This is a genomic window from Paraburkholderia fungorum (genome assembly GCF_046027605.1).
Classification (GTDB): Bacteria; Pseudomonadota; Gammaproteobacteria; order Burkholderiales; family Burkholderiaceae; genus Paraburkholderia; species Paraburkholderia fungorum_F.
Map to the genome: position 1 here is coordinate 1 of NZ_JAQQEF010000002.1, position 115,343 is coordinate 115,343.

Consider the following 115,343-nt stretch of genomic DNA (forward strand, 5'->3'; position numbering starts at 1 on the left):
GTGGTCAAGGCGGTGGAGGTCAGGGCAACGGCGGCCAAGGCGGTGGAGGCCAAGGCAACGGCGGGCATGGCAACGGAGGCCAGGGCAACGGCGGCCAAGGCGGTGGAGGCCAGGGCAACGGTGGTCAAGGCGGTGGAGGCCAGGGCAACGGCGGCCACGGCGGTGGCTTCGGTCACGGAGGCGGTTTTGGCGGTGGCTTCGGCGGTGGCGGACATGGTGGCGGCTACGGCGGTGGCCATGGCCACTAAACCAGCTAACACCAGCAGCTAACACCCCTCAGCGCGTGGCGGCCGACAACCCGGTCGCCCGCGCAGAGATATGCCCAAACCGAAACGGCACGAGCGGACAGATCAACGTCCGCTCGCTCCCCCAACCTTCACCGTGCAACCTCGATCACCTTCTCCTGCACGACGAGGAAAACCCTCTCTCCGGCAACCCAGCCATCTTCGCGCGCGCCCCCGGTAAAACTGCCGAAGGCCGGCAGCACCCCACACGCAGTCCCAAATCGGAAACACGGCACACGCACCGAATCATTGCGCGTCGTGATTCGATAGACGGGATGAACATGCCCCGCGAGCACATACGCGCCCGGCACCCGTTGCGGGTAATGACACAGCGCCCACGGCCCGATGCGCCACGGCTCCTGCACGTACTCGACACCCAGCGAAGCCGGCATCGCACCCGCATGCCGGTCATGATTGCCCTCGACGAGCACCACCCGCAGCCCCGCATGCCGCGCGCGCCAGACATGCAACGCGTCGAGCGTCTCCTTCGCATGCGCCTCGCGGGCGTGCAATAAATCACCCAGGAACACCAGCATGGCCGGCTCGAACGCGGCGATCAGGATATCGAGGCGCATGAGATTGTCGGCGGTCGAACCGACCGGCACCGGAATCCCGCGGGCGCGAAACACGGCATCCTTGCCGAAATGCGCATCGGCGACAAACAGGCAGCGCAGCGCCGGATCGAACATCGCGCGCAAACTCGACAGCACGACAGGATGCCCGGCGATTTCAACCGGCAACGAAGCAGGGCTCATGTCCGCGCCGCCTTCTCGAGTTCGGCCAGCATCCGCTCGACGCGATCCGCGAGCTTCTCCGTGCTGACCTTCTCGCGCAGGCGTCCGATAATCAGCGGAAAAGCGAACGGCGTTGGCTTCTTCGGCCGGGTGACGACCACGCGGCTTGCGTTCATGCGCTCGAGCGCGATACGAATACGCTGTGCATCGAGTTCCTGCAGCAATACTTCAGTGTCAGCCTGATTGAGCAGCAGATTGCCACGATCGTGATTGCGGAAAATCTCGTAGAAGAGGCCACTCGAAGCCTGCAACTGCCGCGCGCTTTTCTGCTGTCCGGGATGCCCTTGAAACACCAGCCCCGACACGCGCGCGATCTCGCGAAAGCGCCGCATCGAGAGTTCGGATGAATTGAGGCTCGCAAGAATGTCATGTTCGAGTTCATCGAGCGACAATAGCCCGCTCTCCAACGCCGCCATCCAGTCGAATGGTTGCGCGGACAACAACTCGAACCCGTAATCGTTCATGGAAATGGAAAAGGTGCCGGGTTTGTCACGGGCCACCCGCCATGCGAGCAACGCCCCCAGACCGATATGCGCGGTGCGCCCCGCAAACGGATAACAAAAGAAGTGGTGTCCTTCTCGCGATTTCACCAGTTCCACCACCAGTACGCCCGGCTCGGGTAACGCCGACCACTTCTGCTGCAATTCGAGCAACGGCCGCACGGCGCGCATTTCCGGTTCGTCGTAGATGCCGTCCGCGGCGCGCGCGAGCATCGTCAGTGTTGCGTCAGCGAGTTCGGAAGAAAGCGGCATGCGGCTGCCCGCCCATTGCGGCATGGCTCCGCGTGAGGACGTGGCGCGCCGCACCCAGGCTGTCATATCCTGCACACGAATCAATTCGAGTGCACGTCCGCCGAAAGTAAAGATGTCGCCCGGCTTCAATCGCGAGATAAACGATTCCTCGATTGCACCGATTCGGCCGCCCGACAGATAAGCAACGTGCAAGGTGCCGTTCGCGACGATCGTGCCGATGTTGTTGCGATGCCGGCGTACCAGATCCTCGCGCGGCACGCGGTACAGTCCATCGCTTTCGCGCACCACGCGATGGTAGTCGGGGTACGCGCGCAATGCCGTGCCGCCGCCTTCGACGAAACCGAGCGCCCAGTCGAATTCTTCCTGCGTCAGTTGCCGGTACGCATAGGTGCCGCAAATTTCGCCATACAGTTCCCGCGCATCGAAGCCGCCGCCGATCGCCACGGTGACGAGATGCTGCACGAGCACGTCGAACGGTTTCTCCGGTGTTTCGCGGCCTTCTATCTGACGCTTTTCGACGGCTTCGCGCGCTGCGGCAGCTTCGACGAGTTCGAGCGCATGCGTCGGCACGATCGTCACGCGAGAAGGACGGCCCGGCGCGTGCCCGGAGCGTCCCGCCCGTTGCATCAGACGTGCGACACCCTTCGGCGAACCGATCTGAAACACGCGTTCCACAGGAAGAAAATCGACCCCGAGATCGAGGCTCGACGTACACACAACCGCTTTCAGCATGCCGCTCTTCAGACCACGTTCCACCCATTCGCGCACTTCCTGGTCGAGTGATCCGTGGTGCAACGCGATCAGGCCGGCCCATTCGGGCCGCGCGTCGAGTAGCGCCTGATACCAGACTTCGCATTGCGAGCGGGTATTGGTGAAAACCAGCGAGGTCTGTGCCTCGCTGATCGCATCGGCCACGGCACCCACCTGGCGCATGCCGACATGGCCGCCCCACGGAAACCGTTCGATCGTCTCGGGAATCACGGTATCGACGATCAGCGCCTTGGGCAGCGCACCGTGCACGCTGACGCGCGGCGTTTTTACGGGCGCGAGCAGGACGTCGGCGGCGAAGGGCAGGTTGCCGAGTGTCGCGGACAATCCCCACACCTGCAGTTCGGACCGCCAATGCGCGAGCCGCGCGAGCGCGAGTTGCGTTTGCGTGCCGCGTTTGTTGCCGAGCAACTCATGCCATTCGTCGACGACCACCAGCCGAACCTGCGAGAGGACCTCACGCGCATCGGGCCGCGTGAGAATCAGCGACAGGCTTTCGGGCGTGGTGACGAGTGCCGACGGCATGCGCCGGTTCTGCCGCGCGCGTTCCGCTGACGAGGTGTCGCCGGTACGCAGCCCGATGCTCCATGGCACGGCGAGCTCGGCCGCCGAACTCTGTAAGGCGCGCGCGGTGTCTGCGGCGAGCGCGCGCATCGGCGTGACCCACAAGACGGTGAGCGGTTCGGGCTGCGTGCGCGGCGTGCGCTTCGATGCAGAGGGCGATGCAGCAGCGAAGGCGGCAAGGGCGCCGAACCAGACCGCCCACGTTTTACCGGCGCCCGTGGTGGCGTGCAACAAACCGCTCGCGCCGCGGCCGATCTCTCGCCACACCTCGCGCTGAAAGTCGAATGGCTGCCAGCGCCGCGCTTCGAACCATGCGTCGAGCCTCTCGGCGAATGGACGGCGCGCCGCGGCTTCGTCGACGGCAAATGGAAGCGGTTCGAAAGCCGGTTCGCGTGCGTCGAGCCGCGCTTGCTGCTCGCGGCTCTTCGGAATCCGGCGCGGCCGTGGAGCGCGACGTCGCTCGGACGAAACAGAGGAGGCTGCAATGGCGTTGTCGTCGGAATCGTCGGGCTCAGTCATCGAGAGCGCCCTTTAGCATCGGATTCGCACGCCGCTGCGAAGGTGTCGAATAAATCCGCGCGTTATCACGTCGAATAAGCCCGCGCGCGCCATCACGTCGGCCAGAACATGCCGACGGCCGCCAAGCCCATTGCGACGGTGGCGAGCCAGCCGAGCCAGCGCAACCAGCCGGTCACGGCGAACTGGCCCATGACCTTGGGGCTGGCCGCCATCACCATCACCAGCACCATGATCGGCACGGCCGCGACGCCATTGATCACCGCGCTCCAATACAACGCTTTGATCGGATCGAGCCGCATGAACGTGAGCGCAATGCCGCCGGCAATCGCGACGGCGATCACACCATAGAACTGCTTCGCGAGATTCACCTGCAGCGCCAGGCTATTGCGCCATTTCATCGTGCCCGCTGCCGCATAGGCGGCCGAACCCGCCAGCACCGGCAAAGCCAGCAGACCCGTGCCGATGATGCCGAGACTGAACAGCGCAAAGGCCAGGTTGCCGGCAATCGGCTTGAGCGCAGTGGCGGCATCGGCGGTGGTTTTTACCTCGATATGATGCACGTGCAGTGTAGCCGCGGCGGTGAGCATGATGAAAAACGCCACGCTGTTCGACATCGCCATGCCGACCCACGTGTCTATGTTGATTCGCTTCAGTTGGGCGGAGGCCTGCATCGGCGCGCGCAATAGCGCTTGCTCTGCCGGTTTCGAACGGATCTCCTCGACTTCCTGCGACGCCTGCCAGAAGAACAGATATGGACTGATCGTCGTCCCGAGTACTGCAACCACGGTGGTCAGATAGCCGCCGGAGAATTGAATCGGCGGTTTAACGATACTCAGGCCGACGGCTTTCCAGTCGATCGGAATCACGAAGATGATGGCGACGTAGGCAAACAACGTAAGCGTCAGCCATTTCAGAACGCTCGCATAGCGCTCGTATGGAATGAATACCTGCATCAGCAGCGACGCTGTGCCGAGCAGCGCGACGTAGAGTTGAACCGGGCCGCCGATCACCAGTTTGGCAGCGGCGCCCATTGCCGCGAGATCGGCCGCGATATTGATGGTGTTCGCCGCGAGTAGAACCAGTACCGCGAGATACAAAAGCGGAGCGGGGTAGTGATGGCGCAGATTGGTGGCGAGTCCTCTGCCCGTTACCCGCCCCATGCGCGCACTGACGAGCTGGATCGACACCATCAGAGGGTAAGTGATCAGCAACGTCCATAACAGTCCGAAACCGAACTGCGCGCCGGCCTGCGAATAGGTGGCGATACCGCTCGGATCGTCGTCCGCGGCGCCGGTGATCAGGCCGGGCCCCAACCGCTTCATCCAGGAGCGTCCAGCGACGTCTTCAACGACGAGTTCCGGTTCCAGGTGTTCAGGGGTCATCGTAGCCGCCGGTAAGGGAAATCGTGTCGAGTCATATAGGCATCGGGCGTACGCGCGCTGTTGCCGGGACGAGAGGGCCTTCCGTTCGTGACGTTTCCAAGGAAGTAGCATTCCTTGTGCCACCCGCTGCGCCGCCCAGTGCCATTGCCTCTGCGATAGTCTGCATCGTTGAGCGGCGGCCCCCGCAAGTTGCCATCCGCTACAATGACACGCACTACCCACCAGGAGATTCGCTTTGAAATCCGCTTTGAAATCTGTCGTTGCTTTGGTTGCCGCAGCTGTTCTGTCCTCGACGGTAATGGCCGCGTCCACCACTGAGAAGCTGCCTTCCGGCGTAATCGTTGAACATCTTACGCAGGGCACGGGTGCTCAGCCGGCCGCTGAGGACGTCGTGAAGGTCAACTATCGGGGCACGCTCGCCAACGGCACCGAGTTCGATAGCTCGGCGAAGCATGGCGGCCCGGCAACCTTTCCGCTCAATCGCGTGATTCCCTGCTGGACGCAGGGCGTGCAGAAAATGAAAGTTGGCGGTAAAGCCAAGCTGACCTGCCCGGCGGCCACGGCGTATGGCGATCGCGGTGTCGGCGTGATTCCGCCCAATAGCGACCTGACGTTTGAAGTCGAACTGGTTGGTATCGTCAAGTAATACGGCGCCAGGCCCATGAGACAGAACCCCGCTCCGGATAACCCGAGCGGGGTTTTTCTTTTTCTGGGCTACTGCATCTATTCGATCGACGGGTAATTCCAGAAGATCTAGAGGAAGAGAAGTTCTGGCTTTACCTGGCTGGCGCGAATAGCATCGACACATCCGCGAGAGTGAAAACGACGTTAATGCCGGGGCCACGCTATTCACCATAGGCGTCGACCCGGCGGATTCATCATCTGATATGACCGGCGGCTGCGTGACTCACGCGCTTCACGCTTGCGGGCGGCGTCTTTTTCAAAGACTCGCGCTTTTAGTCGTTTACCTTCTACGGGTGCGTCGGCGCTGCAATAGCCGTCCTGCGCATTCCGAAAGATCCGGCCGTCATTCGTTGCGCGAGGAGCGCCTGTCATGAACATCGACTTTCACTACGGTGTGGTCTATATCGTCGCCCGTGTCGGCGGGATGACAGCGGCCGATGCAGTTACAGTGGCGCACGCCTGCCAGTACGTCGACGATGCGACCACTTCCGGAATACTGCGTTTTCAGGGCGGCGAGACTTTTGAGCGCTTCGCCACCGCGCACAAGCTATTCGACTATACCAATACGGAAAACGACCAGAACCGGCTGGTGTGGACGCCATTTCATTTTCTTCCCGCCGGCGTTGGGGAGACACTCGACGAGAAGGCGGTATGCCGGCCGGATAGCGCCGTTGCTCGCGAGGTGGTTCGCCGGGCAATCCGGCAGCGGGGCACCGACACGGCATTGCACCGCCTGGGGGTGGCGCTTCACACTTACGTCGACACATGGGCGCATCAGGGATTCTCCGGTATCGAAAGTCCGATGAACCGCGTTCATATGCTGGAGGCGGAAGATTGCACACGGGAAGGCTGGCTAGTCCGCCTTACCCGCGCTACGCGGCATCTGGTCGAGCGCATTGAAGAAGATGTGCTGACGCTTGCATTGCCCGTGGGTCACGGCGCCGCTTTGCATTATCCCGATCAGCCGTGGGCGAAATGGCATTACGTCGACGGCAGAAATGTGGCCGTTAAAAGGCACAATTTGCCGGAGTTCATGCAGGCGGCCGAGATGACGTGCCGCGCGGTGCGCGGTTATGTCGCGGGGCGGGAAGACTTTGAATACCAACCCGGTCTGCCGGCAGATGTCAACGCCGCGCTCACCCGGCTTCTCGACACCAACCGGAACCTGGACGACAGCAAGCGTTTGCAGACCCTTTGCGAAGCGGTGAAAACCGATGCCATTCCGGGCCTGTCAGAGCCGGTTCCGGACTATGTGCCCAAGGGGCTCGGTTCCTGGAAATACAAAGCAACCGGTTTGCAGTCCGACGACGATTCCGGCGACCGCCCGCGCTGGAGCGAAGCCTTTGAGAAAAGTGATTACCGGCGCTTTCACGATGCCGTCAAGCAGCACCGTTTCGTGACTACGCAGGAGATTCTGCCGGCTTGCGGACTGCGGATCGCGTGAACCGGCTGGGCTATTCCACCTTCACGGCCTGCCGTCGCGCGGCCCGTTCTTCCGCCTGCTTCTTAGCCATGTGTCTTCCCACCAGGCACCCGCCCACCGCGCCCACCACCGCGTGGTGCCCGGCATAGTGGCCGGCAACCCCGCCCACCACAGCGCCTTTCATACAGCCGGCCGCGTTCGCCGTGCCCGCCGTGGCCGAAGTCAGTACAACCGCCGCGAGGGCGGCCTTGATAAAACCAGCTTTCATCTGAAAGTACCTTGCTATTGAGTTTCCAAAACCATCCGAATGCGACTGGGTTGCCACTGCTTTGCTTCCCAGTACAGTCTGGAGTGTAAAAGGACAGTGCGCAGACAGGTGAAACAGCGCCGCGAGATTGGTTACGCCGGATTACGGGCTAAAAAAATGAACGGCCGCCCTTTGAATCCACGGATGCGCGCCTATAGTAGAAGCGGCAATTGCCGCATTGCACAGCGGCCGGCTTTTCTTGACGTGGGTGACGGGGAAACAGAAATGACGCCATCGAACGCTGCGATCTATCAGGCCCAGGCTTGCACGCCGGATTCATTACGAACGCTTGCCGGCTATCTCGAACTGGCGCTCGACGAAGGAGAAAGCGTGGTTCTGATGCGCATCGGCACACAGGTGCGCAGTGTTTATGTCGGCGATCCGTCCGGCACACTGGAGGATTTGACGGATCACGGCGTAGTCGCCGCTTTTCAGGCCGACGAGATGCTGGCATTGACGCAGTTGGGACTCAACCGGATAACCGCCGACGATCAACAGTACCGATTTATGCGCAGCGTGAGGTATATCGCCGACCGCCAGGTCGTCGTCTTTACTCCCATTTAAGCGAGCGGTCGGCAAAAGGAAAGACTAAAGAATAGGGCTATCGGTAGTGGACTCGAAAGGTTCGTACTCCACTGGATGCGTTTTTCGTGTAATTCTGATGTTGTTATAGCCCTATAGATCTGCCTTTCTCGCGCTATTCATGGCATAGTTCGATCGATTACCACACAAGGAGCAATCAAATGCCAACGTTAGAGCAAATCCAAGCAAAGCTTAAGAAGCTCCAGGCACAAGCCGACGTCCTGATTGCCAGGAAAGCACAAGTCGCGGTCGACCAGATTCGCGACCTGATGCTTAAGCACGGACTGACTACTGCCGATATCGAAGCCAAGGCAAAGGCGAGACGCGCCGCCCAGGGCTTGAATGGCCATGCAGTAGGTGGCAAGGCAAAAGCCGCTGGCGCAGGCAAGACGCCGCCGAAGTACCGCGACCATAAAACCGGTGCAACCTGGACAGGCCATGGCCGTGCACCGTCCTGGATTGCCGCGGTCAAAGACCGTGCTCAATTCCTGGTCGACGGCGCGAGCGAACTGAAATCAACGGCAAAGGCAGTAGTCACTCACGCTAAAGCGGCGAGCAAAGGTCAGCCTAAAGGCGCGCAGCCGGCCAAGTACCTCAATCCAAAAACCGGCGCCACCTGGAGCGGACGCGGTCCGGCGCCGGCATGGCTTGCAACGGTCAAAGACCGCAGCAAATTCCTGATCGATGGCGCCGCCGCTACCCAGAACGTCGCCGCTACGAAAGTAGTGAAGGCGAAAAAGGCAGTAGCGTCGAAAACGGCGACTAAAAAAGCCGCGGCAAAGAAAAGCGCGGCCAAGCCGGCAGTAAAGAAATCCGCGGCAAAGAAGGCCGCAGTGAAGAAGACTGCTGCGGCAAGGAAAGCCCCTGGCCGCAAGGCGGGTAGTCAACGTAAAGCCGCTGCGACGAGCGCTGCCGCAGCGCCGCAAACCCCGACGGTGCAAGCCGTCGCGTGAGCGTAACGGAGTCGCGAAGTAGATGACCGGTACGCTCGATTCATCCCGGCAGGAAGACCACGTCGTCCTGCTGGACTCCGTTCCTCATCCGGCTGCGGACGCTGCCGAGCCCTTCATTGTCGCCAGCGATCGCCGGGTCATTCTGGCTTATCCGATTGCTGAATCCGACTTCGAGCGGTTCGGCCCATTCGATTCCGACGACGATCCATTTTGCACGGTGCTATTTCCCGATGCCGTGTTTCACCGATTAGGGCCGCCCGGCGATCTCGATCTCGAGATTCATCCACTCGCGTCGCAAGGGCTCAGCGGGTATTCGGTTCACGAAGTAATGAATTCGTCATTGGCCGCCGAAATTTCGGCCGTTGCTTCGCACGGGCCCGCACAACGCCACTTTGTCATCACATTTCAGGACTCGACGTTTGAATGCGTGGCGTCGGACTATACCGTGGTCGGCGTGTATGGCGCGGGAGAAATCGCCAGCCGGGAAGCATACTCACTGGTCCGTTAGGGTTGTGAGGCAACGGGCACGCGCAATGCGTCCTGTTTTGGGTTGTAAAGCCCGGGCTTTAGGTCCGGGCGCTTTCCCCAAACCGCAAACCGCGGGGCGCCGACCTTTGCGCGTCTTGCCGACTAGCATTGAGGCCACGCATGCTGACGATTGCAATTACCGCCTTTGTCACACTTGTTATCGTATTGGTGATTGCCAATCTGTCGAGTGGCGAGAAAAAGATCGAACATAAGATCGACCGGCTTTACGCGAGCCACGATCCGCAATTTCTCCGTTCCATGGGGCTGCTGCTCGGGCCGCCCGTCATCTCCGGGAACCGCTTCGAGATGCTGCTGAACGGTGAGCATATTTTTCCATCGATGCTCGAAGGTATTCGGTCCGCGCGCAAAACCATCACGTTTGAAACATTCATCTACTGGTCCGGCGAGATCGGCGAGCAGATCGCCCAGGCATTGGCGGATAAAGCACGGGAAGGTGTCGCCGTGCACGTACTGCTCGACTGGGTGGGCTCGTCGAAAATGGACAAGCGTTATCTGAACATTCTGCGCGATGCGGGCGCTGAAGTGATCCAGTATCACAAGCCGCACTGGACCGGTCTGGGACGGATGAACGATCGCACTCACCGCAAGCTGCTGGTGATCGACGGACATATCGGCTTTACCGGCGGCGTGGGCATTGCGCCTGAGTGGACCGGCCACGCGCAAGACGCAAAGCATTGGCGCGATACCCATTTCCGGGTAGCCGGGCCCGTGGTGGGCCATATGCAGGCCGTATTCATGGACAACTGGGTCAAAGCGACCGGCAATGTTCTGCATGGGGCCGATTACTTTCCGGAAGTCGAGGCCGTCGGCGATGGTCTTGCGCATATGTTCAGCAGCTCGCCTTCGGGCGGCAGCGACGACATGCAATTGATGTATCTGATGGCGATTACCGCGGCCACTCACTCCATTCATCTGGCGAGTGCCTACTTCGTGCCGGACAAGCTGACGATCAATGCGATTGTCGAGGCAGCAAAGCGCGGCGTGAAAGTACAGATCATCACGCCTGGAAAGCGCATCGATACCCATACCGTGCGCGAAGCGTCGCGTGCCTGTTGGGGCGACTTGTTGCGAGCCGGCGTCGAGATTTTCGAGTATCAGCCGACCATGTTTCACTGCAAGTTGCTGGTGGTGGACGAATATCTGGTCTCGGTCGGTTCCACCAATTTCGATAGCCGTTCGTTCAAGCTCAATGACGAAGCGAACCTGAATATCTACAACCGCGACTTCGCGAGGCAGCAAACCGCCGTCTTCGCGGACGATATCAAGCGGTCACAGCAGATCACGCTCGATGCGTGGATGCGGCGGCCGTTCTCCGAAAAGCTGATCGAGAAGTTCGTGCCGCTGCTGGATACGCAGCTGTGATGCCGGTGACTAGCGGCCGGCGCCACTGAGATACGTTTCGACATCCGATACGTGAGACGGCTCATTGCTGTGCTCACCCGCGGAGACCGGCACGGCAAGAATTGTTCTCGCGCGTTGATAAGCGCTGGCGAAACCCCGCAATTCCTGCGTAACCGGGCGGTCATCCAGCCGGCGACGTAGTAGCGCTTGCGTAATGCAACGGTCGATTAAAACGAGCTGCTTGTCGATATAGTCGAGACACCATTCACGGCAGCGTGCCGATACTCCTGCAACGGTTAGCAGCGCCGGCACAATCGAAATCGTCAGGAAGCCGCCTGCGGGAATGCGCGAAAACGCTGCGGGCGAGTCGAACAGATCTTTGCGGAGCGACTCGAAGACAGCTCTGCCCCATACCTCACGCTCGGCCGCGAGCGAGGCACGGCGGCGTGCGAGTACATCTCTCGCATTCGCGTCTTCAATGCGGCCTTGCGCGACCAACAGCGGGGTGTCGCCGTGTTCGCCTTCCTGAATGCAATCGGCGCCGAGATAGATGGCGCTCTGGTTGCGCCCGGCCAATACCAGGTGTTGAAGCGCATCCGGCACGAGCGGATCGAGCGGCACCACTTCGCACGTGAGCGGCTTGCCGTGGAAGTGAATTGCGCAGCGGCCATCGTCCTGGAGCGCTGGGCAGCGTGCAAGAGATGGGTAGTCGTAGCCCTGCGCCGTGATGCTGAACGTGTCGCCCGCGCGATACAGAAGCGTATCCGCAATGGCATCGAAGGCGGCGATATTCACGTCGTCGAGTATCGCTTCGTGTTTGCCGACGCGAAGCTTTTCATGCAATCGCTTGCGTGGCACGCGCCCAATCGCAATGCAGCCGATGAACAGATCGCGATGCCGGAACAGCTCCGGCAACGACATCGCCGGTGGACTGTTACAGCATTTACCGCACGCCGAACACGCATACGAAAACGCGTTCACCATGGTCGGCGTACCGAGTCCTGGTAGTGCGTCAGGATGAAATGTGCGACTTCAGGGGAGTGATAGGCGCCAACCAGTTGCGCGACCCATGGCTGAGTGCAGTCGCCGTCGCGCACGGTCAACACGTTGGCGTAGGGCGAGCGCGCGTCTTCGAGACCGAGGCTGTCACGGGCAGGGTAGAGACCCGCGCGTGCCGCGTCGTCGCTATCGATGATGGCGAAAGCCACGCTATTCAAACTGTCGAACAGGCGAGCATGCGGCACCTGAAGGATCTTCAGATTCAACCGGTTGCTTGTGATGTCGGCAAGCGTGGCGTGTAAGCCGGCGCTGTCCTTGAACCTCAGCAGCGTAAAGTTTTGCAGCAGGATCAAGGCGCGCGCGGTGCCTTCACGGTCGTCGGGAATCGCTATCGTTGCGCCGCGTTGCAACTGGCCGAGGTTCGTCAACTTGCGCGAGTAAAGCGCGATCGGAAACGTCACAGTGGTCGCCACGCTCGTTAGGGCATAGCTGTGTTGTTTGCGCTGGCTCAGGAAGCTCGGTCCGTCCTCGAAGCTCGCTGCATCTATCTGTTTCGCGGCGAGCGCGGCGTCGATGCCCTCGGGCTTGTCGAAGACGACAATATCGAGCGCAAGGCCTCGCGTTGCGGCGACACGCCTCACTTCGTCCATGATCTGCGCGTGAGCGCCGGCTGTCACGCCGATTTTGACGGCCTGCGATGCGGTGGCCTGGGCAGCCTGGACCCATGAAGCCGCAATCAGCAGCGCCGCAATGATGAACGTGTGGGACTTCATGATGCATCCCTCAACACCGTGCGAAAGCCGATATGCGAGGCCGGTAAGTCCGCTTCCTGCTGTTCGCGGGACGCCGCGCGATAGCGCACGCAATAGTCGCGCGAACAGAGGAACGAGCCGCCTTTAATGACCATCGGCGTGTCGTGTTTGCGGCTGAGCGGTGCGACCGCCGCTGTATCGCCATTGGTATGCGATTGATGCGGACCACTGTAGACGTCCTTGGTCCATTCCCACGCATTGCCGATCATGTCGTAGAGTTTGAAATCATTCGCCGCATAGCAGCCGACCGGGGCGAGGCCGACGTGCCCGTCCTCGTTGGTATTCAGCACGGGAAACACACCTTGCCAGTAATTCGCACCCGGCTTGCCGCGTTCGTCACGTGGCGCGGTGTCGAGGTCCGCGCCTTCGTGGCCGGCCTTGCCCGCGTATTCCCACTCGGCTTCCGTCGGCAGATCGCGGCCGAGCCAGCGCGCATAGGCCAGCGCGTCGGCTTGCGTGACCATCGTCACCGGCTGGTTCAGGCGGCCGTCGAGATTGCTGCCAGGCCCCGTCGGATGATTCCACGCGGCGCCCTTGACCCACGTCCACCATGCCAGATCACGCGCGTTCATTTCTTCGCGTGTCGGCGTATGAAAGACCACGGCGCCGCCCTGGCGCTCCGAATCGCTGACGTAACCCGTGGCCTTAACAAAGGCGGCGAACTGCGCGTTCGTCACGTCGGTCTGATCGATCCAGAAACCGGCGACGTGGGTTTTGCCGTCGCCCGCTGGGCGCTCGTCTTCATAACCGAGCTTGCTGCCGAACACGAAGTTGCCGCCGTGCAGATGCACCATGCCGGCTTTCGGATCGTCGCGCCAGCGCGTGGGCAGGCCGGCATAGCGCTCGCATTGCGGTTCGGTGCCGAGCGCCACTAAGGCGCGCGAGCGGTTCAGATCATCGAACGTGTCTTGCCTCGTGCCGCTCCATGCCGCCGAGGCGGCCATCGCGGCGCTAAAGGCGGCGGCAAACGCGACCGTGGCGATCGCGGCATAGATGCCATACAACGCCGCGGTGCCTTTCAGCTTGAATCGGACGGACATGGCGTGCTCAGTAGTAACCGCGCGGGCGCAACGGTTCGACACCGCCGACGCTGCTCATATAGTTGTTCCACTGTTGCACGAGTCCGTCGACCACTGACGGATTCTGCGTCGACACGTCCTGCGTTTCGCCGCGATCGGCGCTCATGTCGAACAGTTGCCAGTGACCATCCACCGGGCCCAGCGGCGGCTCGGTCCACAAGGCTTTCCAGCGGCCGTCGGCGCTGCGCAGGTAGCCGCGGCCGTAGGCTTCGTCGCCGAACGACGCAGTGTGCACGGCGTCGGTGGTCTGATCGTTCAGCAAAGGCAACAGCGACTGCCCCGTGATCGGATAAACGTAGCGATTGTTGTAGACCACCTTCCCCTTATTCTGGTCGACGCCGGTGAGCGTATTGATCAATGGCGGCGCGGCTTGCGCAGGCGGTGAAATTCGTGCGACGGCGAGGAACGTGGCAGTGTTATCGGTCACGTGCGTGAAGTCGCGCAGCGTGGGCTTCTGCGTGGTCTGTCCCGGCAAGTGGACGATCAATGGCGTGGACACGCCACCTTCGCCCGAATAGCCCTTCGTCAAACGAAACGGCGTGGCGCTCACTTCGGCCCAGCGCAAACCGTATTGCAGGCGTTGCGCGTTCTGCTTGCCGTTGTCGGTGCCGAGCGCCGAATAGACCGGGTCCGCCGCATTGGCGGTGTCGGTAGCGCTCGGGTCCGCGCCGGAGTCGATCGGCCATCCTTCTGCGCCGTTGTCCGACTGGAACATGATGAAGGTGTTGTCGTATTCGCCAATGTCCTTGAGATGCTGGATTAGCAGCCCGATGTTGTGATCGAGATTCTCGACCATGCCCGCATAGATTTCCATGTAACGCGCCTGGGCCTTTTTCTCGGCGGGCGAGAGGCTGGCCCACGTCTTGTTCACGTAGCCGGGGCCGTAGTCGGTATAACCCTGCGTGGCGCCATGCACGGCATTCACATACTTCGCATTGGCTGTGCCGTTGTTTGCCGTGGCCGCTGTTGCTACTAGTGTTTCCGATGCGCCGCCATAAGGCGCGAAATCGTTCGGGATGATGCCGAGCGCTTTTTGCCGTGCGATCCGTGCGTTGCGGATCACGTCGTAGCCAGCATCATATTTACCGACGTAATTGTGCAAATAAGGATCGGGGACTTGCAGCGGCCAGTGCGGTGACGTGTAGGCCGCGTAGGCGAAGAACGGCTTGCCGTCGCCCTTGTTCGAGTCGATGTACGAGATCAGGCGTTGCGTGTAGAAATCGGTCGAATAGAACACGGCGGGGCTGCCGCCTGCGCCGCCAGGTTGTCCACGCTGGCCGGGCTGCACGTATTTGCCGTCTTCAGTGTAGTTCTGCGAGTTCGCCGGTTCGTGAGCAAAGTGATTGGTCGCGGCGCCACCGAGCAGCGCGTAGCTGTGCTCGAAACCCCATTGGTCCGGCGTCTGGCCGCCGCCCGTCGTGCTGCCGACGATGCCCGAGCCGATGTGCCACTTGCCGGCCATGTAGGTGTGATAGCCGCCGTCCTTCAACAATTGCGCGACCGACAACGCGCGGTCGTTCAGATAGCCCTCGTAGCCGGGCAGGCCTTTGCGTTCGTCGGTGGGCACACCCATCGTGCCTTCGCCGACCAGATGGTGATCGGTGCCGGAGATCAGCATCGAACGCGTGATCGCGCAGACAGTGCCGGTATGGTGATTCGTCAGGATGCGGCCCGACTGGACCAGGGCGTCGAGGTTGGGCGTATTGATTTCACCGCCGAACGCATGGATGTCGGAATAGCCGAGGTCGTCGGCCATGATGTACAGAATGTTCGGGCGTTTCTGCGCGACCACGGGCGCGGGCGCTGTCGGCTGAGGCAGATTGTCGTCGCCGCAGGAAGCGAGCACGACAAGGCTGGCGACGGCCGCGCCGATCATGCCGAGACGAAAACTGGGGCGTTGCGATCTCTGAGTTGTCATTGTTGTAGTGACCGGATATGTCGGGTCGCCGATGTTAGCAATGACGTCAGGATGGCGAAAGATTGATTTCTGCGTTGCTATGTTCGATTGCCGATATAGGCGCTAAGCGTGATAGGCAATATCACGCGGAGTGCATTCTCGTTCGCTGTTTCGCGCGGTTCTGTGTGGGGCTAGTTGCCCGGCGCGACTGCGGGTTTGTCCGGATCTGCAAGCGTTTTATAGGGCAGCGATGCCGCGCGCGGATTGGTTGTAGTGTCATCGATCACACGATCCACATCCGCGGTTTTCGCGAGTTCAGTGAGGAACGTCTGTTTATCGAAGCCGGGCGCGACGCAGCCTTGCACGTAGATGAAACGGCGTTGCAGTGTGAGCCATAGTGTCGACTGCTCGCGCCAGTGGGTGACGTAATTGATGTTGGTGAGACGCCGTTGCACGGCCTCGACGATCTCCGTGTCGTACAGATACGCGTTCGACAGGCGGCAACGTCCTTCCACCCAGCAGCTATTGCCGCGCTCGATCCGGTAATGACTGTCGTCGAGCCATTCCTGTTCGGTCTCGAGCGGGCCTAAGGGCACCGGACAATCGTTGATCGCTTTGGATATCTGAAAGAAGGGGTCGTGCCCGCGATTGAGGCGCTGCGCTTCTGCGTGAGCGTGCAGCGAGGCCACGCTGAGGAGCAGGGTTGCCAGCTTGAGGCGGATCGGGCGTTTCATCGTCTCGGCTCCGGGATTTTGAGCGTGGGATAGACGGCTTTGATTCTCGATTAGCTGGGGGAGATTATGCAGCGGTGGCGCGGTTGCGCGGTTATCTCACCGGTTCTGACGCCGGTTCTCGACGGCAAACTTGATCAGTTCAGCCTGACCTTCGATATCGAGCTTGCGTTTCAGATTCAGCCGGTGTGTTTCCACCGTGCGCACCGAAAGCTCATTGCGTTGAGCGATCTGTTTACTCGACAGACCTTCCGCCAGCGCATCGAGAATATCGCGTTCGCGTGGCGTGAGCCGTTCAATGGGCGACTGCATGGCCGAGGCCTGAATCAAACGCGCACCGAGCCCCGCGCTAAAAAACGTCCTGCCTTCGAGCACCGCGCCGATCGCCTGAATGATTTCGGTTGCGGGCGAATCCTTGAGCACGTAGCCACTGGCGCCGGCGCGTACCGCCTGCGTCACGTACTCGAGGTTGTCGTGCATGGAGAGCATCAGCACGCGTATCGCCGGGAAGCGCTCATGAAACATGCCGGCCAGAGCAATGCCGTTCATCCCGTTCATGCCGACGTCCATCAGCACCAGATGCGGTTCCTGACTGGCCGCGAGCGCGAGCGCTTCCTGCGCATTGCCCGCTTCGCCGACGATTTCGATGTTGCGCACCGCTTCGAGACGAGCGCGCAAACCGTCGCGGACCAACGGATGATCGTCGATGAGAACCAGGCGTGCGGCGGCGGTTGAGGCGTCATTCATGGTCGGCGTTCCTGCAAGGCGGCCAATTGAGGTTCGTGCGTTTCCAGCGGCACGCGTGCGCTCACGTGCGTGTGGCCAGGCTGCGAGCTGAGCGACAGCTTGCCGCCCAGCGCTTCGAGGCGCTCGCGCATATTGCGCAGACCGACACCGGAGCGCCGGCCGACGAAGGCGTGCGCCACGTCGAAGCCGCGCCCGTTGTCCGAGATCGTCAACGTCACGGCATCGTTCGATGTTTCCAGCGCCAGTGCCGCGCTCGATGCCTGTGCGTGGCGCACGATGTTCGTCAGCGCCTCCTGGGCGATACGGAACAGGACCGTGTTGACCGCCTCGGGTAAGACCGGGGCGTTCGTGTGGGCGATTTGCGTGAAACCGATCTCGATTCCGGACTCGTCGCTCAACTCGCGCGTGAGCTGTTCCAGGGCCGCCGCGACACCGAGGTCATCGAGCATCGACGGACGCAGCGCGTGAGATATACGGCGCACCTCGCGCAACGTATCGCCGAGGCGGGTGAGGCTGGTGGAGAGCGCGGCTTCCGCTGCGGGCACCCGCACTTCGCTGCGTTCGAAGCGCGCCAACGCGGATTCGAGCAGCAGCTTCACGGAGACCATCATCTGGCTGATGCCGTCGTGCAATTCACGCGACAGTCGCGCCCGTTCGTTTTCCTGCGAGTCGACCACCTGTTGCGCGAGCCGTTTCAGTTTGGCATCGGCGCTGCGATATTCGGTGACGTTGAGCACTAGCGCGCACAACGCGATCACGGCGAGCCCGGCGAGCGCGATGGCGTCGATCCACCGCATCGTGCGATCGATGTTGGCCGCCGCGCCCTGGTCGATATGCGCGAGCGTGGCGTCGACATCGTCGAGATAGATGCCGGTGCCGATCATCCAGCCCCAGCGTTCGAGCGGCACCACATAGCCCAATTTCGACGCGAGCTTGCCCGTCGACGGACGATGCCACACATAACGCACATAACCGCCGCCGCGCGAAGCCGCGGCGAGCAGTTGCTGGATCGTCAACGTGCCTTGCGGATCGCGCAGATCCCACAGGTCACGTCCGACCAGGTCGGGCTCGCGCGGATGCATCAGCGAACGCCCGTGCATGTCGTAGACGAAGAAGTAGCCATCCTTGCCGAAGTCCATTTTCTGAAGGACGTCGAGCGCGCGGGTGCGCAGCATCGCATCGTCGCGCGCGTTATCGCCGCCGGCGTCGTAGAGCGGGGCGATCGCCGTGGTGGCAAGCTCGACGTAATGCTTGAGTTCAATTTCCTTGCTGGCCATGTACGCGGCCTGAGTGGTCGCGTGCTGCGTCTCGGCGAGCGCGGTGGCTTCCTCGCGCACACCGGTTTCAATGCTGGCGATGGCCGCCAGAAAGGGCACGATCGCCAGCAGGACAATCTTTGCTTTGAGTTTCATCGTTGAAGGGACGGCCGACAGACTACGTGGTATTACGTAGCCGGCTTACGTAGTTGCGCGCTTGTAAGGACGTTCACGAAGGCGAATACTACATCCCCGCGACGTACCGCGCCTGCAGGCGCGTGCGGGGTATCCGCACGATGCGGGTCTGGCTGGCGGTAAGGCCGGTGCTCATTCGTATGAATGTTCCATCCGTCAGGCCGTGTTCAGCTGCCGCGTTCTGCCGCGGTGCAAAGAGCACACGCCGGTTTTGCCGTCTAATATCAGGTAACCGGTTTTCCGCGTGCCCGGCCACAAGTCATGGCGCGCGGTTTCAATAATAGACTTAGGAGAAGTTTGTGGAGACCTCCCAATCCGCCGGCCGTTCATGGCTCTGGCTTATCTTGCTGATCCCGTATATCGCGTTGCTCTGGCTGCCGTTCTATAACGACACGCGTCCTTCGTTCGCCGGCTTTCCGTTCTTCTACTGGTATCAGTTCTTGTGGGTTCCGTTGACCTCGCTGCTGATTTACGTCGTGTACCGAGGTGTCAAATGAGCGATCTGAATCCCGTGAACCCGGTCGCGATGACCGTCTTTATCGCTTTCTTCGTTCTCGTCACCGTGATCGGCTTTTTTGCCGCGCGCTGGAAGCGGGGCGACCTGACGCAATTGCACGAATGGGGCCTCGGTGGCCGCCAGTTCGGCACGTTGATTTCGTGGTTCCTCGTGGGCGGCGACTTCTATACCGCCTATACCGTGATCGCGGTGCCTGCACTGGTGTATTCGGTGGGCGCATATGGCTTCTTCGCGCTGCCGTACACGATCATCGTCTATCCGTTCGTATTCGCGGTGATGCCGAAGCTGTGGAAGATCGCTCAGGCGAAGAACCACATCACGGGGGCGGACTACGTGCAGGGTGAATACGGCGGCAAGTGGTTTCCCGCCGCGGTCGCGATCACCGGCATTGTCGCCACCATGCCGTATATCGCGCTACAGCTGGTGGGTATGCAGGTGGTGATCAAGGGGCTCGGCGTGACCGGCGAAATGCCGCTGATCGTCGCCTTCGTGATTCTTGCGCTGTACACGTATGCAAGCGGCTTGCGGGCGCCGGCGATGATTGCCTTCGTCAAGGACATCATGATCTATATCGTCGTGATCGCGGCGGTCTGGCTGATTCCCGCGAAGCTCGGCGGCTATGCGCACGTGTTCGATGCGGCCGATACATATTTCAAGGCCAAGGGCGGCGCAACCGGCATCATCCTGAAGCCGACGCAGTTCACCGCGTATGCGTCGCTTGCTTTGGGTTCGGCCTTGGCGGCGTTCATGTATCCGCACACGATGACGGCGGTGTTGTCGTCCTCGTCGGCGAACACGGTGCGCAAGAATGCGATTTTCCTGCCGGCGTACACGCTGTTGCTGGGGCTGATTGCGTTGCTCGGCTATATGGCGATTGCGGCCGGCGTGCATGTGAAGTCCGCCTCCGACATGGTGCCGGCACTCTTCAATACGCTGTTCCCGTCGTGGTTCGTCGGCTTTGCGGCCGCGGCAATTGCGATTAGCGCGTTGGTGCCTGCAGCGATCATGTCGATTGGCGCGGCCAATCTGTTCACGCGCAATTTGTGGCGCCCTCTCGTCTCGCCGAATATCACGCCTGAGGCGGAAGCATCGACCGCGAAGATGGCTTCGCTGGTTGTGAAGTTCGGTGCGCTGTTGTTTATCGTGTTCTTGCCGACGCAGTATGCAATTGATTTGCAGCTGCTGGGCGGGGTCTGGATTTTGCAGATTTTCCCGGCCATCGTGTTTTCCTTGTACACGCGCCGTCTGAATACGCCGGGCTTGTTCCTCGGCTGGCTTGTCGGGATCGTGATTGGCACGGGACTGGCTATTTCGCAAGGGCTCAAGCCGGTATTTGCGCTGCATATCGGCAATGCCACGTGGCCGCTTTATATCGGCTTGATCGCGTTGGCCGCTAATATTGTGGTTAGTTTTGTGGTTTCGGCCTTGTCGCCGCGCAGGAGTGTGGTCGCAGTTTAAGGTTGCAGTCTGTTTGCCTGGCCGGCGTTGTGGAGTTGCTTACTCCGCTGCGCCGGCTTTTGTTTTTGTGCAGAAGGACGACCCAGGACTCGATCGGGCATAAGCGATGCTATAAATGAACGCTGCGTGCAGCGCGTTTATAGGGAGGACAGGTAATGCAGTTCGACTACAAGCACTTCCACATCGATTGCCGGGCCCACCACGCAGAAGACGGTGCTTACCATGCCCGGGCCAGGATCAGCCGCGTGCCCCAGAAGAACGAGCATGTCCACTCGCACGATTCGGGCGACATCGATGCCTTTTCGAACGAAGCTGACGCCATTTCATGCGCGAAGTCGTGGGCAATGGAGTGGTGCGACGCGGCGAGCCAGTAGGGTGCTTCAATAGAATGCTTTCCAGGGAGACCATGCCGTGGCCAAGCTTCGCATCGCAACCTTCAACATCAACGGTATCCGTTCGCGCTTGCCCGCGCTGCTGCAATGGCTCGAGCGTGAAGGGCCGGATATTGTGTGCCTGCAGGAACTGAAGGCTGTGGACAGCGCATTTCCTGTCGAGCAATTACGCGAGGCGGGCTACGCCTCTCTCTGGCAAGGCCAGAGCGCGTGGAACGGTGTAGCGATTCTTTCGAAAGGTGACGCGCCCATAGAAAGCCGGCGCGGCCTGCCTGGTTTCGAAGAGGACACGCATAGCCGCTATCTGGAAGCGGCCGTCGGCGGTGTGCTGGTGGCCTGTCTCTATCTGCCGAACGGCAATCCGCAGCCGGGCCCCAAGTTCGACTACAAGCTCGCGTGGTTCGACCATCTGATCGCGCACGCCGCGAAGCTATTCAAGAGCGGCCATCCGGTGGTGCTGGCGGGTGACTTCAACGTCGTGCCGACCGACGAAGACATCTACAACACGCGTTCATGGTTGAAGGACGCACTGTTGCAACCTGAAAGCCGTGACCGTTATCAGCGGCTGCTCGCGCAAGGGTGGACCGATTCGCTGCGGACCCACTTCGGCGATGAGCGCGTGTATACCTTCTGGGACTATTTTCGTCGCCATTGGGACACGAACTCGGGTTTGCGCATCGACCACATCTTGTTGAGCGCGGACCTCGCGCCGCGTTTGCGCGACGCGGGCGTCGATCGTTGGGTACGCGGCGAGCCGCACGCGAGCGATCACGCGCCGACCTGGGTGGAGCTGGACATGGGCGCGGCACGCCGCAAGAAGAAGAGCGGCTAGACGACTGGTCGGCACACGTCGTTTGTGTCGAAGAACAAGTGCCGCTTCCTCGGTGCGGGCAGGAGAACCTCAGCAAGGCAAGCCTGCGTCCAAAGAGCGGGGCGCACGCAGAGCCGGGCGATCGCCTACTGCCAATCGCCCGATGATCTGATCAGTTAGGTCGAAGCTTACCGGCGATAATCGCGCCCGGACGCCCCATGCGACCACAGCGCACCGGCGACAAAACCGGCGAGCGCGACCACGGCAATGGTGGTGAAAGGGCTTTCCGCAGTCGTATCCCGAACAAGGCTGGTGGTACTCGCGCAGAGTTGCTGGGCTTTGCCGCTAAGTTCCTTGGCCTTCCCGGCAAGTTGAGTACCGGCATCACCTAGCACGTCGCCGACGGCGCCTTCAACCTTGCCTGCAACTTCTTTCACTGCGCCTTCTGCTGAGTTGGTGTCCATACGTTTGCTCCCATTGTCATATTTACGTGTGAGCCGTTGCCGCGCAACGTCGCCACACCGAGGTTCACGCAGGCCGCTCCTGCTTGCGGCTTACGTCCACCAGACGGGGCGCAAGAAGCGCGCCCGAGGAACGGGATCAGATCGCGGTGGATGTCACCGGCATCCAGCAAAGAGCGCACAGACAGGAACGCGGAATATGCAAACCATCAGCGTCGACGTCGAAAATTAATTCCCACGAACACCGCCATCAACATCAGAAACCCGCCAAACAACAGCGCGGAATTGACGACAACATGTCTGACCCCCAGCACATCGACGTTGATGAACGGGTACGGATAAAAATCCGACAAACTCCCGCGCCAGAAGGTAATGACGAGATAGGCAACCGGATAGACCAGCCATAACAGGCAGTGCCGCAACCGCAAATGAAAGCGTGGCACGAATAGCATCCAGTAAAGCGCCGTCAGCATGGGCAGCACGCTGTGCATCGATTCGTTGAGCAGCAACCGGTAGGCGGCGGGCGACCACAACCCCCGCAGAAGAAGGTTATACGCGATCCCTACAAACGCCATATAGACAACGACAGCGGTCACCACGGTAGGCTGCCGGAAAAAACGCACGATCGGCGAACTGCGTCCGCGTAACGCTACGCAGGTAAAACAGATCGCGCAAGCCAACACCGTCAGATTGGTGAGGTAGCTGCTCAGCCGCGCAATGCCGTCGAGCACGCCGAGCCCGCGCGCAAGCGTGCGATCGATTGTCAGATCGGTTTGGGCGGCGATCGAAATCCACGCGAAAACGGCAATGATTGCCGCCAGCGTCACGGATGACACGCTGGGCGTGTGCAGCGGGAGCTCAGGCTCGTGTTGGGGGGAAGGGGCGGGGCGCATGGAGTCGATTTTATACAGACCGCATTTGCTTTGCAGCAAGCGCGACGAAATCGCGCGGGCCCAGGCCGGATGGCTCGCAGTTGTTGCGGCTGCAACCACTCATGGACATCAAGCACTGCGTGATCGAGGACGTAACTGCGCGCCGTGCTACTCAGAAAGCATGACGTAACATTTTTACCGGGTGGTCTGCTAGCATGAGCGCTGCCTGAGCGTGCCCGCAGAAGCAGTCTTCTGGAACCGAGTAGAAATTCACACAAAAACCGGAGAAGAGCATGAAAGCCAGCACCATCGCCGAGCGGGAGGCCCGAGGCCGTGCCGCTCGTGAACATTCGAAACGTTCGAGCCATCGTACGGTCGGGGAATTGAGTCGCAACCCCATCGAGTTGCTCAAGCAAAGCAGCGAGGGGCGCGTGACGAATCTGGTGCCGCTGCGCTATGGGCGCATGGCTGTGTCGCCCTTCACGTTTTTTCGCGGTACGGCGATCCTTCAAGCTCACGATCTGAGCCGGATTCATGATTCTGGTCTCACCATGCCGATCTGCGGCGACGGCCACCTGATGAATTTCGGCGGTTTCGCCACGCCCGAGCGGCAACTCGTATTCGATCTGAATGACTTCGACGAAGTCGCGACCGGTCCTTTCGAATGGGACCTGAAACGTCTGAGCGCGAGTCTCGTAGTCGCCGCGCGGCATATGCGCTTGAGCCGCGGGACAGCCGAGCATCTGGTGATGACCGCCGTCACCGAATACCGTGATCGCATGGCGCAATATGCGCAATGCGGCGCGCTCGAACTCTGGTATGACCGCATCACGTTCGACCGCATGGCTGAAACCGCGTTGACGCCCGAGCGCCGCCGTACCGTGCGGCGCGGCATGGAAAAGGCCGCGAGCCGTACGCACGAAAACCTGCTGGAGAAAATGGCGGTGCGTGACGGCGACCATTGGACGATCCGCGATGCGCCGCCGGCGCTGTTCCACGTGCTGGGCGCGAACACGTTGTTCACACCGGAAGAGGCCGAAGTGTTCAAGGCAGCCAACTGGCGCAAGATGCTCGAACGCATGTGGGGCGAGTACCTCAAGACGATGTCGCACGACCGGCGTGAACTGCTGAGCCATTTCACCGTGCAGGACATCGTGTTCAAGGTGGTGGGCGTCGGCAGCGTGGGCACGCGCTGCATGGTGGTGTTGAGTGTCGATCACATGGATAAGCCGCTGTTCCTGCAAATCAAGGAGGCCCGGCCTTCAGTGATCGCGCAGTTTTACAAGTCGCCGGGCACCAAGCACGAGGGCGAGCGTGTCGTGCAGGGGCAGCGAATGTTGCAGGCCGCGAGCGACATCTTTCTCGGCTGGGCGACGGGGCCGCAAGGGCGGCATTTCTATTTTCGCCAACTGCGCGATATGAAACTGGCGGCGAATATCGAATTGTTCGATACCGATTTGCTGGAAGGCTATGCGCAACTGTGCGGCTGGATCATGGCACGCGCCCACGCCAAGGCGAGCGGCCAGGCGATCGAGGTCAGCGCGTATATTGGCCGTGGCGATCAATTCGCGGAAGCGCTCACGGGCTATGCGAACAGCTACGCGGACCAGGTGGAACGCGACTACGACGTGTTCCTGAAGGCATGCCGCAGCGGCGAGCTCGAGGCGCGTTCTGACGAAGACATGGCGGCGGATTTCCGCGTGTAATCGCGGCAGTGCTCGCGCGGCTCGCTTGCTGGCCTACCTGGCGAGCCGTGCCGGGTCTAATGCGCAATCCGCGCTTCACGCAGCGTAACGAAGCGCAAGTGCTGCCGGCGAGCCGCGTCGATCACGCGCGGCAGGACCGCGAGTATCAGCGGTTTGCCTTCGGCGGTGAGCGCGGCATTGCCGTCGTGCAGCAGCAGAATGTCGCGTGCGGCAAGACCGTCGAGTAGCCGGCGCGCGACCACGTGCGGATTGCGCTCACGCGTATCGTAGCCGCGCCGGGTCCATGTCGCGAGCCGCAGATCGAGTTTGCGCAGCACGGGCTCGAGAAAGATGTTGCGCAAGCCCGCCGGGGCGCGGAAGAACATCGGCCGCTCGCCGCTCAATGTCTCGAAGGTCTGCTGCGCCGCATCGATCTCGCGCGTGAGCGCCGCCGGAAACGTCAGCGAAAACGTGTGCACGTGGACCTGCGAATGGTTTTCCAGCGCATGGCCGCGGGCGACGATTTCCCGTGCGAGCTCCGGGTAGCGCTGCGCTTTCGCACCGATGCAGAAGAAGGTGGCGCGTACGTTGAACGCGTCGAGCATATCGAGCACTTGTGGTGTGACGAGCGGGTCGGGACCGTCGTCGATGGTCAGTGCGATTGCGTCCGCGTTGCGCGCGCCGACGGGCAGGCGCGTCCAGTTCGGGCCCAGCAGCGAGGTGCGCGGCAACAGGCCGGCCACCGTGAAAACAACGTGATTCGCGAAGATCGCGGCCAGCCACCACGGCCACGCGGCGGGTGTCAGCAGCCATCCCGCCAGCACGAATACGTGCCATGCGGCGGTGGCCGTGAGCATCGCGGGATGGCCGGTGTGCGGCCAGCGCGCCTGTGGCGCGGCCTCGGCGCATTGCGGCGGTGTAGGCCGTGTAGATAGTTCGTTCATAAAGCGTGCTTCCTGTCGTCCTTCCTCCGTCCTGGGAAGGCCTTGAATCGCGCGTGACGCGCAACAGCAAACGATACCATTGATGTACCGTCCGACGCGGCTGCTGATACGATTGGAAAACAATGAAAGCGCGCTGAAAGACGTGACGGTTTTTTGGCGGCCGCCACGTTGCATTTGTGATGGGCAATCCGCTGCTGTATGGTGCTAAGGGCAAGTAAACGGAGCAGGAGGCTCGCAGTGACAGGAACGGGAACCAAGAAGGTGGCGCTGGTGACAGGCGCGGGCAGCGGCATTGGTCGAGCCGCTGCGCTCAAGCTGCTGGAACATGGCTATAGCGTTGTGCTCGCCGGCCGTCGTCAGGCGGCGCTCGACGCCGTTGTCGAAGCAGCGCAGCAACTGGGCGGCGACGCGCTCGCCGTGGCCTGCGACGTAACGGACGCCGACAGCGTCGCCGCGCTGTTCGACACGATCCGCGCGCGCCGCGGCCGGCTCGACGTGCTGTTCAATAACGCGGGCCGCGGCGGCTCGCCCGTGGATATCGACGAACTCCCGATCGACGAATGGCGCTCAGTGGTCGACACCAATCTCACCGGCGTGTTTCTGTGCACGCGGGCCGCCTTCGGTCTGATGAAAACGCAGACGCCGCGAGGCGGCCGCATCATCAACAATGGCTCGATTTCGGCGCACGCGCCGCGGCCGAACAGCATTGCTTACACGGCGACCAAGCACGCGATCACCGGCATCACGAAAGCGGTGTCGCTCGACGGCCGCAAATACGACATCGTGTGCGGCCAGATCGACATCGGCAATGCCGCGACGGAAATGGCCGAGCGGATGGCGCGCGGCGTGCCGCAGGCGAACGGCGAAATCGCGGTCGAGCCGTTGATGGACGTGCAGCATGTTGCCGACGCGGTGCTGCATATGGCGGAATTGCCGCTGTCGGCGAACGTGCAGTTCATGACCATCATGGCGAGCAAGATGCCGTTCGTCGGCAGAGGCTGAGCGCGTCGCGGGAGATCAACTTATACTGGGCGCTTCCCGCCTTTTCGAAACGATTCGCCGTGCCCCGCGTCACACCCAAGGACGACCCGCCGCCGGCGCCGCCCGTGCAGCCCGATCTCGACGATTGTTGTCATAGTGGCTGCAATCCGTGTGTCTTCGATCTCTACGATGAAGCGCTCGAACGCTATCAGGCCGCGCTCGCCGAGTGGCAAGCGCGGCAGGCGGCGCTTAAGGTGCGAAAGGCGCGCATGATGACAACGGCGCCAGCGATGCACGCGCAGCCGACCAAACCGCGCACGCGCCGCTGAATGTCGTTTCAGGTTTTACGTCAAGGCCGCAGCCGTCCCTCAATTCCCGTCATGACCGACCTTCAGCCCGCGCACATCGAACCCTTCACCGAATCGCACACATTGGACGACCTGCATGACTTCGTGCAGCGTTATCCGCGTCTGTTCGTGCTGACCGGCGCGGGCATCAGCACCGACTCCGGCATTCCAGGCTATCGCGACGACAACGGCGAATGGAAGCGTTCGCCGCCGATCACGCTGCAGGAATTCCTCGGTACGGTCGCGATGCGCCAGCGCTATTGGGCTCGCAGCATGGTCGGCTGGCCGGTGGTGGCCGGCGCGCAGCCGAACGCCGCGCATACCGCCCTGGCCCGGCTCGAGGCGGCGGGTCACGTGCCGACGCTCGTCACCCAGAACGTCGACGGGTTGCATCAGCGGGCGGGCAGCCGCGAGGTGATCGAATTGCATGGCGGTATCGGCGGTGTGACGTGTCTGGACTGCGGCATGCAGCATTCGCGCGCGTCGATCCAGCAGACGCTGGAGGCCGACAACCCCGCGTTGCTGAACGTCAGCGCCGAAACCGCCGCCGATGGCGACGCGCATCTCGAGTGGCACGATATCGAATCGTTCCGCATTCCAGCGTGTACGAACTGCGGCGGTCTGTTGAAGCCCGCCGTGGTGTTCTTCGGCGAAAGCGTGCCGCGTGAGCGGGTCGAGGCGGCCTCGCATGCGCTCGATGCGGCGGATGCCGTGCTAGTGGTGGGCTCGTCGCTAATGGTTTATTCGGGCTACCGTTTCTGTGTGTGGGCGCAAAAGCTGGGCAAGCCGATCGTCGCGATCAATCTCGGGCGCACGCGTGCCGATGCGCTGCTGTCGCTGAAAATCGCCGCGCCCTGTGCGGATACGCTGACTGCTTTGGCAGCGCGGCTCGCGCTGGATTGATGCCGTGACCTACGACCCTGACCTGCGCCCGTGACCTCGCCGAACGCGTGCGCACGACCCTGTATTGAAACAAAGTGAACATGACTGACTCTCATCCAGTACTGCGGCAACACTCGCCATCTGCCGAACGCAATCGCGAACCGATACTCGCTGTATTGCGCGAGGTGTTGCCGGCCACCGGCCGCGTGCTGGAAATCGCGAGCGGCACGGGCCAGCACGCGATCTGCTTTGCCGGTGCGTTGCGTGGACTCGATTGGCAACCGAGCGATCCCGATGCGGATGCGCGTGCGTCGATTGCCGCATGGATCGCGCGTGAAGGGCTGACGAACGTGCACGCACCGCTTGCCCTCGACGTGCATCAGCGGGACTGGGGCGCGCAACCGCTGGATCAGCTCGACGCCGTGGTCTGTATCAACATGGTTCACATCTCGCCGTGGAGCGCGACAGAGGCGCTGTTCGCCGGCGCGAGCCGCCACCTGACCGTTGGCGGTGTACTGTATCTGTACGGTCCTTATAAACGCGGGGGTGCGCAAACCTCGCCGAGCAACGATGCGTTCGATCAACAATTGCGCAGCCGCGACCCCGCGTGGGGCGTGCGCGACATGGAAGCAGTGGTAGCGTTGGGCGCATCGGTCGGACTGGTGTGCGGCGAGCCGATCGCGATGCCGGCCAACAATTTCAGTCTGGTTTTCAGGAAACACCCGGAGGCGGCGCGCGGCTGACTCGTGTGTGCTGTTCGCTTTCGTGCGGCAAGCCGGCATTTCTTTTATCCTTTCACCCTCGACGTCCCGCCGACGTTCTTTGTTTCCGGCGTGACGTCTCGACATTTTTTGGACTCTGGAGAATTCACATGGGCAAACAGGCAATCGGCGTGGTGGGGCTAGCGGTCATGGGCCGCAATCTGGCGCTCAACATCGAAAGCCGCGGCCACGCGGTGTCGGTGTACAACCGTAGCCGCGAGAAAACCGACGAACTCATCGCCGAATATCCGGACAAGAAGCTGGTGCCGGCCTTCACGCTGGAAGAGTTCGTGGAGTCGCTGGAAAAGCCGCGCCGCATTCTGCTGATGGTGAAGGCGGGCGAAGGCACCGACGCCACCATCAACCAGTTGAAACCGCTGCTGGAAAAGGGCGACATTCTGATCGACGGCGGCAACACCCATTTCACCGACACCATCCGCCGCAATCAGGATCTCGCGAAGTCCGGTCTGCACTTCATCGGCACGGGCGTGTCGGGCGGCGAAGAAGGCGCACTGAAAGGGCCGTCGATCATGCCGGGCGGCCAGCGCGACGCCTATGACCTGGTCGCGCCGATCCTCACCGAAATCGCCGCCAAGGCGCCGGACGGCGAACCGTGCGTGGCCTACATGGGACCGGACGGCGCGGGCCACTTCGTGAAGATGGTGCACAACGGCATCGAATACGGCGATATGCAGCTCATCGCCGAGAGCTACGCAGTGCTCAAGCAGGTCGTCGGCCTGTCGAACGAAGAATTGGGCAAGGTCTACACGGAATGGAATCAGGGTGAACTCGACAGCTATCTGATCGAAATCACCTCGAAGATTTTCGGCAAGAAAGACGAGGAAACCGGCAAGGACCTGGTCGACGTGATCCTCGATCGCGCCGCGCAGAAGGGCACGGGCAAGTGGACCAGCCAGAACGCGCTCGACCTCGGCGCGCCGCTGCCGCTGATCACGGAAGCCGTGTTCGCGCGCGTGCTGTCGTCGCTGAAAACGCAACGCGTGGCCGCCAGCAAGGTGCTGGAAGGCCCGACGGCGAAGCCGCTCGGCGCCGAGCGTGACGCGTTCATCGAGTCAGTGCGCCGCGCGCTGTACTTCAGCAAGGTGATTTCGTACGCGCAAGGTTTCGCGCAACTGCGCGCGGCGTCGGAAGAATACAAGTGGGATCTGGACTACGGCACGATCGCGAAGATTTTCCGCGCCGGCTGTATCATCCGCGCCCGCTTCCTGCAGAAGATCACGGACGCCTATACGAAAGACAAGGCCATCGCCAATCTGCTGCTCGATCCTTACTTCCGCGACATCGCGAAGAACTATCAGTCGGCGTTGCGCGAGGTCGTGATTGCAGCCATCAACGCGGGCGTGCCGGTTCCGGCGTTCGCGTCGGCGGTGGCGTATTTCGACGCGTATCGTTCGGAACGCCTGCCGGCGAATCTGGTGCAGGCCCAGCGCGATTTCTTCGGCGCGCATACGTTCGAACGTATCGACAAGCCGGGCAGCTTCCACGCGAACTGGAGCTGAGCGTTTGAATCGTGGCCCGGCGTGCACTTGCCGTAACGCGCGCCGGCCGCATCGGCGATTGAAATCGAGACAGAGAATTGTTGCCAAATGATCTTGAGCAGTGGGCGTGGCGGCCCGGTAGCCCTCCTACTATTGCGAAATTCGAAATAGAGTTTCATCGATTTAGGGGTTTCCCCTAGATGCCAACGCTCCTAAACTTCTACTTAAGCGCTACGGACCACACGTCCTAAAGCGGATGAAAAAACAAGTTCTGGAGGTTTACATCATGAAAGCTCTTATCTCTGCAGTTGTCGTTGCCGCGGCTCTCGTCGCTCCTGTTGCTTCGTTTGCTCAATCGAACCAGCCGGTTACCCGCGCCGAAGTGCGCGCTCAACTGGTGCAACTCGAAAAGGCGGGCTACAACCCGGTCGGCGACCATTTCGACTACCCGGCCAACATCCAGGCCGCGCAAGCACGTGTCGATGCACAGAACGGTACGGCTCAAGCTGTGAATAGCGGCTACGGCGCACCGATTGCCGGCAGCTCGCAAGCCGGCCGCCCGGTGAGCAGCACCGACCGCAACTCGGTCTACTTCGGCAACTAATTCGCCGAAGCTGATGGAAACGCCGCCTTGTAGTAGGCGGCGAATTTAAAAAACGCCGACCGGATTGCCGGGCGGCGTTTTGTCGTTTACGGCCCGGGTTGGCCGTCAGTCGAACGGTGAGCGAAACGTGGCGGACCGGCGGCGCTTGCGGATGAGCGCCGGGGTGCGCGGCAGTGCGGATGCGTTTCCCGCGAAGCGCAGCGCTAATGCAGGGCTAATGCAGGGTTCGATGCCGGCGGCCTATTTCGTCGAACAGCGCGCGGCTGGGTTCGAGGGCCAGCAACCAGGATTCGTCGTAACCGCTGAGGTTGTCGAGCGCCTCGCGCAGCCGTTCGATCGCGACGGCGGGAATCTCGACGCTGGCTTCGACGCCGCTCGACAAACCCGCAATGCTGGCCAGTTGCACCAGCGCGTCGGCGGCTTCGGCGACGTCTGCCGCGAAAACCAGATGTGTGTTCAGCAACTCGACCAACCCGGGCGACGCCGCCACATCGTCGACGTTGAGTTGCACGGCCAGAAAGGTGGCTTTGTTCATCCCCAACTCCTCGCAGGATTCAGGCGTTTGCATACGGTGCGTCGCGGCAGCTTGACTGAGTATAGGCGAGGGTCGAAAGGATTCAATGATCACACGAATGTGCATTGCGGCCTCGCGCTAGCGGACGTGAGCGTTGCAACACCTATAATGGGGCCAGTCGGAACGCGTGCTCCCGCCGGGCCGGGCGCTTCGGTATGCGGCACGGATCACGCGCAGACAGCGTCTGCTTCTCAACCCGCTACTCATCATGAAGATCATCCGCAGCAAGAGCTTCACCGCAACGCGTCCATGGGGCGCGCTTGATATCGCCAACATACGCGGCATAACGACGCGTCTGCATTGGACCGACCAGCCTTATAAATGGCATGTCAACGACGGCGAGGAAGTGTTTGCCGTGCTCGACGGCCGCGTGGAGATGCGCTACCGCGAAGACGGCGTCGAACAGTCGGCCATTCTGGAAACGGGCGATGTGTTCTACGCGTCGGTGGGCACCGAACATGTCGCGCATCCAATCGGCGTTGCGCGCATTCTGGTGATCGAGGCCGCGGGCAGTGTCTGAGGGCTCAGTAGCCCATGCGGTGCCGAAGCCTGTGCCGACGCGCACGACGGCATAATGGATGCGCGCCGCGGTGAGCGTGTCGTGTCACGGAAGCCGAGTCGAGCCGGGCGGCACGGCAAATGCTTGGGGCTGGTTGAAACCGATTGAATCAACGTGTCGAGGAAATCACATGACAAGACAATGGCAATTCACGGCGAGCCGGCTGCTGATCGCGGCCACCTTCGGCGTGTTGGTCACCGGCTGTACGTCGATGCCGTGGGAAAGCACCCCGTTCTACAGTGGCGCGCCGTCCCAGCCAACTACCCTCACCACGGTCCCTGTGCCGGCCGGCTACTACCGCGCCAATCAGGGTGACACGCTGGCGGGCATCGCGTCGGCGTATGGCCGTAGGCCGCAGGAGATTGCGGCGTGGAACGGCCTCGCGGCTAATTCCGCGGTCAATCCGGGGCAGGTGCTGCGGGTGGCGCCGCCGATGGCGTCGGGTAGTGTGGTGACACCGCCGGTCAATGTTGCCGGTCAGAATGGTTCGGTCACGACGCCCGGCGCGACCGGCGCGGCCGCTGTTCCGCAGCAAGGCGTGCTGTTGTGGCCGCTGCGCGGTCCCGTGCTGAAAGCCTTCGCGCCCGGCAAGTCGAACGGCATCGTGATCGGCGGCCATCCGGGCGATCCGGTCAAGGCCGCCGCCACCGGCCGGGTGGTCTATGCGGGCACGGGTATCGAGGCATACGGGCCGCTCATCATCATCAAGCACGACGACTCGCTGATCACCGCCTACGGGCAGAACAGCACGCTGCTGGTCAAGGAAGGCGATGCTGTCGCGCAAGGGCAAACCATCGGCGAAGTCGGGGTGGATAGCCGCGGCGTGGCATCGATCCAGTTCGAAGTGCGTCAGAACGGCCAGCCGGTCGATCCGCTTGCGTGGCTGCCGAAGTCGGGTGGGTGATTCCAGATGATCGCGACTTGAGGAAGGTTGGATTCGAACCCTCATCCATCGCCGCCGGCGCACAAACCGATCACGGTCACAAACCATAGTGTTGCAGCGGTCGTGACGCCCGTGACCAGGCCGTCCTTGCGCAGAATCGCCCCGGCGCCGATGAACCCAACTCCGGACAGAATGCCGAGCGGCAGGCGCATCAGGTCGAGCTCCACGAAAGAGCCTTCGGGTTTGCCGGCCTGCGGCAGCAGCACGTTGACCTGAAGCATCGCGATGCAGGCGGCAAGGCAAACCAGCAGTGTCGTACGTAGGCCTGCCGCCTTGCCGGACTCGCCGCGATTCAGTCCGATCACCACGCCGGCTGCCAACGCGACCGCAAGGCGAACTGCTACGTCCAGCCAACTGACTGTCAGTGCCATCGCGTTCATCCCTGACCTCCACTGAGGCTGGCGCCAGGCGCCGTAACGCGCTCTATTTGTCGTGATGGCCGGGCAGTACCGCGCCGAGCACCTGTTTGGCCGTTTCGACGATTACATTGCCTTGATCTGGATCGCCCTTCATCAGCGTCGACGCAAAGGCCTTGGCCTGCGCGAGCGTGATATGCGGCGGCAGCGGCGCGATATTCGGATCGGCCTTGACTTCGATGACCACCGGCCGATCCGCCGCGAAGGCTTCGTCCCAGGCGGCGCCCATCTGTTCGGCGTCGTCGACGTAAATGCCTTTCAGGCCGATCATTTCCGCGAACTTGTGATACGGCACCGACGGAATGTTCTGCGAGGCCTCGAACTTCGGATCGCCTTCCATCGCGCGCTGTTCCCATGTCACCTGATTGAGGTCGCCGTTGTTCAGCACCATGCAGATCCAGCGCGGATCAGTCCAGCCTTGCCAGTACTTCGAGACCGTGATCAGTTCGGCCATGTTGTTCATTTGCATCGCGCCGTCGCCGACCAGCGCGATCACGGGCCGTTCAGGGTAGGCGAATTTCGCCGCGATCGCATAAGGCACGGCCGCGCCCATCGACGCAAGACCGCCCGATAGCGAACACATCATGCCGCGTTGCACTTTCAGATCGCGCGCGTACCAGTTCGCGACCGAGCCGGAGTCGCTCGTCACGATCGCGTCGGCGGGAATGCGCTTGGACAGTTCCCATACTGTGCGCTGCGGATTGACCGCATCCTTGCCGGCTTCGTGCGCGCGCTTGTCGAGCGTTTTCCACCAGTCCGCGGTCCAGCCTTCGATCTTCTTGCGCCAGCCGCGGTCCTTTTTTTCTTCAAGAAGCGGCAGCAGCGCGCGTAAGGTTTCGACGCTATCGCCGACCAGATTCACTTCCATCGGATAACGCAGGCTCAGCATGTCCGCCTTGATGTCGATCTGCACGCCACGCGCCGCGCCTTCCTTCGGCAAAAATTCAGCATAGGGAAAGCCCGAGCCGATCATCAGCAGCGTGTCGCACTCGCTCATCAGGTCGTAACTGGGTTTGGTGCCGAGCAGGCCGATCGAGCCCGTGACCCAAGGCAAATCGTCGGGCAGCGCGGCTTTGCCGAGCAGTGCTTTGGCGACGCCCGCGCCGAGCTTTTCGGCGACGGCGATCACGTCGTCAGTGGCGTGCAATGCGCCTGCCCCCACGAGGATCGCGACTTTCTTGCCGGCATTGAGGACGTCGGCGGCTTGCTGAAGGTCGTCGGGATACGGCACGAGACGCGGCGCGCGATAGCCGACACCCGAGTGCAACGTGCCGTGTTTGCGGCCGGGTGCTTCATAGGGCAGGTCCTGCAGATCGTTAGGCAGGATGATCGCGGTGACTTTGCGCTCGGCGAGCGCGGTACGAACCGCACGGTCGACCAGATGGCGGACTTGAGCCGGCACACTGGCCTGCTCGACGAAGGCACCGGCGACGTCCTTGAACAGGGAGACCAGGTCGAGTTCCTGCTGATAGTGGCCGCCGAGCGCCGCCCGGGCTTGCTGCCCTGCGATGGCGAGAACCGGCATGTGATCCATTCGCGCGTCGTAAAGGCCGGTGATCAGATGCGACGCGCCGGGGCCCGAGGTGGCGATGCAAACCCCGAGTTCGCCGGTGAATTTGGCATGGGCGGCGGCCATGAAGGCGGCCATTTCCTCGTGACGGACCTGGACGAATTCGATGGGACGGGTGGGATGATCCTGGTCTTTCTGCTGTTTCCTTGCCTTGGTCTGGGCACGGTTGAGGGCGCCGAAGACCCCATTGATACCGTCGCCGGGATAGCCGTAAATGCGGCGCACGCCCCAGGCGTGAAGCCGCTCGATGATGAAGTCGCCAACGGTCTCGGACATGCTCTCTCCTTGAGTGCGATTTAAGCGGCAACGGCTGAACGATTTGGCCGCGCCATCTCGCGCCGCCGGTTGCACACATCCGACGTGTCCCGCAAATCCCGTTCCGCTATATTGCAAGCTGTAATCGTCAGCGCCGACATCACTCTTTCGCGTCCCCTGAGCTGAACGCGCAACACAAGGGCGTTGGCAATACGTCAGCATTCAAGCCAACCACGCACATTGCGACATGCGTATGACGAATGCGCGACTGCAACGCTGAAGAATCGGCTAGGGAAAACGACTATTCTTTCAAAAGTGCCCGTACTTTATTTTCCTTGTGACTCTCGTATAACCGATCCGGCGTGACTATTCTGCTTCCTGGTTTCAGTCAGGACTGCCGGACATGCGCGCCAGCTGGGGTGACATTTTTTATTTTTTCGAAAGCGCTGTCGATTCTGTCGAACCGCGCGGCAGTGGTTCTTGGCCCACGTATTTTTAGGGAAACGATGACCACCGGAAATCGTAAAAGCGGAATTGCTTCACTTGGGCCCATTTCCTGGGGCACCCATCTTTGTCATTTCTATGAGACGCGCAACGAATTACTTAGCGTGACAGCGAATTTCCTCCAGGCCGGACTCGCTCAGCGCGAAGTCGGCGTATGGGTCGCGCCCGCGTTGCTGGGTCCGGACAAAGCCCGTCATATGCTCACGCGGGCAATGCCCGCACTCACCGAATATATCGACTCCGGTCAGTTGCAGATTCTCGATGGCGCGCAGCTCTATGCGCCGTCTCGCACCGGCTTCAACGGCAGTGCCACGGTGGGCTTATGGTCGGCGGCAATCAACGATGCACTCGGACGCGGCTTCGAAGGTCTACGCGTTGCCGGCGACGCTGTGTGCAACGAGAATACCGATTGGGCGGCACTGCTCGACTATGAAGCGACGTTGAAGCATAAGCTCGCCGCGAGCCCGATCGTCGGCTTGTGCACTTACTGCGTACAGGGCTTGCGCGCCGCCCAGACCCGCGAGATCGAACGTCTGCACGATGCGGCGGTTGCGCCTTCGCCTGCTGAATTCGTGGACCGGACCGCATCGAAAGTTGGACGGCGGGCGATACCCTCAGTTGAACCGCAGCAGGTCAGCGGTGAAACGCGGCAGACCACAGTGCTCAGCGAGTCCTCCATTGAGGCCACACATCAGTTCGCCGTCGGGCCGATGATCGGCCATGAGATCCGCAATGCGATTACGCCGCTAGGCCTGCTTGCGCGTTTGCTGAATACCCAATATGGGCACGACGAACAGCTCACGCGGTATGCGCTGGTGCTGTCACGGCAAGCCAGCCTGCTGGGGCAGTTGGCTCAGCAATTGATGGCACCGGCTCATATTCCGTGCGCGAACTCGCTGGAATCGGAGGGCGAGCTCGTGGTGGACGCGCGGCCAGCGCAGTCGGGACACGTCGACGTCGACGACCTGCTCGCGCATTGCATTCAGGTAGCGCAAGCGGGGGTCCCCGGGCATTTGCCGATCAATCTGGCGAAAAGCGTTACGCCGATCCTCGTGCGGGGCGACTTCTGCAAGCTGACGCAGGTGTTCGTCAACGTCATGGTGAACGCGCTCAAATATTCCTCTCCAACGGATGCGGTCTCGGTGACGGCGGCTCGTGCGGGATGCTCCTGCTATATCAGCGTGCGTGATAACGGCATCGGAATCACGTCGCGCGAACTGAAAACGATCTTCAAGCTCTATGCGCGCGGTCTCGAAGGGCGTGCGCTGGGTGTCGAAGGTCTTGGGCTTGGCTTGTCGGTGGTTCGTGACATCGTTGTCAGTTGCGGGGGCACGGTCGAGGCCTTCTCCGAAGGTCCGGGGACCGGGTCGGAATTCGTGGTGCGTCTGCCGCTTGCGAAGCCGCCCATCAGCGCGCCGGAGAATGAGGACGCGTTCGACGCAAATGTCCGCGACGAGGTTTGCGTCGCGCAGGCCGACGCGGGTGCCGTGCAAGTGTTGACGAATCTTTAGCGTGTTGCGACAGTAAAAGACGCTGCATGAGCCTTTATGCGGTTTTCCTTCATGCCGTTTCTCGCCGTGCCGTGGAGCGCCAACGCATCGAGCGTCAACTCAGCCATCCACACGCATAGCGTGCAGCAACGGCGGCGCCCATGCCGACGGTTGCCAGCCAGGCCAGCACGCGCAACGTCCAGTGTGAACTCAGATCGCCGACCGACGAGTGCCTTGTGCTGAGCAGCACCAGCAGCACCATCACGGGCGTCGCGGTCGTCCCATTGAGCACCGCGCTCCAGTACAGAATGCGCAGCGGGTCGAATCGCATTGCCGCCAGCGCGACGCCAATCGCACCCCCTAGTGCTACGACTGCAATGTGCGTGTAGGCGATGCGCCGGTCATTGGAGGCGTCGTTATGCCAGTTCAACCCACTCGCGACGGCGTGTGCCGCGGAACCGGCAAGCGGCGGTAACGCCAGCAATGCGCTGCTGAGCAACGCCAGCCCCAACAGGTGCGAAGCGAACTGGCCCGCGATCGGCGCAAGCGCGCCCGCGAGGGAGGCGCTCGTGTCGACAGCCCCGCCTACTTCATGGAGGCTTGCTGCCGCGGCGATCATGATGGATAGCGCAACGGCATTGGACATTGCGGTTCGAATCAGTGTGCCGGCGCGCAAGCTTCGGAAGCCTTCGTGGCGCGACCCGTTTGCTGAGCGATCGACATGGGTCCGTTGATCAGGGCGCTGCGCTTCTACCTGCTGTTCGGCCTGCGAATAGAGCAGGTACGGGCTGATGGTCGTGCCGAGTACCGCGAGGAGCATCTCCAGGTAATGCACGGACCAGGTCACGTGAGGTATCAGTGCGCTGATCGCGATTGTCGACCAGGGAAGATGGAGTGCGATGTCGACGACGACGTAAGCGAATAGCGACAGCGCCAGCCATCGCAGCACGCGCGCGTACTTCGGATAAGGAACGAACCACTGCAGCGCGGCGCAGAGCACCAGGAACACTGCTGCGAAGACGGGCACCGAGCCGTGCCACAGCAGTTGGGCAGCCACACCCATCGCGACGACATCGGCGGCAATATTGAAGGTGTTGGCGATCAGGAAGCGTGCAACCGCGAGGAAGAACCAGATGCGCGAGTAATGCTCTCGCATGTTGGTCGTCAATCCCTTGCCTGTCAGACGCGCGATACGCGCTGATACGAGCTGCAAGGCGACGATCAGCGGATAGGACAGCACACACGTCCACAGCAGGTCGTAGCCGAACTGCGCCCCCGCAAGCGAATAGGTGGCGATACCGCTTGGGTCGTTGTCGGCTGCGGTGGAGATCACGCCCGGCCCAATATCGGCTGCCCAGGAGTGTGCGGCGGTTTCACCTCGAGCACTGTCGTGACGGTAGGTAATGTTGCGCTCCTGAAATCGCTGAGTGGGCGATAGGCCGCTCACCTCGGCGTTCGATCGATTTTTCGCACCGGTTGCAAATATCACGCATAGCTCACGCGTGGCCACAGGAACATGGCTGGGGAGGCGAGTATGAGTCGTGAGTGCAGCAGCAAGATAAGTACCCGTGGCAGGGCATGAAAAGCACGGCAATTACCGGCAGCCGCTATGCCTGACATTTATGGCGTTCTACCCTATGCCGCCCGCGATCGAAGACCGCGTTCTGGCCTCGTCCCAAAGTGACGATCAAAGAATTGCTGAATTGATGGAGCGTCAGCGGGGCACGATGCTGCATCGCACCAATGACAAAGCACGGAGCACACCGCAAAATGTGGGACTCATCAGCCGGAGCGCCCCCCGTCCATCGAAGCAGATGACGCGGCACGCGAACCGGTTGCCACAGGCTGTCTTGCATTGTCACAACAGGGACACAAAGGCTCTCACCATGATCGATTTGCGCAGCGATACCGTAACCCGTCCGACCTCCGCCATGCTCGCGGCCATGTCGGCCGCCGAAGTAGGCGACGACGTCTGGGGCGACGACCCAACCGTGCTGCGTCTGCAAGCAACGGTCGCGGAGCGCGCCGGCAAGGAAGCCGGCCTGTTCTTCCCGAGCGGCACGCAGAGCAATCTGGCGGCGTTGATGGCGCACTGCGCGCGCGGCGACGAATACATCGTCGGCCAATTGGCGCACACCTATAAGTACGAAGGCGGCGGCGCGGCGGTGCTCGGCAGCATCCAGCCGCAGCCGCTCGAAAATGCCGCCGACGGTTCGATCCCGCTCGAGAAGATCGCCGCGGCAATCAAACCGATCGACGACCACTTCGCGCGCACGCGGCTGCTGGCGCTGGAAAACAGCATCGGCGGCAAGGTATTGCCGGCGGGCTATGTCGAGGAGGCCGTGCAGCTGGCGCGTCAGCGCGGCCTATCCACTCACCTCGACGGCGCGCGCGTCTATAACGCGGCGGTTGCCTCGGGCAAGCCGGTGGCCGCGCTGTGCGCGCCGTTCGATTCGGTCTCGATCTGTTTTTCGAAGGGCCTGGGCGCCCCGGTCGGTTCGGTATTGGTTGGCAGCCAGGCGCTGATCGATGTGGCGCATCGCTGGCGCAAGGTGCTGGGCGGCGGAATGCGCCAGGCCGGCGTGCTGGCGGCGGCTTGCCTGTACGCGCTGGATCACAACGTCGAACGTCTCGCCGACGACCACGCGAACGCGGCGCATCTGGCGGCCGGTCTGGAGGCGATCGACCAGGTCAAGGTGCAGTCGATCGCGACCAACATGGTGTTCGCGCAGTTTCCGCAGCAGGATTGCGCGGCGCTCGAAGCGTGGCTTAAGGAGCGTGGCATCCTCACGCAGATGCTGTACGCGTCGCGATTCGTCACGCACAAGGATGTGTCGCGTGCGGATATCGATACGTTTCTCGCCGCGGTGAAGGGGTATTTCGCCGCGCGTTGATCGAGCGGAATGGCTTTATTTATTTCGCCGACGCCTCCGCCTGCGCGCCCGCGCGATGCGACGGCGCGAACAGCCGCAGTCCGCTAGCGAGGCTCGCCGCACCGGCAAAGAAGGCGCCGGCGCCGAGCGCGAGTGTCGGTCCATGCCGGCCGGCGATGCCGAAGCTCAGCGCGACCAGCGCGGCGCCGGTGGTCTGCCCGAGCAGCCGGGCCGTCGCGACGATGCCGCTCGCGCCGCCGCTGCGCTCGGGCGGCGCGCTCGCCATCAATGCCTTCAGGTTGGGCGACTGGAAGAAGCCGAAGCCGGCGCCGCACACCGCCATCCGGATGCCGATGTCGAGCACGTGCGGGTGCGCCGGCAACAACGCCAGCGACGCCATCCCCGCCGACATCACAGCAAGGCCGATCGCACCGAGCAAGCCCGGCGGATAGTGGTCGGACAGTGTGCCTGCCAGCGGCGCGGCCAACGCGACGACCACAGGCCACGGCGTCATCAGAAAACCGGTCTCGACCTGGCTGCGATGCAGCACATCTTCGAAGTAAAACGGCAGCGACACGAACGCCAGCCCTTGCGCGGCGAACGAGCACACGGCGGTCACCGCCGACAACGCAAACACCGGCCGCTTGAACAGATCGACGGGCAGCATCGGCGCCGGATGACCCGCTTCACGGCGAATCAGCAACAGCCCGAACACCACGGCGATCGCCGCCGCGCTCAGCACGAGTTGCGCCGAAGCGCGCTGAGCAGCTTCGCCGAGCGCGAAAACCAGCGTGGCAAAGGTGATCACATTGAGAAGCGCTGCAATCGGGTCGAAGTTGTGCTGGCCGCGCTCGGTATGCGGCAGCGCGGGCCACGCGAAGGTCAGCGCCAGCAGACCGAGCGGCACATTGACCGCGAACAGCCAGGGCCATGTGCCAACCGACAGGATCAGCGACGCCGCCGTCGGCCCGATCGCGAACGATACGCCGACGACCAGTGCGTTGATGCCGAGGGCTCGTCCGAGCCGGTGCGGCGGATGCAGATAGCGGATCAGCGCGGTGTTGACGCTCATGATCCCGGCTGCCCCGAGGCCTTGCACCACGCGTGCGGCGGTGAGCACCGGCAGCGTCGGCGCGAGCGCACAGGCGAGCGAGGCCAGCGTGAACAGCGCAATCCCGCTGATATAAATCCTGCGATGCCCAAGGATGTCGCCGAGCGCGGCCAGCGGCAGCAGCGTCGCGACCATCGAGAGCTGGTAGGCGTTGATGATCCACACCGACGCCGCCGGCGCGGCGTGCAGATCCGCCGCCATGGCAGGCAGCGCGGTGTTGGCGATCGCGGTATCGATCGTGGCGAGCGCGACCGCGAGCATGATCGCGATCATCGCGCGGCGGTTGGCGGCGGACATCGGGCCGTCTGCGGGCAAGGAGTGGGTGGCGCTGGGTTTGTCGGACAAGGCGGGTTCGTCGGTTATGCATGCCGAAGCGCCGGACGCGTCGCAGGGACAGCGCGGCGCGCAAGCGGCAGGGTTGCGTGGCGTGAAACGGACGCGGCCTGAGCCCGGCGCTCAGGGTGGCTCGCGCGGCGAATGGTGCGATTGTTACAGAGACCTGGAAATCGTGCTGGGCGGGCAGCAGGGCGAGGGCGCCGGGTTAAACGTCCTAATGCAACTAACGGTCAAGTCCGTCCCCCGTCTTCGAACCGGCACGCGGCCACGTTGTCACAGACCACTTCGGCATAGCGGCTCAGCAGATGAGGTGCTTCGATTTGATCACGCATCGAACCTGTCGAAGCAGTCACCGGCAAGTCACACGCCGGAAAAATAATCGAGCTGCCTCTTCCATGCAGGCGGCTTTCAACGTTCGCCAACGTTTGCCTGTTTGGCGAGCCGATGCACGCGCACAGTGCCGCGAACTCGCCGCTTGCACCGCGCACGTGCGCAAAACCAGTCAGGCGCCGCGTATCGGCGGGCATGGCATGTGCGTGAGCACCCGCTCGTGCTCGCGAGTGTCCGCGGGCCGTAAAATGTCGTACTCTGTTTGTTCACCCGCCTGACCGGCACGCGCCTCCCGTCCGTCCTCTATGCGGTTTGCGTATGTCGCGTCGTTTTTTCCCCGGAGGCTTCGATGACAGCCGTCGATCTGGAATTCGACCAGCTCAACAGTACCGTCGACGCGCTACGGCGCTCAATTTCCAATCGCATGATGTACGGCGTCGGCAAGGACGCCGTCACCGCTCACCCGCATGACTGGCTGCACGCCGCGGCGCTCGCCGTGCGCGACCGGCTGGTCGCGCGCTGGATGAAGACCACGCGCCTGCAGTACGAACAGGACGTCAAACGCGTCTACTACCTGTCGATGGAGTTCCTGATCGGCCGCACGTTTACGAACGCCTTGCTTGCGCTCGGCATCCACGATCAGATGAAGGAAGCGCTCGCGAGTCTCGGCGTCGACATGGAGATGCTGGTCAATATCGAGCCGGATGCAGCCCTTGGCAACGGCGGCCTCGGCCGGCTCGCGGCCTGTTTTCTCGATTCGATGGCCACGCTCGGCATTCCGGGCTTCGGCTACGGTATCCGTTACGAATACGGCATGTTTCGCCAGGAGATCGTCGACGGCGAGCAGGTCGAGGCGCCGGACTACTGGCTGCGCGCGGGCAATCCGTGGGAGTTTCCGCGGCCCGAGATCAAGTACATGGTGCATTTCGGCGGCCGCACGGTGCAGCGTGGCGAGCACGTCGAGTGGATCGACACCCAGCATGTCAACGCCACGGCCTACGACACGGTGATTCCGGGTTACGCGACCAGTGCGACGAACACGCTGCGCCTGTGGTCCGCGCGCGCCACCGAAGAACTCGACCTCGGCGCGTTCAACCGCGGCGATTACCGCAACGCGGTGGACACCAAGAACATGTCGGAGAACGTATCGCGGCTGCTCTATCCGGACGATTCGACGCCGGCCGGCCGCGAATTGCGGCTGCGCCAGGAATACTTCTTTGTCTCAGCGACGATGCAGGATCTGATTCGCCGCTATCAGCGCACGCACAGCACGTTCGGCCGCTTCTCCGAGAAGGTCGCGGTGCATCTGAACGATACGCATCCGGTGCTGGCGATTCCGGAGCTGATGCGTTTGCTGGTGGATGTGCATCATCAGCCGTGGGACAAGGCCTGGCAGCACGTCACGAAGATCTTCTCGTACACGAATCACACGCTGATGCCCGAAGCGCTCGAAACGTGGGACGTCGAGATGCTCGCGCGCCTGCTGCCGAGGCATCTGGAGATCATCTTCGAGATTAATGCCGGCTTTCTCAAGCATGTCAGCGAGCAATCGGGCCATGACGCCGAGATGATCCGCCGCATTTCGCTCGTCGACGAATACGGGCAGCGGCGGGTACGGATGGCGTATCTGGCGATCGTCGCGAGTCATAAGGTGAATGGCGTATCCAAGCTGCACTCGCAATTGATGGTGCGCGATATTTTCGCCGACTTCGCGCGCATCTATCCGGATCGCTTCACCAACGTGACTAACGGCATCACGCCGCGGCGCTGGCTCGCGCAGGCGAATCCGTCGCTGTCATCGCTGATCGATCAGCGGATCGGCAAGGATTGGCGCAGCAATCTGCTCGAGCTGGAACAACTGCGCAGTCTGCGCAACGACAGCGGGTTCATCGACGCTTTCCGCGAAGCGAAGCGGCAGAACAAACTGCGCCTCGTGCAGCGGCTCGCGCATCACACGAAACTGCACTTCGATCCCGACGCGTTGTTCGACCTGCAGGTCAAGCGCATTCACGAATACAAGCGGCAGTTGCTGAACGTGCTGCACGTGATCGTGCGCTACAACCAGATACGCGCGAATCCGGAGCGTGACTGGGTGCCGCGTGTGGTGATGTTCGCCGGCAAGGCCGCGTCCGCGTATCGCATGGCGAAAACGATCATCAAGCTGATCGGCGACGTCAGCGAGAAAGTCAATCACGATCCGTTGGTGGGCGATCGTCTCAAGGTGGTGTTCGTGCCGAACTACGGCGTGAGCGTGGCCGAGTTGATCATTCCGGCTGCCGATCTGTCCGAGCAGATTTCGATGGCCGGCACTGAAGCGTCAGGCACCGGCAACATGAAGCTCGCGTTGAACGGCGCGTTGACGATCGGCACGATGGACGGCGCGAACATCGAGATCTGCGACGCAGTGGGGCGCGAGAACATTTTCATCTTCGGCCATACCGCCGACGAAGTGGACAGCCTGCGTGCCACCGGCTACCGGCCGCGCCAGGTGTACGAGGAGAATGCGGAACTGCGCATGGCGCTCGACCAGATTCGCACGGGCTTCTTCTCGCCTGACGATCCGCTGCGTTTCTCTGACATTTTCCATACGTTGGTGGATTGGGGCGATCACTATATGGTGCTCGCCGATTTCGCCGCGTTTGCAAAAGCGCAGGATGAGGTGGACGCGCGTTTCGTCGACAAGCGCGCGTGGGCCGAGAGTGCGATCGAGAACGTCGCGGGCATGGGGCAGTTTTCTTCGGACCGCACCATCGGCGAATATGCGCGCAACATCTGGCACGTAAATCCGCTCAGCATGGACTGACGCAGGCGCGTTCGTGTAGGGCGTCTGCTCAGATAAAAAGGCCGTGCGAGATTGATTCGCACGGCCTTTTTTCTATCCGCTGGTGAACATCAGGGAGCGAATCGTTCGCTCTCTTTCGCCGCGTGCAAACCGAATTGTCCGCGCGGGAAGTCGAACAGGATGTCGATGTTCTGCATCGCCATCAAACCGACCACGATGCGGTTAGCATCCGGCCTGGCCTTGACGATCGTCACCTGAGCGGCCTCGTAACGGTGCACCCATGGGCCCGTGCCGATCGCTGCCTCATAGTTGCCCTGATCGAGCACATTGCCGACATCGCCGTCACCGGTCCAGTTGGGGGCTTTGTCCGTTTCGATGCGGATCATGCCGGTGCTGCCGGTCGCGAACTCCAGCGGCGCGCAGAAGGTCATCTTGTTGCCGACATTCACGCAGCCCCGCGGCCATTGTGCCGTGCCGTCTTTCAGCACCGTCATCGGCACCATTGTGTAGTCTTTCGTGACGGCGCTCGACGGGCTCAGCACCATGTACGGCTTCGCGAAGTTCGAGTGCACCAGATAACGTTGGCCGATGTTGCCGGGCAACGCGCGCAGTGGTTGCGTGTAGACGTTGTCGTCCGGCCGCCCGGCGCCGACTCCGAAAATACCGGAGAACGCCCAGCCGAATTCACCGGTATAGCCGTCCATCCCGGCACAGCGCCGCGCGTTCGGCAGGCAGCGCACGACGTCCACCGCTTGCGCGGCGACCGGCGTTGGCGTGGTGCCGGCGAGGCTAAGCGGCACCTTGACGGCTGAGCCAAGAATCTCCACGCCGTTCGCGAATGACAACGACGTCACGCCGCCGGCGCTCGCATAGTTCGAACCCGGCAGCACCGATTTCAATACCCGCGCGCCTTGCGTTCCCGTGTCGAGCGCCATGTAAACCGCCTTGCCGTCGAGCTGGACCGGCAGGCCGAGGCGCGCATGATCTTCGTCGGCACGTTCCACGTGCAGCGGAATCAGCAGGCCGTCGTTGCCGCCGTTGATCAGCGCGGCATTGGGGGCCGGCGGCGTGGGAGTGGGGAAGGTGGTGGAGCAGCCTGTCAGCGCAACGAGCGCGCCGGTGGCAAGCAAGGTGGCCGTGGCTGAATGACGAACACCATGATGAAAACGCCGGCACGCGGCATCGAAAGACGACAGGAACATAAGATCACGCTTTGCAAAAGGGCGGGTCCCTGGCGAAGGCGATGCATCGTGAGCTGCAAATTGGACAGTCAGGACAGCACTGGCGGCAATCTCACTGGATTGCCGCGGCGTGGGCGGAGAAACCGGGACGCTTTGGGGCCTGCGGGAGGGAACACGCGATAACAGGAGCGGCGACTCTACACGGCCACCCGCGGGCAATTGCAAAAATGTGTCAAGGTTTGGGTGCGGCTAGTTACTTGCCCGTGCAAGCATTGATCTATGTCAATAGTTGCGCGGGCGGCGGATCACGGTGGTTTGCGCGCGGCCGAGCGTGGCGCGGTCGAGGGTGGCCGTCAGGAGGTCGATCACGTCGTCGAGCGAGCGCGAGGTGACTTCGACACGAAAGGTGACGCGTTCGTGTCGCTGGTCGACGGTGACGACGTAAAGGCGCAGATCGTCTCCGAGGGCGGTATGCAACGCGCGCCGTCCATTTGCCGACGAAGTGCCGGGCACGGTGACATCGATGATGACGAGGGGAACGACGACATGCGTGCGGCGGGGAAGGCGGGATTCGCGGCGTGCGCGCGGGGCGGAGGTTTCAGACGTTGCTACGGACGTGAGCATCATGGTTGCGCCGATTCGGCGAGGCGGCGCGCGTTGTTGACACCCAGCCACTCTAGCGGCGCGGGCCTCAACAAAGCGCAAAAGCTGCCGCGTCGCGAATCAATTTTGTGTTAACGCGCGATGCCGCGCATTTGCACACGGCACCCGTTCAAGCCCGGGGCGCCGCAGGTGCTGCCTTCGCCTCGTGCACGGCGGCGGCGACGCGTTCCACGAACTCGCGATCGGTGCTCATGAGCGCTTCGCGCACGCCATTGGCGGTTTGCACCATCAGGCGATGCGTGACGTCCTGAGTCGCCCACGTGAGCCAGCCGACCACCACGAGCATCGTGCCGCACACCATGCCGGGCGGCGAGCGGAATATCCCGCCGACAATCGCGCCGATGAGGCCGACGAGCGAGATTACACGTGGCAAGACTTTGTTCTTGTGCACGGTGACGACTTGTACGTCGACGATATCGCGCAGCGGAAAAACCTGGCCGGCGGACGAGAGTGCGTTACGCGTGACCGACACGCCACGATCGTTGAAAGGGGTTTCCATCGGGTTCAATGCAAGCGGTAGCAAAGGGCGCAGCGTAACAGACTTCAAATTCCTGACGTTACGGATTTTTTCGTCGGTGAGGCACGCATGCAGCGCGTCGCGCGCCTAAAAACGCAAGCCGACTCCGGCTTCAATCAGATCGGTATCGCGATCGTAGCGTGTGACGACGCGATTCCACGTCACGCGTGTCAACCAGCGTTGGCCGATCCGATAACTCGCCGACACTGAGACAAGCGCCGAAAGGCGACCGTCGCCGGTCCGGTTCTGCGGCAGGTCGTCGTTCTGCGTGATCGCGACGTACGGGCCGATACCGGCGGACAGTGTCAGACGGTCGCCGAAGAAGGCGCGCGTGGCCCAAAGCTGCGCCGCGACACCATCCCGGCGCGATTGAATATGGCCACCTTCATGAATGTATGAAGCGGTCACATCGACGTACCGCCATAACCCGCGCCTGTATTCCACGCTTTCGGCGACTGCCGAGTCCGAGCCGTTGCTGTTCAGGATCGTCTCGCCGACCATCGCGGTGACTTCGTTTTTTGTGACGTTCGTTGTGCGTGGGATGGGCCGCTGTCGTGGGCCAGGCTCGCCGTTTCCTTCCAGTTCGTATCCCACGCCGAATAGCAGAGCGGTCGTGTCATGGCCGCCAAACGCCTGGATATGGTTCAGTTGCATCTGGGCAATCCAGCGACTGTCGAAGTACCAGGCCGCGCGCACGCTCCACAATGCGCCCCAGCCATGGGTATTCGAATAATCTCCGCCGGCTCGCGCCGCAGTCGTGTCGAAATAGCGGTACGGTCCAACGCCCGCCGACAATTCCAGTCGATCGCTCCAGATAGGCAGTCGTCCCCAGATCTGAACGGTTGTGCCGTCACGATGATGATCGGGTATGTGCCCTTCGTTCACCCACGAAAAACTCCATGCTGCGTAGCGCCCAAGGCCCTCGCGATAACTGGCGGTCCATGAATAGGAGTTCGCGCTGTCACTGACAAGAGGGCCGGCGAGCAAAGAGAATTCTTGTGCGTTCGCGGATGGCGAAAAAATGAAAAGGCCTCCGATAAGAACGGGGGCCGACAAGAATGCGCCAATCGAAATGGTTCTTTTCGGCATTATTGCGGCGTGGTGCCGGTCGGTGAAAAATCCCGTGCCCGAATCTATCCATGCGATGGTCAGAGGGCCCGGGTCAACGAAAGATCGGTAGCGCGAGATATCCCTTGATGACGATGGCATTGGCAATGTCGATAAAGAATGCCCCAACCATCGGCACAATCAGAAACGCCAGATGCGAGTGGCCGAAGCGGTTTGTGACCGCCTGCATGTTGGCGATTGCGGTCGGGGTCGCTCCGAGACCGAAGCCGCAATGGCCTGCTGCCAGTACCACAGCGTCGTAGTTACGGCCCATTATGCGGAAGGTCACAAAGATCGCGTACAGCGCCATCAACGCGGTCTGCGCAGCAAGAATTGAAATGACCGGCAACGCCAGCAACGCCAGATCCCACAGCTTCAAGGTCATCAGCGCCATGGCAAGAAACAGCGCGAGGCTGACATTGCCGAGCAGAGCGACCGCGTGCCCGGCTACGGGCTTGCCCACCAATGCGAGTCCATTGCTTAGCAGCACGCCAATAAACAGCACGCAGACAAAACTCGGCAATTCGAAAGCCGTGCCCGCAAGCAGGTTCGAGCATGCCTCGCCGACGGCCAGGCTGATCGCGATCAGCGACAGCGTAACGATGAACGCAGCGGGCGTGGTGGGTTGTTCCGCTTTCGGTTCCTCGAAGGCGAGTGAGGGATCGGCCGGCATGGCAGCCTGTTGTGCGTCTGGCTTCGCGGCGCGACGCATCAACAGGCGTGCCACCGGACCGCCCAGGATGCCACCCATCACGAGACCGAACGTCGCACACGCGATGGCGGCTTCGGTGGCGGATTGCAGTCCGTGATGTTCGGCGAAGACCTTGCTCCATGCGGCGCCCGTTCCATGGCCGCCCGACAGCGTGATCGAACCGCCCAGCAAGCCCAGCAGCGGGTCGACGCCGAGCGCATAGGCGAGGCCGATTCCAACCGCATTTTGCAGCACCAGCAAGCCGATCACCACGCCGAGAAAACGCAGCAGTGGCGGCCCGCCCTGTTTGAGGCTCGCGAGATTGGCATTCAGCCCGATGGTCGCGAAAAAGGCCAGCATCATGGGCGCTTGCATCGAGGTGTCGAAGCGCACCTCGGTGTGTGTCGCGACGCGCACCGCCAGCAGCACCATCGCGACGACGAGGCCGCCGGCGACCGGCTCGGGAATCGTGTAGGTATGCAGCACCGGAATCCAGGCGACGAGGCGGTTGCCGAGCAGCAGAACCAGCGAAGCCGCGACGAGGGTCCCATATATGCCGATGTTCATGTTTAACCCCCGTGAAGCAGAAATCGGAGTACCCGCGCGCTTTTCACACGTTCACCCACGCACCGCTTACCGCATGGCGTGAACGGCACAAAGGCCGTCGTCTGGTTCGATCGCCGACACCTGGTAGGGTCATCCACCTATGCCGTGCGGAGGAAAAGACCGTGGATCTTGGTCCAGAAATCTCCGCCGAGCACGAAGAAGCTCCCGATCAGCACCAGATCACCGAGCACCTGCAACTGCCAGATGTTCGGTCTAAGGCCTGGCCAGAAGTTGTCGACGTACGACTCGAGTAACGCCCACACGAGTGGGACAAAGAACATCACGAGGCCGATGGCGTGACGAACCGGCCCAACTGTTTTGCTAGGCGCGAGGCGCTTCGCATGACCAAAGATAATCTGCTTGAGACTTTGAAAACCGGCCTTCCCCATTACCGCAATACAGGTCACCAGCAGAACCTTGTTAGCGATAAAAATCGTGCCCGTCAGTGCCGCGATGCGTCCTGCGGACGCTCCCATGGAGCCTGCCAGAGGCAGGATCAGCCACAGCGCGAACGCAAGGACGAAGATAGCGATGCCAAGCTTGAAACGCCATCCGCCCGTGGCGGGAACCTCGGCTTCGATGTCTGACGTAGTCATGACACACTCTCCTGTTTGGGCGACTAAATGGCCCCGGACTGCCGCGGCACGCGGCGTGGTTGATCGAGAAGTTGCAGCACCAGGCACGCATAGAGGGAGACCGCGATAAAGAGTCCCATGCGCACCGCGAAAGCGGTGTAGACGTCTTTGCCTGCGACACTGTCCTGTACCGACTGACCCAGCAGAATGATCAGGGTAACGAACGTGTTGAGCCAGAAGCTCGGCGGATAGCGCGTCGGATTGAGCGCATACAGCTTGCGTGCGAGCAACAGGCCGAACAGCAGCATCCACAGGAAGAACATCCAGAGATGCACAAACAGACTGAGCGCGAACCAGAACAGGATGGCGAGTGCGCCGCCGAGCAGAGTCGAGCCGAGCAGTTCACGGGCGGCGCCGCGGGCCGTAGTCGTGCAACTCTGGCGGCCGAGGCTGACCGCCTTCATGAGGATCGGTATGTAGCTTGCCGGATCGGTGAGTGTCAGCAGAAACGCGGGTAATACGACGACAGTAGCGCGTAGCGCCATCCAGCTGGCTTCGTTGTACGGCAGTACCGGTGCGGCACGCGCCGCCGGCGCGCCGGCAGGTTCGGGGAACATCCAGTGACTGATGGTGTGCATCAGCACCGCGAGGAGCAGTCCTTTCACTAGCGCGCCGATCACCAGCACGCCCAGCGCAAAACTGGCCGTGCCGGCCGCCGAAATCATGGTCAACCCAATGGCGAGGAAGAGGACGACCAGATTGTTGCCGCCGCGCAGGCCACGGCGGAACGTCAGGAAGAGACCCAGGGCAACCAGTAGCACACCGCTGAACGGGTAGTAGCGCAGCAAAGGGGTGAGCATCAGGCCGCTGCCGGTGGTCAACATCGCCACCAGCGCCAGGCCCACTCCAGCCTTGAGCGAGAGAGGCTGGTTGAGCATGCTAAGGAGAAATACGCAGAGCACCGGGGCGATCATCGGGATCGGCACGTCCAGGCCGAAGCTCGTCGCGAGGCACAGCGCGGTGCCGCTCGCGAGGCGCAGCGAACGCTGACCGCGCAGGGCGAGCTGAACGGCCGTGGCGCTGTCAGTAGACATAGGAAAGCCAGCTCATCAGATACAGGAATAGACGCCCGAGCGGATTGAGCGGATTGCCCTGCGTCGGGAACGCCATGACTTCGGCCTGCCCGCCAACGCGGACGCCGCGCAACCCGGACAACTCACCCTGAGTGAACTCGACGATCACCGGGAATCGTTGGGCGGGGCGCAACCAGTCACGGCTGTTCTGCACGGTTGGCAGGCCGCCGGGCGGAGCGTTTGGGCCAACGCTGACGCCATAACCGACGCTGCGCACGCGGCCTTCGAATACCTGGCCCGGCAGCGCGTCCAACGCGATGGCAACCGGCGTGCCGGGCTCGACGCGGCCCAGATTGTTCTCGGTCATTTCCGCACTGATCCACATATCGTGGATCGTGATCAGTGTCATGACGGGGTTGCCGGCGGCGGCGAACTGGCCCGCATCGGTGCGAAGATCCGTGATGAGACCGGCCGAACGTGCTCGAACCCTGGTGTTGGACAGATCCAGTTCGGCCTTTTCGAGCGTGGTGGCGGCGCTTTGCAACTTGGCGTTGTCCTGCTCGCTGCCCCCTTCCTGTTCGCGCGCGCGTTGCACCTCGGCCTGAGCCGCAGCCACCTGACTGATCGCCTGTTCAAGGCTCGCCCTTGCCAGCTCGATGCGGCGCAGCGATATGGTGCCCGGGTCATCCTGGTAGAGGCGTCCGAGTCGATCGCTATCCTGGCGCGCCTTGACCTGGTTGGCCTGGGCGGCACGCAGCGAGGCCCGCGCCGAATCGATCCCGGCTGTACTGGCGCCGATCTGCCTGCGCATCGACTCCAGGTCGGCGCGGGCACGATCAGCGGCGATCCTGTAGTGCTCGGGATCGACCTCGAAAAGGAGCGCTCCCGATTTGACATCCTGATTGTTTCGCACGAACACCTGCGTCACCCGTCCGGACACTTCCGAGGCCACCGGCACGACAAAGGCCTGCACCCGTGCTTGCTGCGTGTACGGCGTCAGGCGGTCTGCCAGCAGGTACCAGAGGAGGCTGAGAACGATCAGGATAACTACCAGCATGACCCCCTTCCTTGATGGATCCGCAGCGGGCGCTGGTGCGCTCGGCGGAGGAGGGGCGGCGGGTTGCGGGGCGTCACTCATGGGAATTTTATCTCTGCAGAGGGAGGCCGGTGTCGGCGGACGGACGGTTCGGCTGATCCAGCAGATCGCCCCAATCGGTGCGCTTTTGCATCTGTTGGCGGTTAGCCGGGTCAACCAGGGGTTGTTCGCTGTGCCAGCCCCCGTCGAGGGCCTTATAAAGCGCAATCAGATCGCTCACGGCGTTGCTGCGGTTGACCAGATAGGTGTCCTGCTGGGTGGATAGCGCGCGCTGGGCATCCAGTACCCGCTGAAAGTCTGAGTAGCCTTCGCGGTAGAGTGCGTTGGCCAGCGTGAGCGAGCGCCTGGCGGAAATTGCCGCGTCGCGGAGGATAGCGTCGCGCTCGAGGGCCTTGGTCAGGCTGCTGGCCGCATCATCGGCCTCGCGTGCCGCCTGGCGCACGTCGTCCTGATAGGCGACGATCAGTTGTTGCAGGCGGGCATCCTGGACGCGTACGTTGTTCTTGATCGCGCCATGGTCGAACACGTTCCAGCGCAGGCTGGGGCCACCTATCAGCGTCAGGCCGTTGGGAATTCCCTCCAGCGAGCCGGCGGACCAGACGAGGGAGCCGAGTAAGGTCAGCGACGGATAGAGATCTGCTTTGGCAACGCCGATGAGCGCCGATTGAGCCGCAATCTGCTGTTCGGCGGCGCGTATGTCCGGACGGCGCAGCAGCAGGTTGGCGGGCACGTCTTGCAACACCGCGCGATCGACCAGCGGGACGACCCCTTCGTTCTGAGCCAGCTCGGGCAGCGGACCGGGCGGGCGGCCGATCAGGACCGCCAGGGCATTGCGCCCACGCATTATCTGGCTTTCCAGGTCGGGAATGCTGCTCAGCGTGCTCAGATACTGTGTTTTGGCTTGCTGAAAATCGAGCTCGTCAGTTTCGCCACTTTTGAATAGCTTTTCGGTGATCTCATAACTGCGCTTTTGCAGCCGGGCGTTATCGCGGGCGATACGCAGACGCGCCTCGGCCGTGCGCAGGGCGAAGTAAGTCTCCGCCATCTGCGCATGCAGCAGCACCAGCACATCTTCATAGTTGGCTTTGGAGGCAAGCCATGCGGCATCGGCCGACTCGATGGCGCGGCTGAAGCGCCCCCAGAAGTCCAGTTCCCAACCTACGTCGAAGCCCGCACTGTATTGCCAGAAGCTCTTGCTCTGCGGGTTCTGTCCGCCAGATTCCCTGCGGTCCCGGTATAGCACCTCGCCGCTGGCCACTTGCGCTTGCGGGTAGCGCCCGCTCTGGGCGATGCCCAGTTGGGCGCGGGCCTCCATCACTCGCAGGCCCGCAATCTGTACGCCCGCGTTGTGCGCGTCGGCTTCGGTAATCAGATGTTCGAGAGTTGGATCCGCGAACACCTGCCACCATTGCTGGACATCGGGTTGCGGGCGCGTCTCGCTGGCTTGCTCGATCGCTGTACTGCTCCAGTTTTCGACCCAGGCCTCGTGCTGCGGCTGGAAGTCTGGCCCCACGCGCACGCAGCCGCTGACGCAGAATGAGCAGATCAGCAACAATCGCTTCGGACGAGTCAAAGGCGACATGGGCATCCTGCAGGATCAAATATCCTTACAGCAAGACTGGCTGGCACCGTTGTCATTGGCCACGATCGAACAATCGGAACCCTTGAAGCGAACGTTTCGTGTTCCTACCCGCTCGAGCCGCTTTCCTGCATTCGCCTGCTGGCGGGCGGCCGTGCAATGACCTTCACTGAATGCATCCAGAAGCAGTCGTCCGTTTGCAATGCTTCTGCATCGGAGGTTAAACGCCCCGGCTACTCACCGATACTAGGGGCCGATTGCGCTAGAATCAATATTAGTAGTGGCGCAGGTAAAGGAGTATTGGACTTTGGTCGTGTACCTCACAGGGCATGGAGATGTTCCAACCTTCGCGAAAAATTGGAAGACCTGCGGCCTTGGCGCCCACGCCTGGAATCCGACACGGGCTGACCACCGCCGTGCAGTGACTCCAGCTACCCGCAACGCGTTTCAAGCGGCATTTTGCCGATCTTCGCGTTCGCAAACGCTGGCGTCTCGTTCGCTGGCATTACGGTGACGGCGCTGGCAGAGCCACATGACCAACCGATCCTCCGGCCCTGCATCCGGGCTCCCTGATCATGTCTCAGCATGGAGTCTGATCAGACCGTACTGGGTCTCCGAGGAACGCGGGACCGCGTGGGGGCTGCTGATCGCGATCATCGCAATGGACCTGCTTCTGGTAGGCATCAACGCCCGCCTGAACATATGGAACCGCGATTTCTACGACGCGCTGGAAAGCAGGAATGTGCACGAATTCCCGCAACTGATGCTGATGTTTGCGGGGCTTGCGTTCGCGTCCATCACGATCTCTGTCTATAACCGTTATCTGCGGCAGATGCTGGGCTTCCGATGGCGCCAGTGGCTGACCACGCGCTACCTGCAGGAATGGTTGGGCGACGGCACGTTTTACCGCATCGAGCGTGGCCGCCTCGTCGACAACCCCGACCAACGCATCGCGGTCGACCTCGATTTGCTCGCCACCGCCACGCTGTCTCTTACGCTCGATCTGCTCTCGACGGTTGAGACGCTCGTCTGGTTCTCCATCGTCCTGTGGAGCACGGCGGGCGCACTGGTCATCATGATGGGAGGCATGCCCGTCCAGATTCAGGGCTACATGTTCTGGGCGGCTGTTGCCTATGCGATCGTCGGCTCGCTCCTCACCAATAAGGTCGGTCACCCGCTTGTGTCGATCAACTACCAGTTGCAACGTGTCGAGGCGGATTTCCGGTTCGGCCTGATCCGTCTGCGCGAAAACGCGGAGCAGATCGCGCTTTACGACGGCATGCGGACCGAAAAATCCAACGCCGAGGACCTGTTCGGCCGGATTCGCGAAAACTGGTGGCGCCTCATGAGATATACGCGGCGCTACAGTTTCGTGGTCAACTTCTACGGTCAGATCGCCGACATCTTTCCGATCGTCGTTGCATCGCCCCGCTATTTTTCAGGCGCGTTGAGTTTCGGCACGCTGATGCAGATCGCCGACGCATTCGGTTCGGTCAGCGAATCGCTTTCGTGGTTCATCAACAATTACGACACGCTCGTCGAATGGCGTGCAACGGTTAACCGTCTGCGCGAGTTCAAGCGTGTTGTGCGGCAACCTCGTCTGAAGGAGTCGATGTCGCCTGCCACCGGGCATGGCGGCATCAAACTGCACTACGTCGACGAGATGCAACTTGTCACGCGCAACCTCGTGCTTGCGCTGCCTAACGGCGAAACGCTCGCGAGCGTACCCGATATCGTCGTAAAACCCGGTTCGCGGTGGCTTGTGCGCGGACCGTCCGGTTCGGGCAAGAGCACGCTTTTGCGAGCGCTTGCCGGTCTCTGGCCGTTCGGCAATGGCTCGATCGATGCACCCGTGGGCGCACGCATGATGTTCATCCCGCAGCAGAACTATCTGCCACTGGGCACGTTGAAAGCGGCGCTGGCGTACCCCGCGTCGGCCGAAGCCTTCAATGACGATGACTGCCGCGGGGCATTACGTGAGTGCGGGCTTGAGGACTATGTTGACCGATTGCAGGAGTCCGACCAATGGTGGCGTATCCTTTCGCCGGGCGAGCAGCAGCGGCTAGCGGCCGTGCGGGTGTTGCTGCACAAGCCTGACTACGTGTTCCTCGACGAAGCAACGAGCGCGCTCGACACCGAAAACGAAGCGCGTCTTTATCGCCTCTTCACTGAACGACTACCGCAAGGCGCGATTGTTAGCGTCGCGCAGCACGAGTCGCTCGAGCAATTTCACCAGGAGACGCTGGATATCAGACGTCCGTGCAAAAGGGGTAGCCATGATGAATCCGCCACGACGGGCGCCAGGTGAGCCGGGCGCCGATACCGCCCCGGTGCCTGGCTGATCCAGACATACCGGCAACGGTTCAACGAGAAGATCCAGCAGGATGGCAGGGACGGACTGATCCGGTTCCTCAGTCTCAAGGTGCGGGCACGACGCGATAGTAAACGCCGTTTGCGCCGTACGCTGGTTGGAACCAGGTATTGCCGCATAGATAGTAGGCTGTGCCGTGAACGTTCGGGGATAGGCAACCCGCCGGGAGTGCCGCATAGATCGCCCCCATCGCAAAGCCCGCGCTGCCGGCCGCGCCTGCAGCCACGCCGGCGCTGTATGCGTTCGAGGTTGCCGCCGCCGTGTTCGCGGAAGCGATCGCGGCGCCGGCCGCCACACCGACTACCGCGCCCGCTGCTGCGGCGCCTGCTGCAGACCAGCCGCCGCAGTTGTAGCAGCCCGAGCCATAATTATTCACGGTGACGGGCGGATGGTACGCCGGGTACTGCGCACCGTAATAGGCACTGTGATATGCCGTGGCTCCCGAGGCGCTGGTATAGGTCGTATAACCGGAGCCCGTGGCGTGATACGCGCTACCGCCATAGCCGTTGCTCGCGGAGGTCCCCTGGCCGTATGTGTGAGTTGCGCTGCCGCCATAGGGATTGGTCGCGGTCGTCTGGCCCGAGCCGGCCTGATGGGTTGCCGTGTCTCCGTAGCGGCCGGTGGCGGTGGTCCCTTGTCCATACGTATGAGTTTCGCTGCCTCCGGCATAGTTGGTGCGGGTCGTGGAACCCGAGCCGGGGGCGTGATAGGTACCGCCGCCGTAGGCGTTCGCATGCGACCACGCGCCCGCATCGGCAATCACGAGCGCCGGAACCAGCAGAGCCGCCAACCGGATGACGAGGTTCTTCATGTTCGTCTCCTTATTGGACTTTGTGATGCAGCGCTTTTGGCGGCGGCTTCATGCCGGGTGCATCCGTGGCGTCGGGACGCGCAAATGCGATGCGCGCCGAGCCGGCTATGTCGGGCGGCGTGAAAGCGTCCGCCGCCACAGTGACATCCAATTGCCAGTCGGACAATTCCAGCACGTGACGCAACTGCAAGCGATCGTTCAGATAGATCGCGTAAATGCGCCGCGGCAGCTTGTCTTGCGTGCCGATCCAGATTTGCACGAACACGCCTCCCGTAACGTAGGCCACCATGTCCGTAGTCGTTGCGCCCACAACCTTCGACTGGCCGATATAGAACGCCGTCGTCAAGCCGTCGGCGATGTCCTTGTAGGGATCCGCGACGATGACATCGGTGAACGGGAAATAGATGGCGCCGGAATCGAACGCGGTTTGGAGCGCTGCGTCGATGGTGGGGGGCGCGTCGGCAACCGCGACGAGTTTCTCCGCGGGGGCGACGGCCGTCATGGTCTTGCCGTCGTAGTAGAAATCAGAAGCCGGGCCGTCGCCGGATGTGACGACCCTCAGCTTGTCGGGCCGCTGCATGACGACTTCCGAGCGGGTGGAGTAGACGAGGGGAGGGCCGAGACGGCTCGGGCTTTCATACGAGACGACCGCGGTAAACGACATCGATTGGGCGGCAGCAAGACGGGCGCACGCTGCCTTCAGAATATCGACCGCGCGTGGCTCGAGCCCAGGCTTGAACGCGGGCGCCGCGCTTTTCGCTGTTTTCGTGGCTACTTTTGGACTGTGAGGCGGTTGTTGCGCGTAGCCGCCCGCGCTCAGAGCAAGGCCCAGTGCAATGACCGCAATGTGCCGAAGCAGGTTCGCGTGAGTCATCAGGGCCTCGTGGAGTCAATACATTTACGGCGTGCGTTTCAGGGCAGCGTCGACGACCGTCGCAATCACGGAATCATGCCGCACTCGAACAGCTTGTTGGCAATCGGCGCGGCGACCTTGTCGATGAAGGCGGCGCGCATCTGTGGATCGTCATGCAGCAGCTGCAACGCCTGCTGTTCCCGCTCGGGCTTGGGGGCGTTTTTTTTCTGCGCGCGTTCCTGCCACAACTGCTCGCACGTCGCCCCTTCGTACTTCTGAACCACCCTGCCGGCGACCATGTCGAGCATCGGATATTGCTGGGCGATGGCCGCGCTGGCGAACAGGGCCACAGGAACCGTCACCAGCCATTTGAGGCGCTTCGTCATGGTTTCGTCCTCACTTCGTTGAATTCATACCGCCGTGCTAAAAAGCACACTGCAAAGACGACGCTCCGCTTGCACAATTGTCGACTTGCGCAAGCGAAGCAGTACTTCAAGATCAAGGCGTGTATTTAGAGATCTTCTGGCCCTGCACGCCGAGGCCTGCCATCAATCCCTGCTGTCCGTAGATGAACGCGTAGACGTCGGACTTGAGCGTTGTAGTCGTCATGGACTTACCCATTCCCGCATCCACCACAACAACACTTGGCCCCATGCCGACTGACCACCCGTCGCTGGTGTTGAGGTAACTGAGCGCGGAGTCGCTCATCAGGAACATGGCTTCCGAGAACGTCTGGCCGCCGGCCTGCAGTCCGTAAGAGACCGCGCGTGCGGTGTAGTAGCCCATCACTGTCCCGTCTGGCGCGAACATCACACCCTTGCCGCCTTGCGCGCCGGCAATGAATCCGACCTTCAGAATATCGGGGAACACCAGTACGGCTTTGGCCATTTGCCGAAGTTGTTGCGTCCGCGGTGCGCTGACGGCCAGTTGCTGTAGGGACGCGCGTGCCTTCGCTTCGAGGTCCGGGTCGGTTCCGGGCGCCGTGCCTGCCTGTTGTTGCGTCGAACAGGAAACAGCCACTAGCAGCATGGGAATGGCAAGGGCAAGCCGAAGGTACTTGAACATGTTCGTGCTCCATTCAGGGAAATGACGTCACGTTAAAGACGCGGCTCGCACGTTGGGTTGTTCGTGGCTCGAATACGCTGCATGATCGGCGACCGATGCTGGTTGCAGCGCGCGTCGGTTGAAATAAATAGTGGTGTTGGCGAGACGTAAAGACAATTGGACCTTGGTCCAATATCGCGTAGGCAAATGGCCGTCGGCGGCGACGCTTCACGACGCATCTCTGCCGGAATCGTCGGCCGCGACGTGCAACGACACCAGCCGTGCCAGCACGATGGCGGGATAAAGCTGGCCGATCAGCGCCTCGAGAATCGCGAGCGATCTTGCGATGTGAGCGACCGGCGTGACGTCGCCATAACCGACTGTCGTCAGCGTGACGAAGCTGAAGTAGAGCCAGGTGGCGCGATCGTGTGGCGCGTTCTCATACGTGATGCCCGCATAAGCAGCCGCTACGTGACTATTGACGAGTTGCTGAGCCTCCGCCCACACCACGCCGATCAGGATGTATAGCGCGACCGCGCCGAGGATGCGGTCGAACGTTGCTCTGCCAGGGCCGAACACCTTGATACCGACCACGGCGCCCAGAATAGCCAGCGAAAGCAGTGCTGTGACGTCGAGCAGGCCGGCGATCCTGTCCAGGGGGAGAAACCACGACGTGCCGCGAATCATGATGGCCACGCAGGCGGCCACGGAGATCGTCGCGCATTGTCTGCGGTTGTCCGATACGGCCGCGATCCCGCTGAGCAGGATCAGCGACAGCAAGACGTCTCGCGCGATTCGTACCAGGACGCTGTTCGGAGCGAGGGCGAACGGCACGACGAACACATCGAGCACGAGCAGGCAAAGAAGCAGCGCCATGCTGCCGATGCGCATGCGTCCGGTGCGAGAATGCCGCCGCCCGAATGTCATCGCCGCTCCTGGTTAGCCGGCTGTTGGCGGCTATATCGCGTGGAATCGTTAGCGGCGGAAACCGCCTCCACCACCGCCACCGCCACCACCGCCGCCCCTTGCGCGCGAGCTGTTGCCTGCTGCTGCGCCTGCACCGCCGGATTGTGCGTAGCGTTGGGTTTGAGCGGCGCCTCGTTGACGGTTCTGCATCTGTTGATTCAGATCGTTGGAGGAGGGCTGCGCATTGCCGGTCCGGGCGCTGCTGCCGGAAGTGGGTTGGGTCTGCGCGACGGGCCTCGCCGCGGCCTGTGTCTGAGGACGCGGTGTCTGGCCTGACTGCACGGCCTGTTGCGGCGCTCGCGTACTGTTGGGCTGTGCCGTGACCGGTCGCGGCTGCTGAGCGTTCTGTCCATTCCTGGGTGCCGCGGCTGCATTACCCGATTGCGAACTCGTGGCGCGTGGAGGCTGCGTCCTCTGTGTGTTCTGCTGCGTTGCGCCACTGTTGGCCGCGGCGGTTGTTCGCTGCGTTTGCGTGGACGTTGGCTTTTGCGACACGGTTTGCGGTGTCGGCTTGTTCACCGAGTTCCATGATCCGTTGTCGTATTTCTGCCAACCGCCGCCGGTGTTCTTGTAGACGTTGCCGTCACGTCCCGCATAGAGATCGCCGTTGGCGGTCTTGCCCGCGACGGCTCTGCCGTTGGCCGTGCTGCCGCCCACCGCTTTGCCGCCCGCTGAATTCTGATAACGCCCGACCGAACCGTTCGCTGTTGTGGTGTGTTGGGTCGCGGCCCACTGATTGCCCTTCGTCACGACCGAACTGCCCCATTGACCGTATGCGTTCGATCCCTGACGGGTTGCGCCGTAGGCGCCTGTGTACGGGTTGTACGCCTGACCGGCGCTCGCGCTGCCGTATCGTCCCGAGGCCGTTGCGCCGCGCGCATAAGTGCCGGTATAGGGGTTGTACGATGCACCCCAATGGGCGCTGCCGGCCGGACCATAAACGCTGCCACGCACGCCGGACGCGCCGGTGTACGGGTTATAGACCGGATAACCGTACGGCGCGGGTCGCGGATAGTAGACCGGATACGGGCCGTAGCCGACACGTACATAAGGCGGATAGTAGTAGCCGTTGCCTTGCGCGACGATCGCACCGATCGCGGCGCCCGCGATGAACATGCCGAGATATCCGGCGGTATAGCTTGCCTGTACGGCGCCCCCCGGCACGACCTGTTGCGTCACATAGGTCACGTTATAAACAGGCGAGGACGGCGGGATCGTATAGATCACTTGCGGAACTGAAGTGCTGGTGGTCCATGGACCACCCGGCGCCGGCGAATCGAACCATACGCCGCGCGAGCAAACATAGTAATGGTTTTGAACCTTGATGACCTTGTCGGGCGTGTTGGTTGCATACGCGAGTTGCGTGCCCTGGATCGGCGCGAATTGCGGCTCGCCGCTGTAGGCTACTTTGACCTCCGCCGCTGCGGCGGCCGGGTCGACCTCGACAGTGGTCGGAATCTGCGCGAGCAGCACCGCATCGTTAGCCTCGGGCGTGCCCGGTACGGATGCGAGCACCCGCGCGGCCGGGCTGTTGCGTGGAATGGCGGTGAAATCGGTGGGCAGTTTGTCCGTCGCGTAAGTCCACGGGCCGCTCGGCGCGGGCGATGAAAACCAGCGCCCCGCAGTCAGATAGTAATAAGTCTTCGTCGGCGTATAGACGAACACGTCGCTATCGGTGTTCTTCGCGTAGACGAGCCCTGTGCCCGGGATCGTGGCATAGACCGGTTGGCCTTCGAAGCTGATCAGCTCAGCGGGCATGTTGCTATAGAAGACCGCTGGGGGCTTGCCGGCCTGTTTTGCGGGAGCCGGGATAAATGGCTTCAGATCGGACCAGGTGGGGTCGGCGGAGACTTTGGTCATTTTGCCGGGTAGCGTCTTTGTTTCCGCCCAGCCGGTTTTCATATCCGTCGACGTGAGCCACGAATTGCCGGTGAACAAATAGTACTGGTGGCTGGCATTGTCGACGAACAGCGGCCAACTCGCATTGACCACGAAGGTCATGTCCGAATCCTTGATTGGCGCAAGCACCGGATCGCCGTCGACGAATAGCAGCAGTCCGGGGCCGAAACTCATGAAGATCACCGGCGGCTCGCTTTTGATCGCCACGACCGGCGCAGTCTGTTTGTTATCGAGGCTGGCCGCGAGCCGGTCCATCGACAAGGTCAGCGACGCTTGCGGATTGAGGAACTTTCGCACCATCTGATCGAGCTTTTGCGCCGTCGCCTCGTCCGTGCCGGGAAAAGAAGTCCCCGTGATTTGCGGATTGCTCAGGCGTGCGTTGCGGCTATCGATATCCACGTCGGTGTGCGCCTGCAACGTGACCACGCCCACTTGCGGCTTGCCGCCGCGCGGTGTCACGCTCACCGCCATTCGACCGGTCAGTTCCCTGAAGTCTTTCCACTCGTCGATCTGCGGCTGGTAGTAGGTTAGCGTCGCGTCGTCGCGCACGATTTCGCGCGGCCAACCGGGGTCCAGTGTAGCGGCGCGGCCGGCCTGTAGCGTGGATAACACGAGCGCCAGTGTCAACGCGCGGCTGGGCAGTTTCAAGGTGGACATTTTGCACCTCACCGCGCGAGGCGGAATGAAAGCACGGGCTCAGCGCGAGCGCGGCGAGGAACAGCGAGCCAGATTGCCGGCACGCAAGCAACGTAGTGCCACGATTTCGCGTTTTGCTCGCGACAGGACAGCTAAAACCATAAGCGCGCTCGGGAAAGAGGGCAATTGGACCTTGGTCCAATTGCATGCTGCGATGCGGCGCGCAAGATGTCGAAGCGCTACGACCCTCGTCGAAGTCGGAGGACAGGACGGTGAATCATCTCGTCGACGCCTTGATCGTGTTCGTTTGCGTGGTCGGCAGTGCGCTGCTCGGCTCGCATCTGCGCCTCGTTCTGCCGCGACACCATCTCAGCGATGAGTCGACCGGTGTCGTCAAACTCGCGACCGGACTCGTCGCTACGATGGCCGCACTGGTGCTCGGCCTGCTGATCTCGTCGGCCAAGGGCTCCTTCGACACCATGAACAACGAGCTTCTCCATAGCGCGGCTGAAATCGTTCGCCTCGACCGCGTGCTGGCGCACTACGGTCCGGAAACGCAGGAAATTCGCAGCGCGCTGAAACGGACTACCGAAGTGTCCATCGCGACCATGTCCTCGGGCGATCCCGCGCAAATCGCCAAACTAAGTGGTCCCGAAGCAGTCGCGCGCGGAGAGGATTTCCAGCGCCGGGTTGAAGGGCTCACGCCGCGCGACGACGCGCAGCGTGAATTGAAGGCGCGGGCGCTGCTACTGGTCGACGATGTGCTGGCGACGCGCTGGCTCGCCCTGCTTCAGCAAGCCGGCACGATTCCGCTGCCGCTTCTCGTGATTCTCGTGTCGTGGCTGGCGATCCTGTTCGGCACCTTCGGTCTGTTCGCGCCGCGTAATGGCACGACCATGACAGCGCTCGTCATGTGCGCGCTATCCACATCCGGGGCGATCTTCCTGATCCTGGAAATGAATACGCCGCTCGGCGGGATCGTCAGACTCTCTTTCGCGCCCATGCGCGCCGCGCTGAACGTTCTTGGGCAGTGAATACGGGCGATGAAGCTGGCCACTGGCACACATTCGTCGCACATCCCGCATGGCCAGACATCGATCAGCGGTTAAACCACCTATATTGAAGCGCGACCGAGACAGTCTGAAAATTGCCGCCCACGCGTGTTTCCAGTCCGCGCGACCATGCCAGTTTGGCGGACCATGACTTCGTGAGCGGCACCGACAGCGTGACGCCATATCGCACACTGATCTGGACGTCCTGATCCTCGGCACCATCCACGCTCGTCCGTCCACCGGTGAAGTAGGTGACGTCCGCAGCAAGCCACAATCCGGGGCGCCAGGTGTAGCCGCCATGCAACTGGAAGGTCGGCATCGGTTTCTGGCTACGCCGGTGGCCGCCGAAGAAATCGTTGTTGTCGGTGAAGAGCCAGACGCCTGCCGCGCCGTCCATGAACCAGTTGCCGAACGGCTGCGACAGTCCGACTTCCGGCTTGAACGACCAACGATTTGCCCCGATATTGATCAAACGCGCCGGTACGTATTGCCCGCTCGGCGCCACCACGCTCAGGCTGACACCAAGATTAGTGCGGGGCGCGCGCCGCAAGAATTCTTCCGGTGAGACAGCGGGGTCGCCCAGCACGTTCATCGAGAACCTGAAGCGCACATCGCCCATCCCTGAACGGTACTGATGCTCGGCGACACGTGCGACATCGCCGTTCACATCTGCACTTGCGTAGGGAACCGACACGGCCATGGTCGCGGTATGCCCGGCGATGCCGAAGCTATGCGAGTAGCCGAGCGAAAAGAGGTTGATGCGGGCCTGTACGTTCGTGATCGGCAGTGACGAATCGAACGAAACATCGCCACTCGATCGTGCATAGTCGAACACCGCGAAATTGGTTCCGACCGGCACGGCGGAATAGGCACGCGGCTCCATCTCCTGCGCGTGAGCCGAAGTCACCGAAACGACAAGCAGCAGAACGACACTGAACTGCGGATAAACATCACATCGCGAAGACTGGTTCCGGCGGCGTGACAGGAACGAGCGTGGCTGCACGGCGGTGAAGTCCATTTCCATGAGCGACCCGATAAGCCAGTCGAGATGCTGGGAGAGCGAGGGTATACCAGGTGCGCGAACGCGAGCACATCAGCAGCGGCTCTATCAAGCGACGGAAATGCCGCTGCATACAATAGGACTAAGGTCCAATGCGTGCGAGTCTGGATGGGGCTAATCTGAAGAAGGTCGCGGGTACAGCCGTGTCGCTACTTGCTGCCTTAGGAGACCGCCATGAAAGTGCTGCTCATAGTGTTAGGAATTACGCTGTCTTCGAGCGTATTCGCGGAGTGCGTCACCAATGCCCGGGGCGTGACCGAATGCAACAACGGTCAGGCAGCCGGCGGCTATAACCCGAACACCGGCAATGCATGGAAGTCGCAAAGGAATGCGAACGGCGTCGCCACGACCACGACGAGCAAAGGTGGTGAGGCGAAGACCAAAAACGGTAAAGGCGTATATAAAAGTCCGAGTGGCAAGACCTGCTATCGCACCGCCGACAATCAGGGCTGTAATTGAAAGGGGGGCCACGGCGCTAACGCGCGAGAATTCGTTTCGCGCAATATGACCATGAGCATTTTCCGCAATCGGAGGATGGTTGTGTCGGCAACCGCTTAGGAGCGGCTAAGATGCGCCTATAGCGAGACCGACATGCGGTTTGGGTCAGCCACATTCATTGAACTCGAATTATTCGTCATTCGGCTTATCGTCAGCGCGGCATGCGGGAAATTGAACATTAGTCTTATTCGGAACATGCCAAGAATAGATGCCAAACAAATGTTTCAATCTCGTTTACATGTTCTCATTTTCGTACTAGGATAAATTTTACTGGCTGAAAGCTCTTCCAGTAACTATTTCCGGTTTCGGTCATTTGACCTGAAACCCGCACCGAAAACGTATCTTCGCGAATTTGTGCACGGTCTGATGGGACGATAAGCAGGTCCAGGACTGGCATTAATAACAGACCTCCTCCAGAGGCATACGTTCACGCCGACGTCCAGCACGAACTTTTGGCCGCCTATCTCGCGGTGCCGACTCTTAAGAGGCAGTTCGGTCATGAGTATCGTCATGCCTGCTATCGTCGTTCTGCAAACTGCGATCATTCTGTGGTTGCTGATGCGCACTTTCCGGCGCGGTATATCGCTACGCTTCGCCAGGCTTAAACCGCCAACTGTCCGCGCGAATAATCTCGAGTGCGCGGGGATTGATGGATCTGTGGCAGCCGCGTCGCTTCTGGCAATGGCGAATAACGCGGATCCAGGCGAATCGTCAACCATGTCTCGTCAGTCGCATCATGCAAGCCGCGAACATCGCCGCGACGCCGCCGTTTTCTCAAGTGCGGCAGACGGCGCGCAATCCGCGTCACGCACGCGGCGCCGTTTCACCGAGCGGCTGCGCAATATGACCTCCGCCAGACCCATGCACCCGCCGCCTTGCGTGGACGAGGCGCGCACGGCCGCCGCTATCGCCCCCGTCAGCGGCGAGCATTATCTTCGTGAAGCGCTGACGTTACTGCCGGTTGGAATTCTGATGCTCGATGAGCGGGGCTTGATGGCAGTGGTCAATCCGCAGGCACACCGCTTATTTGGTTATGAGCCCGAGGAACTAGTCGGCAAGCCAGTCGAGCTACTGGTTCATGCACTGGGTATCGAGAGCCATGTCCCGCTTTGGGCCGAGCCTTTCGCGATATCGCAATCGCGCCGCTGCGTGTCGTCAGACGATCTCTGTGCACGCCGTAAGGACGGTACCGAGTTGCGTGTCGGAATCGAGCTGAATCCGTTTCGCTTTGACGGCGCAGACGTCACGCTCGCCTTCGTGATCGACAGGACTGACCGCTACGAATTGCGCCGTCAACGAGAAGACCTCGCGCATCTCACGCGGGTATCGACAATGGGACAACTCGCGTCGTCGCTCGCTCACGAGTTGAACCAGCCGCTCACGGCGATTCTCAGCAATGTGCAGGCTGCCCAGCGATTCATGACGGCCGATCCAATCGATCTGGCTGAATTGCGCGAGATTCTGAACGATATCGTCCAGGACGATTATCGGGCGAGCGAAGTGATTCGCCGCATTCGCGCGGTAGTCAAGAAGGGCGATCTCGATGTCATTCCGCTGAATCTCGCGGGCGTAGTGCGCGACGTGGTGGCGCTCGTCCGTAGCGACGCGATCGTGCGCGGGGTGCGCGTGACGCTCGATATCGACAATGCGTTGCCGCTGGTGCGTGGAGACAGGGTTCAACTGCAGCAGGTGATGCTCAACCTGCTGCTGAATGCATTCGATGCCATGGACAAAGTGCCGCCCGTTGACCGGGCAGTGTCGGTTACGCTCAAATCCGCAGACAACGGCATGGTGTTAGCCGCGGTTCGCGATCGGGGCCACGGCTTGACAGCCGATAAGCTGGACAAGATCTTTAGGCCGTTCTTTACATCCAAACCCCAGGGGCTCGGGTTGGGCTTGTCGATCAGCCGTTCCATCATCGACATGCACCGCGGGCGACTATGGGCCGAAAACAACAACGATCGAGGCGCGACTTTCTACGTGGCATTGCCGGCCGGCAATGCAATGGAAGAGGATAAGTCGCGATAGAAGGCCATGACTGACTCCGATTCGCTTGTCTTCGTCGTCGACGACGACGATTCCGTGCGCCGTGCTTTAACGCGTCTGATCCACTCCGTGGGCTATCGTGTCGAAGCGTTCGCCAACGCCCGCGCGTTTCTCGACAGGTTGCGCGAGGTGACGTCGCCAGCGTGTCTGGTGCTCGACGTGCAGTTGCCCGATCTCGACGGTCTTGCCTTGCAGCGCGAGCTCAAGGCCGTGCTGCCGATTATTTTCATCACGGGTCACGGCGACATTGCAATGACTGTGGGCGCGATGAAGGCCGGCGCGACCGATTTCCTCGCGAAACCGGTGAACGATCTCGATCTGCTGCGCGCGATCGAAGCGGCTTTCGAACGCGTCGCGCAAGCCTATGCGATGCGCTGCGAACTTGATGCGATCCGTGTCCGTCTGAACAAGCTCACACCACGCGAACGGGAAGTCATGGCACTCGTGGTGACGGGCCGGCTGAACAAGCAGGTGGCTGGCGAACTGGGCACCGTCGAGAAAACCATCAAGGCTCATCGCGCGCGTGTGATGGCGAAGATGGAAGTCACGTCACTGGCCCAACTGGTCCGCATCGCGGACAAGGTCGGTGTCGGTGACGCCGGCAGAATTCACGCCTCAGGCTGAGGCAAACTCAGTCCGTCACGAGCGAGCGTATGGCGAGCCGGACCCGCGTCGGTCCGCTCACGCCTCGGCGCGCCCATGGCCCTTTGTGGCGTCCTCACGGGACCAAAGTCCACTATCCCAGAACCTCTCGGCCTCGTAGGCTGTGGTGTGGGGGAGTGCGTTGACCCGTGCGCTCCCGGACACCGGACTACTCTCAATGGGAAAACTCAAACCATTCGTGGTCGTCGTCGATGACGATGAATCGGTGAGCCGGGCAATCAAGCGATTGCTGCGCTCCATCGGGATCGCCTCGGAAAGCTTCGCGAGCGGTGACGCGTTTCTCGACGTCCTCGCGTCGATGCCGTCCTATCAGCCCGATTGCGTCATTCTGGATGTGCAGATGCCCGGGCTCAATGGGCTCGAAGTCCAGCAACGGCTGTCGGGCAGAAACATCCCGGTCATCTTCATCACCGCGCACGACGAGATTGGCGTGCGCGAGCACGCGCTCCTGGGCGGTGCTGTCGCTTATCTGCGTAAGCCGTTCAACGACGAGTTGTTTGTCAGGACCGTGCGCGCCGCGCTCGATGGTGTCTCGCCAGACTGATGCGATCGCAATGGCCTGCACTGTCCAATCAGACGCTATGGGACCAAAGGCCAATTGCCATCGCACGAAGCGAAATCCAATAATTGATTCACCGAAAAGGTCGACGCCGGCGGCCTCCGACTCGCTGCCGTTCGCATGCCTGAATGAGTCGGCGGCTGACGGTCGGACAATCGAACGGGACTCTCACCATGCTACGGAACATGCGGCGGTTGACAGGTGTGCTTGCGCTGGCGTTGGCGTGTTCCGTATCCGCGCAGCAGCCCATCATCTATCCGGCCAAAGGCCAAAGCGCAAGTCAGCAGCAGAACGATACCGGTCAGTGTCGGCAATGGTCGACGCAGACGACCGGGGTCGATCCGGTCGCGCTGGCGCAACAGGGCGCCAACCAGCCCAGTGCGCCGCAACAGCAAGGCCAGCGGCTGAGGGGAGCGGCCGGTGGCGCGGCGCTAGGCGCCGCCGTCGGCGCGGTGGCCGGCGATGCGGGCAAGGGCGCGGCCATCGGCGCGATTACGGGCACGGCGGCGGGCGGCATGCGATCAAGGCGCAGTCAGCAGAATGCCGCGGAACAAACCCAGGCGAACCAGCAGCAAACCCAACAGGCGTTGGCCACCTACAACCGCGCAGTAGCGGCCTGCATGACGGGTCGCGGCTACACGGTCCAGTAAAACTTGCGGGCAGCAGGAGAGAGACTTCCATGAACAGGAAAGGCATACGTCTCGCGCTTGCGGTTGCGGCGCTGACGGGCGGGTCCGGCTTGACCGTCCTGTCGGCCTCGGCCGCACCGGTCGACGGCAGCAAGCCGCTGCTGTGCGCAACCATCGACGCTCACGACTGCGATGCCGGCGAACTCTGTCTGCGCGCATTGCCCGCCGAGCTCGGCGCGCCGCAATTCCTGCGGATCGACTTCGCGAAGAAAACCGTGGTCGGGCCGGAGCGCACCACGGCGATCCGCTTCATGGACAGCGGACCCGAGCAGATCCTGATGCAAGGTACCGAGATGGGCTTCGCGTGGACGATTGCGCTCGACAAGGCGGAAGGCACGATGACGGTCACGCTCGTCAACCACGAAGACACGCTTGTGCTGTTCGGCGCCTGCATTGCCTCGTAGCCGCAACGGGTGACCCCATGACATCTGCAAGTTTCGCGATCTCCTTGTCCCGCTCCCGCTCGCTACGTGCTCGTTGGGTACTGGCCGCGCTCGCGTTATGCCTCGCCGCGTGCCATAAGGCGCCCACGCTGCCGACAGCGGGCCCGATCGAGGTCACCGTGATGGCGGTCAAGCCGGCCGACACGCCGGTCGATTTCGAATTCACCGCGCAAACGCAGAGTTCACGCGAAGTCGAAATTCGCGCGCGTGTAGACGGCTTTCTGGACAAGCGGCTCTATACCGAAGGGCAAATGGTTCACACGGGGCAGACGCTGTTTCTGATGGACGCGAAGCCCTTCGACGCGGCGCTGCAAACCGCCAAAGGCCAGCTCGCGCAACAGCAGGCGCGGCTGACCGTCACGAAGGCCAATCTGGCGCGTGTGATTCCGCTCGCCAAACAAAACGCGCTGAGCCAGAAGGATCTCGACGACGCCACCGGCAACGAAAAGCAGGCCGAAGCCGCGGTTATCGCTGCACAAGGCCAGGTGCAGACGGCGCAACTGAACCTCAGCTATACGACGATCAAGTCTCCGCTCAACGGCTTGTCGAGCTTCGCCAGGCAACAGGACGGCAGCTTCGTGACCGCTTCTGCGTCAGGGCTGCTGACCTACATTTATCAGCTTGATCCGATGTGGGTCAACTTCAGCATTTCAGAAAACGAGTTATTGAGGTACCGCGATGAGGTCGACAAAGGCCACCTGCGTTTTCCCGCCAATAACGATTTCGAAGTGACGCTGATCATGGCCGACGGCAGCGAGTTTCCGAACCACGGCCATATCAACTTCATGAATCCTGCCTTCAGCACGGAGACCGGTACCTTTCTCGTGCGCGCGTCGTTTGCCAATGCGCAAGGCGCGTTGCGCCCCGGTCAGTTCGTGAAGGCGCGCGTGTCCGGCGCGTCCCGCCCGAATGCGATCCTCGTGCCGCAGCGCGCGGTTTTGCAGGGCGCGAAGAGCCACTTCGTGTGGGTCGTCGACAACGACTCGAAGGCGCATCAACGCGTCGTGGAAGTGGGTGAATGGCATGGCGACGACTGGTTCATCACCGATGGATTGAAACCGGGCGAACGGGTGGTGGTCGACGGCGCGATCCGCGTGGCCGCCGATACGCCGCTGAAAATCGTCGCGGCGCCGGCCGCGCCCGCTGCGCTCAACGCGCCGCCCGGCGGTGAAAGCAGTTCGAAGGAGTCCCCGCCCGCCGCGACTGCCACCACTGCCGCGCAGTAAAGGGACCGCGAGATGAACCTCTCCCATTACTGTATCGACCGCCCGATCTTCGCGTCGGTGCTTTCGATTGTCATCACGCTCGGCGGCGCGGTGGCCATGCTGAATTTGCCGATCGCGCAGTATCCGGACGTCACGCCGCCGCAGATCACGATCTCCGCCACCTACCCCGGCGCCAGTGCCGACGTGGTGGCCAACAACGTGGCCGCACCGATCGAGCAGCAGGTGAACGGCGCCGACAACATGATCTACATGAACTCGTCGAGTTCATCGACCGGCAACCTGACGATCAACGCGTTCTTCCAGATCGGCACCAACCCGGAACTCGCGCAGGTGGATGTGCAGAACCGCGTGAATCTCGCGCTGCCGCAATTGCCGAGTTCGGTACAGTCGCAAGGCATTCAGGTGCAGAAGAAGTCGTCGGCGTTCATGATGGTGATCTCGATCTATTCGCCGAGCGATCGCTACGACGCGACCTACATCGCCAACTACGCGAACATCTACGTGCTCGATGCGCTCAAGCGCATACCCGGCGCGAATCAGTCGGCTATCTTCGGCACGCCGGATTACGCCATGCGTATCTGGCTGAAGCCCGACCGCATGGCGCAGCTCGGCATCACGGCGGGCGACGTGCAGAAGGCAGTCGCCAACCAGAACCAGCAGTTCGCCGTGGGCCGTCTCGGGCAGTCGCCGACCGGCGCGCCGGTCGAGCAGTCGTTCGCTGTCACCACCACAGGCCGTCTGAACGAACCCGCGGACTTCGACAACATCATCATCCGGGCGGCGAACGGCGACGCCGCCATCGTGCGGCTCAAGGACATCGGTCGCGCCGCGCTGGGGCAGAAAGACTACTCGATTCGCAGCCGCTACCAGGGCAAGCCGGCTACCGTCATCGCGGTGTACCAGCAGCCGGGCGCCAATGCGCTCGACGTGTCGAAGCAGGTACGCGCGACGCTTGCCGAGATGCAGAAGAGCTTTCCGGAAGGCCTCGAATACAGCATCGCGATGGACACGACGGAGTTCACGCGGGCGTCCATTTCGGACGTCGTGCATACGTTTTTCGAAGCCCTCATCCTCGTCGTGATCGTGGTGTTCGTGTTCCTGCAAAGCCTGCGTGCGACGCTGATTCCGGTGATCGCGGTGCCGGTGTCGATCATGGGCACTTTTGCGGGGATGCTCGCGCTCGGCTTCTCGATCAATATGCTGACGCTGTTCGGCATGGTGCTCGCAATCGGCATCGTGGTGGACGACGCGATCGTCGTGATCGAGAACGTCGAGCGGAACATGACCGTGCACAAGCTCAATCCGAAGGAGGCCGCCAAGCGCGCCATGGACGAAGTGGCGGGCCCGGTGGTGGCGATCGTGCTGGTGCTGTGCGCGGTGTTCGTGCCGGTGGCATTCCTCGCCGGCATCACCGGGCAGTTGTACAAGCAGTTCGCGATCACCATTGCGATCTCGGTGGTGCTCTCGGGGCTGGTTGCGTTGACGCTGTCGCCGGCGCTGGCGGCGCTGCTGCTCAAGCCGGGCCACCATGAAAAGAAAGGTTTCTTCAGGTGGTTCGACAGAAACTTCGCGAAGATGACGGATCACTACACCTCCGTCGTCAAGCTGGTGATCAAGCGCTTCGCGATCGCGCTATTGCTGTTTGTCGGCATGATCGCGCTGGCGGTGGTGATGATGCGCTCGATTCCGACCTCTTTCCTGCCGCCTGAGGACCAGGGCTATCTGCTTGGCGCGATCATCATGCCGGACGCGGCGAGTCTCGATCGCACCGGCGACGTGTCGCGACACGTCACCGATTACTTCATGAAGCAGCCGGCGGTGAGCAGCGTGACGATCGTCGACGGCTATAGCCTGCTCGACAGCCAGAACAAGAACAACGCCAGCACGTTCTTCATCGGTTTCAAGGGTTTCGACGAGCGCTACAAGTTCGCCAACATCAAGACCCAGAATGCCCGTGCCGTGTTGATCGACGCCTATGAGAATCTCTCGAAGATCAAGGAGGGGATCATCCTGCCGGTCAATCCACCGTCGATTCCTGGACTTGGCACGACGGGCGGCACCGAGATGTGGATTCAGAGCAAGGGCGACGCGACTACCTCGCAGCTGGCTGGCGTGGTGGACGATTTCGTCGCGAAGGCGAAGAAGCGGCCGGAGCTGTCGCGTGTGACGTCCACGTTCAACGCGTCCTCACAGCAGTTGCTGGCCGACGTGGACCGCGATAAATCCGAAACGCTCGGCGTGCCGATCGAAGAGGTGTATAGCGCCATGCAGACGATGTTCGGCTCGCTCTACGTCTCGCAGTTCAACCGTTCGAGCCGGCTGTGGCAGGTCATCTTGCAGGCCGAACCTGCATACCGTTTGACGCCGATGGATCTGAGCCAGTTGTACGTGCGCAGCAAGACGAACAGCATGGTGCCGCTCAAGGCGGTGATAACGACGAAGTATGTCACCGGGCCGGATCTCGTCACACGCTTCAACAACTTCCCGGCCGTGAAGATCACAGCTAACGCCGCGCCTGGCTACAGCTCGGGGCAAGTCATCAGCACCCTCGAGGAAGTGGCCGGAGAGGTGATGCCGCCTGGTTATGGCGTGGGCTGGAGCGGTGAGGCGTACGAAGCGCGGCAAGCGGGCAGTACCTCGGGGCTGGTGTTTGCGTTCGGTCTCGTGATGGTGTTCCTGATTCTCGCCGCGCAATACGAGAAGTGGAGCCTGCCGTTTGGCGTGTTGATGGCCGTGCCGTTCGCGCTGTTCGGCGCGCTGCTCGCGATCCTGTTGCGCGGCCTCGAGAACGACGTTTATTTCCAGATCGGTTTGACGATGCTGGTCGCGCTGGCGGCCAAGAACGCGATTCTGATCTTCGAGTTCGCGGTGCTCAATCGCGAATCGGGCGAGTCGGTGTACGACGCGGCCGTCACGGCGGCCACCGAGCGTCTGCGGCCGATCGTCATGACCTCGCTCGCGTTCATTCTCGGCTGCGTGCCGCTGGCCGTCGCGCTCGGCGCGTCGGCCAACAGCCGGCATTCGATCGGCACTGGTGTGATTGGCGGCATGCTCGGCGCGACGGTGATCGCCGTGTTCTTCATCCCGATGTTCTTCTATGTGCTCGAAACCATGTCGGAAAGGAGCGGCAAGAAGAAAAAGCCGGGCGAGAGCGGTGGCCCGAGCGCGCCGGGCGGTACGGGGCCTGTTACGCCGCCAGCGGGTTCCGGCGGCGGTCCCGCGACTACGCCGTCTGCGCAACGTGAGGGCGACTGACATGCGAGGCCTTGCGTTCCCGCTGCGTGTGGTCTGCGCCTCGATGCTTGCGATGGGACTAAGCGGCTGCCTGCTCGGTCCTGACTATGTGCGCCCGACCGTGGAGACGCCCGCGAACTATCGTTTCGACGCCGGTGAAACCGTCGAGGTCGCCAACGCGGCCTGGTGGGAGCAGTTCAAGGACCCGGTCCTGAACGATCTGATTCTGGCCGCGCTCGCGGACAACAAGGACGTGAAGATCGCCGCTGCCCGCGTCGACCAGTTTCTCGGCCAGTTCGTGACGACGCGTTCGGCACTGTTTCCGCAAATCAGCGCGGGCTTCGACGCCTCACGTCAGCATGCTTCCGTGGCGGGCCTGAACACGCTGCCGGCCGGCGTCAGTCCGGTGTTCAACCAGTTTCAGGCGCCGTTGACGGCGGCCTGGGAAATCGATCTGTTCGGACGGGTGCGGCGCGAGACCGAATCGGCGCGCGCGAGCCTGCTGGCGAGCGAGGAGGGCCGCCGCGCGACGATCCTTTCGCTGGTCGCTTCGGTGGCCACCGCTTACATCAATCTGCGCGATCTGGACCAGCAACTGACCATCGCCACGGCGACGACCGAGAGCCGCGCGGGATCCGTCAAGGTATTCCAGGCGCGTTTTTCAGGTGGCGACGTCTCGCAGATGGAACTCGCGCAGAGCCAGTCCGAATACGAAGCCTCGCTCGCCACGATTCCGCAACTCGAAACGCAGATCGCCCAGCAGGAAGATGCGTTGTCCGTGCTGCTCGGGCGCAACCCGGGCCCGATTCTGCGTGGCCGGGAATTGACCGACCTCGCGCTGCCCGCCGTGCCGGCCGGTTTGCCGTCCGATCTGCTCGAGCGCCGTCCAGATCTGCTGCAGGCCGAGCAAAACCTCGTCGCCGCCAATGCGTTGATCGGTGCGGCGCGAGCGCTGTATTTTCCGCAGATTTCGCTGACAGGCCTGTTCGGCACTGCCAGCGGGCAATTCTCGAAGCTCTTCACCGGACCCGCGCGCATCTGGTCGTATGCCGGCTCGCTGACCGTGCCGATCTTCACCGCGGGCAGCATCAGCGGCCAGGTGAGTCAGGCGCAAGCGCAGCAGCAACAGGCGTTGTTCCAGTATCAGCAGGCGATCCAGACCGCGTTCCAGGAAGTCGACGACGCGCTGATCTCTGTGCAGAAATCGCGTGAACAACTGGTCGTTCAAGGGCGCCAGGTGGAGGCATTGCGGACTTATGCGCGGCTTGCCCGGTTGCGCTTCGAGGGCGGTTATACGAGCTATATCGAGGTACTCGATGCCGAGCGCAGTCTGTTCAACGCGCAGCTCAGCTACACGCAGACCAACGGTCTCGTATTCAATTCTCTGATCGGTCTTTACAAGGCGATGGGCGGCGGCTGGGTCGTGCAGGCGGAAGCCATGACGGGCAGGGTGATGGGGCAAGGGCCCGGCGCGCAGGCGAGCAATCAGGCCGCCAGTCAGTTGCCGACCCAGCCGGCAAATCTGGCGCCGGCGCCGGCGCCAGCCGGCACGGAGCAGCCGAAATGACCGTCGTGACAAACACGCCCACTGCGGCGTCCGCGCCGGACGGTCCGATTTCCCTCGTCGCGTGCCACGAATGCGATCTGCTACAGCGTGAATCGGAGGTGCCGGGCAACGGCACGCTGCGTTGCTGCCGGTGCCATGCGGAGCTCTATCGCGCGCATCCGGACAGCACCGACCGCGCGCTCGCCTTTACGCTGACCTGCATCGTGCTGTTCGTCATCAGCAATCTGTACCCGATCGTCGGTCTGGCCGTCAACGGCGACCTCGTCGAAACGACTCTGCTCGGCGCGGTGCGCGTGCTCTACAAGGACGGCATGTGGCCGATCGCCGGCCTCGTGCTCGCGACGACCTTCCTGATGCCGCTCCTGCAGATGGCGAGCATGGCCTATCTGCTGGTGCCGTTGTGGTTGAAGCGCGCGCCGTATCGGGCCGATCTCGTGTTTCGTCTGATGCATCTGGCGCAGCCGTGGGGCATGACCGAGGTGCTGATTCTCGGCATGCTCGTGGCGCTGGTCAAACTCGCGCACATCGCGAGCGTCGTGCCGGGCGTCGCGTTGTGGTCGTTCGGCGTGCTGATGCTGCTGCTCGCGGCCGCCGCCTCCGCGTTCGACCCGCGCGCACTGTGGCAGCGCCTCGGCCGCTTCGACGACACGGCCTCCCGCACCGAGGCATCCGCCGCCGCGTCGGCTCATACAGCCCTGCGTTGCGGGCTGCTGAGCTGCCATAGCTGCGGACTGCTGGTGAAATCGACGGCGCACGAGCACGGCGCAAGTTGTCCGCGCTGCGGCGCCCATCTCCATGCGCGCAAACCCAACAGTATTGCGCGCACCTGGGCGTTCCTGATTGCCGCCGTGGTGCTGTATATCCCTGCGAATGCGCTGCCCGTGATGAACACCAGTTCGCTATTCGGCAGTGAGAAGGACACGATCATGAGCGGCGTCGTCTATCTGTGGACCTCGGGTTCGTGGCCGCTCGCCGTGGTGGTTTTTATCGCCAGTGTCGCTGTGCCGATGCTCAAGATTCTTGCGCTCGTGTACCTCGTGATCTCCACGCAGCGGCGCTCGGTCACGCTCACGCAGCAGCGCACCCGCATCTACCGGCTGGTTGAGCTGGTGGGCCGCTGGTCGATGCTCGATATCTATGTCATCACCATTCTGGTCGCGCTCGTGCAGTTCAACGCGCTCGCCACGATCCAGGCGGGACCGGCCGCGATTGCGTTCGGCTCGGTGGTCGTGCTGACGATGTTCGCGGCCATGTCGTTCGATCCGCGCCTGATCTGGGATGCAACGGAGGATAAAACGGAGGATCACCATGTCTAGGCCACCGGAGCTGCCCGAAGCGGTGGCGACGCCGCGCTCGCGCTGGCGTATGCAGGTGGTGTGGCTGGTGCCGCTGATCGCCGTGCTGATCGGCGGCTGGCTCGCGGTCAAGGCGATCCTCGACCAGGGTCCGACCGTCACGATCAGTTTCGAAACTGGCGAAGGGCTCGAAGCGGGTAAGACCAAGCTCAAGTTCAAGAACGTGGATATCGGCGTGGTCAAAAGCGTGACCTTGTCGGGCGATCATCGGCGTGTGGTCGCCACCGCCGAACTCTCGAAAGATGCCACTGGCCTGCTGGTGGACGACACGCGCTTCTGGGTCGTCCGTCCGCGGATCTCCGGCGGCACGGTCTCCGGCATCGGCACCTTGCTATCCGGTTCGTTCATCGGCATGGACGTGGGTACCTCCACCAAGGCGCGGCGCGACTACGTCGGGCTCGAGTCGCCGCCGGTGTTCGCGAGCGGCGTGCCGGGGCGCGAATTCATCCTGAAGGGCACCGACATGGGCTCGCTCGATATCGGCTCGCCGATCTATTTCAGGCGCTTGCAAGTCGGGCAGATCACGTCGTACAAGCTCGATGACAACGGCAGGGGCGTAACGATGCATGTGTTCGTCAACGCGCCGTACGACAAGTACGTGCAGAGCGATACGCGCTTCTGGCAGGCGAGCGGGATCGACGTTTCGCTCGATGCGACCGGTGTGAAAGTCAATACGGAATCGCTGGTGGCCATTCTGATTGGCGGTCTTGCTTTCCAGTCGCCCGACGAGACGCCCGATCAACCGGAGGCGGATGCAAGCACTGAGTTCTCGCTGTTCTCCGACAAGACCGAGGCGATGAAACGGCACGACCGCATCGTGGATCACTACGTGCTCAATTTCAAGGAGTCGGTACGCGGCCTGACGGTTGGCGCGCCGGTCGATTTCCTTGGCATCGTGGTGGGCGAGGTGGAGGCGATTCACACGCGATTTGATCCGGTCACCAAGCAGTTCAGCATTCCGGTCGACATCAAGCTGTTTCCGGAGCGCTTCACGTCGCGCTTCGCGTCGGGGGCTGTTGGCGGCAGGCTGGCCACCGATGCCGATCGGCAACAACTTGCGCAAGCACTCGTGGATCATGGCCTGCGGGCCCAATTGCGCACCGGCAATCTGCTGACCGGCCAACTCTATGTCGCGCTTGATTTCTTCCCGAACGCACCCAAAGCGAAGGTGGACTGGAGTTCGAGCCCGCCAGCTATGCCGACCGTGGCCGGCGGACTGCAATCGTTGCAGGATTCGGTGACCACGCTCATCGCCAAGCTGAACAAGATCCCGTTCGAAGCAATCGGCAACGACGCGCATAAGACATTGCGCGACGCGGATGCATTGCTCAAGCGGCTCGACACTGAGGTCGCGCCGCAAGCCACCCAGACGCTGGCCGCCGCGAAGTCCGCGCTCGACTCGGCGAACAACGCGCTGCAACCGGATTCCGCGCTATCGCAGAACACCGGCGATGCGATGAAGGAACTGGCGCGCACGGCGGCTGCTTTCCGCACGCTGGCGGACTATCTCGAACGCCATCCAGAGGCGCTGATCCGGGGCAAGCTGGAGGATAAAAAATGACGCGCCTGTCCTTATCGATCGCTATGGCGTTCGCGCTCGCCGCGCTGAGCGGTTGCGCCGGATCGCCAAAGTCGGACTTCTACACGTTGAGTGCACAGGTGCCGCAGGCGAGCGATTCACCCGCCGCAGTGCCGATCACGGTGGTGATCGGCGTGGTGACGGTGCCCGATCTCATCGACCGGCCGCAGATCGTGGTTCGCACCGGCGACAACAAGGTGGATATCGACGAATATGCCCGCTGGGCCGATCCTCTGAAAAGTCAGATCCCTCGCGTGATACGCGCGGATCTGGCCCAGTTGCTCAACAGTTCGATGGTGTCCACTTACCCGATGGGTGGCGATCCGGCGTCGGCCTACCGGGTCCAGCTCGATGTCCAACGCTTCGAGGCAGCGCTCGGCGATGCCGCGACGGTCGACGTATTGTGGTCGGTCTTCCCACCCGGCAAGAAGCCGCTGCTAAGCGGGCGAAGCACGGTCCGCGAGCCTTGCAACGGCAGCGGCTTCGATGCGGTGGTGGCGGCATATAGCACGGCGCTCGGAACGGTGAGCCGCGAGATCGCCGCGGCGATCCGCCCGGTTGGTTCGCCTTGATTTGCGCCTGGGTATGAGCTCGCGTGCCCCTATCGATTCGAAAGTGCGGCAATCCGGCTGCAATACCGGGCGACGCGCGATCAGGAGAGCCGCCCATGACAAAGTTGCTGATCGATGTGGTCATTTTTCTCATCGCCGCATTGATCGCGGTTCCGCTCGCTACGCGGCTCGGTTTCGGCGCGGTGCTCGGCTATCTGGTGGCCGGCATCGTGATCGGACCGTGGGTGTTGAGGCTCGTGACTGACGTCGATGCCATTCTTCACTTCGCCGAGTTGGGCATCGTGCTGATGATGTTCGTGATCGGCCTCGAAATGCGCGTGGAATTGCTGTGGGCCATGCGGCGCAGCATCTTCGGTTACGGTGCGATGCAGATGATCCTCTGCGCGGCCGTGCTGACGTCAACCTTTCTGTTATACGGTGCGCCGTGGCGTATCGCGTTGACGGGCGGGCTCGCGCTTGCGTTGTCGTCGACGGCGATGGTGATCGGCGAGCTTCAGCAGCGCAATCTGATGGACACGCCGACCGGCCGCGCCGGCTTCGGCATCCTGCTGTTTCAGGACATGGCCGCCATTCCGCTGATCGCGCTTCTACCGCTACTCGGGCCGTCGGTGGCCACCGCCGCCGCAGAGCCGGGCTGGCTTATGGCCATCAAGGCAATCGCGATGCTGGGAATCGTGGTGGTGGCCGGCCGCTATGTGCTGAAAGCGGTGTTGCCTGCAATCTCGCGCGCCGGCGTTCGCGAGATCTTCACGGCGTTTGCGCTGCTCTGGGTGATCGGTATCGCACTACTCATGGAGAGCGTGCATTTATCCATGTCGATGGGTGCGTTCGTCGCCGGCGTGATGCTCGCGGACTCCGAATTTCGCCATGAGATCGAAGCCGATATCGCCCCGTTCAAGGGTCTGTTGCTCGGCTTGTTCTTCATCGCCGTCGGTATGTCGATCGATTTCGGCGTGTTGGCGCGCGAGCCCGTGCTGGTGGTGGGGCTCGTGGTGGCACTCGTCGGCATCAAGACTATTGCGCAGTGGTTTCTGGCGAGCCGCTTCGAGGTACCGGCGTCGCAACGCGGCTATTTTTCAGTGCTGCTTTCGCAAGGTGGTGAGTTCGCCTTTGTGGTGATGGCAGCGTCACTGGCGGCGCGTGTCGTCGACCAGCGTCTTTCGTCGCTCGTGACACTGGTGGTCGCACTCTCGATGGTCTCGACGCCACTGCTCCTGCTTTTGCAGCGCAGATTCTCACGCCGCGATGGTGATGACGGACTGGATACGGCCACTGAGCGCAAGGTCTAGACATACTCAAGGTGCGATGGAAGCAAACCGTTACGCGCCCTGAATCCTTGCGTCCCTGCGATAGTCGCTCGGCGAAACGCCTTCCCAGCGCTTGAACGCGCGAGTGAAGTTGCTCGAGTCGCTAAACCCAAGCAGAAACGTGATTTCGGTAATCGACAACGCCGACTGCTGCACATAGCTGGACGCCAATTCCTTGCGTGTCGCGTCGAGCAGCTCATTGAAATTGGTATCGTGCTGCGAGAGCTTGAACTGCAAAGTGGTCGGGCTGATGCACATGGCACTGGCGACTTTGTCTCTTGAGCAGTCCCCGTTGGGCAGATACTCAATGATTTTCTGCCGCACTGTGCTCACCACATCGTGTTTGTCGAGACGGGCGATATAGCTAATGGCGAGGTTGTCGTGCAGTTGTGCGAGTTCAGCACACGCGCCGGCCAGTGGCTGTTGCAGTTCCGGTTTCGAAAACACGAGTTCCGGGGCCGCCTGTTCAAAATCGACGGGTGCCCGAAATAGCTTCTCATAGGGCCCGCTACCTTCGCGCGGCATCGCATGAGAGAACGCCACGCGCACAGGATTGAAATCGGCGTTGTAAAGCTGGCGCATGGAAAGCACGACAAAGCCCATCAATGCATCTTCCGTCTCGGCGCACACGGGCACCAGCAGTTTCATGCGTAGCGAGACCTCGTCGCCGTTTTCAACAATATTGATTTCGCAGGCCTGCGAAGCGAGCCTGAAGAAACGTTCCAGCCGTTGGCAGAATGCCATCAGGTTTGAACTGGCGGCGAGCGCGTAGCCGAGTGCGTGCAAATTCGAAACGTGGATGAACTTTGCGACCGTCAATCCGAAGTAGGGGTTGTGGGTCACGTCCACACAGACCTTATAAAGCCTGGCCATCGTGGCGACCGGCAGCCGCGTCATGGGATCGTTCTTCATCAGCGACGGCTCGATGCCGGCCGCTTGAAAGATCCGGGCACTATCGACCCCGTTGTGCTCGAGGGCGCGTGAAATCGCCAGTGCGTATCCACCGATCGTCGTGAGAACGGCTTCGCTGTCGAAGCGGGAGGGGGTGATTCTCTGCATGATGGACGGCAATCATTGCTCAACCGGTTTGCTGTCAATTGCCGGCAGGCAGTCTGTGGAAGAAATACGCTTGAGCGGCGATGCTATTGCGTCGACATCGCGATAGGGTAGCCGCGATCGCGTGGCATACCCATCGGCGTAAATGCCAGGTCAGGGATCGATATACGCATCATCTGCCGATCTGCATGAAGGTTAAACCACCTGAAGTGCTTCTGGCGTGCGTCTGGCTTTCCGTCAGTGTTTACCCGCCTCGTCAGCCAGGTTGCTCACAGCGCAACGCGCAAGACCATTGGATTGTCTTCAAAGACCAGCGTCTCGCGGGATGCCGTTCATAAAATGCCTCCGATTTGTCCATGACCCGCAGACCCGCTATCCGGCGTCTGGCGTCACGTTTCAGTCAATGACAGGAGACCATCATGACCCGCGAAACCAACCCTGCGGCAGCCGCTTCCGATCCGACGGAGCCGTCTGCGGAAGAGACGGGCTCGATCGCGCAGCCCTATCTCACCAGCGCGGCTGCGGCAGGAACGCAGGCTCTGCCGTTTCCCAAAACGCCGACCGCCAGTGCCGCCGGACGTACGCTCGCCGAGTCCAGGCATCAGTGGCGCAGCAAAGCCAGCCATTTGCGCGCGGATGCGCCGAATGTCCTGATCATCATGCTGGACGACGTAGGCTTTGCACACGCCGATACCGTCGGCGGCGCGATTCATACGCCGACGCTCAGCCGGATTGCCGATTCCGGCGTGCGCTACAACGCCTTTCACACCACCGCGATCTGCTCGGCGACCCGTGCGTCGCTGCTGACGGGGCGTAACCACCATCGCGTCGAATCCGGGACCATCACCGAGCTGGCGAGCGATTTCGACGGCTACACCGGCGAGATTCCGAAGACTTCGGCGACCATCCCGGAGGTGCTCCAGCACTATGGCTACAGCACCGCCGCATTCGGGAAGTGGCATAACACGCCTGCCCAGGACGTCTCTGCCGCAGGCCCCTTCGACCGCTGGCCGACCGGGTGTGGCTTCGATCATTTTTACGGCTTCATGGGTGCGGAGTCCTCGCAGTACGAGCCGAATCTGTATCGCAACACCACCCCGATCGAACGGCCCGACGATCCGAACTATCACCTGAGCGAAGACCTGGCGGCGCAGGCCACGAGCTGGTTGCGCCAGCAACATGCGTTGGCGCCGGACAAGCCGTTTCTGATGTATTGGGCGCCGGGCGCGGTGCACGGCCCGCACCAGGTCTTCGGTGAGTGGTCGGATAAGTACAAGGGGCAATTCGACGCCGGCTGGGACGTCTACCGCGCGCAGGCCTTCCGGCGTCAGAAAGCGCTCGGCTGGATTCCGGCCGACAGCGTGCTGACGCCGCGCCCCGACACGATGCCCGCATGGGATAGCCTCGGCGACGATGAGAAAAGATTCCAGGCGCGCCTGATGGAGGTGTACGCCGGTTTCCTCGAGCATGCCGACACCCAGGCCGGCAAGGTCGTGGATGAACTGGAGCGGCTGGGCCTGCGTGACAACACGATGATCTTTTACGTGTTGTCGGATAACGGCGCGTCCTCTGAAGGCTGGAGCGGCACCATCAACGAGATGCTGACACTCAACGGCGTGCCGATGCCCTTCGCGCAACAGATGAAAATCCTCGACGAGGAATACGGCGGCCTGCCGGCATTGGGAGGGCCGAAGGTAGCGAACATGTATCACGCCGGCTGGGCCTGGGCCGGAGAAAGTCCGTTCCAGGGCACCAAGCTGGTGGCGGGTTATTTCGGCGGCACCCGTGTTCCCATGGCGGTGTCCTGGCCCAAGGGCATCAAGGCCGATGCCAACGTGCGCGGGCAGTTCCACCATGTCAACGATATCGCGCCGACGATTTACGACGTCATCGGCATTACGCCGCCGGAGTCGGTCAATGGCCTGAAACAGGATCCGCTGGATGGCGTGAGCCTCGCGTATACGTTCGCCAACCGCGACGCGGCCACGCAGAAAACGCATCAGTACTTCGAAGTGTTCGGCAGCCGCGGGATCTACTCCGAAGGCTGGATGGCGTCTGTTTTCGGACCACGCGTACCCTGGCTGCCGGGTGCCTACGCGGCCTATGCGAACTGGAATCCGGAGGAAGACGTCTGGGCCTTGTACAAGCTCGACGGCGACTATTCGCAGTCGAATGATATTTCGCGCGACTACCCGCAAAAGCTTGCGGAATTGAAGCAGAAGTTCGATAGCGAGGCGCGCGCCAATCACGTTTATCCGATCGGCGCGGGCTTAGGGCCTCTTCTAAATCCCGATGCGCGCGTGGGAACGACTCAGACCGAATGGCACTTCAACACGGAGGTCACGCGTCTGCCGGAATTTTGTGCGCCCAATCTGCGCGCGCGCAACAACCGGGTAACGGTCGACGTCGAGGTGGCAGCGGTTGGCAGCGGCGTGCTCTATTCGCTGGGCGCCGTCGCCGGCGGTCTGGTGCTCTATATGAACGACGGCTACCTGCACTACGAATACAACTTCCTGGGCGTGGTGAGAACACGCTTACGTTCACCGGACAGGATTGCGCCGGGTTCGCATCGGCTCGATCTCGAGACCGTGATGAGCGGACCGGCACCCGGCGCGCCTGCAACCCTGGTGATGGGCGTCGACGGCGTGGAAGTGGCGCGAGGCACGACACCGTTCACCGTCCCGCTTGCGTTCAGCGCGAGCGAAACCTTCAATGTCGGCGTCGACCTCGGGTGTCCGGTTACGCTGGACTATCGTGACCGCGCGCCGTTCAGATTCAACGGCCAGATCAACGACGTGCATATCGTGTACCTGCCATGATCGACTACATCGTCGTTGGCGGTGGGTCGGCGGGCTGCGTGCTGGCAGCCCGTCTGAGCGAGGACCCAAGGGTTCGGGTTTGCCTGCTCGAAGCGGGCGCAGCCGATAACAGTGCGCTGATTCAATGTCCGGCCGGTCTTGCAGCGTTGATCCCGTATCGCATCTTCAATTGGGCATTTGACACGATTCCCAATCCCGGGCTTAACGGTCGCATCGGCTACCAGCCTCGCGGCAAGGCGTTGGGCGGGAGTAGTTCGATCAACGGGATGATGTATATCCGTGGAGACCAGGCCGACTATGACGGCTGGGCAGAAGAGGGCAACGTCGGCTGGCGTTATGCCGAGGTGTTGCCGTACTTCAGGAAGTCGGAGAACAACGAGTTCTGGGGCAGCAATCCATATCACGGCGCCGGCGGTCCGCTCAACGTAGCGGATGTGCTGGAACCGAGCGTCTATGCAAGAGCATTCGTCGAGGCGGGCGTGCAGGCAGGTCACTCGTCCAATCCTGACTTCAATGGCGATCGCCAGTTGGGTGTGGGGCTGACGCAGGTCACGCAAAAGAACGGCGAGCGTTGCAGTACCGCCAAAGCGTTCCTGACACCGAATCTCAGCCGGCCGAACCTGCAGGTCATCACTGGCGCGCATGCCACGCGAATCTTGATGGAGGGCAAGCGCGCGGTCGGCGTCGAGTATCGGCAAGGGCGCGAGGTCAAGGTCCTGAAAGCCACGCAGGAAGTCCTGTTGTCGGCGGGCGCCTTGCAGTCGCCCCACATCCTGATGTTGTCGGGCATCGGGCCTGCCGCGCATTTGCAGCAGCACGGCATTGCCGTGGTCCACGATTCACCGGGCGTGGGCCAGAACCTGCAGGACCATATCGATATCGTTCACAGTTACGAAGCCGGGGCGTCGCGAGGGCTGTTCGGCCTGTCGCTGTCAGGTGTGTGGTCCGTCGCGAAGGGCATTCGCACCTGGATGAAATATCGACGGGGTGTGCTGACGTCCAACTTCGCGGAGGGCACGGGCTTTGTGAAGACGCTGCCGGAAGAAACGCGCCCGGATGTGCAACTCGTATTCATCGTTGCAAAGCTGATCGATCACGGTCGAAAGATCCTGATCGGCAATGGATACTCGGTTCACTGTGGCCTGTTGCGTCCCAAATCCCGGGGCAGCGTCTCATTGGCGAGCGCCGATCCGCTGGCGCCGCCGCTGATCGACACGAATTTCCTTGCCGATCAGGATGACGTGAGCCGTCTGATTCGCGCGTTCAAACTGGTGCGTGGAATCATGCGCCAGCCGGCGCTGGCGCGATTCGGCGGTAAGGAATCCAGAAACTCGGCTCGCGCACAGACCGATGCGCAGATCGAAGCATTCATTCGCGATCACGCTGACTGCGCTTATCACCCTGTCGGAACCTGTCGCATGGGTAACGGCGCGCTCGATGTGGTCGACGATCAATTGCGCGTAAGAGGGGTGCGGGGCCTGCGCGTCGTCGACGCGTCGATCATGCCGAACATCGTGTCCGGCAACACCAATGCGCCGACCATCATGATCGCGGAGAAAGCCGCTGACATGATCAAGGCAGCGGCGCTGGCCGCTACCCGGGAGGGCAAATGCTGCGCGTCCTGAAGTCTGCGTGCCTCGTCATCTATGGATTCGGGCTGGCAAGCGTCGTTTTGCCCGGACCGACAAACGGACTCGCACATGCTTTTGAGCTTGTGGCGATGACATTTCTGTTTATCCATGCGCTTGAAGTCGTCTTCGCGTTCGAGCGAGTGCGGCGGTATCGGGGGCCGCTGGTGCTCAGTGTGCTTCTGACGCTTCTGTTCGGCGTGCTGCACTGGATGCCCCTCATGAAAGCGCGACCGAGCGGCACAAAAAACTAGAGACGCGGCGGCTTCGGTCAAGCGGCGAAAGGCACAGCGCCATTTCGCCTCGTTTCACCGTTCGCCGCGCGCTGCGACAGCTCATCATCTTTATCTTCGAGGAACAGAACCATGGGTGTTCTCGACGGAATCCGCGTCGTGGAAATAGCGGGTATCGGGCCGGCGCCTTTTTGCGGCATGTTGCTCGCCGACATGGGCGCCGAGGTCATTCTGATCGAACGCGCCGACGTTGACGGCGGCGGCATGCTCGATCTCGGCAAGAGCGCCATCGTCAATCGCGGCAAGCAGTCCATCGCGCTGGATCTCAAGGACGCGCGCGCGATCGACGCCGTTCTGCGGCTGATCGACGGCGCGGACGCACTGATCGAAGGGATGCGTCCCGGCGTGCTCGAGCGACTCGGTCTGGGACCGGACGTCTGCCTGACGCGCAATCCGCGCCTCGTGTACGGGCGCATGACCGGGTGGGGCCAGACGGGGCCGCTGGCACAGGCGGCCGGACACGACCTGAACTACGTCGCGCTCTCCGGCGCGCTCTGGTTCGCAGGCGAGCCCGGCAGGCCGCCTATGCCACCGCCGACGCTATTGGGCGATCTGGGTGGCGGTGCGCTGTATCTGGCAATGGGCGTCCTCGCAGGCATTCTGAGCGCGCGTCGCACGGGCTGTGGGCAAGTGGTGGATGCCGCCATCGTCGACGGCAGCGCCAATCTGATGAACCTGTTGCTGTCGGTGCACGCCGCGGGGCATCAACCCATCGAACGCGGCCGCGGTCTTCTGGATGGCCCGCACTGGAGCGGCACCTACGCATGTGCCGACGGTCATTTCGTCAGCGTGCAGGCGCTGGAGCCGCAATTTAATGCGCTGCTCTTCAACAAGCTGGGGCTGGGCGAGGATCCGGATTTCAGGCAGCCCTATCACCCGCATCGCTGGGGCGCGCTGCGCGAACGACTGGCCGCCTTGTTCGTCACCCAGCCTCGGCAGCATTGGGTCAGCCTGCTCGAAGGCAGCGATGCCTGTTTCGCGCCGGTGCTGACGCCGCTCGAAGCCATGGCGCATCCGCATATGGCAGCGCGTGGCGTCTATGTCGAGCGCGACGGGATATTGCAGGCCGCACCGGCGCCGCGCTTCTCCGCGACCCCGTCTGCCTCCGTCAGCGCCGTGCCGAAGCGTGGCGAGCACGGCGTCGAGATGCTTCGCGCCGCTGGCATGAGCGAAAGCGAAATCGGGCAATTGCTGCCCGCTCTCTGAGGCACCGTCCCGCGCGATATATCGCCGGGACCTGCGTCTTCATTCCAATGACCTGTTGCGCGCGGCAGTTCTCCCTACGATCAGCACACTCGCCAATTTCTTGAGGGCGGCGCATTCGTCGAGCGTCCTGATCACTAAAAAAGTATGGAGATGTCATGAACGAAGACGTTCTGTTGTACCAGGCCGAGGGGTCTGTCGCCCGTTTGACGCTGAATCGCCCGAAGGCGATGAATTCGCTGAATCTGGCCGTGCTCGCGGAGCTGGATCGCCGGCTGACTGAGATCGCAGCCGACAATGAAATGCGCGTGCTCGTTCTCACCGGTGCCGGGGCGGCCTTCTGTGCCGGCGCCGACCTGAAGGAAGTCCTGGCGGGCCAACACCTCGGCCCCGGCGAAGCGGATTTTCTCGATCGTGCGAACCAGGTGTTCGGGCGTCTGCGCAACTTCCCGAAGCCCGTGATCGCAGCGTTGAACGGCGTCACGATGGCCGGCGGTCTTGAACTGGCGATGTGCGCCGACCTGGTCGTCGCCGCGGAGAGCGCCACGCTTGCCGATGCACACGCCAACTTCGGCGTGTATCCGGGCGCAGGTGGCGCGGCTGTGCTGCCGCGGCTCATTCCGCTCAACATGGCCATGTATTTGCTGTTGACCGGCAAGTCCCTGTCGGCCACCGAGATGAAGGCATGTGGCCTTGTCTGCGAAGTGCATCCGGATGCGGCCCTGGCTGACGCCGTGATGAAGCTGGCCACGCACATCGCGCGTAAGAGCCCGATTGCGCTGCGCCGCATGAAAGAAGTGGCACGCCAATCCGCCGACAAAACGCGCGACGACGCGTTGCTGCACGAACAGGTGATGCTGCGTCAACACATGCGCACATTCGACTTCAACGAAGGCTTGCAGGCCTTCGCCGAAAAGCGCGCGCCCCAGTTCCAGGGCCGCTGAATCAAATCGTAACGGGAACAGAAACATGAACGATATCTATGTGGCCGGCGTCGGCATGACTGCCTTTGGGCGCCTGCTTGAAAAGTCCGTGTATGACCTGGTGGGGGAAGCCGTAACGCTTGCGTTGAAAGATGCGGGCTGCAGCACGGCTGACATCGGCGCCGCGTATTACGGAACCATGACGAATGGCCAGTTTCAAGGCCAAACCGCGATCCCGGGTCCGATTGCGATGCGCCGCCTCGGGATTGAGGGCGTACCGGTGTTTACGGTGGAAAACGCCTGCGCCACGGGTTCGTCGGCATTCAATCTGGCGACGCTGGCGTTGCGCTCGGGCAGCTGCGATATCGCGCTGGCCGTCGGCGCGGAGAAGATGAATATTCCGGACAAGGCGAAGATGTTCGCGGCGTTCGACGGCGGCTGGGACGTGTCGACGGTGGAGCGTAACAAAGAGACGCTGCTCGCCATGGGCGAGGGCGTGACGCCGCCGCCGGGCACCATGTCGGAGCGCCCGTACAGCGTTTTCATGGACGTGTACGCCGCCATCAGCCGCAACCACATGCTGCGTTACGGCACCACCCAGCGGCAGATCGCGGCCGTCGCCGCGAAGAACCATCAACACTCGGTGCACAACCCGCTGGCACAGTTTCAACAGCCCTTCAGTATCGAGGAAGTATTGGCGTCGCCGCCGATCGCCTATCCGTTGACCACGTTGATGTGCTCCCCCATCAGCGACGGCGCGGCTGCGGTCGTGCTGTGCAATGCGGCGGGCCTGAAGCGACTCGAGGGCGCGGCGCGCCGCGCGGTGCGTGTACTCGCCAGCATCGTGCAAACCGGTACGACACGCGGCCTCGATGAACCGCACAAAATCGTTGCCCATCTCGCGGCCAAACGGGCCTACGAACAGGCTGGCGTCGCGCCTGCCGACGTCGATGTCGCAGAGGTTCACGACGCTTGCGCGATTGGTGAAATTCTCAATGCCGAGTCGCTGATGCTGGTGCCTTTCGGCGAAGGCGGCCCGGCGGCCGGGCGAGGCGATTTTACGGTCGGCGGCTGCATGCCGATCAACCCTTCCGGCGGTCTGGAATCGAAGGGGCACCCGATCGGTGCAACCGGTCTCGGCCAGATCCACGAACTGGTGACCCAGTTGCGCGGAGAAGCGGGCAAGCGCCAGGTGGACAACGCCCGCGTCGCGATCCAGGAAAACGGTGGCGGTCTCTACGGTATTGAAGAAGCCGTTGTGGCCGTGACGATCCTCGCCAAACAGTAAGTCATTCAGGGAAGCCGAGAAGATGGGACACGTATTCAGAACGGAAGAGCAGCAAGGCGCGGTAGACGGATTGCGGCGCTATCTGGCAGACAAAGCCGATCCGCTGTTCAACAAGGAGTATCGCGACAGGTTCGTGCCGAAGGAACAGATGGGCGAGTTCATGCGTGAGCTCACCCAGTTCGGCCTGATCTCGGGTGTCGTCGGCGAAGAACATGGCGGCCTGGGCCTCGATTGGCTCACGATGATCATGCTGTTCGAAGAAGTGGCGGCCACCTCGATCGATTTGTCGGTGCCGGTGCTGATCAATAGTTTCTGCGCGCAAATGGTTGCGAGGCTGGCCCCTGCGCATCTGCGTGAGCGCTATCTGCCGGGGCTGCTCAAAGGCGAATTGTTTTGCAGCGCGGGTATCTCGGAACCGGACGTCGGCTCCAACGTGCTGGAGATCAAGACGCGGGCTCGGCGGGATGGGGATCATTACATCATCAATGGCGAGAAGACCTGGATCAGTAATGGTGCCTATTCGGACATTTTGATTTGCACATGCCGGACCGGTGACGATCCGCGCCGCGGCCTGACGCACTTTCTGCTCGACCGTAAAGAGCACCCGTACGAAGTTCGGGACATTCATAAGATCGCCTGGAACAGCCAGTCGACCGCGCAGATTTTCCTCACCGATGTCCGCGTTCCGGCGAGCAACATGCTCGGCAACGAAGGAGAGGCGCTGAAGAACACGCTGACGATGTTCGAACGCTCGCGCGTTTTCGTTGCCGCCCAGGGTCTGGGTATCGCCCGGCGTGCGTTGGAAGAGGCGACGCGCTATGCCACGGAGCGCAAACAGCACGGCAAGGTGATCGCGGGACACCAGTTGATCTCCGCGATGCTGGCTGAAATGGCCACGAATGTCGACGCGGCGCGCCTCCTGACTCAACGCGCGGCATCGATGATCGAAGCCGGCGTGCCGGCCGAAATGGAAGCCGCGATGGCCAAATATTTCGCGTGTGAAGCTGCCGTGACAATCGCCCGCCAGGCTGTGCAGATTCACGGCGGTAACGGGGTCACCAAAGAGTTCCTGGTCGAGAAGCTGGCACGCGAAGCGATTGTTGCGCCGATTCCCGAGGGCACGAGCCAGATCCAGCAACTGATCATCGGGCGAGCGCTGACCGGGGTCAACGCATTCTGATGCATGGCGGCGCGCCCAGCGCCGCCTGCACGAACCACTTTCAATTTCTCAATTTCCAGTCGGAACTCTCATGCGTATTCAGGACAAAGTCGTCGTTATCACGGGTGGTGCTTCGGGGCTTGGCCTCGCCACCGCGCTCTACCTCACGCAAGAAAAAGGTGCCCGTGTTGCCATTTTCGATCTGAATGTCGAAGCCGGCGAAAAGGCGGTAGCGGACATCGGCGCCGATCGCGCGATGTTCGTGCAGACGGACGTCAGCAGCGAAGAGTCGGTGCAGAAGTCGGTCGGCGAGGTGATGGCCCGCTTCGGTGCCATTCACGTCTGTATCAACGGCGCGGCAGTGCCGACCCCGTTCAAGGTGCTGGGCAAGGAAGGCAAGGCCGCGCCCCTCGCCAAATTTGCACAGACGACCGCGGTCAACCTCAACGGCGTGTTCAACGTCATGTCCAAATGCGCGGAGCAGATGGCGACGAACGAAGCGGAATGCGGCGAAGAGCGTGGCGTGGTGATCAACATCTCCTCCGGCGCTGCGTACGAAGGCCAGATCGGGCAGAGCGCCTATGCCGCGACGAAGGCAGGCGTTATCGGTTTGAACATGCCGGCCGCACGTGAACTCGGTGCGATCGGCGTTCGTGTCAACGCGATTGCTCCCGGCCTGTTCATGACGAGCATGGTGGCGGCACTCGACGAGAAAGTGCTGACGATGCTCAAGGAGCAGATGGAAGCGCCCAGGCGTCTAGGCGATATGCGGGAGTTTGCTCACTGCTGCGCGTTCATCATCGAAAACGCTTACCTGAATGGCGAAACCATTCGTCTCGATGCGGCGTCACGCATGCGAGCGAAATAAGATTGGTTGTTCCCTGATCGTTTCAAAGCTGGTGCTGGAGGAAATGAATAAAATGAGATTGGCAGACTATTTCGACGCTGTAGCGACGCTTCACCCGGACAACCTGGGTTTTGTCGATGGCGCCACTCGCATGACGTACGGTGAAGCTCAACAATACGTTCACGCGGTAGCTCACGGGTTGACGCGCGCGCGTGAAGCGGGCGCGGGCACGCATGCGGCAATCTATGCGCCGAACGACTACCGCGTCAGCCTTCTGCACCTGGGTATCAACCTGGCTGACTCCGCGTGGTTGTCCGTCCACATTCGCAATTCGGTTGAGACCAATGCCGAGGTGCTCGAATACTTCGACACCGACATCGTGTTCTTTCACAGCTATTTTGAAAGCAGCGTTCCCGTGCTGAAAGCTGTGCTGTCGAAAGCCAGGCTGTATGTCTGCATCGACCGCGAATCCGAGCATGGCGTGTCGATGGATGAATGGCTCAAGGATTGCTGGAAGCCATTCCGCAACCAGCCGGAAAACCCGGCTACGCGCGCTTTCCTGCAGCCGACCGGCGGTACCACCGGGCCGTCCAAGGGCGCGGTGCATACGCATCGAAGCCTCGAATTCATGGGGCAGGGACTCGCTTCGGCCTTCGGCATTACGTCCAGTTCGCGGCACTTGTGCGTGGCGCCGCTGACGCATGCTGCAGGGCTGCTGGCCCTTGGCTTTACGATCAAGGGTGGGGTCAACATCATCTTGCCGAGTTTCGATCCAGAGGTCTTGCTGGGCGTGATCGAAGCGGAAAAGGTCACGCATCTGTACCTGCCGCCCACGGCGGTCTACGGTCTGCTGGCGCATCCGCAGACGAAGCAGACGGACTTCTCGTCGCTGCAGGCGTTCATTGTCGGCGCGGCGCCTATCGCACCGGAGAAGTTCAAGGAAGCGGTTCACGTGTTCGGCCCGATCATGTACGAGAGCTTCGGGCAAACCGAAACGCTGGTGCCGATCCTGGTCAAAGGTCCCGCCGACTACCTGAAGCATGACGGCAGCTTCGACGAAGACGTGGTGAAGGCTGCCGGGAAAGCGGTTGGCGTGGCGTGTCTTGCCATCATGGACGAAGCCGGCAATCTGTTGCCCGCCGGCGAACGTGGCGAAATCGTCGTGCGCTCGTCGATGGTCATGCAGGGCTACTACAAAAAGCCGGACGACACGGCTGCCGTCTCGACGTTCGGCTGGCACCACACCACCGATGTCGGCGTGCGGGATTCGCGTGGCTATATCACCATCGTGGACCGCATCAAGGACATGATCGTCACGGGCGGCTTCAATGTTTTCCCCGTCGAAATCGAGAAAGTCATTCAGAGCCATCCCGCCGTTCTCGACTGCATCGTGATCGGCGTACCGGATGACAAATGGGGCGAGGCGGTGAAAGCGGTAGTTCAACGCAAGCCGGGGCAAACCGTCTCCGAAGAAGAGATCATGGCGCTCTGCAAGGAACATCTGGGGAGCACCAAGACGCCGAAGAGCGTCGAGTTCTGGGTCGACTTGCCGCGTAGTGCCGTGGGTAAGTTGCTCAAGAAAGACGTCCGGGAAAAGTATTGGGGCGAGCAGTGGCGATCGGTGTGAGCGCCGTCGCTTCGACGCGCCGGCGGTGTGCCGGCTGAAGCGCACGGTGAGGTAGGATCAGTACTCGATCGAAGCCGCGTCGAGAACAAGGGTGAACGGGATTGCCGAGATGAATGACGCCGTTGAGAATCTGCAGGATGTATTGGCCCGGCAGCGTGATGCATGCCTCGCCAGCCCTTATCCGGAACTGAAGCAACGCAGACGCGAGTTGAAAGCGGTGCGGGAGGCGTTGAGCCGCTACCAGGATCAGCTCGCAAGCGCGATGAGCGACGATTTCGGTCGCCGCTCCGAATTCGAATGCAAGATGCTGGACGTGATGTTCCCAGCGCTGCAGATCGATCACGCGCTCGCCAGTCTGCGGCGCTGGATGAAACCCCAAAAGCGGCGCACCGACTGGCTGTTTCGCACCAACGGCGCCAAAGTGGTCTACCAGCCCAAGGGTGTCGTCGGCGTGATTGCGGCGTGGAACTTTCCGGTTGTCGAGGCGGTGGGACCGATGATCATGGCGCTTGCCGCGGGCAATCGCGTGATGATCAAGATGTCGGAATTCTCGCCACGCAGCACGGCGGTCGTGCGCGAAATGCTGGCCGAAGTATTTCCGGAAGAGCAGGTGGCGGTGTTCGGCGGGGGCGTGGAAGTCGCACAGGCCTTTGCGAGTTTGCCGTTCGATCACATCGTATTTACGGGTTCGCCGGCCGTCGGCAAGGAGATCATGCGGGCGGCTTCGGCGAACCTGACACCCGTCACGCTGGAACTCGGCGGCAAGTCGCCGGCCATCGTCGCTGCGTCTGCGAGCATCGCGGCCGTAGCGCGTTCGATCGCGCACGGCAAGGCTTTCAATGCCGGTCAGGCTTGTGTCGCACCGGATTACGCTTTGGTGCCGCGCGCTCGGATCGACGAGTTCGTTGCCGCCGCACGGAGCGCGTTTCAACAGATGTATCCCAACCCGGTCGACGATCCGAATTACACCTGGATTGCGTCCGATCGTCACGCGAAGCGTGTGCATGAACTGCTCGACGATGCGGTTGCCAAGGGCGCCACGGTGGCCTCGTGCGGCACCGGAGACGGCCGGCGAGTCGTGCCGATGCAGATCGTGACAGGTGTGACAGCGGATATGCGCATCATGCAGGAAGAGCTCTTCAATCCGATACTGCCTGTGGTGGCTTGCGATTCGCTGGACGAAGCTATCCGGTATGTCACGGCGCGACCTCGTCCGCTGGCGCTGTACTACTACGGTACGCACGCGGACGAAATCAAACGTCTCGAGCGGGAGGTTCACGCCGGCGGTATGACAGTCAACGATTGGGCATGGCATGTTTTCCAGGGCGACCTGCCGTTCGGCGGTACCGGCAACTCGGGAACTGGAAGCTGGCGCGGGCCGGAGGGATTCAAATCCCTGTCGCACGGCAAGTCCGTACTGACAATGAAACGCTGGTTCCCGATCGGCCTGTTTCGGCCACCTTACGGCACACGCGTTCAACGGCTTATCTCGGCGCTATGTCTTGGGCATCCCGACCCGGCGTTGAACCTTCCATCTTCGTATGAGCCCGGCCGATACGATTCGACGGCACACGAATCCAGCAGGGAGTCAGCATGAGAACCCTTCACCTGATCCAGGTCCGCAGGGCCGGCGGCGCGAGCGCATTCCAGGGATCGAAGGCTTACGCGTGGACCGTGTTCGCATTGAGCTTCGGTTTGATTCTGTCGGATTACCTGTCGCGTCAGGCCGTCGGCGCTGTTTTTCCATTTCTCAAGCCGGTGTGGGGCGTCTCGGATTCGCAACTGGGCGCGCTCGTCAGTATCGTGTCGCTGGTGGTCGGCGTGATGACCATTCCGTTGTCGTTCATCGCGGACCGTTGGGGGCGCGTCAAAAGCATTACGTTGATGGCATTCGTCTGGTGTTTCGCCACGATCGCGTGCGGACTCGCGACCAGCTACACGCAAATGCTCATCGCCCGTGCCATGGTCGGGTTTGGCGAAGCCGCCTACGCGGCGGCCGGCGCGGCGCTACTCGCTCACACGTTCCCCGAAGGCAAGCGCTCCGCGGTGCTGGGGGCGTTTCAATCGGGCGGCATTTTCGGCTCCGTTCTGGGGGTGGTGATTGGCGGTGCGGTCGCGAGCCAGTTCGGCTGGCGCTATGCGTTTTTCGCCGTCGGCGCACCGGGTCTGCTGCTCGCCATCCTTTACCCCATCTTTGTTCGCGACTACGAGGTTCCTCCCTTGCACCGGGGTGAATCAGATGCATCCGTCAAGAGGCGGCTGCGTTTTGCCGAAGTATTCAGGCAAGTGTTCGCTGCGCGCTCCGGCAACTTCACGTTTGCCGCGTTCGGTCTGCAGATGGGTATTCCGGCCATTTTGATCGCATGGATGCCAACGTATTTCAATCGCTTCTACGGCTATGACCCGAAAAAGGCGAGCTTGATCGCGGCGGTGGTGGTGCTCGTGCTGGGTGTGGGCATGCTCTTTGGCGGTGGCCTGGCCGATTGGTTGAGCCGGGGGCGGCCACGCCATCGGGCGCTCGTGCCTGCTGCTTACGCGCTGATTTCCGGGCTGATGCTGTTCGCGGCGTTCGCGTTGCCGCCTGGTCCAGTTGCGCTTGTCCTGCTCATCGGCGGCGCGCTGTTCGCGGCGGCGCATGGGGGCTCCGCGGTGGCGATGCTGATCGACGTCACCAATCCCGCTGTTCACGCCACCGTGACGGCAACCGCGGTGCTGGGCGTCAGTCTGCTTGGCGCGGCGCCGGGGCCTTATCTGGTTGGACTTTTGTCCGACGTGGCGAATCTGCGAACGGCGCTCAGTGTTGCGCCCCTGATGTCGCTGAGCGCAGCGGTGCTGTTTCTGCTTGCATCGCGTTACTACGAAGCGGATATCGCCGCGCGAAACGCGGCCGGCTAGAACCAGCGGCCAATTCTGTTTGTGCCTCACGCCGGGTGATTCTGGCGTCCCCCTGAAAGACTACCCTTTTGGCCGCAATGACAGGCGCGGGATTCGCTCGTCCCATACGATGAACCATCGACGCAAAATGGCCAGAACGGGCCGTGATGCAGTGGTGATTTAGCCAAATCTCAAGCGGGTTGCTTGTTCGTCCAAGGTCATAGCCATGATTTCTATTTCGTATTCCCGAGCGGCCCGCGGCTGCTATCAAGCATGAACGCCGAAGCCGCGGTATCGCTGACCGGTATTCATCTGATGGCCAAGCCCATTGGCGCGCTTTGCAATCTGGATTGCGGCTATTGCTTCTACCTCGAAAAGCAGAACGCGTTTCCGCCACGCGAGCGCTTTCGCATGTCCGATGAGGTGCTCGAAGCTTATGTCCAGCGATATATTTCGGCCCAGTCGGCGCCTGAAGTCGAATTCACGTGGCAGGGCGGTGAACCGACCTTGCTGGGGCTGGCATTCTTCGAGCGCGCCGTCGCGGTGCAGCGCAAGTTTGCTCAGGGCAAGCTGATTCGCAACACCTTGCAGACCAACGGCACGTTGCTTGACGACGAGTGGGGTGCGTTTCTTCGGCGCGAGCGTTTCCTCGTGGGCGTCAGTCTGGACGGTCCGCGTGCCCTCAACGACGTGGCACGCCCTGACAAGCGCGGCCAATCAAGTTACGACGATACCCTGCGTGGGTTAGCCGTCTTGTCGCGACATGGCGTGGATTTCAACGTGCTGGTCACGGTATCCAGCGCCAATGTGCATCAGCCGCTTGAGATTTATCGTCATCTGAAAGAGCTAGGGGCGAATTTTATCCAGTTCAATCCGGTCGTGGAGCGCGTGGCTCAGCCTGAGGAAAAGGTCATCGGGCTGCATTTTGCCGTTCCCCCGTCGCTCAGCCTGTCTGCCGTCGCGAAAGCGAAGCCGGTGGCGCGTACAGCAGCAGAAGTGACTTCGCACACGGTGGATGCGCTTGCGTACGGCACATTCCTGTCCACGGTGTTCGATGAATGGGTTCGTCACGACGTCGGCGTGGTCCATGTGATGAACTTCGAATGGGCGCTCGCGTCGTGGTGCCAATTGCCCGCAGGCGCGTGCATTTTCAGTCCGCGTTGCGGCAAAGCGGCCATCGTCGAGCACGACGGCAGTGTCTACTCCTGCGACCATTTCATGTACCCGGAATATCGCCTTGGCAACGTCATGTCCGACGACGTGGCCGGCATGATGTCCTCGCCGGCACAGACGGACTTCGGCATGGCGAAGGAAACCTCGCTGCCAGCCGACTGCCTGCGCTGCGAATTTCGCTTCGCCTGCAACGGGGAGTGCCCCAAAAACCGCTTTATCGAAACCGGGGATGGCGAGCCCGGCCTCAATTATCTGTGCGCCGGCTATAAGGCCTATTTTCGCCATATCACGCCCGCCATGAACGTCATGGCGCGCTTGCTGGGGCAGGGAAGGCCGGCGGATGAAGTCATGGACTTCATTCGCCATTGAAGCGGAACCCATGACGTTTCACCTAATCGTCGCGGCGGGACGTCCGGTCTGACTGACCATCCGATACAGCCGACGCGAACGACCTCAAGCGCGTATTGGACGGCGGTGCTGCTTCGACGATCCGTCGTGCCGCGCCGCCCGTTGAGGGCTGAGGAGCGGCTTACACAAGCTGTTCGACGGCTGACTGCTGACCACGAGTCTCGCAGGTTGCTGGTTTTAGAAAGTGATGCACAAAAAAATTTCCGGTTGCCGCGTGGACACCGGATCAAGTAATCCAAGGAGACAAAATGAAAAGAGGCTTTGCAGCAGCGATCGTGTTGGCAACAGTTGGTAGTACTGCGCATGCACAATCATCGGTGACGTTGTACGGAGCGGTGGATACGGGGTTGCTTTATCAGAATACGTCGGCGGCTTCGTACAGTCCCGCCGCGCCGAATACCGGTCACATTTTCAAATTGAAAGACGGCGGCATTTATACCAGCTTTCTCGGGTTCAAAGGAACGGAAGACCTGGGAGGTGGGTGGAAAACCAACTTTAAATTGCAAGGCGCGTTTGACAGTACCAGCGGCAAATTTGGTTTGAGCGGTACCGCCGGCGCGGCGGCGCAATTCAATCAGGAGGCGTCGGTTGGCCTGGCTGGCCCGTACGGGTCGCTCACCATGGGCCGGCAGATCATTCCGATGACCTACGCGATGGCGTACACCGATGTGCGCCAGGGTGGCTACTTCGGCAGTATCTTTACTGCGCTGGTCAGTATGAATTCCGCCGCGGGTTGGCCCGGCACCAGTACCAACGCACAGCTCGGGGCGGTGTTCGACGACAACGCCATTGTCTATGTCTCCCCGAACTTCGGCGGCGTGACGGCAAGCCTGGAATACGCACCGGGTGGCGTAGCGGGACAAGCGCAGGGCGGCACACGGGAATCCGCGGTTTTGCAGTACGACAACTACGGACTGAAGCTCGCGGCGGCCTATTACAACGGCCACGATACCAATCCCGGTCCGACCAGCGTGGCGACCGGGCTGGACAACAACCGGTTCTACTACCTGGGCGCGCTGTACACCATCAATGGCTTTACGGTCAGCACGTCGTTTAGCAACGGCCGCAATCCAGCGCATCCGAAAACCACCAATTTCGACATGATTTCCGGCGGCCTCGGCTATCGGTTCACGCCCGCGTTCGAGGTGACAAGCGGCGTGTATTACATCAAGGACGAAAACAACTCGGCGAACAAGTCGACCGAATTTGTGCTTGGCGCGGACTATAGTCTTTCCAAGGCGACCACGCTGTATGCGCAGGTGGGCTACGTCGACAACCGTGGCAAGATGAATCAGTCGATCGAGTATGGACAGCCGGTCGCGCCGGGCGCCAATACGACGGCGGCGATGATCGGGATCAGAAAGCGGTTCTGACGGCTGCTGCGCGGGTGCCACTGAAAGCTGCACATTTGCGCGATTGAACTCCTATGATGCCGATGTCCAGGTCGTTCTTCAACGGACTCGATCGCCTGGCAAAGGAGGGTATTCCATGGTTGATTCAGGGCAGCCCGTGTCCGTCGTGACGGGGGCGACTGGCGGGATTGGACGCTGGATCGCTCTCGGGCTCGCGCAGGCCGATCACCACCTGGTGTTGGTCTGCAGGGACGCCGTGAAGGGGCGCGCGCTCGCCGGCTGGATCAGGCAGCATGCGCCTGCCGCGAGCACCGAACTGAGGCTCGCCGATCTGAGTTCGCTGTGGGCGGCACACCGTCTCGGTCAGGAGATCGCCGCTATGCACCCGCGGCTCTCCGTTCTGGTCAACAACGCGGGCATGTTCACCGCGCGGCGGTCGACGACAGCGGAAGGCCACGACATCGTGCTGGCGCTCAACCATCTCGCGCCACTCGTGCTGACTGATGCGCTGGAGCCGGCGCTTCGGGCTGGAAGCCCCTCGCGGATCGTGAACGTGGGTTCGTCGACCTCGGACCGTGCGCGAATCGATCCCGACGACCTCGAACTCGTTCGGCACTGGGCCATGGTACGCGCCTACGGATGTTCGAAACTGGCGATGATGATGTCAACGTTCGCGCGGGCGCAACGGCTGCGCGGCAGCGGCGTCGTGGCGAACGTCGTGCATCCGGGGGCCGTGGCGACCGGTCTGGTTCGCGAAGGTGGCGCAATCGGCGCCGCGTGGCGGCTCATGGGGCCGTTCCTGCGCACCGCGCAGCAGGGGGCGGACACGCCGCTCCACGTCGCATTGGCGCCGGCCTGGGAGGCGGCCACCGGCCTGTATGTCAAAGACCGCGCCGCAGTACGTCCGAACCGGCGGGCACTGGACCCAGCGCTCGTGGAAAAGGTCGAAGCCGCTTCGAGGAAGTTGGCGGCACGCACCACCGTTGTGGATCTACCGCGTTAGGCGAGCGCGCGAACCATGGCCCGCAGCGCTCAACGCACCGCTCAATCCAGCGCATGTTCCTGAACCGGCGCTTCATCCGCCGGGCGGCCAGGCGAAGCCTGTCTTCCGGACTGCAGTTCCCTCCCGGCATGTTGCCGCAGCTGCGCGAGCACACTCAGGATACGGATGTGCAGGCTGCCGGAACGCGCCTGAGCGTCGAACGCGCCCCGCACGGGTGAGGGCCGATCGGAAGCGTCGAACAAGGTGGGTGCGTGCCGCTTCTGCAGTGCGGCCTCATCCGTCAGTTGGCCGCTGTAACCGAGCTTGCGGATGGCCGCGGCGACAAGTCCCGGCACGAGTCGAACGCCGAGCGAGAACAGAATCGCCGTTGAGGTCACCGGCATCTCCGCACGTCCGCTGATTAGCGCGAGGCGGATCGCCTCAGCGACGACCTCCGGCTGGTAGACCGGGGCCATCGGCCGCCCGAGTTGACCCATATGTGATATCGCGTGGTCGAAGAACGGTGTGTTCACCGCGGGCGGGAACACGCTTGTCAGACGCACGTGGCTGCTATCCTGGGACAACTCCGCGCGAATCGACTGGCCGAAGCCGCGCACCGCGTGCTTTGCGCCGCTGTAAGCGGACAGCAACGGCATGCCATGAAACGCGACCGCGGAACAGACGTTGACGATTGAGCCGCGATCGCGCGGTATGAACCGCCGCAATGCGACGCGCGTGCCATTGACCGTGCCCATGTAGGTGACGTCGGTGACGCGCTGGAACTCTTCGGCGGGGGTATCCAGAAAGCGGCCATAAGTGCCGTTGCCCGCGCAGTTGATCCATGCATCGATGGGGCCGAGTACCGCCTCGATGCGCGCGGCCGCTGCTTCCAATGCATCAAGATCGGCGACGTCGGCCTGTTCCATCGCGGCGATGGCGCCATGGCGATGCACATCGTCGCAGACTGCCTCGAGACCGGGGCGCCCGCGGGCAATGAGGCCGATCCGCCAGCCATATCGGGCGAACAGGTTGGCCGTGCCGCGCCCAATGCCCGAGGATGCACCGGTGATCACTATCACGGGCGTCTCAGCCCGTGGGTTCGGACATTCGCAGTGGCTGGATTGCATCAGGAAATCGGGGTCGCTCGGCATTCAGATATCCCTGTCGGTCTGCGCTCTGTCATTGCTAGCTAACCTGTCTTTCAGGCTTGAGAAAGTTGCAGCGTCATGCGGCAGCGATGTGCGGACTCGCGCCCGTGATGCCGGGCCTCTGCGACTTTAACGGTGAGCGGAAATCTCCGGCACAGAGTATTTCAGGCCGGTGGTTCACGATATTGGACCTTGGGCCAATGGAGCCTTGTTTTGCGCGGCGTCTGCAAAGGAGCCTCTGTTCGAACCTCCGCAGCGGAAGACCGCGTTCCGCCGATGAACGAAACCGCTCGCGCGGTGGAGGGCGCCGGCCATCAAAAGACGATGAGGCTGCGCCCCTGATTGTCCGTTAGTCGAGCCATCGCAGCCATTGAGTCCGTGAGTACTTGCGTGCGGCCACCCGAAACTGAAGAACCGGTCCCCCAAAAGAAAAACGCCCCGCAGGGCGTTTTTCATCATCCTGGCACGGCAAGGAACTCGCGCGCCTCGCCGGCCAGGACAAGACTCGCTTAGAACTTGTGACGGATACCGACGCGGAATGCCAGCTGGTTGTCCGCACCCGTGCCCGACGTGTTGAAGAAGCTCGTGCTCGAACCGATCTGTGCTTGCAGATCCTGCGTGCCGTTGCGGCCGGACGCGAGCTGGTAGATGCCCAGTGCGTAGACGTCCGTACGCTTGCTCAGTGCGTAGTCGACGCTCAGGTCGGCCTGGTTGAAGTGACCCGTGTTGGCGTCGCTCAGATGCATGTACGTATAGCCCGCGCTTGCCGTCAGTGCCGGCGTGAACGCGTACTTCGCGCCCGCTTCGTAGGCCGTGAACGTCGTCGAACCGCCCGTGATCGGTTCGAAGCGCGTGTTCGTGTACAACGCCCACAGCGTAGCGGCGCCGATCGAGTAACGGCCGCCGACACCGAACGTGCGCAGATCGCGGATATTGCCCGTCGACTGGTTGGCGATGCTGGTCGAGAACGCCGGGGTTGCCTGGCTCGGGTAACGGATGTCCGTGTACGCCGCGCCCACGCCGAACGGGCCGTTTGCGTAGTTCGCGCCGAAGCTGTAAGCACGCGACGAACCTGCCACCGGTGCCGCGGTCGTGCCGGTCGCCGGTGCGCCGGCGAATGCGCCAGCCTGGTTCGAGAAGCCGTACATCGCGCCGAAGGTCAGGCCCGCGAAATTCGCGCTGCTGAACTTGACCGAGTTGTTGATACGGCTCGACGTCAACTGGTCGAGGTCGTTGATGTGGTAAGCGTAGTTACCCGCGACGGTCTGGCCGCCGGTCGAGTAGCTGCCGCCCAGATAATCGGTCGAAAACGAATACTGGCGACCGAACGTCAGCGAGCCGGCGGTGTCCTTCGACAAACCGACATACGCTTGACGGCCGAACAGCGCGCCGCCCTGGCCGAGCGTGCCGTTGCCGCTGTTAAAGCCGTTTTCCAGCACGAACAGCGCCTTCAGGCCGCCACCGAGGTCTTCGGTGCCGCGCAGACCCCAACGGCTGCCTTGAGCAACGCCGTCGTCGTACTTGACGAGGTTGTCGTGACCGCCGGTGGCGGTCTTCGAATTGTTCACGTAGCTGATACCGGCATCGATCAGGCCATACAGCGTGACGCTGCTTTGCGCGTGGGCGGCGGTGGCGAAGACGGCGAGCGTAGCGGCGGTCAATACTTTCTTGTTCAAGACTTTCTCCGATAAATAGTTTAGCGATCGCGACGCGGTGCTCTGCGGCAGGGTCGTGCGATGGCCCGAAATTTAAGGGAACGCAGAGTAACGTATGTGACAGCCCGTCGATTTTTGAAATCTGTCGCGCCGGCGCGACACTCACATCGCGTCGCTGACTGAAACATTCATGTCACGCCGCTCATAAGCTTTTTCCGGATCGGGCAGCGCGGCTACAAGATCGTCAACGTCGGTTTGACCTACGTTTCGCCGATGGGCTTCTATTCGAAGAAACTCAAGTCGCTCAAAGTCGACACGCAGTTCAAAGGCGCGATCATTCCGGCTTTCTGAGCGGTTTTTATAAGCGGTTTTTCAGCCGCCTTTGAGCAGATCCGTTCTCTCGCCACAGATGCGTAAACGCAGATCGCCCGCTGAAATAGCGGGCGATCTGCTTTGCGGCGGGCATTGCCTGTGTAGGCCAATACGCGTGGGTCAATACGCGTAAGCGCGGCCTCCGGTGTTCGCCAGAGATTCCTTAGTTGCTCAACAACGACCCGCTTCTGAACGCCTTCGCACCCGCAATGCGCGCGAATTCCAGCCCGGCCGTCGCAAAGCGCGTCAAATGCCGCGCATACAGCACACCGGCGACGGTGCTTTTCAGCGTCACGATGCGATCGGTCAACGGATCGACGATGTCGGCGATCTCATGGCCGACATCGACCCAGGTACCCACTTCGCAGCGATACACCAGCACACCGCTGATCGGCGCAACGATTGGTTCGGTGCCGGCCAGAGGCGTGGCCGCGAATTCGAGCGCCGGCAGCGGCGCGGGCGTACCGTCGATCACGCCGCGCGAGGTCAGGTATTCGATAATCGCCTGAGCGTCGCGCTCGGCGTACTCGTACGACACTTCGCGTTGACCGCGCAGTTCGACCGTGACCGAGATCGAGCCGTTCGGAATCGGGAAACGGTCGCCGTAACGGCCGCGCAGATCCGACCAGCAGAAGCTGTGGATTTCGTCGAACGGATTGCCCACCGAATTCAGCGCCAGCAGCGACGCCTTTGCGTCCAGATAGCAGGCCAGCGGCTCGACTTCCGGCCACAGATCAGGGTTGGTATAGAGGTGCAGCGCGGCTTCCCAGTCGCAGTGCAGGTCGAGTACGACATCGGCGTCGCACGAGAGCTTTTGCAGCGCCAGACGTTGCGATTCGAGTTCGTTTGCCGGCTTTTGCTCATCGAGCGCCTCGCGCATCGCCGCGCGGATCGCGCTGCGATTGGCGTCGATGTTGTCGGTCAGACGCGCCTCGATACGCGGCTGAATCAGCGCTGCGAGTTCGTAGAAATTGCGATTGAAGTTCTGCGCGCTGTTGGTCTCGAAGCGGCCCGTCAGATGGCCGAGAAAATGCTGATTCAAGCCGATCGGATTGGCCACCGGCACGACCACGACTTCGCCGCGCACCTTGCCGGCGCCTTCCAGCGCGGCGAGTTTGCGGCGCAATGCCCATGAGACCAGCATGCCAGGCAACTCGTCGGCATGCAGTGACGACTGGATGTAAATCTTCTGCCCGCCGCCGGGACCGTAGTGAAAACTCGTCAGATTACGGGCGGTGCCGAGCGTCGGGGCAATCAGCGGATGGGTTTGGGTTTGCATGGTTTTCGAATCCGCGGGCAACGGGAGATGCCGCGCTATGTCGTTGATTACAGGGGGAAAGGGTGTTTCATGGCCGATCATTGGCGGGCCGGATCGCGGCGCCGCTATCGCACGATCTTAGCCGATATGACGCGATGCGGGGTCTTATGCGGTGTCGTGCGGCATGCGGGCAGGCCGGTTCCGCCCGATTGTGGCCGAGCTTGAACCGCCAGGCGGTCCCGCAAACGAAACGGGCCCCGCATGGAGCGGAGCCCGTTTCAGCAAGCCGGCAAGCGCGCCGTCAGACGCGCGTGGCCGATTCTTAGCTGCCGTACACGTTGAAGTCGAAGTACTTCTTCTCGATCTTCTTGTACGTACCGTCCTTGATGATGTCGGCGATCGCCTTGTCGACCTTCGTCTTCAGATCGGTGTCTTCCTTGCGCATGCCGATGCCCGCGCCTTCGCCGAGGATCTTCGGATCGTTCAGATCCTTGCCGACGAAGTCGAAGCCCGCGCCGCGCGGCGTCTTCAGGAAGCCGATTTCAGCTTGCACGGCGTCCTGCAGCGCTGCGTCCAGACGGCCCGACAGCAAGTCGGCGTAGACCTGGTCCTGGTTCTGATACGGCACAACCTTCGCGCCCTTCGGTTCCCAGTAGGTCTTTGCGTAGGTTTCCTGGATCGTGCCCTGTTCCACGCCAACCGTCTTGCCCTTGAGCGAGTCGGCTGTCGGCAGGATGCCCGAACCCTTCTTCGCGACGAGGCGCGTCGGGGTATTGAACAGCTTCGACGAGAAGGCGATCTGCTCGGCGCGTTGCGGCGTCATGGACATCGACGAGAGTACGCCGTCGAACTTCTTCGCCTTGAGGGCCGGAATCATGCCGTCGAAGTCGTTTTCGACCCACACGCACTTGGCCTTCAGGCGCGCGCAGATTTCATTGCCGAGGTCGATATCGAAGCCAACGAGCTTGCCGTCCGAACCCTTCGACTCAAACGGGGGGTAGCTGGCGTCAACGCCGAAACGGATGGTCGACCAATCTTTAGCGTGTGCGCCAATCGAGACGGTGGCAAGCAGAGCAACCGTCAAAGCCGCTAGCAGTTTTTTCACTGTTTAACTCCTCGGTGTGGTTCAAATACTCCCGTATGCGGTTGTACCGCTGCGGGACGCCCGGCGCGACTTACGACCGGGCTTGGGTTGAAGCTGCGGGCCGGGGCGGCCAGCAGCGCGCGCCAAGCTTATCAGTTCAAAAAGATCGGGAAGCTAGTGAAACACCGGATGGCGTACGGGAATAGCTTTTTAAGCCTAAATGTGGTCGAGATGCGACGGCGGCGCGAATGCGGATCGCATTGCGGTTTGCTTTGTTCGTTGCGTTGTAAAGGCGCTGTAAAAAAGTTGGCTAATGAGCTTGGCAAATTCGGTTGCCAACGCCTGATTCGAAACCCGTTTCCTGGCGATATTGCCCGCGTGGCGGCAACGTCAAACCCGCCACGGACGGTTTCAGAATCTGCTTCAGAAGCGTTCGAGATAGTGTTGTGCCGCGCGCATCACATGCCGCTCGGCGAGCAGTGCCGAGAGTGTCGCGTCGCCGGATTGCACCGCGCGCAGGATCGCGGCGTGCTCTTCCCAGGTGGTACGCACTTCGGCGTCGTTGGCGTTGACGAACAGCATGCGAGTGCGGTCGCGCAATGAGCGCATCAGGTCGGACAGCATCGAATTGGCACCCGCCGAGTACAGCAGATCGTGGAAACGGGTATTCAACTCCAGCAGGCCGGCGGTTTCACCGGCCGCCACCTTGACGTTGCCTTCCTGCAATACGCGCTCGATCTGCCTGACGAGTTCCGGGGTGCAGTGCTCGGCGGCGAGGCGGGCATTGAGCCCTTCCAGCGTGGCGCGAATCTGCACCATCTCGCGCGCCGCGGAGGGATCCAGCGATGCCACGATCGCGCCATGGCGCGGGCGGACCTCGACCAGACCTTCCGACGCCAGCGCGCGCAACGCCTCGCGCACCGGCACCCGCGACACGTTGAGTTCTTCCGCGATGCGGCCTTCGACCAGACGGTCGCCGGGCGCATAGGCGCCAGACGTGATGGATTCCCGCAAACGGGCGATGACGAGTTCCGACAACTGCTTATGCAGTATCGGTTCGCGCCCGCTCGCGCCAGAGGCTTCCCGCTCGCTACTCATTCCATCCCCCGAAAAAATGGCCTTGCAACAATCATGCAATAGGCCACGCATAGCCATGCATCTGATGCGCCGATTTTACCGCATAGGTTGGATTCAGTAGACTGTAGACGTCATACAGAAGCAGTTTTTGTTGGTAAAGCACGCCCGGGCGGGTTCACTGGCTTGGCCGGCCGGCGCCCGGGTCGCCGCGGGGGGATTCACCACGAAACGCTGACGTCACCGTTGACGAACGTCTGGCAGGCCATCCGGTAGCCTGCTTCAAGCTCTTGTGCGTTGAGATGGCGCAGTTCCTTCTGTTTCACCGTGTCGGTATTTTCACGTCCTTCCTCGACCCTGCATTTGCACGTGCCGCACAGGCCGCCGCCGCATTTGAAAGGGATGCCGCCTTGCTCGCGCAGCGAGACGCGCAGCAGGTTGCTGTTGGCCGGCGCTTGAACCGTTTTGCCGCCGTTCGTCAGAAATGTGATTTGAATCATCGAAAGCCTGTCAATCAAATGCGGTTGTACCGTGTTCAGCCGAAGTATTTCGCTTGACTAACCGTGCGTCGGCCTGAGTGACGCCCGCGAGCGCCTGGATGGAGACCAAGGCAGCCTCACGTGTGGAAAATTTCTCGAAGAACTTGGTGGGCACCAGGTTTACTGTGGGCGCCGAAGACTCGTCGACGATCCTCACTCTGCTGTCTTTCTCGATCGAAGCAAGCACGAAAGTGGCGATGTGACGATCGCAATAGAAGTAGTCATAGGCGCCGAGCGGCGTGATGCCGTCCGTTGCTTCACTACGGTACTGCCCGGGTTTGCTGGTGAGAATGATGTACATGAGCGGCTTTTAGAAAATGCGATTCATTGCGCGTCCCCGGCTTCGTCCTGCGTGAGTTCGATGTCGTGTTCGATCCAGAGCTGACAGGCGAGCCGGTAACCGGCGTTCAGCCGTTCACCAAGTTGCTTCTTCTCTTTCCAGTTGGGCGGCGGCAACTGCTCCGCGCCGGCGATGACCCGGCACGCGCATCGGGAACACTTGCCCATGCCGCACTCATAGCGCAGATGCGGAAAGGGAAATTGACGGATGCCGGCACGCACAACGAGATTGGTGTTCTCTTTGACCGTGTCTCGGTACACCTCACCGTTTTTGTGGAACACGACGTTGGGCATGGGTTGGCTCCTCGGCAGCTGGGCAATATATGTACACCGTATACAATAATCGAAAACATTCGTAGACTGTTTTTCAGTCATCGAGCGCTTTCGCGCCATCGATTTCGAATGTTGAGTTGACTAAAGTATACCGTATACTCAAATTGTGCGGTGTGCATTGTATCGATCGCATTACGCAGTCATCGCCGCAAACCTGAAGTCCTACCCATCCGATCCGACAACGCTGACAAGGAACCACGACCCATGATTCATCTGAACGATCGACAGATCGACGAACTGATCGATCTCGAGCAAGCCATTCCCGCCCTCGACGACGCGTTCCGGCAACTCGGCCGAGGCGAGGCCGCGGTGCAACGCCGCGTCAGAACCGAAGCAAACGGCGTAAAACTGTCGACGCTCGGCGCGGTTGTGCCGGGCGCCGAGGTCGCGGGCGCGAAGGTCTACACGACGATCGCCGGCAAATTCAACTTCTCGATCGTGCTTTTTTCCACCTCGGACGGCAGCCTGCTGGCCACACTCGATGCGAATGCGCTGACGCGCCTGCGCACGGCGGCAACCACCGCGATCGCGGTACGCGCGCTCGCTCGGCCGGCCGCGACGAGCGCGGCGATCTTCGGCACGGGCGTGCAGGGCGCAGCGCACGCGCATGCGCTGGCAAGGTTCACGACGCTGCAATCGCTGCATATCGTCGGACTGGAAGGCAGCGATGCACTCGCGGCGGAGCTGAACGCCCGCTATGGGGCGCGGGGCTTTAGCGCGCAGGCCTCGCAAGCCCAGGAGGCCGTCGCGCAAGCCGACGTGATCGTTACGGCAACACGCGCAACGGGTCCGCTATTCGACGGCCACGCCGTCAAGCCAGGCGCGTTGATCGCGGCGATCGGTTCCAGCTTGCCGACCACCCGCGAACTCGACGACGCGACCCTTGCGCGGGCCGCACGCATCGTCGTCGAATTGCGCGAGCAGGCGAGAGAAGAGGCGGGCGATCTCGTGCAGGCCGCGCCAGGTATCGTCGACTGGACGGCCGTGGTGGAACTGGGCGACGTGCTCGAAGGAAAAGCCGCCGGCCGCGAGCGCGACGAAGACGTGATCGTCTATAAGGCTGTCGGCATCGGTTTGCAGGATGTGGCGCTGGCCGGTCTCGCGTATCGCACCTATCTCGCGAGCCGCTGACTCGGATGCTCCGATGCCGCGCCGAGGGGCGCGGCGTCATCTGATGCGAGCCGATGCGTCTGCGCCGATGTGTCAGCTTTCGCACTGGCGCCGCGTGCCGAGGCGACCGGCAAGCGGAACCCCTGCGGCGACGAGCACACACAATGCGATCCGTAGCGCGTTGCCACCGGCGCTGTCACCGGCTACGGCGGCCCACATCTGCCGCAGCGCGCCGCTCACCTGCGAATCCGCCAGCAGCATCTCGCCAGCGATCCATCCGAGGAGTGCCGCTCCCGCATAAGTGAGCAGCGGAAACCTGCCGAGAAGTTTCAGCATGAGTGTGCTGCCCAATGCGATCACCGGCGCGCCGGCCGCGAGTCCGGCCAGCACCACCAGCATGCGTGACGATTGCGGCAGCGCTTCGGCGATCGCCGCCGTTGCGAGGCCGTTGTCCAGACTCATCGAGAGATCGGCGACCAGGATCACGACGATGGCGCGCCACAGCGCCGTCGAGCGGCCCGCGCTGGTTTCGCCGTCGCCGTCATCGGTTCGCAGCAGCTGGATACCGATCCACACCAGCAATAGCGCGGCTATCACGTGCATGTAGGGGATCGCGAGCAGAAAGCCGATCGCGTAGATCATCGCTAGGCGCAGCACGATGCCCAGACTCGTGCCGATCCACACGCCGAGCCGCCGCTGCGTTGCCGGCAGCGAACGGCATGCCATTGCAATGGCGATCGCGTTGTCTCCACCGAGCAGAACGTTGATGAAGACGATCTGCAGGATCGCCATGCCCTCATGCATGAGTTGCGGTGAAACGAAGTTCAATTCCATGCCGGCGCGACCGCTCAACTGATCGAAACCGCGACCAGCGTGGCCACCACCAGACCGCATACGACAGGCAGGAACAGCACCCGCACGGCCTCGAGGACAGGGACGCGCGCGAAGCCCGTGACCGCAATCAGCGACGACCACGCGACCAGCGTGCCACCGCCCGTCCATACCGCGCCCATCTGTCCGATCGCGGCGAGCGTGGCGGCCGGCATATGAACCATCGGCGCCAATGCACCCGACAACGATCCTGTCAGCGGCAAGCCGGCGAACCCCGAACCGTCGATGCCGGTAATCATGCCCATCAGCAGCACGCCGAACGAAACGAACAACGGGCTCTTCGGGATCAACTGGCTACAGGCCTGCACGAGTTCGAACAGGAACGACGGCACGTGCGCACCGGGCGCGATGCCGAGAATGGAACCGGCCGTACTGCTGTCGCCGACGAAGAAGAAGCCCGCGATCGGCAGCACGGCGCCCATTGCCTTGAAGGCAAACACCAGGCCGTCGATGATGTGCTCTGCAGTCCGGTCCAGAAAGCCTTTGCGGCCACGCGAAAGCGTCGCGAGCATCATCAGCACGGCTGCCATGCCGCCGATCAGCGCGGCGGCGTCGCCGCCGCGTATCACTTCCGCGCCGATCATGTGGGGACTCGTCATCACCACGACGACCGCGAGGAAGGCCAGCGGCGTCACCACGGAGAACACTTTCGACCACATCTCGCGGCGATCCAGTGGCGTGGCCTGCGCAATGCCGCTCAAAGGCAGCGCCGCTGCCGCGCCGGCGGCGAGGGGCGCATGAAACAGTTCGTCGGGCGCGCCGCTGGTGCCGCGCGCCAGTTCGACCTTCGCGAAACTGCCCTGGTGCTCCTCGGCGGGTGAGACGCCCGCCGGCACGCCCGTTTCCCACGCGATCAGATTCGCGGTGCCGGGCGCCTTCACGTTCTTGCGGACGAGGAACAGATACGTCAGACCGAGCGCGACGGCGCCGACCACGATCGACAAAGTGAACGCCATGTTCGCGACCGACAGCATGTCGGCGCCCGCTGCCTTCGCGCTAATCCCGGGCGCCACCTTGATGACGTAATCGGACGAAAGCGCCATGCCTTGACCCGCAATGGCGATCGCGGCAGCGGCGCCGAGCGGCGGCAGTCCGGCATACACGGCGGCTGGAATCAGAATGGCGCCGACCAGCGGCACGGCGGGCGTGGGCCAGAAGAACAGCGAAATCAGGTAAGTAATGAGCGCGAGAATGAAGAACGCGACATGGCCGTTCACCATGATCCGTTTGAATGGTTTCACCATCCGCACGTCGGCGCCGAGTTCGCGCAAGCCGTTAAGTAACGCGGTCATCAGCGCGATGACGAGAAAGATGTTGAAGAGTTCGTGCGCCGCAGTCAGGCTGCCCATGAAGATGGCCTGAAGACCGACTAGCAGTTTCCCTGAGAAGGCGAACGCGACCGCGAACGTGGCGAGGATGGCCGGAACGACGACATTGGCACGGAAAATCATGGTCGCGATAATCGCGACCACGCCCACGAGATAACAGTAGTGGGCTAGGGTGAGTGATGCAACGGGATGCATGAAATCCTCGGCTCTGTATGTGGGGCGATGGATGGGGGCTTTTGCGAGACTATATTCACCAGCGGTTTTTCAAAAAAAATCTGCGGTACTTTTTCATGCACGATTCGCGTGGCCGAACATTTCATTTGGTAAGGATGGCGAAATGGTGCGCACGTATGAACTGCGTCAATAACCAGCGCCGATGAGATCGCTTCCGGACCTCAGGGGCCGCCCGGTAAAGGGCGGCGGCGCGCTGCCTCAACGTCTAAAGCCCGGCGGATGACGTCTGTGCGACGCCGGCGTCCGCGTGGTGGAAGCTGAAACCATCCGAATAGAAGTAACGCACGCTCGCGCCATGGTCGACAAAGACACGCTTCGCGTCGGCGATCATGTCCGGTGAACCACACAGGTAGAGCGCGTGTTCCGACAGGTCGGGACAGGCCGCGACGACCGCCTGCTGCACGTAGCCCCGTGCGCCGTCCCACGTGTCGTCGGCGCGTGACAGCACCGGCGTGTACGTGAAGTCGGGATAGCGCGTGGCGAGTTCCGTAAGCGCGTCGTGCAAATACAGATCGGCGAGGCTGCGGGCGCCCCAGAACAGCGCCACGGGCGGGCAACCCGGATCGGGCAGCATCTGCTCGAGCATGCTCTTGAGCGGTGCGATGCCCGTGCCGGTCGCGACCATCAGAAGCGGGCGAAAGTCCTCTTCGTGATAACCAAAACCGCCGAGCGGCAGTTCAACGTCGAGTTGATCGCCGGCTCGCAGGTTGGCAAGCAGCTGGCCGGTGAAATAGCCGCCCTCAATACAACGGATGTGAAAGTCCGCCGTGGCCGCGCCGGGACTGGATGCCATCGAAAAGCTTCTTGCGCCGGCCTCGCCTAACAGTACCCGCATGTACTGGCCGGGGCGAAAGTCGAACGGCGCGGCACCATTTATCGAGAGCGTGAGTTTGACCACGTCATGAGCGAGCAGCTCCAGCGCTTCGACCGTCGCGCGGCGGCGAATGGGCGCGACGGGCGAGGCGAGCGGCCGGTCGGTGCTGATGCGCAGATCGGCGGTGGGCCGTGCCTGACAGGCGAGCGCATAGCCCGCGGCTGCTTCTTCCGGCGCGAGCCCCAGGGGTTGCTCGTCGTACTGCACGCGTCCCTCGACGAGTTTCACGCGGCACGTACCGCAGCCGCCGAACCGGCATTCCGACGGCAGCGGCACGCCGGCGCGCAGCGCGGCGTCAAGCACGGTTTCCGATGAAGAAGCCTCGAAGCTGCGGCCTTCCTCGATCCATGTCACCTGATAGTTCACAATGCCGCCCCTCGCGTTTAAAGCTTGATGTCGCTCTGAACCAGCACTTCACGGTTCGTGTCGCGTAGCAGATCGCGCAAGGCGGCCAGTCCGGCGAGACCGGCAGCGGTGTCCTGTTCGCCGTTGCCGCCGGACAGGCCAATGCCGCCCACCACCTGGTTGTCGACCACGATCGGAAAGCCGCCGACGAAGGCTGCGAATTTCCCCTCGAAGCTCCACTGAATCCCGAAAGCTTCATTGCCAGGCAGCGCCGGACCGTTGGGCGGCGTGGTGAAAAGGTGAGTAGAGCGCTTGTGGCCGGCGGCGGTGAATGCCTTGTTCCAGGCGATCTGCGGACCGGTAATGCGGCCTCCGTCCATCCGTTCGAGCGCAAGCGGAAAGCCGCCTTCATCGACGACACAGACGGACTCGAGTACGCCGATCTCCGTGGAACGGGCAATGGCGGCCTGGATCATATGGCGAGCTTCAGCGAGCTCGAGTTTGAAAAATGCTTTCATGGTTTGCGAATGTGAAGAGGTTGTCGGTCATGCCGCTGTTGCGGATGCTTTGCCGGTCATGTGCTTACACGCCGCGATAGACGGTCTTGGTCTGCAGATAAAACGCCAGACCCTCGCGGCCGGATTCGCGAAACGTCGCAGTGCTTGAATTCTTCAGTCCGCCGAACGGTGCATTGATCAGATTGCCGGTGGTGGTGCGGTTGATCTTCACCGTGCCGGCCGCGATGTCTTCCGCGAAGCGGTGCATCAGCTTCGGATCGCGCGTGACGAGCGCGGCGGACAGTCCGTATTCCGTGTCGTTTGCCACCGAGATGGCGTCGGCATAGTCGTCGACGTCGATGATCGCAATGACCGGACCGAAGATTTCCTCGCGTGCGATGCGGGCGGTTCGCGCGACGTCGGTAAACACGGTGGGCTCGACGAAAAAGCCGTGGCCAAAGTCGCCACTTGTGATCCGGTTGCCGCCGCTCACGAGCGTCGCTTCGCGCTTGCCGATTTCGATGTAATCGAGCACGGTGCGCAATTGACCTTCCGTGGCGAGCGGGCCGATCTCGGTGCCGGGCGTCATGCCATCGCCAATCTTCAGCGCCCGGGCCTTTTCAACCAGCCGCGCGATGAAAGCCTGCTTCACCTGTGCGGTAACCAGCACGCGGCTCGTGCCGGTGCACGCCTGGCCGGTCAGGGAAAAGCCGCCTTTCACGGTGAGGTCGACGGCGCGTTCCACGTCCGCATCGTCGAGCACGATCAGCGGATTCTTGCCGCCCAACTCCATCTGGGTACGCGTCGACATCGCTGCGGCGCGGTGAATCTGTTCGCCGGCCGACGTCGAGCCTGTGAATGAAATCGCGCGGATTTCAGGCGCTGCGACGATAACCGGTCCCACTTCGCTCGATTTGCCCGTCACGAAGTTCAGTACGCCTTTCGGAATGCCGGCTTCCACGAAGGCTTCGGTCAGCCGAAGTCCGCTGAGCGGTGCATCGGACGACGGTTTGAACACCACGGTATTGCCGCACACGAGCGCCGGCACGATTTTGCGAGCGGGGATCGAGACAGGAAAATTCCACGGCGAAATCACCGTCACCACGCCGAGCGGCTCGCGCAATGTGTAGACGGTCATGTCCGGATCGTCGTTAGGAAAGGTTTCGCCGCCGAACGATTGCGCCTCGATCGCGTAATAGCGAATGGTTTGTGCGGAGCGCAGGAACTCGTCTTTCGCGAGGCTTTTCTGTTTGCCTTCTTCGCGCGTCAGTTCTTCCGCGAATCGCTCAGCGTGCTGCTCGAGGTACGTGGCCGCATTCAGCAGAATCTTCGAGCGTGCCGAAGGCGACAGTTTTTTCCACTGCGCGAATGCGCCCGCCGCCGCTTTGACGGCAGCTGTCGCATCGGCGGCGCTGGAGGCCTGAAAGCGGCCTACGACGTCGCGCGTGTCGGCGGGATTGAGATTGTCGAAGGTCGCGCCGCTCAGGCTTGCGCACCATTCGCCGTCAATGTAGTTCAGATACGTTTGAACGTTTGTCATGAAATACCGGCCCTGCAAGAAAAGAAGCAAATGCCCGCCGTCGACGCCGTGGCGCTATGCCGGCGACCTTGGCGGGTCGTTGTGCTGTACCGAGTGCGCGAACTCAGGCGGCCATGCCGAGTTCAGGAAGCGGGATTTCCTTTTCGACGTAGTCGTAATAGAGCGCTGTCGTATAGAGCAGGCGCATCTGCGCACCGACCTCGCAGATCTTCAGGCAACGTTGCTGCAATTCCGGCGTGTTCGCGTGTTCGAGCACGATCTGGTAGCCACGCTCGCCGTGGATTTCGTCGGAGACGATGTGCAGGTCGAAGAACTCGACTTCTTCGTCGGTGAATTTGTATTGCTCCCGCAGCGTCGGTGTCTGCTTGCGATAGATCGACGGTACCTGCGATTCCAGGCCGACCACGAGCGCCGCGACCGCGACCACCGGATCTTCGCGCATGGCCACGGAATAGCACCAGCCCTGCAAGCCGCGCGTGGTAGGCGACATGTTGTCCGGATTGACAACGCGTTCACGGGTGGTGCCGCAGGCTTCGGCAAAGCGGATCAGCAGATCCGTGTGACGATCACCGCCGATCTCTTCTTCGTACATGTTCGCCAGCAGAAAGTCTTTCGCCTCGGTCATGTGGTCGGGCGTGCGTGCGTACAGATACCCGAGGTAATCGGCGAACGGGCCAACGTAGTGGTAATGGTTTTCGGCCCAGCGCGCGAGATGAGTGCGCGAAAGCTTGCCGCTCGCCCATGCCACGCTGAACGGCGCCTGGTTGGCGCTCTTGCCCTTGATTGCCTGTTCGAGCGCCGCGCGAAACGCGTCGCGGTTCATCAGTTCTGCCATGTCTGACTCCTTCGATTGGTGGGATATCCGCGCTTGAAAAGCATGCGGCGCAGATATCAGTACACTGTATACAGAAATTTGCGATATGCCAAGTCGCGAAAAAAGTGTTTGCCGGCCTTAGAAGCTGTGGCGCAAACCGATGCCGAGAGCGCCCTGTTTGTT

General features: G+C 61.9%; 104 protein-coding genes and 2 pseudogenes (1 of these 106 running past the window's edge). 55 read left to right on the plus strand and 51 right to left on the minus strand.

The genetic code is table 11. The annotated features are described in order from the left end of the window. A partial coding sequence (locus tag PQR53_RS03375; protein ID WP_408451175.1) for a hypothetical protein occupies positions 1-270 on the plus strand: 270 nt, incomplete at its 5' end. A gap of 106 nt (positions 271-376) precedes the next feature. Here the strand turns inward: PQR53_RS03375 and pdeM are convergent. The 3 genes from pdeM to PQR53_RS03390 form a co-directional block, all read right to left on the minus strand. Then, on the minus strand, positions 377-1,039 hold the full coding sequence (gene pdeM, locus PQR53_RS03380) for a ligase-associated DNA damage response endonuclease PdeM (protein WP_408451176.1): 663 nt from the start codon (positions 1,037-1,039) through the stop codon (positions 377-379). Then, on the minus strand, positions 1,036-3,681 hold the full coding sequence (locus tag PQR53_RS03385) for a ligase-associated DNA damage response DEXH box helicase (protein ID WP_408451177.1): 2,646 nt from the start codon (positions 3,679-3,681) through the stop codon (positions 1,036-1,038). The genes pdeM and PQR53_RS03385 overlap by 4 nt, the downstream gene beginning before the upstream one ends. A 92-nt stretch (positions 3,682-3,773) precedes the next feature. Then, positions 3,774-5,063, minus strand: a complete 1,290-nt coding sequence (locus tag PQR53_RS03390; protein WP_408451178.1) for an NRAMP family divalent metal transporter — start codon at positions 5,061-5,063, stop codon at positions 3,774-3,776. A 298-nt stretch (positions 5,064-5,361) separates the two neighbouring features. On the opposite strand from PQR53_RS03390, the gene PQR53_RS03395 reads away from it, so the two are divergent. Together PQR53_RS03395 and PQR53_RS03400 are read left to right on the plus strand one after the other, a co-directional pair. After that, positions 5,362-5,709 carry an FKBP-type peptidyl-prolyl cis-trans isomerase gene (locus PQR53_RS03395; RefSeq protein ID WP_408451689.1) on the plus strand — a complete coding sequence of 116 codons (348 nt, stop codon included), beginning with the start codon at positions 5,362-5,364 and terminating at the stop codon, positions 5,707-5,709. Between the two features lie 408 nt (positions 5,710-6,117). Then, on the plus strand, positions 6,118-7,191 hold the full coding sequence (locus PQR53_RS03400) for a DUF6765 family protein (protein WP_408451179.1): 1,074 nt from the start codon (positions 6,118-6,120) through the stop codon (positions 7,189-7,191). A gap of 10 nt (positions 7,192-7,201) precedes the next feature. On the opposite strand, the gene PQR53_RS03405 is transcribed toward PQR53_RS03400, so the two are convergent. Beyond that, positions 7,202-7,438, minus strand: a complete 237-nt coding sequence (locus PQR53_RS03405; protein ID WP_408451180.1) for a hypothetical protein — start codon at positions 7,436-7,438, stop codon at positions 7,202-7,204. A 108-nt stretch (positions 7,439-7,546) separates the two neighbouring features. Here PQR53_RS03405 and PQR53_RS03410 point away from each other — a divergent pair, with 108 nt between their 5' ends. From PQR53_RS03410 to cls, 4 genes are all read left to right on the plus strand, one after another. Then, positions 7,547-8,041, plus strand: a complete 495-nt coding sequence (locus tag PQR53_RS03410) for a hypothetical protein (protein ID WP_408451181.1) — start codon at positions 7,547-7,549, stop codon at positions 8,039-8,041. 179 nt (positions 8,042-8,220) lie between these two features. Beyond that, entirely contained in the window at positions 8,221-9,012 is a 792-nt protein-coding gene (locus PQR53_RS03415; protein ID WP_408451182.1) for an H-NS family nucleoid-associated regulatory protein, read from the plus strand. A gap of 22 nt (positions 9,013-9,034) precedes the next feature. Then, positions 9,035-9,520, plus strand: a complete 486-nt coding sequence (locus tag PQR53_RS03420; protein WP_408451183.1) for a hypothetical protein — start codon at positions 9,035-9,037, stop codon at positions 9,518-9,520. Positions 9,521-9,660: 140 nt separating this feature from the next. Further along, complete coding sequence (gene cls / locus PQR53_RS03425) at positions 9,661-10,923, plus strand: cardiolipin synthase (protein WP_408451184.1); 1,263 nt, start codon at positions 9,661-9,663, stop codon at positions 10,921-10,923. Positions 10,924-10,932: 9 nt separating this feature from the next. Here the strand turns inward: cls and PQR53_RS03430 are convergent, their stop codons facing one another. From PQR53_RS03430 to PQR53_RS03460, 7 genes are all read right to left on the minus strand, one after another. Then, positions 10,933-11,823 (minus strand): hypothetical protein, encoded by an 891-nt coding sequence (locus tag PQR53_RS03430; RefSeq protein WP_408451185.1) that lies wholly within the window; start codon positions 11,821-11,823, stop codon positions 10,933-10,935. Positions 11,824-11,879: 56 nt separating this feature from the next. Then, entirely contained in the window at positions 11,880-12,674 is a 795-nt protein-coding gene (locus PQR53_RS03435; RefSeq protein WP_408451186.1) for a MetQ/NlpA family lipoprotein, read from the minus strand. Continuing rightward, positions 12,671-13,753, minus strand: a complete 1,083-nt coding sequence (locus PQR53_RS03440) for a formylglycine-generating enzyme family protein (RefSeq protein ID WP_408451187.1) — start codon at positions 13,751-13,753, stop codon at positions 12,671-12,673. Before PQR53_RS03440 ends, PQR53_RS03435 begins: the two co-directional genes overlap by 4 nt. A 7-nt stretch (positions 13,754-13,760) precedes the next feature. Beyond that, positions 13,761-15,710 carry an arylsulfatase gene (locus tag PQR53_RS03445; RefSeq protein ID WP_408451188.1) on the minus strand — a complete coding sequence of 650 codons (1,950 nt, stop codon included), beginning with the start codon at positions 15,708-15,710 and terminating at the stop codon, positions 13,761-13,763. A 170-nt stretch (positions 15,711-15,880) separates the two neighbouring features. After that, positions 15,881-16,423, minus strand: a complete 543-nt coding sequence (locus PQR53_RS03450) for a hypothetical protein (RefSeq protein ID WP_408451189.1) — start codon at positions 16,421-16,423, stop codon at positions 15,881-15,883. A gap of 96 nt (positions 16,424-16,519) precedes the next feature. Beyond that, positions 16,520-17,167, minus strand: coding sequence for a response regulator (locus PQR53_RS03455; RefSeq protein WP_408451190.1), 648 nt, complete (start codon positions 17,165-17,167; stop codon positions 16,520-16,522). After that, positions 17,164-18,579, minus strand: a complete 1,416-nt coding sequence (locus PQR53_RS03460) for a cache domain-containing protein (protein WP_408451191.1) — start codon at positions 18,577-18,579, stop codon at positions 17,164-17,166. The genes PQR53_RS03455 and PQR53_RS03460 overlap by 4 nt, the downstream gene beginning before the upstream one ends. Positions 18,580-18,917: 338 nt before the next feature. Here PQR53_RS03460 and PQR53_RS03465 point away from each other — a divergent pair, with 338 nt between their 5' ends. The 4 genes from PQR53_RS03465 to PQR53_RS03480 all read left to right on the plus strand — a co-directional run bounded on the left by PQR53_RS03465 (position 18,918) and on the right by PQR53_RS03480 (position 21,817). Continuing rightward, complete coding sequence (locus PQR53_RS03465; RefSeq protein WP_093634922.1) at positions 18,918-19,115, plus strand: DUF3311 domain-containing protein; 198 nt, start codon at positions 18,918-18,920, stop codon at positions 19,113-19,115. Continuing rightward, positions 19,112-20,593 carry a monocarboxylate uptake permease MctP gene (gene mctP / locus PQR53_RS03470; RefSeq protein ID WP_408451192.1) on the plus strand — a complete coding sequence of 494 codons (1,482 nt, stop codon included), beginning with the start codon at positions 19,112-19,114 and terminating at the stop codon, positions 20,591-20,593. Before PQR53_RS03465 ends, mctP begins: the two co-directional genes overlap by 4 nt. Before the next feature lie 155 nt (positions 20,594-20,748). Beyond that, positions 20,749-20,967, plus strand: a complete 219-nt coding sequence (locus PQR53_RS03475; protein ID WP_408451193.1) for a hypothetical protein — start codon at positions 20,749-20,751, stop codon at positions 20,965-20,967. 37 nt (positions 20,968-21,004) lie between these two features. Next, positions 21,005-21,817 carry an exodeoxyribonuclease III gene (locus tag PQR53_RS03480; protein WP_408451194.1) on the plus strand — a complete coding sequence of 271 codons (813 nt, stop codon included), beginning with the start codon at positions 21,005-21,007 and terminating at the stop codon, positions 21,815-21,817. Positions 21,818-21,984: 167 nt separating this feature from the next. Here the strand turns inward: PQR53_RS03480 and PQR53_RS03485 are convergent, their stop codons facing one another. Then, a complete protein-coding gene (locus tag PQR53_RS03485; protein WP_408451195.1) occupies positions 21,985-22,260 on the minus strand; it encodes a CsbD family protein in 276 nt (91 codons plus the stop codon). 206 nt (positions 22,261-22,466) lie between these two features. Then, entirely contained in the window at positions 22,467-23,150 is a 684-nt protein-coding gene (locus tag PQR53_RS03490; protein ID WP_408451196.1) for a Pr6Pr family membrane protein, read from the minus strand. Between the two features lie 272 nt (positions 23,151-23,422). Here PQR53_RS03490 and PQR53_RS03495 point away from each other — a divergent pair, with 272 nt between their 5' ends. Further along, the gene (locus PQR53_RS03495; RefSeq protein WP_408451197.1) at positions 23,423-24,835 is read left to right on the plus strand and encodes a DUF2252 domain-containing protein; all 1,413 of its coding nucleotides are present in this window, start codon (positions 23,423-23,425) and stop codon (positions 24,833-24,835) included. A 56-nt stretch (positions 24,836-24,891) separates the two neighbouring features. On the opposite strand, the gene PQR53_RS03500 is transcribed toward PQR53_RS03495, so the two are convergent. Further along, positions 24,892-25,758, minus strand: coding sequence for a polysaccharide deacetylase family protein (locus PQR53_RS03500; protein ID WP_408451198.1), 867 nt, complete (start codon positions 25,756-25,758; stop codon positions 24,892-24,894). 237 nt (positions 25,759-25,995) lie between these two features. Between PQR53_RS03500 and PQR53_RS03505 the strand changes: the two genes are divergently transcribed. The 6 genes from PQR53_RS03505 to PQR53_RS03530 all read left to right on the plus strand — a co-directional run bounded on the left by PQR53_RS03505 (position 25,996) and on the right by PQR53_RS03530 (position 30,832). Next, positions 25,996-26,760, plus strand: a complete 765-nt coding sequence (locus PQR53_RS03505; protein WP_408451199.1) for an SDR family oxidoreductase — start codon at positions 25,996-25,998, stop codon at positions 26,758-26,760. Between the two features lie 59 nt (positions 26,761-26,819). Beyond that, the gene (locus PQR53_RS03510; protein ID WP_408451200.1) at positions 26,820-27,068 is read left to right on the plus strand and encodes an oxidoreductase-like domain-containing protein; all 249 of its coding nucleotides are present in this window, start codon (positions 26,820-26,822) and stop codon (positions 27,066-27,068) included. 51 nt (positions 27,069-27,119) lie between these two features. After that, the gene (locus tag PQR53_RS03515; protein WP_408451201.1) at positions 27,120-27,989 is read left to right on the plus strand and encodes an NAD-dependent protein deacetylase; all 870 of its coding nucleotides are present in this window, start codon (positions 27,120-27,122) and stop codon (positions 27,987-27,989) included. Positions 27,990-28,069: 80 nt separating this feature from the next. After that, positions 28,070-28,711: a DUF938 domain-containing protein gene (locus PQR53_RS03520; RefSeq protein WP_408451202.1), complete on the plus strand. Its 642-nt coding sequence runs from the start codon at positions 28,070-28,072 to the stop codon at positions 28,709-28,711. 128 nt (positions 28,712-28,839) lie between these two features. Further along, on the plus strand, positions 28,840-30,249 hold the full coding sequence (gene gnd / locus PQR53_RS03525) for an NADP-dependent phosphogluconate dehydrogenase (protein ID WP_408451203.1): 1,410 nt from the start codon (positions 28,840-28,842) through the stop codon (positions 30,247-30,249). A gap of 265 nt (positions 30,250-30,514) precedes the next feature. Next, a complete protein-coding gene (locus PQR53_RS03530) occupies positions 30,515-30,832 on the plus strand; it encodes a DUF4148 domain-containing protein (protein ID WP_408451204.1) in 318 nt (105 codons plus the stop codon). A gap of 214 nt (positions 30,833-31,046) precedes the next feature. Here the strand turns inward: PQR53_RS03530 and PQR53_RS03535 are convergent, their stop codons facing one another. Next, the gene (locus tag PQR53_RS03535) at positions 31,047-31,367 is read right to left on the minus strand and encodes a hypothetical protein (RefSeq protein ID WP_408251362.1); all 321 of its coding nucleotides are present in this window, start codon (positions 31,365-31,367) and stop codon (positions 31,047-31,049) included. 247 nt (positions 31,368-31,614) lie between these two features. Here PQR53_RS03535 and PQR53_RS03540 point away from each other — a divergent pair, with 247 nt between their 5' ends. Both PQR53_RS03540 and PQR53_RS03545 read left to right on the plus strand, forming a co-directional pair. Continuing rightward, positions 31,615-31,926: a cupin domain-containing protein gene (locus tag PQR53_RS03540; protein WP_408451205.1), complete on the plus strand. Its 312-nt coding sequence runs from the start codon at positions 31,615-31,617 to the stop codon at positions 31,924-31,926. Positions 31,927-32,095: 169 nt separating this feature from the next. Then, entirely contained in the window at positions 32,096-32,869 is a 774-nt protein-coding gene (locus PQR53_RS03545; RefSeq protein ID WP_408451206.1) for a murein hydrolase activator EnvC family protein, read from the plus strand. Between the two features lie 50 nt (positions 32,870-32,919). On the opposite strand, the pseudogene PQR53_RS03550 reads toward PQR53_RS03545, so the two are convergent. Next, positions 32,920-33,288, minus strand: a pseudogene (locus tag PQR53_RS03550) (MgtC/SapB family protein); the annotation flags it as partial. 43 nt (positions 33,289-33,331) lie between these two features. Further along, positions 33,332-35,170 (minus strand): thiamine pyrophosphate-requiring protein, encoded by a 1,839-nt coding sequence (locus tag PQR53_RS03555; protein ID WP_408451207.1) that lies wholly within the window; start codon positions 35,168-35,170, stop codon positions 33,332-33,334. A gap of 485 nt (positions 35,171-35,655) precedes the next feature. On the opposite strand from PQR53_RS03555, the gene PQR53_RS03560 reads away from it, so the two are divergent. Beyond that, positions 35,656-37,164 carry an MEDS domain-containing protein gene (locus PQR53_RS03560; RefSeq protein WP_408451208.1) on the plus strand — a complete coding sequence of 503 codons (1,509 nt, stop codon included), beginning with the start codon at positions 35,656-35,658 and terminating at the stop codon, positions 37,162-37,164. 94 nt (positions 37,165-37,258) lie between these two features. Here the strand turns inward: PQR53_RS03560 and PQR53_RS03565 are convergent, their stop codons facing one another. After that, positions 37,259-38,590: an NRAMP family divalent metal transporter gene (locus tag PQR53_RS03565; protein ID WP_408451209.1), complete on the minus strand. Its 1,332-nt coding sequence runs from the start codon at positions 38,588-38,590 to the stop codon at positions 37,259-37,261. Between the two features lie 439 nt (positions 38,591-39,029). On the opposite strand from PQR53_RS03565, the gene ltaE reads away from it, so the two are divergent. Beyond that, positions 39,030-40,037: a low-specificity L-threonine aldolase gene (gene ltaE, locus PQR53_RS03570; RefSeq protein ID WP_408451210.1), complete on the plus strand. Its 1,008-nt coding sequence runs from the start codon at positions 39,030-39,032 to the stop codon at positions 40,035-40,037. Positions 40,038-40,056: 19 nt separating this feature from the next. Here ltaE and PQR53_RS03575 read toward each other — a convergent pair whose 3' ends face one another. Beyond that, a complete protein-coding gene (locus PQR53_RS03575; RefSeq protein WP_408451211.1) occupies positions 40,057-41,424 on the minus strand; it encodes an MFS transporter in 1,368 nt (455 codons plus the stop codon). Between PQR53_RS03575 and PQR53_RS03580 the strand changes: the two genes are divergently transcribed. Then, the gene (locus tag PQR53_RS03580) at positions 41,387-41,842 is read left to right on the plus strand and encodes a hypothetical protein (protein WP_408451212.1); all 456 of its coding nucleotides are present in this window, start codon (positions 41,387-41,389) and stop codon (positions 41,840-41,842) included. The two genes, PQR53_RS03575 and PQR53_RS03580, sit on opposite strands and share 38 nt — an antisense overlap. A gap of 300 nt (positions 41,843-42,142) precedes the next feature. Beyond that, entirely contained in the window at positions 42,143-44,596 is a 2,454-nt protein-coding gene (locus tag PQR53_RS03585; RefSeq protein ID WP_408451213.1) for a glycogen/starch/alpha-glucan phosphorylase, read from the plus strand. Between the two features lie 89 nt (positions 44,597-44,685). On the opposite strand, the gene PQR53_RS03590 is transcribed toward PQR53_RS03585, so the two are convergent. The 9 genes from PQR53_RS03590 to PQR53_RS03630 form a co-directional block, all read right to left on the minus strand. Continuing rightward, a complete protein-coding gene (locus PQR53_RS03590) occupies positions 44,686-45,777 on the minus strand; it encodes a hypothetical protein (RefSeq protein WP_408451214.1) in 1,092 nt (363 codons plus the stop codon). Between the two features lie 261 nt (positions 45,778-46,038). Then, on the minus strand, positions 46,039-46,383 hold the full coding sequence (locus PQR53_RS03595) for a hypothetical protein (RefSeq protein WP_408451215.1): 345 nt from the start codon (positions 46,381-46,383) through the stop codon (positions 46,039-46,041). A 145-nt stretch (positions 46,384-46,528) separates the two neighbouring features. Next, complete coding sequence (locus tag PQR53_RS03600) at positions 46,529-46,918, minus strand: DUF6232 family protein (RefSeq protein WP_408451216.1); 390 nt, start codon at positions 46,916-46,918, stop codon at positions 46,529-46,531. 105 nt (positions 46,919-47,023) lie between these two features. Beyond that, positions 47,024-48,025 carry a hypothetical protein gene (locus tag PQR53_RS03605; RefSeq protein ID WP_408451217.1) on the minus strand — a complete coding sequence of 334 codons (1,002 nt, stop codon included), beginning with the start codon at positions 48,023-48,025 and terminating at the stop codon, positions 47,024-47,026. A gap of 73 nt (positions 48,026-48,098) precedes the next feature. Then, a complete protein-coding gene (gene gltS / locus PQR53_RS03610; protein ID WP_408451218.1) occupies positions 48,099-49,301 on the minus strand; it encodes a sodium/glutamate symporter in 1,203 nt (400 codons plus the stop codon). Positions 49,302-49,438: 137 nt separating this feature from the next. Beyond that, positions 49,439-49,936: a transporter suffix domain-containing protein gene (locus PQR53_RS03615; RefSeq protein WP_408451219.1), complete on the minus strand. Its 498-nt coding sequence runs from the start codon at positions 49,934-49,936 to the stop codon at positions 49,439-49,441. Positions 49,937-49,959: 23 nt separating this feature from the next. After that, positions 49,960-51,009 (minus strand): DUF2955 domain-containing protein, encoded by a 1,050-nt coding sequence (locus tag PQR53_RS03620; protein WP_408451220.1) that lies wholly within the window; start codon positions 51,007-51,009, stop codon positions 49,960-49,962. After that, positions 50,999-52,126 (minus strand): HlyD family secretion protein, encoded by a 1,128-nt coding sequence (locus tag PQR53_RS03625; protein ID WP_408451221.1) that lies wholly within the window; start codon positions 52,124-52,126, stop codon positions 50,999-51,001. The genes PQR53_RS03620 and PQR53_RS03625 overlap by 11 nt, the downstream gene beginning before the upstream one ends. Before the next feature lie 7 nt (positions 52,127-52,133). Then, positions 52,134-53,666, minus strand: coding sequence for an efflux transporter outer membrane subunit (locus PQR53_RS03630; RefSeq protein WP_408451222.1), 1,533 nt, complete (start codon positions 53,664-53,666; stop codon positions 52,134-52,136). Positions 53,667-54,195: 529 nt separating this feature from the next. Between PQR53_RS03630 and PQR53_RS03635 the strand changes: the two genes are divergently transcribed. Then, entirely contained in the window at positions 54,196-55,971 is a 1,776-nt protein-coding gene (locus PQR53_RS03635) for an ABC transporter ATP-binding protein/permease (protein WP_408451223.1), read from the plus strand. Positions 55,972-56,080: 109 nt separating this feature from the next. Here PQR53_RS03635 and PQR53_RS03640 read toward each other — a convergent pair whose 3' ends face one another. The 6 genes from PQR53_RS03640 to PQR53_RS03665 form a co-directional block, all read right to left on the minus strand. Beyond that, positions 56,081-56,845 carry a hypothetical protein gene (locus tag PQR53_RS03640; protein WP_408451224.1) on the minus strand — a complete coding sequence of 255 codons (765 nt, stop codon included), beginning with the start codon at positions 56,843-56,845 and terminating at the stop codon, positions 56,081-56,083. 10 nt (positions 56,846-56,855) lie between these two features. Beyond that, positions 56,856-57,719, minus strand: coding sequence for a DUF2092 domain-containing protein (locus tag PQR53_RS03645; RefSeq protein ID WP_408451225.1), 864 nt, complete (start codon positions 57,717-57,719; stop codon positions 56,856-56,858). A gap of 65 nt (positions 57,720-57,784) precedes the next feature. Further along, entirely contained in the window at positions 57,785-58,084 is a 300-nt protein-coding gene (locus PQR53_RS03650) for a hypothetical protein (protein ID WP_408451226.1), read from the minus strand. 112 nt (positions 58,085-58,196) lie between these two features. After that, positions 58,197-58,763 carry a lipid-binding SYLF domain-containing protein gene (locus PQR53_RS03655; protein WP_408451227.1) on the minus strand — a complete coding sequence of 189 codons (567 nt, stop codon included), beginning with the start codon at positions 58,761-58,763 and terminating at the stop codon, positions 58,197-58,199. 207 nt (positions 58,764-58,970) lie between these two features. Then, positions 58,971-59,669 carry a potassium channel family protein gene (locus PQR53_RS03660; protein WP_408451228.1) on the minus strand — a complete coding sequence of 233 codons (699 nt, stop codon included), beginning with the start codon at positions 59,667-59,669 and terminating at the stop codon, positions 58,971-58,973. Between the two features lie 48 nt (positions 59,670-59,717). Continuing rightward, entirely contained in the window at positions 59,718-62,264 is a 2,547-nt protein-coding gene (locus PQR53_RS03665; RefSeq protein ID WP_408451229.1) for a hypothetical protein, read from the minus strand. A gap of 251 nt (positions 62,265-62,515) precedes the next feature. Between PQR53_RS03665 and PQR53_RS03670 the strand changes: the two genes are divergently transcribed. Further along, positions 62,516-63,277: a bestrophin-like domain gene (locus PQR53_RS03670; RefSeq protein WP_408451230.1), complete on the plus strand. Its 762-nt coding sequence runs from the start codon at positions 62,516-62,518 to the stop codon at positions 63,275-63,277. 64 nt (positions 63,278-63,341) lie between these two features. On the opposite strand, the gene PQR53_RS03675 is transcribed toward PQR53_RS03670, so the two are convergent. Beyond that, positions 63,342-64,319 carry a transporter gene (locus PQR53_RS03675; RefSeq protein WP_408451231.1) on the minus strand — a complete coding sequence of 326 codons (978 nt, stop codon included), beginning with the start codon at positions 64,317-64,319 and terminating at the stop codon, positions 63,342-63,344. Positions 64,320-64,529: 210 nt separating this feature from the next. On the opposite strand from PQR53_RS03675, the gene PQR53_RS03680 reads away from it, so the two are divergent. The 13 genes from PQR53_RS03680 (at position 64,530) to PQR53_RS03740 (ending at position 80,075) form a co-directional block, all read left to right on the plus strand. Next, the gene (locus PQR53_RS03680) at positions 64,530-64,814 is read left to right on the plus strand and encodes a hypothetical protein (protein ID WP_408451232.1); all 285 of its coding nucleotides are present in this window, start codon (positions 64,530-64,532) and stop codon (positions 64,812-64,814) included. 756 nt (positions 64,815-65,570) lie between these two features. Further along, on the plus strand, positions 65,571-66,881 hold the full coding sequence (locus PQR53_RS03685; RefSeq protein ID WP_408451233.1) for a PAS domain-containing sensor histidine kinase: 1,311 nt from the start codon (positions 65,571-65,573) through the stop codon (positions 66,879-66,881). A 6-nt stretch (positions 66,882-66,887) separates the two neighbouring features. Beyond that, positions 66,888-67,523 (plus strand): response regulator transcription factor, encoded by a 636-nt coding sequence (locus PQR53_RS03690; protein WP_408451234.1) that lies wholly within the window; start codon positions 66,888-66,890, stop codon positions 67,521-67,523. A 196-nt stretch (positions 67,524-67,719) separates the two neighbouring features. Next, the gene (locus PQR53_RS03695; protein WP_408451235.1) at positions 67,720-68,106 is read left to right on the plus strand and encodes a response regulator transcription factor; all 387 of its coding nucleotides are present in this window, start codon (positions 67,720-67,722) and stop codon (positions 68,104-68,106) included. Between the two features lie 188 nt (positions 68,107-68,294). Then, on the plus strand, positions 68,295-68,771 hold the full coding sequence (locus PQR53_RS03700; protein ID WP_408451236.1) for a YMGG-like glycine zipper-containing protein: 477 nt from the start codon (positions 68,295-68,297) through the stop codon (positions 68,769-68,771). A gap of 29 nt (positions 68,772-68,800) precedes the next feature. Next, a complete protein-coding gene (locus PQR53_RS03705) occupies positions 68,801-69,214 on the plus strand; it encodes a hypothetical protein (RefSeq protein ID WP_408451237.1) in 414 nt (137 codons plus the stop codon). Between the two features lie 17 nt (positions 69,215-69,231). Beyond that, entirely contained in the window at positions 69,232-70,479 is a 1,248-nt protein-coding gene (locus tag PQR53_RS03710) for an efflux RND transporter periplasmic adaptor subunit (RefSeq protein ID WP_408451238.1), read from the plus strand. A gap of 12 nt (positions 70,480-70,491) precedes the next feature. Then, positions 70,492-73,734: an efflux RND transporter permease subunit gene (locus PQR53_RS03715; protein ID WP_408451239.1), complete on the plus strand. Its 3,243-nt coding sequence runs from the start codon at positions 70,492-70,494 to the stop codon at positions 73,732-73,734. A gap of 1 nt (position 73,735) precedes the next feature. Continuing rightward, on the plus strand, positions 73,736-75,280 hold the full coding sequence (locus PQR53_RS03720) for an efflux transporter outer membrane subunit (RefSeq protein WP_408451240.1): 1,545 nt from the start codon (positions 73,736-73,738) through the stop codon (positions 75,278-75,280). After that, positions 75,277-76,596, plus strand: coding sequence for a paraquat-inducible protein A (locus tag PQR53_RS03725; RefSeq protein WP_408451241.1), 1,320 nt, complete (start codon positions 75,277-75,279; stop codon positions 76,594-76,596). Before PQR53_RS03720 ends, PQR53_RS03725 begins: the two co-directional genes overlap by 4 nt. Next, entirely contained in the window at positions 76,589-78,196 is a 1,608-nt protein-coding gene (locus tag PQR53_RS03730) for a PqiB family protein (protein ID WP_408451242.1), read from the plus strand. Before PQR53_RS03725 ends, PQR53_RS03730 begins: the two co-directional genes overlap by 8 nt. After that, on the plus strand, positions 78,193-78,786 hold the full coding sequence (locus PQR53_RS03735) for a PqiC family protein (RefSeq protein WP_408451243.1): 594 nt from the start codon (positions 78,193-78,195) through the stop codon (positions 78,784-78,786). The genes PQR53_RS03730 and PQR53_RS03735 overlap by 4 nt, the downstream gene beginning before the upstream one ends. Before the next feature lie 95 nt (positions 78,787-78,881). Further along, positions 78,882-80,075, plus strand: a complete 1,194-nt coding sequence (locus PQR53_RS03740; protein WP_408451244.1) for a monovalent cation:proton antiporter-2 (CPA2) family protein — start codon at positions 78,882-78,884, stop codon at positions 80,073-80,075. Positions 80,076-80,105: 30 nt separating this feature from the next. Here PQR53_RS03740 and PQR53_RS03745 read toward each other — a convergent pair whose 3' ends face one another. Further along, positions 80,106-81,152: an AraC family transcriptional regulator gene (locus tag PQR53_RS03745; RefSeq protein WP_408451245.1), complete on the minus strand. Its 1,047-nt coding sequence runs from the start codon at positions 81,150-81,152 to the stop codon at positions 80,106-80,108. A 416-nt stretch (positions 81,153-81,568) separates the two neighbouring features. On the opposite strand from PQR53_RS03745, the gene PQR53_RS03750 reads away from it, so the two are divergent. From PQR53_RS03750 to PQR53_RS03815, 14 genes are all read left to right on the plus strand, one after another. Beyond that, complete coding sequence (locus PQR53_RS03750; RefSeq protein WP_408451246.1) at positions 81,569-83,968, plus strand: arylsulfatase; 2,400 nt, start codon at positions 81,569-81,571, stop codon at positions 83,966-83,968. After that, positions 83,965-85,593: a GMC family oxidoreductase gene (locus tag PQR53_RS03755; RefSeq protein WP_408451247.1), complete on the plus strand. Its 1,629-nt coding sequence runs from the start codon at positions 83,965-83,967 to the stop codon at positions 85,591-85,593. The genes PQR53_RS03750 and PQR53_RS03755 overlap by 4 nt, the downstream gene beginning before the upstream one ends. Beyond that, positions 85,578-85,850, plus strand: a complete 273-nt coding sequence (locus PQR53_RS03760; RefSeq protein ID WP_408451248.1) for a hypothetical protein — start codon at positions 85,578-85,580, stop codon at positions 85,848-85,850. Before PQR53_RS03755 ends, PQR53_RS03760 begins: the two co-directional genes overlap by 16 nt. A gap of 111 nt (positions 85,851-85,961) precedes the next feature. Next, the gene (locus tag PQR53_RS03765; protein WP_408451249.1) at positions 85,962-87,095 is read left to right on the plus strand and encodes a CaiB/BaiF CoA transferase family protein; all 1,134 of its coding nucleotides are present in this window, start codon (positions 85,962-85,964) and stop codon (positions 87,093-87,095) included. 155 nt (positions 87,096-87,250) lie between these two features. After that, entirely contained in the window at positions 87,251-88,036 is a 786-nt protein-coding gene (locus PQR53_RS03770) for an enoyl-CoA hydratase/isomerase family protein (protein WP_408451250.1), read from the plus strand. Between the two features lie 25 nt (positions 88,037-88,061). Next, positions 88,062-89,303, plus strand: a complete 1,242-nt coding sequence (locus PQR53_RS03775) for a thiolase family protein (RefSeq protein ID WP_408451251.1) — start codon at positions 88,062-88,064, stop codon at positions 89,301-89,303. 22 nt (positions 89,304-89,325) lie between these two features. Beyond that, on the plus strand, positions 89,326-90,483 hold the full coding sequence (locus PQR53_RS03780; protein WP_408451252.1) for an acyl-CoA dehydrogenase family protein: 1,158 nt from the start codon (positions 89,326-89,328) through the stop codon (positions 90,481-90,483). 70 nt (positions 90,484-90,553) lie between these two features. After that, positions 90,554-91,330 carry an SDR family NAD(P)-dependent oxidoreductase gene (locus tag PQR53_RS03785; RefSeq protein WP_408451253.1) on the plus strand — a complete coding sequence of 259 codons (777 nt, stop codon included), beginning with the start codon at positions 90,554-90,556 and terminating at the stop codon, positions 91,328-91,330. A 52-nt stretch (positions 91,331-91,382) separates the two neighbouring features. Beyond that, positions 91,383-92,936, plus strand: a complete 1,554-nt coding sequence (locus PQR53_RS03790; RefSeq protein WP_408451254.1) for a class I adenylate-forming enzyme family protein — start codon at positions 91,383-91,385, stop codon at positions 92,934-92,936. A gap of 109 nt (positions 92,937-93,045) precedes the next feature. Then, positions 93,046-94,533, plus strand: coding sequence for an aldehyde dehydrogenase family protein (locus tag PQR53_RS03795; protein ID WP_408451255.1), 1,488 nt, complete (start codon positions 93,046-93,048; stop codon positions 94,531-94,533). Then, on the plus strand, positions 94,530-95,831 hold the full coding sequence (locus PQR53_RS03800; RefSeq protein WP_408451256.1) for an MFS transporter: 1,302 nt from the start codon (positions 94,530-94,532) through the stop codon (positions 95,829-95,831). The genes PQR53_RS03795 and PQR53_RS03800 overlap by 4 nt, the downstream gene beginning before the upstream one ends. A gap of 252 nt (positions 95,832-96,083) precedes the next feature. Then, a complete protein-coding gene (locus PQR53_RS03805) occupies positions 96,084-97,352 on the plus strand; it encodes an anaerobic sulfatase maturase (protein ID WP_408451257.1) in 1,269 nt (422 codons plus the stop codon). Positions 97,353-97,639: 287 nt separating this feature from the next. Beyond that, entirely contained in the window at positions 97,640-98,764 is a 1,125-nt protein-coding gene (locus PQR53_RS03810; protein WP_408451258.1) for a porin, read from the plus strand. 115 nt (positions 98,765-98,879) lie between these two features. Beyond that, entirely contained in the window at positions 98,880-99,746 is an 867-nt protein-coding gene (locus PQR53_RS03815) for an SDR family NAD(P)-dependent oxidoreductase (protein WP_408451259.1), read from the plus strand. A gap of 41 nt (positions 99,747-99,787) precedes the next feature. Here PQR53_RS03815 and PQR53_RS03820 read toward each other — a convergent pair whose 3' ends face one another. Both PQR53_RS03820 and PQR53_RS03825 read right to left on the minus strand, forming a co-directional pair. Further along, positions 99,788-100,876, minus strand: a complete 1,089-nt coding sequence (locus PQR53_RS03820; protein ID WP_408451260.1) for an SDR family oxidoreductase — start codon at positions 100,874-100,876, stop codon at positions 99,788-99,790. 506 nt (positions 100,877-101,382) lie between these two features. Further along, complete coding sequence (locus PQR53_RS03825) at positions 101,383-102,549, minus strand: porin (RefSeq protein ID WP_408451261.1); 1,167 nt, start codon at positions 102,547-102,549, stop codon at positions 101,383-101,385. A gap of 195 nt (positions 102,550-102,744) precedes the next feature. On the opposite strand from PQR53_RS03825, the pseudogene PQR53_RS03830 reads away from it, so the two are divergent. After that, positions 102,745-102,837: pseudogene (locus PQR53_RS03830) on the plus strand (metal ABC transporter substrate-binding protein); the annotation flags it as partial. 226 nt (positions 102,838-103,063) lie between these two features. Here the strand turns inward: PQR53_RS03830 and PQR53_RS03835 are convergent. The 6 genes from PQR53_RS03835 to PQR53_RS03860 all read right to left on the minus strand — a co-directional run bounded on the left by PQR53_RS03835 (position 103,064) and on the right by PQR53_RS03860 (position 107,488). Next, the gene (locus PQR53_RS03835; RefSeq protein ID WP_408451262.1) at positions 103,064-104,179 is read right to left on the minus strand and encodes a succinylglutamate desuccinylase/aspartoacylase family protein; all 1,116 of its coding nucleotides are present in this window, start codon (positions 104,177-104,179) and stop codon (positions 103,064-103,066) included. Between the two features lie 301 nt (positions 104,180-104,480). Beyond that, positions 104,481-105,263, minus strand: a complete 783-nt coding sequence (locus PQR53_RS03840) for an ABC transporter substrate-binding protein (protein WP_408451263.1) — start codon at positions 105,261-105,263, stop codon at positions 104,481-104,483. 402 nt (positions 105,264-105,665) lie between these two features. Further along, positions 105,666-106,340 carry a GntR family transcriptional regulator gene (locus PQR53_RS03845; RefSeq protein WP_179740731.1) on the minus strand — a complete coding sequence of 225 codons (675 nt, stop codon included), beginning with the start codon at positions 106,338-106,340 and terminating at the stop codon, positions 105,666-105,668. 197 nt (positions 106,341-106,537) lie between these two features. After that, entirely contained in the window at positions 106,538-106,834 is a 297-nt protein-coding gene (locus PQR53_RS03850; RefSeq protein ID WP_408451264.1) for a 2Fe-2S iron-sulfur cluster-binding protein, read from the minus strand. Continuing rightward, complete coding sequence (locus PQR53_RS03855) at positions 106,827-107,156, minus strand: hypothetical protein (RefSeq protein ID WP_408451265.1); 330 nt, start codon at positions 107,154-107,156, stop codon at positions 106,827-106,829. The genes PQR53_RS03850 and PQR53_RS03855 overlap by 8 nt, the downstream gene beginning before the upstream one ends. Before the next feature lie 23 nt (positions 107,157-107,179). Beyond that, on the minus strand, positions 107,180-107,488 hold the full coding sequence (locus PQR53_RS03860; RefSeq protein ID WP_408451266.1) for a 2Fe-2S iron-sulfur cluster-binding protein: 309 nt from the start codon (positions 107,486-107,488) through the stop codon (positions 107,180-107,182). Between the two features lie 243 nt (positions 107,489-107,731). Here PQR53_RS03860 and PQR53_RS03865 point away from each other — a divergent pair, with 243 nt between their 5' ends. Continuing rightward, a complete protein-coding gene (locus PQR53_RS03865) occupies positions 107,732-108,658 on the plus strand; it encodes an ornithine cyclodeaminase family protein (RefSeq protein WP_408451267.1) in 927 nt (308 codons plus the stop codon). Positions 108,659-108,730: 72 nt separating this feature from the next. Here the strand turns inward: PQR53_RS03865 and PQR53_RS03870 are convergent, their stop codons facing one another. From PQR53_RS03870 to PQR53_RS03900, 7 genes are all read right to left on the minus strand, one after another. Next, a complete protein-coding gene (locus PQR53_RS03870; RefSeq protein WP_408451268.1) occupies positions 108,731-109,471 on the minus strand; it encodes a TerC family protein in 741 nt (246 codons plus the stop codon). Positions 109,472-109,485: 14 nt separating this feature from the next. Next, positions 109,486-111,051, minus strand: coding sequence for a hypothetical protein (locus PQR53_RS03875; protein WP_408451269.1), 1,566 nt, complete (start codon positions 111,049-111,051; stop codon positions 109,486-109,488). Between the two features lie 244 nt (positions 111,052-111,295). Then, the gene (locus PQR53_RS03880) at positions 111,296-112,330 is read right to left on the minus strand and encodes a 2Fe-2S iron-sulfur cluster-binding protein (protein ID WP_408451270.1); all 1,035 of its coding nucleotides are present in this window, start codon (positions 112,328-112,330) and stop codon (positions 111,296-111,298) included. 17 nt (positions 112,331-112,347) lie between these two features. Next, positions 112,348-112,827 carry a heme-binding protein gene (locus PQR53_RS03885; RefSeq protein ID WP_179740738.1) on the minus strand — a complete coding sequence of 160 codons (480 nt, stop codon included), beginning with the start codon at positions 112,825-112,827 and terminating at the stop codon, positions 112,348-112,350. 64 nt (positions 112,828-112,891) lie between these two features. After that, positions 112,892-114,346: an aldehyde dehydrogenase family protein gene (locus tag PQR53_RS03890; protein WP_408451271.1), complete on the minus strand. Its 1,455-nt coding sequence runs from the start codon at positions 114,344-114,346 to the stop codon at positions 112,892-112,894. A gap of 103 nt (positions 114,347-114,449) precedes the next feature. Beyond that, complete coding sequence (locus PQR53_RS03895; RefSeq protein WP_408451272.1) at positions 114,450-115,181, minus strand: iron-containing redox enzyme family protein; 732 nt, start codon at positions 115,179-115,181, stop codon at positions 114,450-114,452. A 117-nt stretch (positions 115,182-115,298) separates the two neighbouring features. After that, on the minus strand, positions 115,299-115,343 hold the end of the coding sequence (locus PQR53_RS03900) for a porin (RefSeq protein ID WP_408451273.1). Its footprint extends 1,050 nt past the window's final position; only the last 45 of its 1,095 coding nucleotides appear in the window; its start codon lies off the right edge, out of view; the stop codon is at positions 115,299-115,301.

What these genes read in the sequence shown, in the direction of transcription:
- pdeM (WP_408451176.1), bottom strand. Translation starts at nt 1,039, where the DNA reads ATGAGCCCTGCTTCGTTGCCGGTTGAAATCGCCGGGCATCCTGTCGTG.
- PQR53_RS03385 (WP_408451177.1), bottom strand. Translation starts at nt 3,681, where the DNA reads ATGACTGAGCCCGACGATTCCGACGACAACGCCATTGCAGCCTCCTCT.
- PQR53_RS03390 (WP_408451178.1), bottom strand. Translation starts at nt 5,063, where the DNA reads ATGACCCCTGAACACCTGGAACCGGAACTCGTCGTTGAAGACGTCGCT.
- PQR53_RS03395 (WP_408451689.1), top strand. Translation starts at nt 5,362, where the DNA reads ATGGCCGCGTCCACCACTGAGAAGCTGCCTTCCGGCGTAATCGTTGAA.
- PQR53_RS03400 (WP_408451179.1), top strand. Translation starts at nt 6,118, where the DNA reads ATGAACATCGACTTTCACTACGGTGTGGTCTATATCGTCGCCCGTGTC.
- PQR53_RS03405 (WP_408451180.1), bottom strand. Translation starts at nt 7,438, where the DNA reads ATGAAAGCTGGTTTTATCAAGGCCGCCCTCGCGGCGGTTGTACTGACT.
- PQR53_RS03415 (WP_408451182.1), top strand. Translation starts at nt 8,221, where the DNA reads ATGCCAACGTTAGAGCAAATCCAAGCAAAGCTTAAGAAGCTCCAGGCA.
- PQR53_RS03420 (WP_408451183.1), top strand. Translation starts at nt 9,035, where the DNA reads ATGACCGGTACGCTCGATTCATCCCGGCAGGAAGACCACGTCGTCCTG.
- cls (WP_408451184.1), top strand. Translation starts at nt 9,661, where the DNA reads ATGCTGACGATTGCAATTACCGCCTTTGTCACACTTGTTATCGTATTG.
- PQR53_RS03430 (WP_408451185.1), bottom strand. Translation starts at nt 11,823, where the DNA reads ATGTCGTTGCCGGAGCTGTTCCGGCATCGCGATCTGTTCATCGGCTGC.
- PQR53_RS03435 (WP_408451186.1), bottom strand. Translation starts at nt 12,674, where the DNA reads ATGAAGTCCCACACGTTCATCATTGCGGCGCTGCTGATTGCGGCTTCA.
- PQR53_RS03440 (WP_408451187.1), bottom strand. Translation starts at nt 13,753, where the DNA reads ATGTCCGTCCGATTCAAGCTGAAAGGCACCGCGGCGTTGTATGGCATC.
- PQR53_RS03445 (WP_408451188.1), bottom strand. Translation starts at nt 15,710, where the DNA reads ATGACAACTCAGAGATCGCAACGCCCCAGTTTTCGTCTCGGCATGATC.
- PQR53_RS03450 (WP_408451189.1), bottom strand. Translation starts at nt 16,423, where the DNA reads ATGAAACGCCCGATCCGCCTCAAGCTGGCAACCCTGCTCCTCAGCGTG.
- PQR53_RS03455 (WP_408451190.1), bottom strand. Translation starts at nt 17,167, where the DNA reads ATGAATGACGCCTCAACCGCCGCCGCACGCCTGGTTCTCATCGACGAT.
- PQR53_RS03460 (WP_408451191.1), bottom strand. Translation starts at nt 18,579, where the DNA reads ATGAAACTCAAAGCAAAGATTGTCCTGCTGGCGATCGTGCCCTTTCTG.
- mctP (WP_408451192.1), top strand. Translation starts at nt 19,112, where the DNA reads ATGAGCGATCTGAATCCCGTGAACCCGGTCGCGATGACCGTCTTTATC.
- PQR53_RS03475 (WP_408451193.1), top strand. Translation starts at nt 20,749, where the DNA reads ATGCAGTTCGACTACAAGCACTTCCACATCGATTGCCGGGCCCACCAC.
- PQR53_RS03485 (WP_408451195.1), bottom strand. Translation starts at nt 22,260, where the DNA reads ATGGACACCAACTCAGCAGAAGGCGCAGTGAAAGAAGTTGCAGGCAAG.
- PQR53_RS03490 (WP_408451196.1), bottom strand. Translation starts at nt 23,150, where the DNA reads ATGCGCCCCGCCCCTTCCCCCCAACACGAGCCTGAGCTCCCGCTGCAC.
- PQR53_RS03495 (WP_408451197.1), top strand. Translation starts at nt 23,423, where the DNA reads ATGAAAGCCAGCACCATCGCCGAGCGGGAGGCCCGAGGCCGTGCCGCT.
- PQR53_RS03500 (WP_408451198.1), bottom strand. Translation starts at nt 25,758, where the DNA reads ATGAACGAACTATCTACACGGCCTACACCGCCGCAATGCGCCGAGGCC.
- PQR53_RS03515 (WP_408451201.1), top strand. Translation starts at nt 27,120, where the DNA reads ATGACCGACCTTCAGCCCGCGCACATCGAACCCTTCACCGAATCGCAC.
- PQR53_RS03520 (WP_408451202.1), top strand. Translation starts at nt 28,070, where the DNA reads ATGACTGACTCTCATCCAGTACTGCGGCAACACTCGCCATCTGCCGAA.
- gnd (WP_408451203.1), top strand. Translation starts at nt 28,840, where the DNA reads ATGGGCAAACAGGCAATCGGCGTGGTGGGGCTAGCGGTCATGGGCCGC.
- PQR53_RS03530 (WP_408451204.1), top strand. Translation starts at nt 30,515, where the DNA reads ATGAAAGCTCTTATCTCTGCAGTTGTCGTTGCCGCGGCTCTCGTCGCT.
- PQR53_RS03535 (WP_408251362.1), bottom strand. Translation starts at nt 31,367, where the DNA reads ATGAACAAAGCCACCTTTCTGGCCGTGCAACTCAACGTCGACGATGTG.
- PQR53_RS03540 (WP_408451205.1), top strand. Translation starts at nt 31,615, where the DNA reads ATGAAGATCATCCGCAGCAAGAGCTTCACCGCAACGCGTCCATGGGGC.
- PQR53_RS03545 (WP_408451206.1), top strand. Translation starts at nt 32,096, where the DNA reads ATGACAAGACAATGGCAATTCACGGCGAGCCGGCTGCTGATCGCGGCC.
- PQR53_RS03555 (WP_408451207.1), bottom strand. Translation starts at nt 35,170, where the DNA reads ATGTCCGAGACCGTTGGCGACTTCATCATCGAGCGGCTTCACGCCTGG.
- PQR53_RS03560 (WP_408451208.1), top strand. Translation starts at nt 35,656, where the DNA reads ATGACCACCGGAAATCGTAAAAGCGGAATTGCTTCACTTGGGCCCATT.
- ltaE (WP_408451210.1), top strand. Translation starts at nt 39,030, where the DNA reads ATGATCGATTTGCGCAGCGATACCGTAACCCGTCCGACCTCCGCCATG.
- PQR53_RS03580 (WP_408451212.1), top strand. Translation starts at nt 41,387, where the DNA reads ATGATCGCGATCATCGCGCGGCGGTTGGCGGCGGACATCGGGCCGTCT.
- PQR53_RS03575 (WP_408451211.1), bottom strand. Translation starts at nt 41,424, where the DNA reads ATGTCCGCCGCCAACCGCCGCGCGATGATCGCGATCATGCTCGCGGTC.
- PQR53_RS03585 (WP_408451213.1), top strand. Translation starts at nt 42,143, where the DNA reads ATGACAGCCGTCGATCTGGAATTCGACCAGCTCAACAGTACCGTCGAC.
- PQR53_RS03590 (WP_408451214.1), bottom strand. Translation starts at nt 45,777, where the DNA reads ATGTTCCTGTCGTCTTTCGATGCCGCGTGCCGGCGTTTTCATCATGGT.
- PQR53_RS03595 (WP_408451215.1), bottom strand. Translation starts at nt 46,383, where the DNA reads ATGATGCTCACGTCCGTAGCAACGTCTGAAACCTCCGCCCCGCGCGCA.
- PQR53_RS03600 (WP_408451216.1), bottom strand. Translation starts at nt 46,918, where the DNA reads ATGGAAACCCCTTTCAACGATCGTGGCGTGTCGGTCACGCGTAACGCA.
- PQR53_RS03605 (WP_408451217.1), bottom strand. Translation starts at nt 48,025, where the DNA reads ATGCCGAAAAGAACCATTTCGATTGGCGCATTCTTGTCGGCCCCCGTT.
- gltS (WP_408451218.1), bottom strand. Translation starts at nt 49,301, where the DNA reads ATGAACATCGGCATATATGGGACCCTCGTCGCGGCTTCGCTGGTTCTG.
- PQR53_RS03615 (WP_408451219.1), bottom strand. Translation starts at nt 49,936, where the DNA reads ATGACTACGTCAGACATCGAAGCCGAGGTTCCCGCCACGGGCGGATGG.
- PQR53_RS03620 (WP_408451220.1), bottom strand. Translation starts at nt 51,009, where the DNA reads ATGTCTACTGACAGCGCCACGGCCGTTCAGCTCGCCCTGCGCGGTCAG.
- PQR53_RS03625 (WP_408451221.1), bottom strand. Translation starts at nt 52,126, where the DNA reads ATGAGTGACGCCCCGCAACCCGCCGCCCCTCCTCCGCCGAGCGCACCA.
- PQR53_RS03630 (WP_408451222.1), bottom strand. Translation starts at nt 53,666, where the DNA reads ATGTCGCCTTTGACTCGTCCGAAGCGATTGTTGCTGATCTGCTCATTC.
- PQR53_RS03635 (WP_408451223.1), top strand. Translation starts at nt 54,196, where the DNA reads ATGACCAACCGATCCTCCGGCCCTGCATCCGGGCTCCCTGATCATGTC.
- PQR53_RS03640 (WP_408451224.1), bottom strand. Translation starts at nt 56,845, where the DNA reads ATGAAGAACCTCGTCATCCGGTTGGCGGCTCTGCTGGTTCCGGCGCTC.
- PQR53_RS03645 (WP_408451225.1), bottom strand. Translation starts at nt 57,719, where the DNA reads ATGACTCACGCGAACCTGCTTCGGCACATTGCGGTCATTGCACTGGGC.
- PQR53_RS03650 (WP_408451226.1), bottom strand. Translation starts at nt 58,084, where the DNA reads ATGACGAAGCGCCTCAAATGGCTGGTGACGGTTCCTGTGGCCCTGTTC.
- PQR53_RS03655 (WP_408451227.1), bottom strand. Translation starts at nt 58,763, where the DNA reads ATGTTCAAGTACCTTCGGCTTGCCCTTGCCATTCCCATGCTGCTAGTG.
- PQR53_RS03660 (WP_408451228.1), bottom strand. Translation starts at nt 59,669, where the DNA reads ATGACATTCGGGCGGCGGCATTCTCGCACCGGACGCATGCGCATCGGC.
- PQR53_RS03665 (WP_408451229.1), bottom strand. Translation starts at nt 62,264, where the DNA reads ATGTCCACCTTGAAACTGCCCAGCCGCGCGTTGACACTGGCGCTCGTG.
- PQR53_RS03675 (WP_408451231.1), bottom strand. Translation starts at nt 64,319, where the DNA reads ATGGAAATGGACTTCACCGCCGTGCAGCCACGCTCGTTCCTGTCACGC.
- PQR53_RS03680 (WP_408451232.1), top strand. Translation starts at nt 64,530, where the DNA reads ATGAAAGTGCTGCTCATAGTGTTAGGAATTACGCTGTCTTCGAGCGTA.
- PQR53_RS03685 (WP_408451233.1), top strand. Translation starts at nt 65,571, where the DNA reads ATGTCTCGTCAGTCGCATCATGCAAGCCGCGAACATCGCCGCGACGCC.
- PQR53_RS03690 (WP_408451234.1), top strand. Translation starts at nt 66,888, where the DNA reads ATGACTGACTCCGATTCGCTTGTCTTCGTCGTCGACGACGACGATTCC.
- PQR53_RS03695 (WP_408451235.1), top strand. Translation starts at nt 67,720, where the DNA reads ATGGGAAAACTCAAACCATTCGTGGTCGTCGTCGATGACGATGAATCG.
- PQR53_RS03700 (WP_408451236.1), top strand. Translation starts at nt 68,295, where the DNA reads ATGCTACGGAACATGCGGCGGTTGACAGGTGTGCTTGCGCTGGCGTTG.
- PQR53_RS03705 (WP_408451237.1), top strand. Translation starts at nt 68,801, where the DNA reads ATGAACAGGAAAGGCATACGTCTCGCGCTTGCGGTTGCGGCGCTGACG.
- PQR53_RS03710 (WP_408451238.1), top strand. Translation starts at nt 69,232, where the DNA reads ATGACATCTGCAAGTTTCGCGATCTCCTTGTCCCGCTCCCGCTCGCTA.
- PQR53_RS03715 (WP_408451239.1), top strand. Translation starts at nt 70,492, where the DNA reads ATGAACCTCTCCCATTACTGTATCGACCGCCCGATCTTCGCGTCGGTG.
- PQR53_RS03720 (WP_408451240.1), top strand. Translation starts at nt 73,736, where the DNA reads ATGCGAGGCCTTGCGTTCCCGCTGCGTGTGGTCTGCGCCTCGATGCTT.
- PQR53_RS03725 (WP_408451241.1), top strand. Translation starts at nt 75,277, where the DNA reads ATGACCGTCGTGACAAACACGCCCACTGCGGCGTCCGCGCCGGACGGT.
- PQR53_RS03730 (WP_408451242.1), top strand. Translation starts at nt 76,589, where the DNA reads ATGTCTAGGCCACCGGAGCTGCCCGAAGCGGTGGCGACGCCGCGCTCG.
- PQR53_RS03735 (WP_408451243.1), top strand. Translation starts at nt 78,193, where the DNA reads ATGACGCGCCTGTCCTTATCGATCGCTATGGCGTTCGCGCTCGCCGCG.
- PQR53_RS03740 (WP_408451244.1), top strand. Translation starts at nt 78,882, where the DNA reads ATGACAAAGTTGCTGATCGATGTGGTCATTTTTCTCATCGCCGCATTG.
- PQR53_RS03745 (WP_408451245.1), bottom strand. Translation starts at nt 81,152, where the DNA reads ATGCAGAGAATCACCCCCTCCCGCTTCGACAGCGAAGCCGTTCTCACG.
- PQR53_RS03750 (WP_408451246.1), top strand. Translation starts at nt 81,569, where the DNA reads ATGACCCGCGAAACCAACCCTGCGGCAGCCGCTTCCGATCCGACGGAG.
- PQR53_RS03755 (WP_408451247.1), top strand. Translation starts at nt 83,965, where the DNA reads ATGATCGACTACATCGTCGTTGGCGGTGGGTCGGCGGGCTGCGTGCTG.
- PQR53_RS03760 (WP_408451248.1), top strand. Translation starts at nt 85,578, where the DNA reads ATGCTGCGCGTCCTGAAGTCTGCGTGCCTCGTCATCTATGGATTCGGG.
- PQR53_RS03765 (WP_408451249.1), top strand. Translation starts at nt 85,962, where the DNA reads ATGGGTGTTCTCGACGGAATCCGCGTCGTGGAAATAGCGGGTATCGGG.
- PQR53_RS03770 (WP_408451250.1), top strand. Translation starts at nt 87,251, where the DNA reads ATGAACGAAGACGTTCTGTTGTACCAGGCCGAGGGGTCTGTCGCCCGT.
- PQR53_RS03775 (WP_408451251.1), top strand. Translation starts at nt 88,062, where the DNA reads ATGAACGATATCTATGTGGCCGGCGTCGGCATGACTGCCTTTGGGCGC.
- PQR53_RS03780 (WP_408451252.1), top strand. Translation starts at nt 89,326, where the DNA reads ATGGGACACGTATTCAGAACGGAAGAGCAGCAAGGCGCGGTAGACGGA.
- PQR53_RS03785 (WP_408451253.1), top strand. Translation starts at nt 90,554, where the DNA reads ATGCGTATTCAGGACAAAGTCGTCGTTATCACGGGTGGTGCTTCGGGG.
- PQR53_RS03790 (WP_408451254.1), top strand. Translation starts at nt 91,383, where the DNA reads ATGAGATTGGCAGACTATTTCGACGCTGTAGCGACGCTTCACCCGGAC.
- PQR53_RS03795 (WP_408451255.1), top strand. Translation starts at nt 93,046, where the DNA reads ATGAATGACGCCGTTGAGAATCTGCAGGATGTATTGGCCCGGCAGCGT.
- PQR53_RS03800 (WP_408451256.1), top strand. Translation starts at nt 94,530, where the DNA reads ATGAGAACCCTTCACCTGATCCAGGTCCGCAGGGCCGGCGGCGCGAGC.
- PQR53_RS03805 (WP_408451257.1), top strand. Translation starts at nt 96,084, where the DNA reads ATGAACGCCGAAGCCGCGGTATCGCTGACCGGTATTCATCTGATGGCC.
- PQR53_RS03810 (WP_408451258.1), top strand. Translation starts at nt 97,640, where the DNA reads ATGAAAAGAGGCTTTGCAGCAGCGATCGTGTTGGCAACAGTTGGTAGT.
- PQR53_RS03815 (WP_408451259.1), top strand. Translation starts at nt 98,880, where the DNA reads ATGGTTGATTCAGGGCAGCCCGTGTCCGTCGTGACGGGGGCGACTGGC.
- PQR53_RS03820 (WP_408451260.1), bottom strand. Translation starts at nt 100,876, where the DNA reads ATGCCGAGCGACCCCGATTTCCTGATGCAATCCAGCCACTGCGAATGT.
- PQR53_RS03835 (WP_408451262.1), bottom strand. Translation starts at nt 104,179, where the DNA reads ATGCAAACCCAAACCCATCCGCTGATTGCCCCGACGCTCGGCACCGCC.
- PQR53_RS03845 (WP_179740731.1), bottom strand. Translation starts at nt 106,340, where the DNA reads ATGAGTAGCGAGCGGGAAGCCTCTGGCGCGAGCGGGCGCGAACCGATA.
- PQR53_RS03855 (WP_408451265.1), bottom strand. Translation starts at nt 107,156, where the DNA reads ATGTACATCATTCTCACCAGCAAACCCGGGCAGTACCGTAGTGAAGCA.
- PQR53_RS03860 (WP_408451266.1), bottom strand. Translation starts at nt 107,488, where the DNA reads ATGCCCAACGTCGTGTTCCACAAAAACGGTGAGGTGTACCGAGACACG.
- PQR53_RS03865 (WP_408451267.1), top strand. Translation starts at nt 107,732, where the DNA reads ATGATTCATCTGAACGATCGACAGATCGACGAACTGATCGATCTCGAG.
- PQR53_RS03870 (WP_408451268.1), bottom strand. Translation starts at nt 109,471, where the DNA reads ATGGAATTGAACTTCGTTTCACCGCAACTCATGCATGAGGGCATGGCG.
- PQR53_RS03875 (WP_408451269.1), bottom strand. Translation starts at nt 111,051, where the DNA reads ATGCATCCCGTTGCATCACTCACCCTAGCCCACTACTGTTATCTCGTG.
- PQR53_RS03885 (WP_179740738.1), bottom strand. Translation starts at nt 112,827, where the DNA reads ATGAAAGCATTTTTCAAACTCGAGCTCGCTGAAGCTCGCCATATGATC.
- PQR53_RS03890 (WP_408451271.1), bottom strand. Translation starts at nt 114,346, where the DNA reads ATGACAAACGTTCAAACGTATCTGAACTACATTGACGGCGAATGGTGC.
- PQR53_RS03895 (WP_408451272.1), bottom strand. Translation starts at nt 115,181, where the DNA reads ATGGCAGAACTGATGAACCGCGACGCGTTTCGCGCGGCGCTCGAACAG.